Annotated in this window: 86 protein-coding genes, 10 tRNA genes and 1 pseudogene (1 of these 97 running past the window's edge); 56 read left to right on the top strand and 41 right to left on the bottom strand. The window is 65.2% G+C overall.

Annotated features, from left to right (window positions below; genetic code table 11):
* The 3 genes from WCE59_RS07995 to ppnN form a co-directional block, all read left to right on the top strand.
* On the top strand, nucleotides 1-518 hold the 3' portion of the coding sequence (locus WCE59_RS07995) for an SDR family NAD(P)-dependent oxidoreductase (protein ID WP_343258217.1). It extends 250 nt beyond the left edge of the window; 518 of the gene's 768 nt are visible here — the last part of the coding sequence; its start codon lies beyond the left edge, outside the window; its stop codon occupies nucleotides 516-518.
* Between the two features lie 267 nt (nucleotides 519-785).
* Nucleotides 786-3,992, top strand: a complete 3,207-nt coding sequence (locus tag WCE59_RS07990; RefSeq protein ID WP_343258216.1) for a TonB-dependent receptor — start codon at nucleotides 786-788, stop codon at nucleotides 3,990-3,992.
* A 130-nt stretch (nucleotides 3,993-4,122) separates the two neighbouring features.
* Nucleotides 4,123-5,511 (top strand): nucleotide 5'-monophosphate nucleosidase PpnN, encoded by a 1,389-nt coding sequence (gene ppnN / locus WCE59_RS07985; RefSeq protein WP_343258215.1) that lies wholly within the window; start codon nucleotides 4,123-4,125, stop codon nucleotides 5,509-5,511.
* 31 nt (nucleotides 5,512-5,542) lie between these two features.
* Here the strand turns inward: ppnN and WCE59_RS07980 are convergent, their stop codons facing one another.
* Nucleotides 5,543-6,574 carry a sensor histidine kinase gene (locus WCE59_RS07980; protein ID WP_343258214.1) on the bottom strand — a complete coding sequence of 344 codons (1,032 nt, stop codon included), beginning with the start codon at nucleotides 6,572-6,574 and terminating at the stop codon, nucleotides 5,543-5,545.
* Nucleotides 6,575-6,703: 129 nt separating this feature from the next.
* Here WCE59_RS07980 and WCE59_RS07975 point away from each other — a divergent pair, with 129 nt between their 5' ends.
* From WCE59_RS07975 to WCE59_RS07950, 6 genes are read left to right on the top strand one after another with little or no spacing between them, the layout of a single operon-like run.
* Nucleotides 6,704-7,294, top strand: a complete 591-nt coding sequence (locus WCE59_RS07975) for a GspH/FimT family pseudopilin (protein WP_343258212.1) — start codon at nucleotides 6,704-6,706, stop codon at nucleotides 7,292-7,294.
* Between the two features lie 9 nt (nucleotides 7,295-7,303).
* Nucleotides 7,304-7,765: a type IV pilus modification protein PilV gene (gene pilV, locus WCE59_RS07970; RefSeq protein WP_343258211.1), complete on the top strand. Its 462-nt coding sequence runs from the start codon at nucleotides 7,304-7,306 to the stop codon at nucleotides 7,763-7,765.
* Nucleotides 7,766-7,770: 5 nt separating this feature from the next.
* The gene (locus tag WCE59_RS07965; RefSeq protein WP_343258210.1) at nucleotides 7,771-8,877 is read left to right on the top strand and encodes a prepilin-type N-terminal cleavage/methylation domain-containing protein; all 1,107 of its coding nucleotides are present in this window, start codon (nucleotides 7,771-7,773) and stop codon (nucleotides 8,875-8,877) included.
* Nucleotides 8,874-9,437, top strand: a complete 564-nt coding sequence (locus tag WCE59_RS07960) for a pilus assembly PilX family protein (protein ID WP_449284133.1) — start codon at nucleotides 8,874-8,876, stop codon at nucleotides 9,435-9,437. Before WCE59_RS07965 ends, WCE59_RS07960 begins: the two co-directional genes overlap by 4 nt.
* A gap of 11 nt (nucleotides 9,438-9,448) precedes the next feature.
* Nucleotides 9,449-12,814, top strand: coding sequence for a pilus assembly protein (locus WCE59_RS07955; RefSeq protein WP_343258209.1), 3,366 nt, complete (start codon nucleotides 9,449-9,451; stop codon nucleotides 12,812-12,814).
* Nucleotides 12,814-13,266: a type IV pilin protein gene (locus WCE59_RS07950; protein WP_343258208.1), complete on the top strand. Its 453-nt coding sequence runs from the start codon at nucleotides 12,814-12,816 to the stop codon at nucleotides 13,264-13,266. Before WCE59_RS07955 ends, WCE59_RS07950 begins: the two co-directional genes overlap by 1 nt.
* An 11-nt stretch (nucleotides 13,267-13,277) precedes the next feature.
* Here the strand turns inward: WCE59_RS07950 and WCE59_RS07945 are convergent, their stop codons facing one another.
* From WCE59_RS07945 to WCE59_RS07935, 3 genes are all read right to left on the bottom strand, one after another.
* The gene (locus tag WCE59_RS07945) at nucleotides 13,278-13,823 is read right to left on the bottom strand and encodes a GspH/FimT family pseudopilin (protein ID WP_343258207.1); all 546 of its coding nucleotides are present in this window, start codon (nucleotides 13,821-13,823) and stop codon (nucleotides 13,278-13,280) included.
* Between the two features lie 350 nt (nucleotides 13,824-14,173).
* A tRNA-Asn gene (locus WCE59_RS07940) sits at nucleotides 14,174-14,250 on the bottom strand.
* Nucleotides 14,251-14,322: 72 nt separating this feature from the next.
* Nucleotides 14,323-14,667, bottom strand: a complete 345-nt coding sequence (locus tag WCE59_RS07935) for a GspH/FimT family protein (protein WP_343258205.1) — start codon at nucleotides 14,665-14,667, stop codon at nucleotides 14,323-14,325.
* A 147-nt stretch (nucleotides 14,668-14,814) separates the two neighbouring features.
* On the opposite strand from WCE59_RS07935, the gene uvrB reads away from it, so the two are divergent.
* From uvrB to WCE59_RS07855, 16 genes are all read left to right on the top strand, one after another.
* Nucleotides 14,815-16,848 carry an excinuclease ABC subunit UvrB gene (gene uvrB, locus WCE59_RS07930; RefSeq protein WP_343258204.1) on the top strand — a complete coding sequence of 678 codons (2,034 nt, stop codon included), beginning with the start codon at nucleotides 14,815-14,817 and terminating at the stop codon, nucleotides 16,846-16,848.
* Between the two features lie 81 nt (nucleotides 16,849-16,929).
* Nucleotides 16,930-17,004, top strand: a tRNA-Val gene (locus tag WCE59_RS07925).
* Nucleotides 17,005-17,367: 363 nt separating this feature from the next.
* The gene (locus WCE59_RS07920; protein WP_343258203.1) at nucleotides 17,368-21,507 is read left to right on the top strand and encodes a BapA/Bap/LapF family large adhesin; all 4,140 of its coding nucleotides are present in this window, start codon (nucleotides 17,368-17,370) and stop codon (nucleotides 21,505-21,507) included.
* A 128-nt stretch (nucleotides 21,508-21,635) separates the two neighbouring features.
* The gene (locus tag WCE59_RS07915; protein WP_343258202.1) at nucleotides 21,636-22,940 is read left to right on the top strand and encodes a TolC family protein; all 1,305 of its coding nucleotides are present in this window, start codon (nucleotides 21,636-21,638) and stop codon (nucleotides 22,938-22,940) included.
* On the top strand, nucleotides 22,937-25,102 hold the full coding sequence (locus WCE59_RS07910) for a type I secretion system permease/ATPase (RefSeq protein WP_343258201.1): 2,166 nt from the start codon (nucleotides 22,937-22,939) through the stop codon (nucleotides 25,100-25,102). The genes WCE59_RS07915 and WCE59_RS07910 overlap by 4 nt, the downstream gene beginning before the upstream one ends.
* A complete protein-coding gene (locus WCE59_RS07905; protein ID WP_343258200.1) occupies nucleotides 25,099-26,277 on the top strand; it encodes an HlyD family type I secretion periplasmic adaptor subunit in 1,179 nt (392 codons plus the stop codon). The genes WCE59_RS07910 and WCE59_RS07905 overlap by 4 nt, the downstream gene beginning before the upstream one ends.
* Nucleotides 26,278-26,279: 2 nt before the next feature.
* On the top strand, nucleotides 26,280-29,954 hold the full coding sequence (locus WCE59_RS07900; RefSeq protein ID WP_343258199.1) for a Mur ligase family protein: 3,675 nt from the start codon (nucleotides 26,280-26,282) through the stop codon (nucleotides 29,952-29,954).
* 287 nt (nucleotides 29,955-30,241) lie between these two features.
* Nucleotides 30,242-32,149, top strand: coding sequence for a threonine--tRNA ligase (gene thrS / locus WCE59_RS07895; RefSeq protein ID WP_343258198.1), 1,908 nt, complete (start codon nucleotides 30,242-30,244; stop codon nucleotides 32,147-32,149).
* Nucleotides 32,150-32,230: 81 nt separating this feature from the next.
* The gene (gene infC, locus WCE59_RS07890) at nucleotides 32,231-32,752 is read left to right on the top strand and encodes a translation initiation factor IF-3 (RefSeq protein WP_343258340.1); all 522 of its coding nucleotides are present in this window, start codon (nucleotides 32,231-32,233) and stop codon (nucleotides 32,750-32,752) included.
* A gap of 232 nt (nucleotides 32,753-32,984) precedes the next feature.
* Entirely contained in the window at nucleotides 32,985-33,182 is a 198-nt protein-coding gene (gene rpmI / locus WCE59_RS07885) for a 50S ribosomal protein L35 (protein WP_343258197.1), read from the top strand.
* Between the two features lie 13 nt (nucleotides 33,183-33,195).
* A complete protein-coding gene (gene rplT / locus WCE59_RS07880; RefSeq protein ID WP_343258196.1) occupies nucleotides 33,196-33,555 on the top strand; it encodes a 50S ribosomal protein L20 in 360 nt (119 codons plus the stop codon).
* Between the two features lie 114 nt (nucleotides 33,556-33,669).
* Complete coding sequence (pheS, locus tag WCE59_RS07875) at nucleotides 33,670-34,692, top strand: phenylalanine--tRNA ligase subunit alpha (protein WP_343258195.1); 1,023 nt, start codon at nucleotides 33,670-33,672, stop codon at nucleotides 34,690-34,692.
* Between the two features lie 90 nt (nucleotides 34,693-34,782).
* A complete protein-coding gene (gene pheT / locus WCE59_RS07870) occupies nucleotides 34,783-37,158 on the top strand; it encodes a phenylalanine--tRNA ligase subunit beta (RefSeq protein ID WP_343258194.1) in 2,376 nt (791 codons plus the stop codon).
* A 16-nt stretch (nucleotides 37,159-37,174) separates the two neighbouring features.
* Nucleotides 37,175-37,480 (top strand): integration host factor subunit alpha, encoded by a 306-nt coding sequence (locus tag WCE59_RS07865; protein ID WP_343258193.1) that lies wholly within the window; start codon nucleotides 37,175-37,177, stop codon nucleotides 37,478-37,480.
* Nucleotides 37,473-37,829, top strand: a complete 357-nt coding sequence (locus WCE59_RS07860) for a MerR family transcriptional regulator (protein ID WP_343258192.1) — start codon at nucleotides 37,473-37,475, stop codon at nucleotides 37,827-37,829. The genes WCE59_RS07865 and WCE59_RS07860 overlap by 8 nt, the downstream gene beginning before the upstream one ends.
* Before the next feature lie 23 nt (nucleotides 37,830-37,852).
* Nucleotides 37,853-37,929: transfer RNA gene (locus WCE59_RS07855), tRNA-Pro, on the top strand.
* A 48-nt stretch (nucleotides 37,930-37,977) separates the two neighbouring features.
* Here the strand turns inward: WCE59_RS07855 and WCE59_RS07850 are convergent.
* From WCE59_RS07850 to WCE59_RS07795, 12 genes are all read right to left on the bottom strand, one after another.
* Complete coding sequence (locus WCE59_RS07850) at nucleotides 37,978-38,178, bottom strand: hypothetical protein (protein WP_343258191.1); 201 nt, start codon at nucleotides 38,176-38,178, stop codon at nucleotides 37,978-37,980.
* A gap of 192 nt (nucleotides 38,179-38,370) precedes the next feature.
* A complete protein-coding gene (locus WCE59_RS07845) occupies nucleotides 38,371-39,504 on the bottom strand; it encodes a GGDEF domain-containing protein (RefSeq protein WP_343258190.1) in 1,134 nt (377 codons plus the stop codon).
* Between the two features lie 83 nt (nucleotides 39,505-39,587).
* A complete protein-coding gene (dxs, locus tag WCE59_RS07840) occupies nucleotides 39,588-41,513 on the bottom strand; it encodes a 1-deoxy-D-xylulose-5-phosphate synthase (protein WP_343258189.1) in 1,926 nt (641 codons plus the stop codon).
* Between the two features lie 67 nt (nucleotides 41,514-41,580).
* A complete protein-coding gene (locus WCE59_RS07835; RefSeq protein WP_343258188.1) occupies nucleotides 41,581-42,735 on the bottom strand; it encodes a hypothetical protein in 1,155 nt (384 codons plus the stop codon).
* Between the two features lie 83 nt (nucleotides 42,736-42,818).
* The gene (locus WCE59_RS07830) at nucleotides 42,819-43,502 is read right to left on the bottom strand and encodes an HNH endonuclease (RefSeq protein WP_343258187.1); all 684 of its coding nucleotides are present in this window, start codon (nucleotides 43,500-43,502) and stop codon (nucleotides 42,819-42,821) included.
* Between the two features lie 44 nt (nucleotides 43,503-43,546).
* Nucleotides 43,547-45,331, bottom strand: a complete 1,785-nt coding sequence (locus tag WCE59_RS07825) for an acyl-CoA dehydrogenase C-terminal domain-containing protein (protein WP_343258186.1) — start codon at nucleotides 45,329-45,331, stop codon at nucleotides 43,547-43,549.
* A gap of 70 nt (nucleotides 45,332-45,401) precedes the next feature.
* On the bottom strand, nucleotides 45,402-45,878 hold the full coding sequence (locus WCE59_RS07820) for an LEA type 2 family protein (protein ID WP_343258185.1): 477 nt from the start codon (nucleotides 45,876-45,878) through the stop codon (nucleotides 45,402-45,404).
* A gap of 87 nt (nucleotides 45,879-45,965) precedes the next feature.
* Nucleotides 45,966-47,480, bottom strand: coding sequence for a Ppx/GppA phosphatase family protein (locus WCE59_RS07815; RefSeq protein WP_449284134.1), 1,515 nt, complete (start codon nucleotides 47,478-47,480; stop codon nucleotides 45,966-45,968).
* 20 nt (nucleotides 47,481-47,500) lie between these two features.
* Nucleotides 47,501-49,579 (bottom strand): polyphosphate kinase 1, encoded by a 2,079-nt coding sequence (gene ppk1 / locus WCE59_RS07810; RefSeq protein ID WP_343258183.1) that lies wholly within the window; start codon nucleotides 49,577-49,579, stop codon nucleotides 47,501-47,503.
* Nucleotides 49,576-50,901 (bottom strand): phosphate regulon sensor histidine kinase PhoR, encoded by a 1,326-nt coding sequence (phoR, locus tag WCE59_RS07805; protein WP_343258182.1) that lies wholly within the window; start codon nucleotides 50,899-50,901, stop codon nucleotides 49,576-49,578. Before phoR ends, ppk1 begins: the two co-directional genes overlap by 4 nt.
* 30 nt (nucleotides 50,902-50,931) lie before the next feature.
* Complete coding sequence (gene phoB, locus WCE59_RS07800) at nucleotides 50,932-51,621, bottom strand: phosphate regulon transcriptional regulator PhoB (protein ID WP_343258181.1); 690 nt, start codon at nucleotides 51,619-51,621, stop codon at nucleotides 50,932-50,934.
* A 102-nt stretch (nucleotides 51,622-51,723) separates the two neighbouring features.
* Entirely contained in the window at nucleotides 51,724-53,370 is a 1,647-nt protein-coding gene (locus WCE59_RS07795; protein WP_343258180.1) for a M48 family metalloprotease, read from the bottom strand.
* Nucleotides 53,371-53,604: 234 nt separating this feature from the next.
* Here WCE59_RS07795 and grxC point away from each other — a divergent pair, with 234 nt between their 5' ends.
* From grxC to WCE59_RS07775, 4 genes are all read left to right on the top strand, one after another.
* Nucleotides 53,605-53,904: a glutaredoxin 3 gene (gene grxC, locus WCE59_RS07790; RefSeq protein ID WP_343258179.1), complete on the top strand. Its 300-nt coding sequence runs from the start codon at nucleotides 53,605-53,607 to the stop codon at nucleotides 53,902-53,904.
* On the top strand, nucleotides 53,901-54,293 hold the full coding sequence (locus WCE59_RS07785) for a carboxymuconolactone decarboxylase family protein (protein ID WP_343258178.1): 393 nt from the start codon (nucleotides 53,901-53,903) through the stop codon (nucleotides 54,291-54,293). The genes grxC and WCE59_RS07785 overlap by 4 nt, the downstream gene beginning before the upstream one ends.
* Nucleotides 54,294-54,401: 108 nt before the next feature.
* Nucleotides 54,402-55,409 carry an isocitrate dehydrogenase gene (locus tag WCE59_RS07780; RefSeq protein ID WP_343258177.1) on the top strand — a complete coding sequence of 336 codons (1,008 nt, stop codon included), beginning with the start codon at nucleotides 54,402-54,404 and terminating at the stop codon, nucleotides 55,407-55,409.
* Nucleotides 55,410-55,548: 139 nt separating this feature from the next.
* Nucleotides 55,549-56,859, top strand: coding sequence for a Na+/H+ antiporter NhaC family protein (locus WCE59_RS07775; protein WP_343258176.1), 1,311 nt, complete (start codon nucleotides 55,549-55,551; stop codon nucleotides 56,857-56,859).
* A gap of 75 nt (nucleotides 56,860-56,934) precedes the next feature.
* Here the strand turns inward: WCE59_RS07775 and WCE59_RS07770 are convergent, their stop codons facing one another.
* The gene (locus tag WCE59_RS07770; RefSeq protein WP_343258174.1) at nucleotides 56,935-57,696 is read right to left on the bottom strand and encodes a Bax inhibitor-1/YccA family protein; all 762 of its coding nucleotides are present in this window, start codon (nucleotides 57,694-57,696) and stop codon (nucleotides 56,935-56,937) included.
* A 188-nt stretch (nucleotides 57,697-57,884) separates the two neighbouring features.
* On the opposite strand from WCE59_RS07770, the gene WCE59_RS07765 reads away from it, so the two are divergent.
* From WCE59_RS07765 to WCE59_RS07695, 15 genes are all read left to right on the top strand, one after another.
* Nucleotides 57,885-57,961 (top strand) — tRNA-Pro (locus tag WCE59_RS07765).
* 42 nt (nucleotides 57,962-58,003) lie between these two features.
* Nucleotides 58,004-58,080: transfer RNA gene (locus WCE59_RS07760), tRNA-Arg, on the top strand.
* A 49-nt stretch (nucleotides 58,081-58,129) separates the two neighbouring features.
* Nucleotides 58,130-58,206 (top strand) — tRNA-His (locus tag WCE59_RS07755).
* Nucleotides 58,207-58,290: 84 nt separating this feature from the next.
* Nucleotides 58,291-58,366 (top strand) — tRNA-Lys (locus WCE59_RS07750).
* A gap of 66 nt (nucleotides 58,367-58,432) precedes the next feature.
* Nucleotides 58,433-58,517, top strand: a tRNA-Leu gene (locus tag WCE59_RS07745).
* 204 nt (nucleotides 58,518-58,721) lie between these two features.
* Complete coding sequence (tig, locus tag WCE59_RS07740; protein WP_343258172.1) at nucleotides 58,722-60,020, top strand: trigger factor; 1,299 nt, start codon at nucleotides 58,722-58,724, stop codon at nucleotides 60,018-60,020.
* A gap of 52 nt (nucleotides 60,021-60,072) precedes the next feature.
* Nucleotides 60,073-60,699 (top strand): ATP-dependent Clp endopeptidase proteolytic subunit ClpP, encoded by a 627-nt coding sequence (gene clpP, locus WCE59_RS07735; RefSeq protein WP_343258171.1) that lies wholly within the window; start codon nucleotides 60,073-60,075, stop codon nucleotides 60,697-60,699.
* A gap of 162 nt (nucleotides 60,700-60,861) precedes the next feature.
* Nucleotides 60,862-62,145 carry an ATP-dependent Clp protease ATP-binding subunit ClpX gene (gene clpX, locus WCE59_RS07730; RefSeq protein ID WP_343258170.1) on the top strand — a complete coding sequence of 428 codons (1,284 nt, stop codon included), beginning with the start codon at nucleotides 60,862-60,864 and terminating at the stop codon, nucleotides 62,143-62,145.
* A 52-nt stretch (nucleotides 62,146-62,197) separates the two neighbouring features.
* On the top strand, nucleotides 62,198-63,424 hold the full coding sequence (locus WCE59_RS07725; RefSeq protein WP_343258169.1) for a PAAR domain-containing protein: 1,227 nt from the start codon (nucleotides 62,198-62,200) through the stop codon (nucleotides 63,422-63,424).
* Between the two features lie 671 nt (nucleotides 63,425-64,095).
* Nucleotides 64,096-64,629, top strand: coding sequence for a hypothetical protein (locus WCE59_RS07720; RefSeq protein ID WP_343258168.1), 534 nt, complete (start codon nucleotides 64,096-64,098; stop codon nucleotides 64,627-64,629).
* Nucleotides 64,630-65,018: 389 nt separating this feature from the next.
* Nucleotides 65,019-67,439 (top strand): endopeptidase La, encoded by a 2,421-nt coding sequence (gene lon / locus WCE59_RS07715; RefSeq protein ID WP_343258167.1) that lies wholly within the window; start codon nucleotides 65,019-65,021, stop codon nucleotides 67,437-67,439.
* Between the two features lie 191 nt (nucleotides 67,440-67,630).
* Nucleotides 67,631-67,906, top strand: coding sequence for an HU family DNA-binding protein (locus tag WCE59_RS07710; RefSeq protein WP_343258166.1), 276 nt, complete (start codon nucleotides 67,631-67,633; stop codon nucleotides 67,904-67,906).
* Between the two features lie 12 nt (nucleotides 67,907-67,918).
* Nucleotides 67,919-67,993: transfer RNA gene (locus WCE59_RS07705), tRNA-Val, on the top strand.
* Between the two features lie 27 nt (nucleotides 67,994-68,020).
* Nucleotides 68,021-68,097: transfer RNA gene (locus tag WCE59_RS07700), tRNA-Asp, on the top strand.
* Nucleotides 68,098-68,246: 149 nt separating this feature from the next.
* Nucleotides 68,247-70,229, top strand: a complete 1,983-nt coding sequence (locus WCE59_RS07695; protein ID WP_343258165.1) for a SurA N-terminal domain-containing protein — start codon at nucleotides 68,247-68,249, stop codon at nucleotides 70,227-70,229.
* An 84-nt stretch (nucleotides 70,230-70,313) separates the two neighbouring features.
* Here WCE59_RS07695 and WCE59_RS07690 read toward each other — a convergent pair whose 3' ends face one another.
* From WCE59_RS07690 to gloB, 3 genes are read right to left on the bottom strand one after another with little or no spacing between them, the layout of a single operon-like run.
* Entirely contained in the window at nucleotides 70,314-71,102 is a 789-nt protein-coding gene (locus tag WCE59_RS07690; protein ID WP_343258164.1) for an enoyl-ACP reductase FabI, read from the bottom strand.
* Nucleotides 71,103-71,132: 30 nt separating this feature from the next.
* Nucleotides 71,133-72,482 (bottom strand): lytic transglycosylase domain-containing protein, encoded by a 1,350-nt coding sequence (locus tag WCE59_RS07685; RefSeq protein ID WP_343258163.1) that lies wholly within the window; start codon nucleotides 72,480-72,482, stop codon nucleotides 71,133-71,135.
* The gene (gloB, locus tag WCE59_RS07680) at nucleotides 72,479-73,249 is read right to left on the bottom strand and encodes a hydroxyacylglutathione hydrolase (RefSeq protein ID WP_343258162.1); all 771 of its coding nucleotides are present in this window, start codon (nucleotides 73,247-73,249) and stop codon (nucleotides 72,479-72,481) included. The genes WCE59_RS07685 and gloB overlap by 4 nt, the downstream gene beginning before the upstream one ends.
* Before the next feature lie 38 nt (nucleotides 73,250-73,287).
* Between gloB and WCE59_RS07675 the strand changes: the two genes are divergently transcribed.
* The 3 genes from WCE59_RS07675 to dnaQ are packed head-to-tail and all read left to right on the top strand — an operon-like array spanning nucleotide 73,288 to nucleotide 75,195.
* Complete coding sequence (locus WCE59_RS07675; RefSeq protein ID WP_343258161.1) at nucleotides 73,288-73,941, top strand: hypothetical protein; 654 nt, start codon at nucleotides 73,288-73,290, stop codon at nucleotides 73,939-73,941.
* Complete coding sequence (rnhA, locus tag WCE59_RS07670) at nucleotides 73,938-74,405, top strand: ribonuclease HI (RefSeq protein ID WP_343258160.1); 468 nt, start codon at nucleotides 73,938-73,940, stop codon at nucleotides 74,403-74,405. Before WCE59_RS07675 ends, rnhA begins: the two co-directional genes overlap by 4 nt.
* Nucleotides 74,406-74,430: 25 nt before the next feature.
* Nucleotides 74,431-75,195 (top strand): DNA polymerase III subunit epsilon, encoded by a 765-nt coding sequence (dnaQ, locus tag WCE59_RS07665; protein ID WP_343258159.1) that lies wholly within the window; start codon nucleotides 74,431-74,433, stop codon nucleotides 75,193-75,195.
* Between the two features lie 35 nt (nucleotides 75,196-75,230).
* Here the strand turns inward: dnaQ and WCE59_RS07660 are convergent, their stop codons facing one another.
* The 3 genes from WCE59_RS07660 to WCE59_RS07650 form a co-directional block, all read right to left on the bottom strand.
* The gene (locus WCE59_RS07660) at nucleotides 75,231-75,935 is read right to left on the bottom strand and encodes a PP2C family protein-serine/threonine phosphatase (protein WP_343258158.1); all 705 of its coding nucleotides are present in this window, start codon (nucleotides 75,933-75,935) and stop codon (nucleotides 75,231-75,233) included.
* A 310-nt stretch (nucleotides 75,936-76,245) separates the two neighbouring features.
* Complete coding sequence (gene tilS / locus WCE59_RS07655) at nucleotides 76,246-77,550, bottom strand: tRNA lysidine(34) synthetase TilS (RefSeq protein WP_343258157.1); 1,305 nt, start codon at nucleotides 77,548-77,550, stop codon at nucleotides 76,246-76,248.
* Between the two features lie 10 nt (nucleotides 77,551-77,560).
* Nucleotides 77,561-78,520, bottom strand: a complete 960-nt coding sequence (locus WCE59_RS07650; protein ID WP_343258156.1) for an acetyl-CoA carboxylase carboxyltransferase subunit alpha — start codon at nucleotides 78,518-78,520, stop codon at nucleotides 77,561-77,563.
* Nucleotides 78,521-78,674: 154 nt separating this feature from the next.
* Between WCE59_RS07650 and coaE the strand changes: the two genes are divergently transcribed.
* A complete protein-coding gene (coaE, locus tag WCE59_RS07645; protein ID WP_343258155.1) occupies nucleotides 78,675-81,053 on the top strand; it encodes a dephospho-CoA kinase in 2,379 nt (792 codons plus the stop codon).
* A gap of 19 nt (nucleotides 81,054-81,072) precedes the next feature.
* On the opposite strand, the gene dnaE is transcribed toward coaE, so the two are convergent.
* The 13 genes from dnaE to pyrH all read right to left on the bottom strand — a co-directional run bounded on the left by dnaE (nucleotide 81,073) and on the right by pyrH (nucleotide 96,910).
* On the bottom strand, nucleotides 81,073-84,651 hold the full coding sequence (gene dnaE, locus WCE59_RS07640; RefSeq protein WP_343258154.1) for a DNA polymerase III subunit alpha: 3,579 nt from the start codon (nucleotides 84,649-84,651) through the stop codon (nucleotides 81,073-81,075).
* A 30-nt stretch (nucleotides 84,652-84,681) separates the two neighbouring features.
* Nucleotides 84,682-85,287 (bottom strand): ribonuclease HII, encoded by a 606-nt coding sequence (locus tag WCE59_RS07635; RefSeq protein WP_343258153.1) that lies wholly within the window; start codon nucleotides 85,285-85,287, stop codon nucleotides 84,682-84,684.
* Complete coding sequence (gene lpxB / locus WCE59_RS07630; protein WP_343258339.1) at nucleotides 85,284-86,459, bottom strand: lipid-A-disaccharide synthase; 1,176 nt, start codon at nucleotides 86,457-86,459, stop codon at nucleotides 85,284-85,286. Before lpxB ends, WCE59_RS07635 begins: the two co-directional genes overlap by 4 nt.
* A complete protein-coding gene (gene lpxA / locus WCE59_RS07625; protein ID WP_343258152.1) occupies nucleotides 86,432-87,220 on the bottom strand; it encodes an acyl-ACP--UDP-N-acetylglucosamine O-acyltransferase in 789 nt (262 codons plus the stop codon). The genes lpxB and lpxA overlap by 28 nt, the downstream gene beginning before the upstream one ends.
* 1 nt (nucleotide 87,221) lies before the next feature.
* A complete protein-coding gene (gene fabZ / locus WCE59_RS07620) occupies nucleotides 87,222-87,680 on the bottom strand; it encodes a 3-hydroxyacyl-ACP dehydratase FabZ (protein ID WP_343258151.1) in 459 nt (152 codons plus the stop codon).
* The gene (gene lpxD / locus WCE59_RS07615) at nucleotides 87,677-88,699 is read right to left on the bottom strand and encodes a UDP-3-O-(3-hydroxymyristoyl)glucosamine N-acyltransferase (RefSeq protein ID WP_343258150.1); all 1,023 of its coding nucleotides are present in this window, start codon (nucleotides 88,697-88,699) and stop codon (nucleotides 87,677-87,679) included. The genes fabZ and lpxD overlap by 4 nt, the downstream gene beginning before the upstream one ends.
* A 28-nt stretch (nucleotides 88,700-88,727) precedes the next feature.
* Nucleotides 88,728-91,244 carry an outer membrane protein assembly factor BamA gene (gene bamA, locus WCE59_RS07610; RefSeq protein ID WP_343258149.1) on the bottom strand — a complete coding sequence of 839 codons (2,517 nt, stop codon included), beginning with the start codon at nucleotides 91,242-91,244 and terminating at the stop codon, nucleotides 88,728-88,730.
* A gap of 71 nt (nucleotides 91,245-91,315) precedes the next feature.
* A complete protein-coding gene (gene rseP, locus WCE59_RS07605) occupies nucleotides 91,316-92,677 on the bottom strand; it encodes an RIP metalloprotease RseP (RefSeq protein WP_343258148.1) in 1,362 nt (453 codons plus the stop codon).
* A 55-nt stretch (nucleotides 92,678-92,732) separates the two neighbouring features.
* Complete coding sequence (locus WCE59_RS07600) at nucleotides 92,733-93,917, bottom strand: 1-deoxy-D-xylulose-5-phosphate reductoisomerase (protein ID WP_343258147.1); 1,185 nt, start codon at nucleotides 93,915-93,917, stop codon at nucleotides 92,733-92,735.
* A 4-nt stretch (nucleotides 93,918-93,921) separates the two neighbouring features.
* Entirely contained in the window at nucleotides 93,922-94,773 is an 852-nt protein-coding gene (locus tag WCE59_RS07595; RefSeq protein WP_343258146.1) for a phosphatidate cytidylyltransferase, read from the bottom strand.
* Nucleotides 94,770-95,543 carry a polyprenyl diphosphate synthase gene (gene uppS, locus WCE59_RS07590; RefSeq protein WP_343258145.1) on the bottom strand — a complete coding sequence of 258 codons (774 nt, stop codon included), beginning with the start codon at nucleotides 95,541-95,543 and terminating at the stop codon, nucleotides 94,770-94,772. Before uppS ends, WCE59_RS07595 begins: the two co-directional genes overlap by 4 nt.
* A 24-nt stretch (nucleotides 95,544-95,567) precedes the next feature.
* The gene (gene frr, locus WCE59_RS07585) at nucleotides 95,568-96,125 is read right to left on the bottom strand and encodes a ribosome recycling factor (RefSeq protein WP_343258144.1); all 558 of its coding nucleotides are present in this window, start codon (nucleotides 96,123-96,125) and stop codon (nucleotides 95,568-95,570) included.
* Between the two features lie 62 nt (nucleotides 96,126-96,187).
* A complete protein-coding gene (gene pyrH / locus WCE59_RS07580) occupies nucleotides 96,188-96,910 on the bottom strand; it encodes a UMP kinase (RefSeq protein ID WP_343258143.1) in 723 nt (240 codons plus the stop codon).
* A gap of 231 nt (nucleotides 96,911-97,141) precedes the next feature.
* Here pyrH and WCE59_RS07575 point away from each other — a divergent pair, with 231 nt between their 5' ends.
* Nucleotides 97,142-100,174, top strand: coding sequence for a TonB-dependent receptor (locus WCE59_RS07575; protein WP_343258142.1), 3,033 nt, complete (start codon nucleotides 97,142-97,144; stop codon nucleotides 100,172-100,174).
* 138 nt (nucleotides 100,175-100,312) lie between these two features.
* Here WCE59_RS07575 and tsf read toward each other — a convergent pair whose 3' ends face one another.
* Nucleotides 100,313-101,191, bottom strand: a complete 879-nt coding sequence (tsf, locus tag WCE59_RS07570; protein WP_343258141.1) for a translation elongation factor Ts — start codon at nucleotides 101,189-101,191, stop codon at nucleotides 100,313-100,315.
* Between the two features lie 33 nt (nucleotides 101,192-101,224).
* The gene (gene rpsB / locus WCE59_RS07565) at nucleotides 101,225-102,112 is read right to left on the bottom strand and encodes a 30S ribosomal protein S2 (RefSeq protein ID WP_343258140.1); all 888 of its coding nucleotides are present in this window, start codon (nucleotides 102,110-102,112) and stop codon (nucleotides 101,225-101,227) included.
* A gap of 305 nt (nucleotides 102,113-102,417) precedes the next feature.
* On the opposite strand from rpsB, the gene map reads away from it, so the two are divergent.
* From map to dapD, 3 genes and pseudogenes are all read left to right on the top strand, one after another.
* Nucleotides 102,418-103,197 (top strand): type I methionyl aminopeptidase, encoded by a 780-nt coding sequence (gene map, locus WCE59_RS07560; RefSeq protein WP_343258139.1) that lies wholly within the window; start codon nucleotides 102,418-102,420, stop codon nucleotides 103,195-103,197.
* 5 nt (nucleotides 103,198-103,202) lie between these two features.
* Entirely contained in the window at nucleotides 103,203-105,824 is a 2,622-nt protein-coding gene (gene glnD / locus WCE59_RS07555) for a [protein-PII] uridylyltransferase (RefSeq protein WP_343258138.1), read from the top strand.
* A 117-nt stretch (nucleotides 105,825-105,941) separates the two neighbouring features.
* Nucleotides 105,942-106,766: pseudogene (dapD, locus tag WCE59_RS07550) on the top strand (2,3,4,5-tetrahydropyridine-2,6-dicarboxylate N-succinyltransferase); the annotation flags it as partial.
* On the opposite strand, the gene WCE59_RS07545 reads toward dapD, so the two are convergent.
* The gene (locus WCE59_RS07545; protein ID WP_343258137.1) at nucleotides 106,738-108,057 is read right to left on the bottom strand and encodes an MFS transporter; all 1,320 of its coding nucleotides are present in this window, start codon (nucleotides 108,055-108,057) and stop codon (nucleotides 106,738-106,740) included. The pseudogene dapD and the gene WCE59_RS07545 sit on opposite strands and share 29 nt — an antisense overlap.
* 80 nt (nucleotides 108,058-108,137) lie before the next feature.
* On the opposite strand from WCE59_RS07545, the gene WCE59_RS07540 reads away from it, so the two are divergent.
* Both WCE59_RS07540 and dapE read left to right on the top strand, forming a co-directional pair.
* A complete protein-coding gene (locus WCE59_RS07540; RefSeq protein WP_343258136.1) occupies nucleotides 108,138-108,494 on the top strand; it encodes a Spx/MgsR family RNA polymerase-binding regulatory protein in 357 nt (118 codons plus the stop codon).
* Between the two features lie 208 nt (nucleotides 108,495-108,702).
* The gene (gene dapE / locus WCE59_RS07535; protein ID WP_343258135.1) at nucleotides 108,703-109,830 is read left to right on the top strand and encodes a succinyl-diaminopimelate desuccinylase; all 1,128 of its coding nucleotides are present in this window, start codon (nucleotides 108,703-108,705) and stop codon (nucleotides 109,828-109,830) included.
* A 183-nt stretch (nucleotides 109,831-110,013) separates the two neighbouring features.
* Here the strand turns inward: dapE and WCE59_RS07530 are convergent, their stop codons facing one another.
* Nucleotides 110,014-112,401: a penicillin acylase family protein gene (locus WCE59_RS07530; protein WP_343258134.1), complete on the bottom strand. Its 2,388-nt coding sequence runs from the start codon at nucleotides 112,399-112,401 to the stop codon at nucleotides 110,014-110,016.
* Between the two features lie 58 nt (nucleotides 112,402-112,459).
* Here WCE59_RS07530 and gltS point away from each other — a divergent pair, with 58 nt between their 5' ends.
* Nucleotides 112,460-113,716, top strand: coding sequence for a sodium/glutamate symporter (gene gltS / locus WCE59_RS07525; protein ID WP_343258133.1), 1,257 nt, complete (start codon nucleotides 112,460-112,462; stop codon nucleotides 113,714-113,716).
* A 103-nt stretch (nucleotides 113,717-113,819) separates the two neighbouring features.
* The gene (gene bfr, locus WCE59_RS07520) at nucleotides 113,820-114,305 is read left to right on the top strand and encodes a bacterioferritin (RefSeq protein WP_343258132.1); all 486 of its coding nucleotides are present in this window, start codon (nucleotides 113,820-113,822) and stop codon (nucleotides 114,303-114,305) included.
* Between the two features lie 240 nt (nucleotides 114,306-114,545).
* Here bfr and WCE59_RS07515 read toward each other — a convergent pair whose 3' ends face one another.
* Entirely contained in the window at nucleotides 114,546-115,202 is a 657-nt protein-coding gene (locus tag WCE59_RS07515) for a thiopurine S-methyltransferase (RefSeq protein ID WP_343258131.1), read from the bottom strand.
* Nucleotides 115,203-115,343 lie beyond the last annotated feature (141 nt).

Below are 115,343 nucleotides of genomic sequence, written 5' to 3'. Positions count from 1 at the left end.
ATGACTACGCCGAAATGCTGGAGCGGATCGAAGCAGGGTTCGGACGCCTGGACGGTGTGCTGCACTGTGCCGCCAACTTCCCTGGCCTCACCCCGATAGAACACACCGACCCGGCCGCCTTCGCTCGCGCGATCCACGTCAACCTGACGGCGCGCTGGTGGCTGACCCAGGCCTGCCTGCCGCTGCTGCGCAAGAGCGAGGACGCCGCGGTGGTGTTTGCGATCGATGATCCGGCGCGAACCTCGCAGGCCTACTGGGGCGGCTACGGAATTGCCCAGAGCGGGCAGGAAGCGCTGGTGGCAATGCTGCACAGCGAGCTGGCCACCACTGCGGTGAGGGTGTCGGGCCTGCGTCCCGGTCCCATGCGCACGCCGCTGCGCGCCCAAGCCTACATGGATCGGGAAGGGCCGGAGGCGGCCGATCCGGCTGTTTACGCCAAAGCATGCGTGAACCTGCTTTCAGCCGCTGGCGAAGCGCATCGCGGCCGTATCTGGAGTGACGTCGCTCCAAGCCCGTAGGAAGGGCCCGGCAGCCGCGGATGACCTGTACGCAGGCACTTGCAGCACCTTGTTCGAATTCCACATGAAATTGCTGGCCACCCAGCGGGTTGCAGTACTTCGCTGACCGTCACATTGCTGTCATACACGGCCGCTACCGTGTTAATCTGTTGTTAACAGGCTGGCCCGCCAACGCGCGCCGGCCTGGCTTCCACCCCCAATGGATTTCCCATCCGCCGTGCCGGATCGCGCGGCAGTCATCCACGTACGTATCGAGGCCATTGAATCATGACTCCCAAGCACCGCGTCCGCCTCTCGAAGCTGTCGCTCGGTTTGATTGTCGCGCTTGCCGCGGCTCCCGCGTTTGCCCAGAGCACCTCCGCCGGTATCGGCGGACAGGTTGTTGGTTCCGATGGCCAGCCCGTGTCCGGCGCCGAAGTCACCATCCTGCACACGGAGTCCGGCACGGTCAGCCGCGTCACCACAGACGCCAGCGGCCGCTACAACGCGCGCGGCCTGCGCGTAGGTGGCCCTTACTCCGTCACCGTCACCAAGCCGGGTGAAGGTACCCGGACCGAAGACGATGTGTACCTCAACCTGAGCCAGGTCAACACCGTCAACGCCATTCTGGTGGGTGACGTGACCACTCTGGATCGCGTGGTTGCCACCGGCACCTACGTGGGCTCCGACATCTTCAGCTCCACCAAGATGGGGACCGGCACCAACGTTGACCAGCGCACCATCGAAGCGCTGCCTTCAGCGACCCGCAACATCCAGGACTACATCCGCCTGGATCCGCGCATCTCGCAGGTCAGCAAGGCAGACGGCGCGATCTCGGCTGGTGGCCAGAACTCGCGCTTCAACGTGATCCGCATCGACGGCATCAGCAGCAGCGATCCGTTCGGCCTTGAGTCCAACAACATGCCGACCCAGCGCCAGCCGGTGTCGATGGACGCGATCGAGGAAATCCAGATCGATCTGGCCAACTACGACGTGACCATCTCCGGTGGCACCGGCGCCGTGGTCAACGCGGTGACCAAGTCGGGTACCAACGAATTCAGCGGCACCATGTACTACAACCTGCGCGATGGCGACTGGGTGCGCAGCGACCTGCAGGGCGTGGATTTCAACGGTTTTGACAAGGAAGAAACCTACGGCATGACCTTTGGTGGTCCGCTGATCAAGGACCGCCTGTTCTTCTTCGCCAACTACGAGAAGTTCACCCGCAGCGCCCCGGGCACCAGCCTGGTGGGCACCCCGTACGGCCGCGGCAGCATCGACGATTCACATATCGCCCGCATCCAGGCTGCTGCACAGTCGTTCGGCTTTGACGCCGGCAGCTTCGAGCTTCCCGAGTCCAGCAAGACCGACATCGAGGAATACGCGATCAAGCTGGACTGGAACATCAGCGATGATCACCGCGCTGCGTTCCGCTACAGCAAGATGGAGCAGGTGGAGCCGCGCATCCCGGGCATCGGCAACAACAGCATCTCGCTGAGCAGCTACTGGTTCAACCAGAACAAGAACTTCGAGAGCTACATGTTCGAGCTGTTCAGCGACTGGGGCCCGAACTTCTCCACCGAGTTCAAGGTGTCGCAGCGTGACTACGATTCCGTCGCTGCGCCGTTTGCGAACCTGCCGGGCATGATCATCAACAACGTTGGTGGCGTGAGCCAGAGCACGGTGAACCTCGGCACCGAGCGCAACCGCCACATCAACGTGGTCGAGACCTCGCAGATGTCGCTGTTCGGTGCAGCCAACTGGTACGTGGGCGACCACACCGTCAAGTTCGGCTTCGACTACGAAGACAACGACATCCTGAACTTCTACGGCCGCGATCTGAACGGTGTGTACACCTTCGACAGCCTGGAAGACTTTGAAGCCGGCAATGCGTTCCGTTACGACCTGCGCGCCCCGCGTCCGGGTGGCAGCGTCAGCGACATCCCGGCCCAGTACAACTTCAGCAACCTGGGCCTGTTCGTGCAGGACACCTGGGCGGTCAACTACAACCTGACCCTGACCGCCGGCCTGCGCGTGGACATGCCGGACTTTGACGAAAGCCCGATCTTCAACCAGCGCCTGCTGGACATCTACGGTTACGACAACACCGTGACCCTGGACAAGAAGCTGTGGCAGCCGCGGTTCGGCTTCAACTACACCTTCGACAGCGATCGTCCGACCCAGCTGCGCGGTGGCGTGGGCCTGTTCCAGGGTGGTAACCCGAACGTGTGGCTGGCTGGTCCGTTCCAGAACACCGGCCTGAACTTCGACACTTTCGATCTGCGTAACGACAACGTTCCGGCACTGAGCCCGGCCGTGCCGCCGGCGATCCCGGCCGGTAGCGCTGCGCCGCCGCTGATCACCGCCGACATGATCGAGCCGGGCCTGGCCCTGCCGTCGATCTGGAAGGCCAACCTGGCGTTTGATCACGAGCTGCCGTGGCACGGCATCGTGGCCTCGGCCGAGCTGCTGCTGACCAGGAACAAGAACGCGCTGTGGTTTGACCGCATTGACGTGGGTGCGCCGACCGCGTTTGGCCAGGACGGCCGTGCCATTTACTGGAACGAAGCGGGCCGTGACCCGACCAATTCCGGCAACTTCGGCATGACCAACGGTCAGAATGGCGCCGGCAACCGTGCCAACAAGCACCCGGATGTCAGCCAGGCCATCGTGATCCGCAACACCGACGAAGGTTCGGCACGCCAGCTCACCCTGGCCCTGGCCAAGCCGATGCAGGACGCGTGGGGCTGGTCGATTGGCTACACCTACACCGACGCCACCGAGTTCAGCCCGGCCACCAGCTCGCAGAACTCGTCGAACTGGAACAACCAGATGGTGTTCCAGGCCAACCAGCCGGTCGATTACAACTCGCGCTACGCGATCAAGGACCGTTTCACCGGTTCGCTGACCTGGCAGAAGGCGCTGTTCGGCGACAACTACACCCGCGTGGGCCTGTTCTATGAAGGTCGTGCGGGCCGTCCGTACAGCTACATCTTCTACAACGACGTCAACGGCGACAGCGCCACCACCAACGACCTGTTCTATGTGCCCAACGGTCCGGGTGATGTGCTGTTCACCGGCGGCGCGGAGATGGAAGCCGACTTCTTCGACTGGCTCAACGACAACCCGCACCTGAAGAGCTACCAGGGCGGCGTGGTGCCGGCCAACTCGCATCGCGCGGGCTGGACCAACACCTTCGACCTGCGCGTGAGCCAGGAGATCCCGATGTTCTTCGGTCACAAGGCCGAGGTGGCCCTGGACGTGATGAACGTGGGCAACCTGATCAACAAGGATTGGGGTCTGATCGAGGACTACGGTTTCTACTCGACCCGCCGCGTGGCCAATTACGCTGGTATTGACCCGGCAACCGGCAAGTACGTCTACAACTTCACCGGTTCCACCGACAGTGCCGGCATCCAGGAAAACAACGGTGACGGCATCAACACCGGTGTTTCCCGCTGGTCGGTCATGCTCAGCCTGAAGTACAAGTTCTGATCAGCACCACGCAACCCGCTTGAAGAAACGGCCGGGCTTGTCCCGGCCGTTTCCGTTTCCGGTCTACAGCTTTGCACCGGTAAATACCGTAAAGTCCCAAGGCTGGATAAAACGACAAGAACAGGAAGATATGACCGAAGAACTGAAGGCGCCGAGGGCGGTGCCGGTACAGAATGCCCGCATCTACCCGCACGGCGGGCTGGATATCCTTTCGCACAAGGAAGTCGCGCGTCTGAAGGACGCTTCGCGCGGGGGCTTGCACGATCTGCTGCGCCGCTGCGCGCTGGCCGTGCTGACCAGCGGCAGCGCCAGCGACGACCCGCGTGCCGCGCAGGAGCTGTATCCCACATTCGATATCCAGGTGCTGCAGCACGACCGCGGCCTGCGCCTGGACCTGACCGACGCGCCGGCCATGGCCTTCGTGGACGGGCAGATCATTCAGGGCATCGCCGAGCTGCTGTTTGCCGTGGTGCGCGACCTGGCCTGGACCGCGATCGAGCGTGACGAGGACCAGGGCCGCGAGCCCGAGACCTCGGAAGAGATTACCGACCAGGTCTTCGGCCAGCTGCGCAACGGGCGCGTGCTGCAGCCGGGCGACCCGAACCTGGTGGTGTGCTGGGGCGGGCATTCGATCAGCCGCGGCGAATACGACTACACCAAGCTGGTGGGTTACGAACTGGGCCTGCGCGGCTTCGACATCTGCACCGGCTGCGGTCCGGGCGCCATGAAGGGCCCGATGAAGGGCGCCAACGTGGCCCACGCCAAGCAGCGCCGGTACAAATCGCGGTACCTGGGCATCACCGAGCCGGGCATCATCGCCGCCGAATCGCCCAACCCGATCGTCAACCACCTGGTGATCATGCCGGACATCGAGAAGCGCCTGGAGGCCTTCCTGCGTACCGGCCACGGCGTGATCGTATTCCCGGGCGGCGTCGGCACCGCCGAGGAAATCCTCTACCTGCTCGGCCTGCTGCTGCGCGAGGAGAACGAGGGCCTGTCCATGCCGGTCATCTTCACCGGCCCGACTTCGGCTGCCCCGTACTTCGAGCAGATTGACCAGTTCATTCGGCTCACGCTTGGCGAAGAAGCCACCAAGCTCTACGAAATCATCATCGCCAACCCCGAGCAGGTGGCGCGCAGCATGGTGCAGGGCGTGCGCCAGGTGCGCCAGCGCCGGATCGAACGCAAGGACTCGTTCTTCTTCAACTGGTCACTGCACATCCCGCTGGAATTCCAGCAGCCCTTCATCCCCACCCATGAGGCGATGGCCGGCCTGGACCTGCACCACGGTCGCAAACCCTACGCACTGGCCGCCGACCTGCGCCGGGCGTTCTCCGGGATCGTTGCCGGCAACGTGAAGGAAGACGGCATGCGCCGGGTGGAGGAGCATGGACCGTTCAAGATCCACGGCGACAAGGACATGATGGAAGCCCTGGATGCGCTGCTGCGGGCGTTTGTGGCGCAGCGGCGGATGAAGATTTCGGGGCAGTATCGGCCTTGTTATGAGGTGGTGACCTGACAAGGCTTCCGGCAAGGGCCGCCGCCGCCAATCAGCGCGGTGGCGTTGCCACAGGGATAGAGATGGTCGCCACGTAGCGACCATTCCTGACCGCAGTAGTCAGAGAGCCGCGACCGGCGGTCATCGCTTCGATCCGGCTTGCCACCGAGGGCAGCCCCACGCCGTGGCCCTGTCCCGTACAGGTCGGCGCGGTCGCTGGAAGGTCGTTGCACACAGTGATCTGCAGCCGGTCTCCCATGAGGATGATCCGGATATCGATGCGTCCGCCCTCCAGACTGCCTTCAATGCCGTGGCGCACCGCATTTTCCACAAGCGGCTGCACCGACAGCGCAGGCAGTTCGATTGACGGCAACGGCTCCGGCAGATCCCATCCCACCTGCAGCCGTTCGCCAAGCCGCAGGCGCTCGATTTCCAGATAGCGGGCGGCCAGATCCAGCTCTTCCTCCAGTGGAATAAAGCGCGGGCCGGCCAGCGCACTGCGGAACAGGTCCGAGAGATCAAGCAGCACCCGTTCCGCATCATCCGGCCGCTGATGGAGCAGGGCGATTGCCGTGTTGAGACTGTTGAAAAGGAAGTGCGGGTGCGTGCGGGCTTGAAGTGCTTCCAGTTCTGCCTGTTTGGCCCGTACTGCCGCCTGACGGGCGCGCCAGTGGTTGTGGAAGGCCGCCAGACCAAGCACTCCTACCGCCAGCGCGATTCCTGTCACCCGGATCATCGGCAGCAGCCAAGTCGTCTCGTTTCCGAGCAGGGCTGGGGCAACGAAAGCGCGTGCGGTGCCTGTGACTACCCAGTTGGATATCAGCATTATCAACAGAGCAAGAAGCGCCAATTGATAGGGGCTGAGCCTGCGGATCGGTCTGCGCAGTCCATACAGGGTTCCGAGGGTCAGCAGGATGATCCACTGGATAAGGAACGAGGCAAGACCGAATACGACAAGGCGGCTTTCGAGCAATCCAGGAGAAAGTGCCAATACCAGTGCCAGACATTCGCCGGCCAGGATCGACCAGACGATAGCGGGGGCCTGCCAGAGGGCGTCCAGGGGGTGGTTGGATGTCGGGTGCATTTGCAGATGATAGGGCAGAGGACTACCGCTCATGCCGTCGTTTGGCGCCACCCGTCGCCGGACACTACTCCCGGCCTCAATGTCTGTCTAGAGTGGAAAGTCGCAAAGTGGGGTGCCGGGGGAGGGCGCATGATAGTGGAAGATGTCCGTGCCGGATGGGCGCGCAGGGAGAAGGGCTTCACGCTGGTTGAGCTGGCGATCACGCTGGTCGTGCTCGCGGTTCTGGTCACCCTGGCAGCTCCCAGCTTCACCAACATGACGCATCGCAACCGACTGACCGCAGCTGCCAACGAGGTGTCCGCGATCCTGCAGGTTGCACGTATGGACGCGATCAGCCGTGGCCAGGCCGTCACTGTCTGCCCGAGCCCGGACGGAAGCACCTGCGGTGTTTCCCAGGGCTGGTCGCGACTGATCGTCTTCGTGGATCCTGATCGCACTGCGGCGGTTGTCGATAAGGACGACTTCGTGCGCGAGCTGTGGATTGACGGAACGGGGCTTGCGGTGGGAGCCAGCTCAAACGTCGCTGCAGGGCCGTGGATCCGCTTCTCGCCCGACGGCCTGGTGAGGATGAGCGGCAACGCCCGTCAGGGTGCGATCACCGTATGCAGCAGCCGTCTGCCCCCCGAAAGCAACAACGCCCGTGACATCCATGTTGGTGTCAGTCGCGTGTCCGTATCGCACCGCAACGCCACCTCTGACTGCACTGCCCCCAACAACTGAATACACACCATGTCCAGTCCATCTATTCCACTTCACTCCACCACTCCTTATCGCCAGCGCGGCAGCTCGCTGCTGGAGGTGCTGATCGCGGTATTGGTGCTGGCCATCGGCATGCTCGGCTTGGCTGCACTGGCGGCCGTGACTCTCAAGAACAGCAACAGCGCGGCGGCCCGCTCACATGCAATGGTCCACGTCTATTCAATGTTCGACCACCTCCGGCTTGAGCGCGATCTCGCGCAGAGCGGCAGCCTCGATGAGGAATGGACCAGCAGCGGAGACTCGGTGATGTTCAACAGTTGGTTGGCGGACGTGCAGACCAGCCTCGGCGATCCGGGCGCGGCCGGCCTTGTGAGCTGCGATGTCACGGAATGTACCGTTGGCATCAGCTGGGATGATCGTTCTGGAACCGGCGAATTCGGCGGGGGCGCCGAAGGCGACAGACTTCAACTCGTACTGACCAGCAGGTTGTGACCGGCATGACTTCTCGCTTTTATCCCAAGAGGCGCCAACGTGGCGCCACATTGATCGAGCTGATGATCGCCCTGTTGCTCGGATTGCTGGTGGTAGCGGCGGCGGGCGGCCTGTTTCTGACCAACAAGCGCATCTACGCTTCCACTGAAACCCTCAACCGCATCCAGGAAAACAGCAGGGTCTCGTTCGAGTTGATGGCACGCGATATCCGCGAGGCGGGGGGGAATCCCTGTGGCCAGTCCTCTCGAGTGATCAACCAGCTCAACAGCCGCAACAGCGTCTGGTGGAGCAACTTCAACAACGGTCTGCGAGGTCTTCGCGGTGACCTGAACGATAGTGGTCTTCCGTTCGGTAGTAATGCGGGTGATCGGGTCAGCGGAACCGAGGCCCTTGATCTCCATCTGGTGGATGGGCTCGAGAATGCGGTCATCCGGCATGCGAGCCCGGAAGCTCCGCTTGAAATGGCCAGCGTTGACGGTCTGGCCACGAATGATATCGCCATGGCCTGCAATACGGCTTTCTCGCTGATATTCCAGGTGAGTGGCGTCGCTGGCACAGACCTTCACCACGAGGCGGGAGGAGCGGCTCCGGGTAACTGCGCCGCAGACTTCAGCTGGCAGCAACCCCCAAATGCCGGTGACTGTTCCGCAGAGGCCAGCGTCAGCAGCTACTGCGTACTGGTGCCTGAGGCGGAAGTGGCTGGTGCATCGGGCTGCGGGATGATAAGCAGCGAACCGGCGATGGTGGTTCCCGTCCGTACCGCACGCTGGTACATCGGCAATAACAGCCGCGGCGGAACTTCGCTGTACCGGGCCACGCTGGCCAATAACTCCGATGCAGGCGGAACCCAGGTACTGGCCCGTGAAGAGATTGCAGAAGGCGTTTCGGGGCTGAGCATGGAATACCGACTGTCCGGTAGCGGCAACTGGCGAGCAGTCACGGCCGTGGGGGCCGGAGACTGGCCCAACGTGGACGCGGTGCGTGTGCGCTTCGTGACAGAGGCCGCCGAGGGTGCGCTGGAGGGGGGCTATCTGGACGGTACCGATGGGGAGCGTTTGCAGCGCACTACCACGCACGTGGTGGCCATCCGTAACCGGGAGAGCGTGCTGTGAGCCGGGCAATCATAAGAAGATCCACGTTTGGGGGGCGCGCGCGTCGCCAGGAAGGGGCCGCGCTGGTCGTGGTTATCCTGCTGTTGGTCGTGGTGACGCTGTTAGGCCTTGCGGCAATGCGCAGCACCCTGCTGCAGGAGCGCATGGCAGGCAGCCTGATGGCCCGCGGAAATGCTTTTCAGGCGGCGGAGGCAGCCCTGCGCGAAGCGGAAAATGTGGCTGCTCAAGGGGGGCTCGTGTTCCCGGTGCCAGGGGGCGGATGCGCAGGCGGACTCTGTGGCCGTCACGATCCTTCTCTCAGCCCAGTGCCGGACTGGCAGTTGGATGGGTTCTGGAGCAGCGGGGCTGCCGCCGAAGCGTCCGAGGAATTCAATCGAATCAGGGCTGGCTACGTGATTGAAGACTTTGGTCACGGGATCAACGAGGAGTGTCTGATCACCGATCTGGACATGTCTGCCCCAGAGTGTGATCCCAGCAGTCAAGTGCTTCGCATCACTGTCCACAGCCAGGGGGCGGACGGCGCTACCGTTGTCCTGCAGTCCTTGTTCGAAGTGCCATGAGGATTTCCGTAATGAAGCGTTCTCAGCCTGCCAAGCGACGTCGCGCCCATCGCCTGTTGGCGCCGATTGTTGGATTCCTCGCCGCTCTTGTCGGTGCTTCTGGCCACGCGGCATCGTTTCCCGACTTTCCGCTGCAGACAGGTACCGGATCGGTCCCGCCGAATATCATCTTTATCATGGACGATTCCGGGTCCATGGGGTATCCGTACATGCCCGGGCAAACGTACAGCTCCGGAAGTTCAGTGGGGTTAAGTGACTCGATCCATTATCGAAGCTATACCAATAATCCGCTTTATTACGATCCCAGGATCGATTATCAATCTTGGATGACTGCCGATGGTGAACGGCATGAAGGTGGGACGACTTATCGCAGTGCGTTTGCGCACGTTGACCTGGCTGCGGGTGCTATTGATCTGTCGAACTCGAACTCCTGCTATTCGTCCAGGTTGAATGGGACAAGTCGGTCGGCCTGCGGGGGGCAGCAGACATTTTACGTGCCCAGGGAGGGGGCGGTAAACCCGGGTACGGGGGCCGCGAATTACCATAAATATATAATCACCACTAATCGAACCATTCGAAAGTGCAATGGGAATGGGGGGGGGTGTGTTGATAACGTCACCCCCACTGGGCGCTCTCCCGAAGCTGAGCGTAATAATTACGCGATCTGGTTTTCTTACCACCGTACGAGGATGAAGGCCGCGAAAGCCGGTGCCAGTGAGGCATTTGGCCAGCTCGGAAGAAATTTCCGAGTGGGCTACGATTCTATTTGGGGCAGGCAGGGCGATTCCAAAAAAAATCTGGATGTGCCAGTGCTTCAGATTCCGGTTGGGGTCAATAGTGGTCTTTTTTCCGGCACGAATCGGGATCTGTGGTTTGAATATTTGTTTGCGGCGCGCAACAGCGGTAATACACCACTGCTTCCCGCATTGCAGCGCGCCGGTCGTTACTATGAAGAAAAAACGGCCAACAATGGTCCCTGGGGGCCGCTGGTCGGCGGTGAGCAGTTGAGCTGCCGACAGAGCTTCTCAATCCTGACGACGGATGGGCACTGGAATGACACCACAGGCTACGTGTCTGTCGGGAATGCTGACGGGACGGCGAGTGAGATCCGTACATCAGATGATGAACTCGTTTACGCCTATGAGCCTGTCCGGCCCTATACCGATACAGTCAGCAATACGTTGGCTGACGTGGCGATGCATTACTGGAAGCGCGACCTCCGACCGGATCTGGACAACAACGTCCCTTCCAGCACGAGAAATCCTGCGTCCTGGCAGCATATGGTGACGTTTGGGATTTCCATCGGCGAAAAGGGGACTTTGTCACCGGATGATGTACCCCTGATCGAGAGTGGAGAGAAGAACTGGCCAAGCCCGTTCAGTAACACGACGACTGCCCGTATCGACGATCTGCTGCACGCGACGGTCAATGCTCGAGGTGAGTTCGTAGCGGCGTCCAATCCTCAGGAATTCGCAAACGCGCTCAAGAGCAGTCTGGAAGCCATTGCCGCAACCCAGGCGGCGGGTGCCAACGTTGCCTCCAACGGGCCGTCGCTGAGCACCGACTCGATGCTGTTCCAAGCCACTTACACGTCCGGGGAGTGGTCGGGTGACATGGTGGCTGTGAGCATTGCCGGAGGCGGAATTTCCGGTACGGAAAGCTGGAGCATGGCTGGGGTTGCCAGTGAGGACCGGACAGCGTTCTCCGAGCGCAAAGTCTGGACAACCGGATTGAATGGCACGATCGGTAGCTTCCCGAGGGGTGGCCAAGTTGATGCCCTGGCGCGGGAGCCTGATCTGCCGCGTGGAGTCAGTGGCGAGAACAATGCCAAGTACATCCGTGGCAGCAGCGCGAATGAAGGTCAAGGCATCAACCAGTTGCGGCGTCGCACTTCGCCCTTTGGCACTATTGTCAACTCTTCGCCCTTTTACGTGGCGGAGAACGAGACCATCTTTGTCGGGGCCAACGACGGCATGTTGCATGCGGTGAACGCCACGAATGGCCAGGTCAGATTCTCCTATGTCCCACGCGGGCTGGACTTTTCTCGACTTGCGGAGCTGAGCAGCCAGGATTACCAGCACGCCTTTTTCGTCGATGGTGGAATCGACGTCACCTCCCGGATGAGCAGCGGGAGCGCCGACAGGAATGCTTTGGTGGCATCGCTGGGAAGGGGCGGGAAGGGGGTGTTCGGGTTGGACGTAACCAGTCCGGATGCAGACAGCGCTTCGCAGATCGTCAAATGGGACCTGACCTTCCAGGATGGTGGAGCGAACAACGACAAGGACACTGGTTATATCCTCGGCGCACCGCTGGTTCGCAGGGGAAATAACGGGGAACTGTTGGCGATTTACGGTAATGGCATTGACAGCGCCAACGGAAATGCGGTGTTGTACATCAGGAATGCGTTGACGGGAGCCCTTTACAGTCAAATCACCGTTGACAGTTCGGGGAATAACGGCCTCTCCGAGGTGCGGGCAGCCGATCTCGATGGCAATGGCACCGCCGATGTGCTGTATGCCGGGGACCTCAAGGGCAACGTCTGGAAGTTCGATATCAGCGGCAGCAGTCCGGGTACCCAGTGGAAGGCCGCAGGAAACAGCGGTGGAGTAGCTCAGCCCCTGTTCGTGGCCAGGGATCCGTCAGGTGACCGGCAGCCGATCACTGCGTCGGTGGCGCTGGCGCGGGAGCCGCGGTTGACAGGCGATGGTCGCGTTTTCGTACTGTTTGGTACTGGCAGCTACATTACCAATTCCGACTTGGCCAACACCCAGGTCCAGACGATCTATGCAGTCGTCGATGATCAGCTGCCGAACAGGACTTCCGATTTGGACCGATCGGACTTGCAGAGGCGTGAAATAAAGGCCGCAGGCGTCGATTCTCTCGGCCGGGCTGCGCGCTCATGGGAGTCCTACTCGGAACTGGCGGACGACAAGCTGGGCTGGTATGTGGATCTGGGTTATCCAGTCGCGGGAGAGCGCGTAGTAACCGCGCCGACTGTGCGCGGTAGGGCGCTGTGGTTCTCCAGCATCATTCCGGAACTGGGCGACGGTTGCGATGTCGGGGGAACGGGCTATCTCAACGCGGTGGATGTATTCACCGGAACCAACCCGGGGCGCGCGGACGGGAGCACCTACAGCTTCATTGACATCAACCAGGATGGTGAAGGTGATGACTACATGACAGGCTCCGGTCCGGATGGCGGCGATGGTCTGGTCACCTCTGTAGATGTTGGCATTGGAATGCCCTCGCAGCCGACTTTCGTGGGTGATGATGCCTATGTTGGAGGCTCGGACGCCGAGTTGGAGCGCCTGCAGGGGTTGCCCGTGGGCAAACAGCCGCATCGGCTGAGATGGCATGAACGAGTGGATCGGGAGTGATGAACATGGCCATTGCTCCTTTGTATTCCCGCCCATGGCGGGGCGCTGCCGGCTTCACCCTGATCGAAGTCATGATCGTGGTGGTGATCGTCGCCATCCTCGCCGCGATTGCCTATCCGAATTACAGCAACCATGTAACCAAGACCCGCAGGGCCGCTGCTGCTGGATGCCTGCTGGAGGTCACGCACTTCATGGAGCGCTATCGGACCACCAACATGAGCTATGAAAATGCAGACGACCCGCTTCCGGTCACTGGCTGCATGGGGGAGCTGGAAGATTTTTACGAGTTTGGCTTTGACGGGGCGGTGACTGCGTCCGCTTTCAAGGCGCAGGCGACGCCAATCGGTGTCCAGGAAAGTCGCGACACACTTTGCAGCGTGCTGTCAGTCGATCAGGCAGGCCGGAGGACGGTCTCTGGCTCGGGCTCCAGCAATCCAAACCAGTGCTGGTAGCCAGCTTGGATCTATAGTTTCTGAGGGCAGGGAAGCCCCGGATCGGTGCGCTCAATGCGTGTGCGGCCGGTATTGCTGATTACGATTTTCCCGGTCAGCATGTTGGTTTCAGCGTCGCATAGCGAGAGGCTGAGATTGGTGCCCGGTGAGCGTCCGTTGGGACGGTAGCGAATCCGTTGGCGGCCGGAACTGGTATGCATGGATACTTTTCCCTGCAGGGCTGGTAGGGCTTCGACAATGGCATCGGACGTGGGTGGCTGGGTTCCCCGTGTCGGATCGAGATAGACAAGCCAGCCTTTCGACCAATCCGTACCGCCGGTGCATGTCAGCTGGTCGCTGCTGGGGCAGACCGTGACTGGATGACCGCGCGTGATGGCATGGATGCGCGCCAGAGCCAGGCTGCTGGACATCGAGTGATAGGCACGCTGTTCATTTGCTTGCCGCCAGATACGTTTCATTGAAGGAGCTGACACGGCAACCAGAATGGCCGCGATTGCCACGGTGATGGTCAACTCCACCAGCGTGACTCCGTCGTTCCGGGTCGAGTGCGTTTGCATGTCCTGATGATCGGAGCCTCACTCGCAGTCGACCATCCTCACTTGTCGGACTTTCTGGTGGGGGAATGGCAGGTAGGGGCATAGGATTGTCCTGACGGACATTTCGTCGACTTGGCCGGCTGTGTGACTCTGCCGTCGACATCACCATCGATTGAGGCGTGGTCTTTCTGCATCCACTTCGCATCCGGCGAACACGTCTTCATAAACGGTGACCAGAACGAGGTAGAGCTCGCACACCGGCAGCTGATCTCGGCGATGTCGGACCGGCCGTAGCGGCCCGGTTGTTACGTGAGCTGTTACGTGGCAAAGAAAAAGGGCCCGCGATTTGCATCGCAGGCCCTTGAAATTTTTGGCGCCCGAAGCTGGACTCGAACCAGCGACCCCCTGATTAACAGTCAAGTGCTCTAACCAGCTGAGCTATTCGGGCGGGGAGGCCGCTCATTTTAAGCACTTGGGCGCATTGGTCAAGCACTCTGGATGAAGAGCGGCTTCCCAGCCCTCATCCAGGGCATTGGACGCCTGGATCGGATCTTGCGCTTCGCACCCTTCCCAGGTTGTTGATCACCACGGTGCCAGCCAGATCCTCTCCACTGCACACCCGGACAGTCTGGTTGTTGTGGGCGCTGCGACCATCGCGCTGGTAGCGTAAAAAGCGGCGGCTGGAGCTGATCGTCAGGGATCGGGAATTGGCCGGGTCAGTGACGCGCAGGATGTGCTCGGTCGCGTCTGGCTGACGGTTGCCGTCGTCATCGGTGAAAACCATCCAGCCCTCACCCCAGTCGCTGTCGGTCCGGCAACGGTAGTCAGCGGTGCGCGGGCAGACGACGATTTGTGCGCGGCGCATGATGGCGGTGCTGCTGAAATCAGGGTTGGACTGGGACTAAGGGGGCCCGCGGCTTCGCGCCCATGGGGCGCTCCTACTCGCCGTGGTCAGGGGAGGTTGATGGGGAGGGTCTAGACTTGGGGGTTTCCCCTGCTGTGCCCTCTGCCAATGAGTGACCACCCCGAATCACGTCCCTTCCAGCTGGCCTCGCCCTTCGAGCCGGCCGGCGATCAGCCGCTGGCGATCGAAAAGCTGACGGAGGGATTCGAGGCGGGTCTGGCGAAGCAGACGCTGCTGGGGGTGACCGGGTCGGGCAAGACCTTCACCGTTGCCAACGTGATCCAGCGGATCCAGAAGCCGACCCTGGTGATGGCGCCCAACAAGACCCTGGCGGCGCAACTGTACGGGGAGTTCAAGCAGTTTTTCCCCAACAACGCGGTCGAGTACTTCGTCAGCTACTACGATTACTACCAGCCCGAGGCGTACGTGCCGTCGTCGGATACGTATATCGAGAAGGACGCGTCGATCAACGATCACATCGAGCAGATGCGGCTGGCGGCGACCAAGGCGCTGCTGTCGCGGCCGGATGCGCTGATCGTGGCGACGGTGTCGGCGATCTACGGGCTGGGCGATCCGGACGACTATCTGAAGCTGCGGCTGATCCTGTCGGTGGGGGAGCGGATCGATCAGCGTGCGCTGATCCGCCATCTGACCCAGCTGCAGTACACGCGTAACGACACGGAGCTGCGTCGTGGCTCCTACCGCGTGCGCGGCGAGGTGATCGATGTGCATCCGGCGGAGTCCGACGCCGAGGCGCTGCGGATCGAGCTGTTCGACGGTGAGATCGAGGGCCTGAGCCTGTTCGATCCGCTGACCGGTGCGGTGCAGCGCAAGGTGCCGCGCTTCACCGTCTATCCGAAGACCCATTACGCCAGCACCCGTGAGAGCGTGCTGCACGCGATCGAGACGATCAAGGAAGAGCTCAAGGAGCACCTGGAGTTCCTGTACTCGCAGAACAAGCTGGTGGAGGCGCAGCGACTGTCGCAGCGCACCCAGTTCGATCTGGAGATGATGGCCGAGGTGGGCTACTGCAACGGGATCGAGAACTACTCCCGGCACATGACCCGCAGCCAGCCCGGCGACCCGCCGCCGACCCTGTTCGATTACCTGCCGCCGGATGCGTTGTTGGTGGTGGACGAATCGCACGTGACGGTTCCGCAGATCGGCGCCATGTTCAAGGGCGACCGCTCCCGCAAGGAAACGCTGGTTGAATTCGGTTTCCGTCTGCCATCTGCGCTGGACAACCGGCCGCTGCGCTTCGAGGAATGGGAGGAGCGGGCGCCGCGCACCATCTTTGTCTCCGCCACGCCCGGCAACTACGAGCTTGAGCACGCCGAGAACGAGATCACCGAGCTGGTGGTCCGGCCGACGGGCCTGATCGACCCGGAGGTGGAGATCCGCCCGGTGGCGACCCAGGTGGATGACGTGCTGTCGGAGATCAACAAGCGCGTGGCCATGGGCGATCGGGTGCTGATCACCACGCTCACCAAGCGCATGTCGGAGAACCTCACCGAATACCTGGCCGAGCACGGGGTCCGGGTGCGCTACCTGCACTCTGACATCGAGACGGTCGAGCGGGTGGAAATCATCCGCGACCTGCGCCTGGGCGAGTTCGACGTGGTGGTGGGGATCAACCTGCTGCGCGAGGGACTGGACATGCCGGAGGTGTCGCTGGTCGCAATACTGGACGCGGACAAGGAGGGCTTCCTGCGCTCCACCGGTTCGCTGATCCAGACCATCGGCCGCGCCGCCCGCAACGTGCGCGGCAAGGCGATCCTCTACGCCGACAGGATCACCCGGTCGATGCAGGCGGCAATCGAAGAGACCGACCGCCGCCGGCAGCGCCAGGTCGAATACAACGAGGAGCACGGCATCACCCCCACGACGGTCGCCCGGGCGGTGATGGACGTGATGGAGGGCGCGCGCTCCGAACCGGCGCTGGAGAAGCGCGGACGCGGCAAGTCGCGCCAGCAGGTGGCCGAGGAGGTCGAGGACTACGCCGCCATGGCGCCGGCCCAGCTGGCCTCGAAGCTCGCGGAACTGGAGCAGCAGATGTACCGGCACGCCCGGGATCTGGAGTTCGAGGAGGCGGCCCAGGTGCGGGACCGGATCCGCCAGCTCAAGGAAGCGTCGCTGAAATAACGGCCATGCGGCGAAAGCGCGTGGCGGAGGGCGTAGCAGTTGTCAGCCGTCTCCGGGCGGGATAGAATTCCCCGCTTGATGGGGCGGTTAGCTCAGTGGTAGAGCACTACCTTGACATGGTAGGGGTCGGGGGTTCGAAACCCTCACCGCCCACCACTCAGATCCTTGATGAACAAGGGATTTTGAGTGAAGACAGAAAGCCCGGCCAGTGAGCCGGGTTTTTTTATTGGGCGCGATTTATTCCCATTCAGATTAAGCGCGTTTTTTCACGTTGCGCTCCTACATCGAATTCCAGCAAATGTCTCTTTTATCTCGGTCCGAGCTGAGATTGATTGTGTCCAATTCATATTCACGAAACTGTAAAAGAGCCAAAGTGTGACGCCCGTCCTTCAAGAGTTGTGGCTCATGCAGCACGATCGAGCGTTACTGCTTCGTTCATAAAGAATTGCTTTTGGCACGGATGCAGCCAGATAAAGGGGATTCCCCTCCACAACCTGGTACCAAAGGAGATTGACAGCGATGACCGCGACGATTGTGGTGAAGGCAACTGGCGAAACCAGGGAGGTTTCTCCGCAGGAACCTATCGAACTTTCCGAAGCAGCAGTTGTCACGTTGCCGCTCAGCAGCAGCCAGGTTCGGTCGGTTGAGAAAACGGGGGAAAACGGTCGAGATCTTGCGCTGATTACCCAGTCCGGCGAACGGATTGTGATCACCAACTTCTATTCCGAAGACGACGAAGAGCAGAGTGATCTCGTCCTGGAGGACGAGAGCGGCGCTTGGATGTTGCAGGGCGACCCCGGTACAGCGGATTGGGCTCTTATTGCCGATCCGGCTGCCCCTGCCGCTGCAGCGCCTGAAGCCGCCGTCGTTGCGTCTGACAACTCCGATGCTGGCCCGCTTGCACTTGGCGTTCTGGGAGCAGGCCTGCTGATTGCGGGAGTCGCAGGTGGCGGTGGCGGCGGCGGTGGACGCCCCTCGCCTGGTCCCGTCACCCCGCCCGGGCCCTCCGCGCCGGATGCTCCGACTGCCGAGATCAACGACGCAGGTGACACGGTGACTGGTACCGCGGAGCCGGGCACCACCATCACCATCTACGACGAAGACGGCGAGGTTATCGCCACGGGCGAGGCTGACGCCGAGGGCAACTATTCGGTGGCGCTTGATCCGCCTGCGACCGACGGCGAGACGCTGACGGTCACGGCAACGGACGAAGCCGGCAACGAGTCCGACCCCACTTCCATCACCGCGCCGGTGCTCGACACCACTCCGCCGGATGCGCCGACCGCCGAGATCAGTGCTGGCGGCGATGCCGTGTCCGGCACGGCTGAGCCGGGCTCCACGGTCACGATCTACGACGAAGACGGCAACGTCATCGCCACGGGCGAGGCCGACGCCGAGGGTAACTACCAGGTGGAGCTTGATCCGCCCATGACGGGCGGTGAGTCGCTCTCCGTCACTGCGACGGATGACGCCGGGAATGAGTCCGATCCCACTTTCGTCATGGCGCCTGATCTCGGAGATGACGGCGACGCGGATGCCGACGCCGACGCCGACGCCGACGCCGATGCAGATGCAGATGCAGATGCAGATGCAGATGCAGATGCTGACGCGGATGCCGATGCCGATGCCGATGCCGATGCGGATGCCGATGCCGACGCGGATGCAGATGCCGATGCCGATGCCGATGCCGATGCCGATGCGGACGCCGATGCAGACTCGGACGCCGACGCCGACGCCGACGCCGACGCCGATGCTGACGCGGACGCTGATGCGGATGCTGACGCTGACGCTGACGCTGACGCTGACGCTGACGCCGATGCCGATGCGGATGCGGATGCGGATGCGGATGCGGACGCCGACGCGGACGCCGACGCGGATGCGGACGCCGACGCCGACGCCGACGCCGATGCCGATGCCGATGCCGATGCCGATGCCGATGCCGATGCCGATGCCGACGCCGACGCCGACGCCGACGCCGACGCCGATGCCGATGCCGATGCCGATGCTGACGCCGATGCCGATGCGGACGCCGACGCCGACGCCGATGCCGATGCGGATGCGGATGCGGATGCGGATGCGGATGCGGACGCCGATGCCGACGCTGACGCCGATGCTGATGCTGATGCGGATGCGGATGCGGATGCGGATGCGGATGCGGATGCGGATGCCGACGCTGATGCCGACGCCGATGCCGATGCCGATGCCGATGCCGATGCGGATGCCGATGCGGATGCGGATGCGGATGCGGATGCCGATGCGGATGCCGATGCGGATGCGGATGCGGATGCGGATGCGGATGCGGATGCGGATGCGGATGCGGACGCCGATGCTGACGCGGATGCGGACGCCGACGCCGACGCCGACGCCGACGCGGATGCCGATGCCGATGCCGATGCCGATGCCGACGCGGATGCTGATGCTGATGCGGACGCCGACGCCGACGCCGACGCCGACGCCGACGCGGATGCCGATGCCGATGCCGATGCCGACGCGGATGCGGATGCGGATGCGGATGCGGATGCGGATGCGGATGCGGATGCGGACGCCGACGCTGATGCGGACGCCGATGCAGATGCAGATGCCGATGCAGATGCAGATGCAGATGCAGATGCCGATGCAGATGCCGACGCTGATGCGGATGCGGATGCGGATGCAGATGCAGATGCCGATGCCGATGCCGATGCCGATGCCGATGCGGACGCCGATGCAGACGCCGATGCAGATGCTGACGCTGATGCTGACGCCGATGCGGATGCGGACGCCGACGCCGACGCCGATGCAGATGCCGATGCCGATGCCGATGCCGACTTGGAGGCGTTTGACGACGTGACTTCGGCCAGCGTGAACATCACCCCGACCTCAGCAAGCACTGATCACGGCAGCGTGGGCTACCTGCTCGGTGCAGGCGTTTCACTCCTGGGTCTGGACTTGCAGGCCACCGTGCTTGGTACGAACTCCCTCAGTTTCGAGGTTGATCCGGGCCACACCCAGGACCTGACCTTCACCTTCGACGCGCTGCTCGATCTCGACTTGCTGGGTGAGTACCAGGTGGTTGTCCAGAAGTGGGATTCGGACACCGGCTTGTGGACGGATATCGGTGGCTCCGGGGAAGCGTCGCTGCTCACGATCGGGCTGCTGGCTGGCGGCGCATACGGCGTCGAACAGGAGCTTGAGTCAGGCGAATATCGCGCCTTCCTCACCTATGAGGGGGTTGGAGTTTCGGTTCTCAGCTCCCTCGCCGTGGCCGGTACGGACTACGACTTCACCGACGCCAACTACCAATCCGTCTCTGTGGCTGGCAACGTCATCACTGACGCGAACGGAGACGGTGACAGCGATGTGGTCACCGATACCACTGTCGTCCAGAGCGTCAACGGTGTCTCGATCGACGCTGGAGGGACGGATGTCACAGGCGCGTACGGAACGCTGACGATCAATTCCGATGGCGCCTATATCTACGAGCCCAATGCGGATGGGGCGGGCATCGGCCAGGTCGAGCAGTTTGAGTACACGCTGCATGACCCGGACACAGGCAATACAGCGACAGCGACGCTGTATGTCCAGATTGGCAGCGACGGGGCGGATATGACCTGGGATCCGGATAATCCGGGCAATCCAGCGACGATGGCGTTCGGCGTGACGGACGATACCGATGGCGCAACCGTCGAGTGGGGCAACGTGACCGATGACGACTACTTCACCGATTCGGACGGAGCGCTGATCGGAATTGGCAGTCAGACTTACATCAGCGACACGTTTGTCATCACAGAAAACATGGACGTGACTGGCAGCGTGGAGATCTCTGTCCTGCTTGCGGCGGCGGCGAGCGGGGATTTGTATCTGGAATACGAAGAGTCTCCCGAAAACTGGCAGGTCGTAGCGCAGGATGATTTCAGCATCCTGATTGGCGGCCTTGGCACCGTAGCGTCCATTGATCTGTCCGAGGTGACATTCACGGAGGGGACTTACCGCGTCCGCGCGACGAAGAGCGGTTTGGCGAGTGTGACGCTCAACGTCACCACGGATGTGGACGTCGTCTACCTCGACCAGTTCGAAGTTGCCGACTCCACGGGTGCCACGGGTAACCTGCTCGACAACGACGACCTCGGTTCCAGCTTCACGACCCTGCAGGTCTTCAACGGTCTGGATTACGTTGACACGGTCGGCCAGGTCACGGTGGACGGGGCTTATGGCGCGTTGACGGTGGATGCGGCGGGCAACTACAGCTACACCCCGCATGATCAGCAGGACCATTTCACCGACCCGGTTGAAGACGTATTCACCTATCAGCTGACCCATCCGTCGGGTGAGGTGGCGACCGGAACACTGACGATCACGGTTGAACCCTCCGGTGCTGGCGTGGCAGCAGCGTTTATCGACTTCGAGTCGCTGGTGTCCGATGACGCTGGGGCCGACGGCGAGGTGGAACTGTCTGCGGAGAGTGAACTGGAAGTGGATGAGCTGCTGGGCAACACGGAGGAGGAAGCCCCCCTCCAGGTCCGCGGCGCCGGCGATGAAATCCTCACCATGGATGGTGGTGATGTTGCCGGGTCTTCCGCAGCGGCCGGTGCCGCGATGGAGATTGAACAGCTGGCGATCCTCAGGCAGGAGGATGAGCTGGACGCGCTGTTGAGCCAGCAGGCGAGCAGTCCGCTGTAAGGCTTCCGGATGCAGTGGAAGCGTGTGAAGTTGCCGGCCACCCAGGTGGCCGGCAACTGCAGGATGAGGGTTGCCTCGCCTGTGTGGGGACAGGGATGTTCCCCGGCGGGCACATGCAGGAGAAGGGCTTGAGGGTCAGGGCAGTGTTGTGCGGCGTGTTGCTTTCGCTGCTGGGAGGGTCGCCGGTGATGGCCCATGCCCTGGAACAGGACCCGCAGGTCGCCTTTGCAGATGAGCTGACCTGGCACGAAGCCGTGCAGCTTGCGGTCAACCGCCATCCCACCGTGCTGGCGGCCCAGGCCACGGTACGCCAGCAATCCAGCCTGATCGACGCTGCTCGCGCCGGGTATCGACCACGGGTGCAGGCGGAGGTCACCGCCGGCGAGCAGGGCGAGTTCGGTACAGGGCAGGTGGCGACTGTCGGCGTGACCCAGATGCTGTACGACTTCGGTAAAACCTCCAGCGCCGTGGAGCGGGAGAGTGCCGGGGAGCGAAGGGAGCGGGCCGCATTGCTGCAGGCCGTGGACGAGGTGCTGGAAGGCACGGTGCAGGCGATGATAGAAATCCATCGTCATGAGGCGCTGCGGGCCATGATTCTCGAGCAGCTGGACTCGCTGGGCAAAGTGCTGGAAATCACCGAGCTGCGTGCGAAAGCCGGGGCGGCCACGCGCAGTGATCCGCTGCAGGCCCGATCCCGGGTGGAAGCGGTCCGGGCCCGGCTGCTGGCGATCGATTCCCAGCTGCGGCAATGGCGTACCCGATTGGGAACCTATGTTGGCACCCGTGCGGGTGCCCCGGTTGCAGCTGCTCCCGAGCAGGTCCTGCAATGGGCCTCGACGGACTCTGATATCGAGCGGCTGCCAGCATTGATGGTGGCGATCGCCCAGCGCGAGGCGGCCACCGCTGAGCTGCGCAACGCCCGTGCCCAGCGTTATCCCACCGTCGCGCTGGAAGCCAATGCCAACCGGCGGCTGGGACAGGCGGGCGATCGCTATCAAGACATGTACGGCAGGAACAGCTACACCACCACCTTTCTCTCGGTAAGAGGCTCGCTGTACGAGGGGGGAGGGATCTCAGCGCGGGCCCGCGCCGGGGCGAGCGCGGTGGAAGCGGCGGAAGAGCGGGTCCAGGCGGAGCGTCTTGCAGCGCTTGATGACCTGCAGTCGTATCGCGAACAGATTGCAGGACTTGAGCAGCGGCTCGGGGTGTTGCAGCAGCGCGTCTCCAGCATTACCGAAACCAGGGATCTCTACTGGGAGCAGTACCTGGCACTGGGCACGCGCAATGCCCTTGATCTGCTGAATGCGGAGCAGGAGATCGGTCAGTCCCGCGAGGAACTGGCGAATGCGCGCCATGACCTGTGGTTGGCGCAACTGGGCCACCTGCTGGCCGCAGGGCGTGCGCGTCAGGCGTTCGATCTGGAGGCGCCATGATGGATGAAATCACCGCAGCTCCCGGCAATGCGCACGAGCCGTGGCTTGAAGCGCTGCTGGGGATCGCCCGGCATTACCGCCTGGACGGTTCGGAAGAGCGTGTGCGTGTGGAAGCCGACTGGCGCATCCGCGACCAGGGGCTGGATGAGGTTGTCCTGCACATGGCCCGTGAGTTGGGGTTGGTGGGCGTGTTCGACCAGCTGGAACCGGACATGCTGGACCCGTGGCGGCTGCCCATGGTGGCCGATCTCGGGGGTGGTCAGGTCGGGCTGCTTGAGCAGATTGACGCTGACGGACAGGTGGTACTGCGTTTGAGTGGTGATCGCGGCCTGACGACAAGCGTTGGGCGCGAGGAGGCATTGCAGCGGATCCGCCGGGTGCTTCTGGTCAAGCCGGAGTCGGCAGTGCCGGACGCCCGGGTCGATGAGTACATTCGCCCCTGGAAGGCCGATTGGCTGATCGGCATCGTACTCAAGGAGTGGCCGCGCTACCTCGATGTGATGCTGGCATCGCTGGTGGCCAACGTGCTGACCCTGGCCGCGATCATCTACACCATGCAGGTGTATGACCGGGTTATTCCGGCCCAGTCCATTCCGACGCTGTGGGTCCTCTACGGCGGCCTCTTGATCGCGCTCACGTTTGCCTTCGTGATGCGCATATTGCGTACGTATATTTCAGACCTCGCAGGCAGAAGGGCGGACCTGCGTATTTCCGACAGGGTGTTCGGGCATGCCCTGCGAATCCGGAACGATGCCAGGCCCAGGTCCACCGGCAGCCTGATTGCCCAGCTGCGGGAACTGGAGCAGATACGGGACCTGGTGGCCTCGACGACCGTCGGGGCGATTGCCGATCTGCCGTTCTTTCTGTTGTTCCTCGGTGTGATCTGGTGGATCGGCGGGCATCTCGTGCTGGTGCCATTGGCAGCGCTGCCGTTGCTGCTGGTGCCGGGATTGATTGCGCAGCGGCCCCTGGCAAAGCTGTCGAGGGAAGGCATGCGCGAAGCATCCATCCGCAGCGCAATGCTGGTTGAGAGCGTGCACAACCTGGATGACATCAAGCTGCTCCGCGCCGAGCCCAGGTTCCAGAACCAGTGGAACCACATCAATGAGACCACCGCCGCCATCGGTGTCAAAACCCGGGGGCTGACGGGGGCACTGACGGCCTGGACCCAGGAGGTGCAGCAGCTGGTCTACACCACGGTGGTGCTGGTTGGCGCGTATGCGGTGATGGACGGCGCGCTGTCGGTCGGCGTGCTGGTGGCCTGTTCGATGCTCGCCTCACGGATGGTGGCGCCCCTTGGCCAGATGACCGGGGTGATGGCGCGCTGGCAGCAGGCCAAAGTGGCCAGGGAAGGGCTGGACGAGCTGATGAAGCGGCCGGTCGACCAGCCTGAGCGCTCGGTCCGGGTGCATCGCCCGGTGCTGCGGGGTGACTACCGGATCAGCAATTTGAGATTCAGTTACGAGGACAGGGGGCGGCAGGTACTCGCTGTCGATGGGCTGCAGATCGCGGCAGGGGAGAAGGTGGCGCTGCTGGGCCGGAATGGCGCGGGCAAATCCACGTTGCTCCAGCTCCTGGCGGGAATGCGCCTGCCGCAGGAGGGTGAACTGCTGCTCGACGGGCTGCAGATGTCCGTCCTGGATCCCATGGATATCCGTCGCGATATCGCCTTGTTGAACCAGCATTCGGCGTTGTTTTACGGCAGCATCCGGGACAACCTCACCATGGGCCTGCCCCATGCGAGTGATGAGGAAATCGTCCGGGCGCTGTCGCTGAGCGGCGGCACGGCCGTGGTGCGCTCCTTGCCCGACGGCATGGATCACATGGTGCAGGAAGGTGGGCGCGGGCTGTCGGGAGGACAGCGCCAGCTGCTCCTCCTGGCGCGCACCCTGATCAGGGATCCGAACGTCATCCTGCTCGATGAGCCGACCGCCTGGCTGGATGAAGGCAGTGAACGCCGTTTCATCAGGGGGCTGAAGGAGTGGCTGGAGCCCCGCACCCTGGTGGTGGCAACCCACCGGCCGGCGGTGCTGGAATGGGTCGATCGGATCATCGTGGTTGACCAGGGGCGAATCGTGCGTGATGGCTCACCGGCGGACGTCCTGGTCAGAAAGACGCGGGCCGTGGGCAAGTCGAAGCCTGCGGGCGGAGAAGAGACATGAGCCTGGGCGGGCTCCGTGCAGGCATGGGGCTGGGGCGCAGCCGCACGCCGCTGGCGTCTTGGGTGGTGTGGGCATTGGTGCTGTGCCTGATCAGCCTCGCGGTGTGGGCGAGCATTTTTGAGCTCGATGAGGTGACAACGGGGCCGGGCAAGGTCATTCCTACATCCCGTGAGCAGGTGATCCAGTCCCAGGAGGGCGGGATCGTGGCCAGGCTCAACGTGCGCGAGGGCGACCTGGTGGAGGCGGGGCAGGTGCTTGCAAGCCTGGATCCCACCCGCTTGGAAGCCACCGTGGAAGAAAGTGCCTCGCGCATGCGCGCGGCCCTCGCCAGTGCCGCCAGGTTGCGCGCCGAGGTAACCGGTAAGCCGCTGGCGTTTCCCGCGGAAGTGCAGGAAGACCAGGATCTTGTCCTGACCGAAACGGCGCTCTACCACTCACGCCGGGAAAGCCTTCGGGAAAGCTCCGAGGGCCTGCAGCGGGCGCTGGCGCTGGTCAATCAGGAAATCGGACTGACGGAGCCGCTGGTGGCCCGGGGTGCGGCCAGTGACGTGGAACTGCTGCGCCTGCGTCGACAGGCGACCGAATTGCAGAACAAGCTGACCGACCTGCGCACCCAGTATGTCGTCAATGCGCGTGAGGAACTGTCGCGCGCCAACGCCGAGGTCCTGGAGCAGCAGTCGGTTACCCGTGGCCGCGCCGATACGCTGGCGCGCTCCACCATCGTCTCGCCGGTCAAGGGCATCGTTAAAAACGTGGAAGTCACCACGGTGGGTGGGGTCATTCCGCCCAACGGCAAGCTGATGGAGATCGTGCCGCTGGACGACCAGCTGCTGATCGAAACGCGCATTTCCCCGCGTGACGTGGCGTTCCTGCACCCGGGCCAACGGGCGGTCGTCAAGGTCACGGCCTACGACTACCACATCTATGGGGGGCTGGAAGGAGAGGTGGTCATGATCTCCCCGGATACGATCCAGGATGAGGTCAGCCCCGATGTTTTCTATTACCGGGTGTACATCCGCACCGACAAGGATCATCTGGTCAACAAGGCCGGGGCCACGTTCGCGATCTTCCCGGGCATGGTGACCACGGCAGACATCCACACTGGCAGCAAGACGGTGATGAACTACCTGATGAAGCCATTGAATCGGGCGCAGGAAGCGCTGCGGGAGCGCTGATGGTGTCAACGCAGGTGTTGGAACTGGTTGACCAGGCGAAAGAGGCGATGGAGCGGCTCTGGAGGCAGGCCGTGTCCGACGGGGTGGCGGAGCCCGGCCGATGCGTCCTCTTTTTCGCCAGCAGCAGCGGCGCCGAACGCGCGGTGGTGTTCACCGCCCGCGGCGACAGCTTTGAGCAGGCGTGGGAGCAGGGGGCAGCGGAGGTCCAGGCGCGGTGGCAACGCAGGGAAGTTTCCCCACGATGGCTTCGGGTGGAAGTGGCCTGCTCCGTCCGCCGGACTATCTGGGGTGACATCTGTAAGCAGCTCGCCGCAACCAAGCGCAACTATTGGCGCCATTGCATCGCGTTTGATGCCGAACTGGAAACCGCGTTCCTGGCCCAGGAGTTTTCCGGTGCCGCGCTGCTTTATGACAGCCGCCAGCCGGTAGCCACTCCCAACAGCAACAACTTGCGTGTGTATGCCCGGCGCCGGTATCAGCGGGATCTGGCCTGGCCTGAAGATCCAACGCAGCCGATGTGGTTGTTCGATACCCGTGCGGTTTTTTCCGACGGGCAGGTGGTGGAGGAGATCGAGCACGCGGGCCGTAATCGCGGGTACCGCAGGGTCGACGATTGGGGCGCAGACGTCGTGTTGGACGTGGTGCGTCGGAGCACCGGTTACCTCGCCCGGCAGGTGCAGCCGGGAGGGCGCTACGAGTACGGCTGTTTCCCGTGCTTTGACCGGCCCATCCCTACTTACAACGCGCTTCGCCATGCCAGTTCCACCTATGCGTTGCTGGAAGGCTGGGAACTCACCGGTGATCCTGCGCATGAGGCTGCTGCCCGACTGGCCCTTGATTACCTGTGCAAGCACCTGATCCGCGAAACCGATTTGCCGGATGGGTCGCGGGCGGCGTTCCTGGTGGATACGGGCAACGAGATCAAGTTGGGGGGCAATGGGGTGTGCCTGCTCGCCCTGTGCAAATACACAGAACTGACTGGCGACCGTTGCTATCTGTCGCTGCTCGAGAAGCTCGCGCTGGGCGTGCTTCACATGCAGGACGCTTCAAGCGGCCGGTTTGTGCATGTATTGCACTGGCCGAACCTGGAGGTGAAGGCTGAGCATCGCATTATCTATTACGACGGTGAGGCGGCGTTCGGGCTCATGCGGCTGTACGGCCTGACGCGCGATCCGCGCTGGCTGGCCGCGGTTGAAACTGCATTTGAGTACTTCATCGCCGCAGAGCATTGGCGGGCCCACGATCATTGGCTGTCGTACTGCGTCAACGAGCTGACCCTGTACCGCTCGGACGCGCGCTATTACCGCTTCGGCCTGGACAACGTGCGCGATCACCTCGACTTCGTCCGCACCCGTATCACCACCTTTCCGACGCTGCTGGAGTTGATGATGGCGGCGCGGAAGATGATCGACCGGATCCAGTCCGATCCCGAGCACGCCCATCTTCTGGATGGCTTTGATCTGGAGAAATTCCAGGACGCATTGGAATGGCGCGCCCGCTATCTGCTGTCAGGATTCTTCTGGCCCGAAGTGGCCATGTTCTTCCGCAATCCGCAGAAAATCCTCGACGGATTCTTCATCCGGCACCACGGATTTCGGGTACGCATCGATGATGTGGAGCACTACCTGTCGGGGTATGTGGCCTATTGGAAGTGGCTGCAATCGGCGACCGGCGATGTGTCGGCGCCGATCGCGCTGAAACATGCTGACTCGAAGGTGGTGCCGGATAAAGAAGCCGAGCTGCCCTCTGATCTGGAAGGCCAGCGCAACGGAGAACTCGACGGAGTCATTTTGCAACCGGTCATTGGAGGCTGGCTGCATTGGCGGGCGGCCCAGGCCTGGGATGCAATGCGTGCAGCCGCCCTCGCCGATGGGGTCTTGCTGGAGCCGGCGCACCATCACGACGTCTATCGCCCGCTGGCAATGCAGAAGCGGGTTTTCCTGGCGAATTATCAGGAACAGCAGGTGGCGGATGAGCACACCGTTACCTGGCAGGGGAAGCATTGGAGGCGCAAGGCTGATCATCCGTTGACCCGCGTGCCGGGAACCTCGCAGCATGGGCTGGGGCTGGCCGTTGATATCCATCAGTCCCGAAGCCCTGCGCGAATGGCGTGGCTCAAGCAGAATGCCGCCCGTTACGGGTGGCGCTGGACCGTCCCGAACGAACCCTGGCACATGGAGTACGGCGCGGGCGACCTTCCTCCAGTGGCGGTTACCGACCACTTGGCCGGGCTCGCCAGGCTGAAAGCCCGCAGGGCAGACGGCTGGACGAACGATTCATTGCGTGCGGCCACTGGAGGAACCTGGCTGCGGCCACCAACGAGCACCGACTGGACTGCAACGGGGCTTTGTTTCTGGAAGCCTTCGATGAAGCCAGGGCAACTCGTTGTCGTGCGTTTTGACGAGCAGCCCCTGGGGCTGAAGCCAGAGACGCTGGCAGCGCTTGGCGACGCTCCCGGTGGCGTGATCATGGAGCATGATCGGGAAAACGAGGTCAATCGGGGTATACCGGTATTGCGGGTGAACGATCGCACCCAGGCAGTGCTGCGCATGGGGGCTTTTGCGCGGAGTCAAATGACCGGGCGAGTACTGGCCGTGACCGGCACTTCCGGAAAAACCACTACCGTAAACATGCTTGCGCACGTACTAGAAGCCTACGGCCTGACCAACCGTACCGCGCACAATGCCAATTTGCCTCCGGGTGTGGCCTGGAATCTTGCGTCAATGGATTGGAGGGCGCCTTTCACGGCGCTTGAGCTTGCCGTTGGCCGAATGGGCGAAAGCAGCCGGATGGCCCGGCCCGATGTAGCGCTGATCACAAACGTGGGTGAAGCGCACCTGCGTTACCACGATAACGTCGATGAAATAGCCCGACGGAAGGCGAGGGTTTTCAGCGGCATGCTGCCCGGCGGTTTGGCAGTGTTGAACCGGGACCTGCCGCAATGGCGGATATTCGTCTCCCAGGCGACCCGCTTTGGCCTGAGGATTGTCGGCTTCGGGCGAAGCCGCGGCGCACAGGCGCGGCTGCTGGAGTACAACGCCGCGAGCGGCTCCGTGCATGCCGAGGTGCTGGGGCAGCAAGTGCGCTACCGACTGGGGGCCGCCGGTGAGCACATGGCGATGAACAGCCTGGCCTGCCTGGCGGCAATCGCAGGAATGGGGCTCCCGTTGGAAGCTGCGCTCTCCAGGCTGGCCACTTCAACTGCGCTCTCGGGAAGAGGGGAACTGCTTGATCTGGAGGCGGAAGGGAAGCCGCTGCGCATCATCGACGATGCATACAATGCCAATCCCGCATCAATGGAAGCGGCGTTGCGGCTTGTGGGTCAAATGGAGCCGCCCCTGCAGGGAGGGCGCCGGGTATTGATACTCGGCGACATGAAAGAACTTGAGCCGCGCGCAGAGGAATTGCATGCGGCTCTGGCCCCCGGAGTGCGCGCCGCCCGGCCGGACCTGCTGCTCCTGTGTGGCGAGCTGATGAGGCATCTCGAGAAGGCAGTGGAAGGCGAGATGCCCACCCAGTGGTTCCCGGATGTCGATGCGCTTCAGCCCCGGCTGCTGGAATTTCTGGGGCCGGGAGACCTCGTTCTGGTGAAGAGCTCGGCCGGGACCCGGCTTTCCGGGCTGGTGCGGCATTTGCGGCAGCTGCACGCCCCTTCCGTTGCCCCAATGCAGAGGTGAGCTTCCGGCGGAGATAGCGAAAAAGGGCCGGCAGAATCGTCCAGCTGGCGGCTTTATTGCAGCTTACGCTACCATGCTGGATCAACTCTTCCAGATTGGAAAGGTGGCCCGCGGAAACGCCGGCCGAGTGTGCGACATGGCCACTACCAGCGACCAGTGTTGATTGAACCGCGGGGGCCCATCCGCTAACGGCGCCCTTGCGGCGCTTTTTTTATGTCGCAGGATTTTACGCGGCTTCGCGCGCATGGCGCGCTCCTACAGGTACTGATTCACCGAAGGCTCTCCCCATGATCACGATTACCCTCCCAGACGGCAGCAAGCGCGAATTCGACGGCCCCGTCAGCGTCATGCAGGTGGCCGAATCCATCGGCCCGGGCCTGGCCAAGGCCACGGTGGCCGGCAAGGTGGATGGCCGGCTGGTGGATGCCAGCGACCTGATCAGCCAGGACGCGCAGCTGCAGATCATCACGCCGAAGGACAAGGAGGGCGTGGAGATCATCCGCCACTCCAGCGCCCATCTGGTGGGGCATGCGGTCAAGCAGCTGTATCCGGAAGCCAAGATGGTGATCGGGCCGGTGATCGACGATGGCTTCTACTACGACATCTGGCATGAGCGCCCGTTTACGCCCGAGGACATGGCCGCGATCGAGCAGCGCATGCGCGAGCTGATCGACACCAATTACGACGTCATCAAGCGCATGACCCCGCGCGAAGAGGTCATCGGAATTTTCCAGACCCGGGGCGAGGACTACAAGCTGCGCCTGATCAAGGACATGGGCCCGGAAGTCACCGAGATGGGCCTGTACCACCACCAGGAATACGTGGACATGTGCCGCGGCCCGCACGTGCCGAATACCCGCTTTCTGAAGGTGTTCAAGCTGCTGCGCATTTCCGGCGCCTACTGGCGTGGCGATGCCAAGAACGAACAGCTGCAGCGCATCTACGGCACCGCCTGGGCCGACAAGAAGCAGCTCAACGCTTACGTTCAGCGGATTGAGGAAGCCGAAAAGCGTGATCACCGCCGCATCGGCAAGCAGCAGGAACTGTTCCACCTGCAGGAGGAAGCCCCCGGGCTGGTGTTCTGGCATCCGAAGGGCTGGGCGCTGTGGCAGGCGGTGGAACAGTACATGCGCCAGGTTTACCGCGAGAGCGGCTACGGCGAGGTGCGCTGCCCGCAGATTCTGGACGTGTCCCTGTGGAAGAAATCCGGCCACTGGGACAACTACCAGGAGAACATGTTCTTCACCGAGTCCGAGAAGCGTACCTACGCGGTCAAGCCCATGAACTGTCCGGGACACGTGCAGATCTTCAACCAGGGCCTGCACAGCTACCGCGATCTGCCGATCCGCTACGGCGAGTTCGGCAGCTGCCATCGCAACGAACCGTCCGGCGCGCTGCACGGGATCCTGCGCGTGCGCGGCTTCACCCAGGACGACGGGCATATCTTCTGCACCCGGGAACAGATCGAATCCGAGGTCACCGCCTTCCACGCCCAGGCGATGAAGGTGTATTCGGATTTCGGATTCGACGAAGTGCAGGTCAAGCTGGCGCTGCGCCCGGAGGCCCGCCTGGGCGATGACGCCGTGTGGGACGAGGCCGAAGGGGCGCTGCGATCTGCCCTGGGCGCGGCCGGAGTGGAGTGGGAAGAGCTGCCCGGCGAGGGCGCTTTCTACGGCCCCAAGGTGGAATACCACCTGCGCGACGCCATCGGCCGCACCTGGCAGCTGGGCACCGTGCAGGTGGACTTCATGATGCCGGGCCGCCTTGAAGCCGAGTACGTGGACGAGCACAGCCAGCGGCAGACGCCGGTGATGTTGCATCGGGCCATCGTTGGTTCCATGGAGCGTTTCATCGGCATCCTGATCGAGCATCACGCGGGCGCGTTCCCGGCGTGGCTGGCACCGGTGCAGGCGGTGGTGATGAACATCACCGATGCCCAGGCCGACCACGTGGAAGCGGTGCGAAAAGCCCTTGCGGATCAGGGTTTCCGGGTCGAATCCGATTTGCGCAACGAGAAAATCGGCTATAAGATCAGGGAGCACACCCTGCAGCGGGTGCCGTACCTGTTTGTGGTAGGGGATCGCGAGAAGGAAAATGGCGCGGTTGCCGTCCGCACGAGGGCGGGGGAGGATCTGGGCAGCATGTCGATCGCCGACGTTGCCTCACTTCTTCGTGACGGGCTCGCGCAGGCATAATGTGTGTGTACCGGCGCATTGCGCGCCGGCAGTCCCGGACGCTGACGAGCGGCCGGCTTTATTGATCTTGGAGATTGTAATATCAGCACCCCGGACAAGCAGAATCGCAGGAATCAGGACATCCGTGTACCGCGCGTACGCGTGATCGGATCCGATGGCGAGATGATTGGCTTACTTTCGCGCGACGAGGCCCTCGGCCAGGCGCAGGAAGAAGGACTCGATCTGGTTGAGATCCAGCCCAACGCCGATCCCCCGGTATGCCGGATCATGGATTACGGCAAATTCCGGTTCGACCTGCAGAAAAAGGCCAACCTGGCCAAAAAGAAGCAGAAGCAGGTCGAGATCAAGGAAGTCAAATTCCGCCCGGTCACCGATTCCGGTGACTACGCGATCAAGATGCGCAAGATGCGCGGCTTCCTGGAAGATGGCGACAAGGTCAAGGTGAACATCCGTTTCCGTGGCCGTGAGATGAGCCATCAGGAGCTCGGCCGCGGCATGCTGCAGCGGATCGAAGCGGACCTTGGCGAAGACATCGTGATCGAGTCGCGCCCGCGTATGGAAGGGCGTCAGATGGTCATGATGATCGCCCCCAAGAAGAAGTAGGTCGGGGCTACGCCCCCGACGCGCCATTGCGATTGCATGGCGCGTGATCGGCCGGCATAATGGCCGGCTCCGGTTCGCCGGTGAATTCACGATCCTGTGAGCCGCCTCTGTTCCACCTGCGGATCCACTTGTGGAATTTCCGCATGTAGATCAGGGGCTTGTAACCGGTCTGGGGTTTCCAAGTGCGGCAATGTCCGCCTCCCAGGCCAGAAAGAGACCAAAGGACACCGAAATGCCCAAGATCAAGACCCATCGGGGCGCGGCCAAGCGCTTCCGGAAGACAGCTTCCGGCAAGTACAAGGCTGGCCACGCCAACCGCAGCCACATCCTGACCAAGATGACGACGAAGCGGAAGCGCAACCTCCGTCAGACGAACCACATTCCGGCGTGCGACAGCGGTCGTCTCGACCGTATGCTGCCGTATCTCTGAGGAGGACTGAACAATGGCACGAGTCAAGCGCGGTGTTCAGGCCCGCCGTCGTCACAAGAAGGTCCTGAGCCAGGCCAAGGGTTATTACAACGCACGCCGCAAGGTGTTCCGCGTTGCCAACCAGGCGGTCATCAAGGCCCAGCAGTACGCTTACATCCACCGCAAGCAGAAGAAGCGTAATTTCCGCTCGCTGTGGATCGTCCGCATCAACGCGGCAGCCCGCGTCAACGGCCTGAGCTACAGCCGTTTCATGAACGGTCTGATGAAGGCCGGCATCACCCTGGACCGCAAGGTGCTGGCGGACATCGCCGTGCACGATGCGTCCGGTTTTGCCGCGCTGGCCGAAAAGGCCAAGGGCGCGCTCGCAGCGTAAGTTGTCCCGTACCGCGCCGCCTTGAACGGTGGCGCGGCCGGACATCGATGTACACGCATGGGGAAGGGCGCAAGTCCTTCCCCATTGTTTTTTGCGTTGGGGTAAATGGGGCCCATGGCTGATATCGAACAGATCAACCGGCAGGCGCTGGCGGACATTGCCGCCGCGTCGAGTCCCGATGCGCTTGAAGCGCTGCGGGTGTCGCTGCTGGGCAAGCAGGGCAGCGTGACCGCGCTGCTCAAGGGACTGGGCGCGCTGCCCGCCGCGGAGCGCAAGGCCGCCGGCGCGGGGATCAACAAGGTTCGCGATGCGCTGGGCAAGGCCCTGGCCGAACGGCGACAGGTGCTTGATGACGCAGCGCTGGACGCGCGTCTGGCCTCCGAGGCGATCGATGTGACCCTGCCGGGGCGCGACGCCGATCGCGGCGGCGTGCATCCGATCAGCCGCACCATCGAACGCATCGCCGACATCTTTGGTCGTCTCGGTTACGAGCGTGCGGAAGGTCCCGAGATCGAGGACGACTGGCACAACTTCGAAGCGCTGAACTTCCCGCCGCATCATCCGGCGCGGGCGATGCACGACACCTTCTACACCGCCGGCGAGGGCAGCGACCGCCGCGTGCTGCGCACGCACACATCGGGCGTGCAGGTGCGCTACATGGGCGAGCACATCGCATCGGGCAAGAGCGGGCCGCTGCGGATGATTGCGCTGGGCAAGGTGTACCGCTCCGATTCGGACCAGACCCACTCGCCGATGTTCCACCAGTGCGAGGGCCTGCTGGTGGATGAGCACGCCAACTTCGCCGACCTCAAGGGCACCCTGGCCGAGTTCATCAAGGCGTTCTTCGAGCGCGACTTCGAGATGCGCTTCCGGCCGAGCTATTTCCCCTTCACCGAGCCTTCGGCGGAAGTGGATATCGCCTGGCAGCAGCCTGACGGTTCCACCCGCTGGCTCGAGGTGCTGGGCTGCGGCATGGTGCACCCGAACGTGCTGCGCAACGTGGGCATCGATCCGGAGAAGTACACCGGCTTTGCCTTCGGCATGGGCGTGGAACGGCTGGCGATGCTGCGTTACGGGGTGACCGACCTGCGCGCGTTCTTCGAGAACGATGTGCGCTTCCTCAGGCAGTTCGCCTAGCACGGCACTGGTTCACCGGATGGCGCCCGCCGGGCGCGGATCGGATCAACTGGATTGGCGGGGCATATCCCGCCCGACGGATTACGAACGATGAAGTTTTCGGAAAACTGGCTGCGCCAACACGTTTCCCTGGATGCCGACAGCGCTGCGCTGGAGCACCGGCTCACCGCCATCGGCCTGGAGGTCGAAGGCGTGGAGCGGCTGGGCGACGGGCTGGACGGGGTGGTGGTTGCCCGCATCCTGTCGTGTGAAAAGCACCCGCAGGCCGACCGCCTGCAGGTCTGCCAGGTGGATGCCGGGCAGGGCGAGCCGCTGCAGATCGTGTGCGGTGCTCCCAACGCCCGCGCCGGGCTGGTGGCACCGCTGGCCATGGTCGGCGCGCGCCTGGGCGAGATCAAAATCAAGGCCGCCAAGCTGCGCGGGGTCGAGTCCAACGGCATGCTGTGTTCGGCCAAAGAGCTGGGCGTGGATGCCGACGTATCCGGTTTGATGGAGCTGCCCGCGGATGCGTCGGTGGGCACGCCATTGGCCGATTATCTGGGTCTTCCCGACAATGTGATCGAGCTGGGCATCACACCCAACCGCGCCGACTGCCTGGGCCTGCGCGGCCTGGCTTTCGATGTGGGCGCGGCATTTGGAGCCACCGTGTCCGGGTTTGATCCCGAACCGGTACCGGCCGCCAGCGATTCGGCGCTCAATGTTGAGCTGCATGCCGGCGCCGATGCGCCGCGCTACCTCGGCCGGGTGATTGAAGGCGTGGACGCCAGCGTTGCCACCCCGATATGGATGGCGGAGCGCCTGCGCCGCGGCGGTATCCGTCCGGTCAGCTTCCTGGTGGACGTGACCCAGTACGTGATGCTTGCGCTGGGCCAGCCCATGCATGCCTTCGATCGCGACCTGCTGAAGGGTCCGGTGGGTGTGCGCCGCGCCCGCGCCGGCGAAAAGCTGGTGCTGCTGGATGGGCGTGAAGTGGATCTGGACCCCGAGTTTCTCGCCGTCACCGACGCGGACCGCGTCGTGGCGCTGGCCGGACTGATGGGTGGCCAGGGCACCCGGGTGACCGATACCACCCGCAATGTATTCCTCGAATCCGCGCACTTTGCACCCACCGTGATTGCCGGGCGCAGCCGTCGGCTGGGCTTGCATACCGATGCCGCGCACCGGTTTGAGCGTGGCGTGGATCCGGAGCTTCCCCGTGCAGCGATGGAGACTGCCACCCGCTTGATCCTGGAAATTGCAGGCGGCACGCCGGGACCGGTCACCGAAGCAGTGCTGACCGAACACCTGTCGCAGCCGACCGCAATCGGGCTTCGACGCGAACGCCTGGCCCGGGTACTGGGCGTGCAGGTGGATGACGCCGAGGTGGGCCGGATCCTGCGTGCGCTTGGCATGGCGGTGGAAGAGACCGCCGAGGGCTGGCAGGCCACGCCGCCGAGTCGCCGCTTCGACCTGTCGATCGAGGAAGATTTGATCGAAGAAGTGGCCCGTATCCACGGCTACGACCGCGTGCCCACGACGCTGCCCAGCGGTGCGACCCGGGTGGTTGCGGATTCCGAAGGGCAGGTGACGGAGTCGGATCTGCGTCGCCACATGGTGGGACGTGACTGGCTGGAGGCAGTGAACTTCGCCTTCGTGGATGCTGAATTTCTGGCCAGCTGGCAGCTGCAGCAGAGCGCCGTGCCCCTGGCCAACCCGCTCAGCGCGGAACTGGGCGTGATGCGCACCGCGCTGCTGCCCGGTCTGGTGGATGCGCTTGGCCGTAACACTGCGCGCCAGCAGTCGCGGGTGCGGCTGTTCGAGATCGGCAGGACCTTTACCGCCTCGGGGCCGGGCAACGCGCCGGTGGAAACGCCACGTATCGCTGCGGCGGCAATGGGCGATGCGCGGGTTGAGCAGTGGGGCGGAGAGTCCCGTGCGGTCGATTTCCACGACCTCAAGGGCGACCTGGACAGTCTGGCGGCATGCGCAGGTGCGCGGCTGGAATACCGTCCCTCGCAGGCCGCGCACGGGCATCCGGGCCGTTCGGCCGATGTCTACCGTGATGGCGAGCGCATCGGCTGGATCGGCGAGCTGCATCCGCGGCTGCTGCGCAAGCTGGACCTGGATCATGCGGTGATCGGCCTCGAGGTGGACCTGGAGCCGCTGCGCCTGCGCGCACTGCCGCAGGTGCAGTCGCTGGGCCGCTTCCCATCGGTGCGCCGGGATCTGGCCTTCGTGGTGCCGGAGGAAGTCACCTGGGCCGCGCTGGAGGCGTCCATCCGCGCCGCCGCAGGACCGCTGCTGGTGGGCCTTGGACTGTTTGACGTCTATCAGGGCGCCGGCGTAGAAAACGGGTTCAAGAGCCTTGCTATGGGCTTGATCCTTCAGGAGAAATCGCGCACTCTGACTGAGCGTGACGTTGATGAAGTGGTGCAGGGCGTGACCCATGCACTGCAGCAGGAACACGGCGCGCGCATTCGCAGTTGAGGATCCGGTAAGCGGTATGGCACTGACCAAGGCACAAATGGCCGAACGGCTGTACGAAGAAGTCGGCCTGAACAAGCGCGAGGCGAAGGAATTCGTTGACGCGTTTTTCGAGGTGCTGCGCGAGGCGCTCCAGCAAGGGCGCCAGATCAAGCTGTCCGGCTTTGGAAACTTCGACCTGCGGCGCAAGAACGAGCGTCCGGGTCGCAACCCCAAAACCGGCGAGGAGATTCCGATTTCCGCGCGTACGGTGGTCACCTTCCGCCCTGGGCAGAAGCTCAAGGAGCGGGTCGAGGCGTATACGCCGGGAGAGGAGAATGCTTGATCCAGGGAGCAATCGGGAGCTGCCGCCGATTCCCGCCAAGCGCTATTTCACCATCGGTGAAGTCAGCGAACTGTGCGATGTAAAGCCGCACGTCCTGCGCTACTGGGAAACCGAATTTCCCGGCCTGAGCCCCGTCAAGCGGCGCGGCAACCGTCGCTATTACCAGCGACACGATGTGCTGATGGTGCGCCAGATCCGCGGGTTGCTGTACGAACAGGGCTACACCATCGGTGGCGCCCGCCAGCGCCTGGAGGGCGACGATGCCCGCCAGGAGTCCTCGATGAGCGGCCAGATCCTGCGTCAGGTGCGTGCCGAGCTGGAAGAAGTTCTGCAGACTCTGCGGCGCTGATGCGGGTATAATGTTTCGATCAACGGGGTGTAGCGCAGCCTGGTAGCGCACTTGTCTGGGGGACAAGTGGTCGTCGGTTCGAATCCGGCCACCCCGACCAAATCTGTTTTAAATCAGCGGCTTACGAGATTTCCTCGGAGCCGCTTTTTTATTGCGGTCCTGCTGCTCCAGGGCTCGTCTTGATCGGCCACGGAGCAATGATTGCAGGTGGCTCGCCTGTTTCCGATTCGATCTCGGCAGCCAGGGCCAGCGCGGCGGCCTGGGCGTGGATGCGGTCGTCGCACATTTCCCAGTGCCGGTCGGGGCTGAGAACCTCGTAGCGGCCGTGGGCCTCCCTGATCTGAATCACGTGGAACTCCTGGCGGTGTGGGGGCCAGCAGCGCCCGCGTCCATGCGGCGCGCCCGCGGCCGCTGGAGAGCCTCACGGACGGGGAAGATCCGATCGGAGCCGGTCGCGGTGCTGGTTGGATCATGATGTCCCAGGGCGTCGGCGCCGGGTATCGGCGAATGCCGGTCGCCGGGGTCAGGAAACTCTGACCCTTCAGGCTCCCTGGGGTTGCCCGTCGCCGGTAACGGCCTGTTTCCCGGTGTGCATGGCCACGCGATTGCGACCGGAGTGCTTGGCGCGATACAGCGCTGCGTCTGCGCGCTCGATCCATTCCTCAAAAGTGAGGCAGTCGCGGCTGGCGGCAGCCATGCCCACGCTGACGCTGACCCGCGTATCGGACGTGGCAGACAGCGGAATCGACTCGATCTCCGCGCGGATTGCCTCTGCGATCCGCTCGGCCTCCAGCGCATTCCTGCCGGGCAGCAGCAGGGTGAATTCGTCGCCACCATAGCGGCCGGCTTCGCCGATGCCCGCCACGTGGGCGCGAAGCGTGTGGGCGACGGATCTCAGCACCTCATCGCCAAACGCGTGCCCGTGGCGATCGTTGCAAAGTTTGAAATTGTCCAGGTCGAGCATGAGCAGCACCGCCGGCGTGCCGGCTTGCTGATGCCGGCGCAAGGCCTGAGTGGCCAGTTCCTGCCAGTGGCGGCGCGCCAGCAGTCCGGTCAGTCCGTCCACCCGGCTGAGTTCATCCAACTGCCTGTTCTTGTCCTGGATGCGGTGGACGAGGCGGTTGCTGCCCAAGCTGACTGCGATGGTATGGATCATCAGCATCGGAAGGCTGGCCACCATCACCGCCATGCTGGTGACGGGTTGGGCGGCAAAACCGGTGAGCAGTCCGGTGAGCAACAGCCCGCCCAGCATCCCCGGCAGCGACCACAGCCACAGCCTGGGAATGCCGGTGTTGATCTTGTCGACCGTCACCAGGGTCAGCAGCAATACGCAGGGCAGCAGGTTGAACTGCAGCAGGGGGATCCATATGCCGACCAGGGCCGAATCCGCCAGCAGGTTGCGCACCTCGGCGTGATAGGGGTTGGAGTTGCGGGTAGCCAGCAGGAACGCCAGGTGTGGCCACAGGACGGCGGTGAAAAGCCATAGCAGCCACAGCGGGAGCGGGGCATCATTTTCCATCAGTACCGCAGCGATGCCCACGCCACCCAGGCCCATGCCCAGAATCCGGTAGCGATAGATCCGCCAGGGAAGCCGGGCGAACGCATGCTGCATGCGCTCGGCCGCACGGGGCGAGCGCCTGGATTCCCCGTCCGTGGGACGCGGTTGCGTTTGCAAGCTTTTCCCCTCGCTGCACGGGCAGTGGATAGCGGGAATGATAAGCCCCGCCCGGGGGAAGCGTTAATGCCGTGTGCGGGCGGTCAGATTACGCCTGCGGACGTGCGCGGTTGTGCGTCGGGCAGTGATCCGGGCTGCAGACCGGGCCACCGGGCAAGCACGGCGGCGCGGATACCGGCTTCGTCCAGCCCGGCTTCCGCCAGCAGGTCTTCGCGGCTGGCGTGGTGCTGGAAAGCGTCGGGCAAACCCAGCTGCAGCATCGGCAGCGTGATGCCCTCGGCATGCAGCAACTCGCCCACTGCGGACCCGGCGCCGCCCATCACCACGTTGTCTTCCAGGGTGACAAAGCCTTCATGGGTTTTCGCCAGCTCCACAAGCAGGTCGCGGTCCAGCGGTTTGATGAAGCGCATATTGACCACCGTCAGGCCCAGCTCCGCGCCCACGCGCTCGGCCGCCGGCACAATGGCGCCGAAGGCAAGCAGGGCCACGCGGCTACCCGGCAGGCGTACCTGGGCCTTGCCGATGGGCAGGGTCTCCAGGCTGGTCTGCACCTGCACGCCGGGACCGGTGCCGCGCGGGTAGCGCACTGCCGCCGGCCCGGGATGCCGGAAGCCGGTGGTCAGCAGCTTGTGGCATTCGTCTTCGTCGGCCGGGGCCATGAGCACCATGTTGGGCACGCAGCGCAGGAAGCTGAGGTCCAGGTTGCCGGCGTGGGTGGCGCCATCCGGGCCGACCACGCCGCCGCGATCAATGGCGAAGGTCACGTCCAGGTTCTGGATGGCGACGTCGTGCACCAGCTGATCGTAGCCGCGCTGCAGGAAGGTGGAGTAGATCGCCACCACCGGCTTGGCGCCTTCGGTGGCCATGCCGGCGGCCAGGGTGACCGCGTGCTGCTCGGCGATCGCCACATCGAAATAACGTTCCGGGTGTTCCTTGCTGAAGCGCACCAGGCCCGAGCCCTCGCGCATGGCCGGGGTGATCGCCATCAGCCTGTCGTCGGCAACGGCCATGTCGCACAGCCAGTTGCCGAAGATGTCGGTATAGGTCGGGTTCTTCGGCCCGCCCTTGGGCACCACGCCCTTGGCCGGGTCGAACGGGGAGACGGCGTGGTAGCCGATCTGGTCGCCTTCTGCCAGCTCGAAGCCCTTGCCCTTGGTGGTGATCACGTGCAGCAGCTGGGGACCCTTCAGGCCCTTGAGCGTGCGCAGCGCGCCTACCAGCGCCTTCGTGTCGTGACCGTCGATCGGGCCGGTGTAGTGGAAGCCCATCTCCTCGAACAGGGTGGAGGGCACGAACATGCCTTTCCACTGGCCTTCCCAGCGTTTGACGAAGCGCGCCGGCGGGCTGTGCTTGTCGCCAAGCAGCTTCTTGCCGCCCTCGCGCAGGGCATTGAGCGTGCTGCTGCCGCTCATGCGTCCGAGCATGCGGGTCAGGCCGCCGACCGCCTCGGAAATCGACATGCGGTTGTCGTTGAGGATCACCAGAACGTCGGGATCGGTCTCCATGCCGCCGGCATGGTTAAGGGCCTCGTAGGCCATCCCCGCGGTCATGGCACCATCGCCGATCACGGCGATTACTTTGCGATTGTTGCCGGCCTGGGCGTTGGCGATCGCCATTCCCAGGGCGGCGGAAATCGAGGTGCTGGAATGACCGACGCCGAAGGTGTCGAATTCGCTTTCCTCACGCTTGGGGAACGGCGCCACGCCGTCTTTCTGCTTGACGGTGTGGATGCTGTCGCGGCGGCCGGTGAGGATCTTGTGCGGGTAGCACTGGTGGCCAACGTCCCAGACGATGCGGTCCTCGGGCGTGTTGTAGAGCCAGTGCAGGACGGTGGTCAGCTCGACCACGCCCAGTCCGGCGCCGAAGTGGCCGCCGGATTTCCCAACCGATTCGATCAGGTAGTTACGCAGTTCGTCGGCGATCTGGGGGAGCTCGGCTTCGTCGAAGCCGCGCAGGTCGGCCGGCGAATCAATCCGCGCGAGCCGCGGATAGCGTTTGATGTCGATCATGCGGGCATTTTCGCCCCCCGGGTCGCGGGGGGCAAGGCAACGCCCGGCGGTGAGGGGTGCAGTGCGTTCAGGATCTGCTGCGCAGACGCCGGAAAAAGCCGGTGGGACGCGGTGGTGCCTCGGGTTCGGGCTCCGGTTCGGGTACGAATTCGGCAAAGCCCGTTGCAAGGTTGGCGTTGATGAAATCAGCCACTTCGCCCGCTTCTGCGCCGCTGGTCTCTGCAATCTCGGCCAGGGTGGCCGGGCCTTTCATCATCGCGGTGGCTATACGGAAGTGGCGGGCGAACTCGCGTTCGCTCTGCTGCCACTTGGTGAGCCGGTAGCGGCCGTCCGGGTCATGTTCGGGCAGCAGCGTGCCGTGGCCCGCCAGCAGGCCCCCCAGCCATTGCAGGCGCTGCAGGGGCTGGGCGGTGCCGGCGGTGGCGATGCCGGCGTTCCAGGTGGCTTCGTCCACGGGGCTGAAGTCCTCGCGGGCCACGGGCTCTTCGAAATACCGGGTCAGCGGCTTGAGCAGCTGGGGGCCGTAATACCGGCGGGCATCGGCATCGATCCACAGCTCGGGGCCGTTACCCCGGCGGAAACGCAGCCGGCCCTGCAGTGCCTGGGGTGTCATCCAGTCGGCGAACATGGGGTCGCGCGGTGGGGGGGCTGGTTCGGGTTCCGGCTCCTGTTGCGGCTCCGGCTCTGTGGGCTCCTCCACCATCGTGGGTGCCGGCTGCATCTCCGGGGGCGGCGAGGCGAGGGCAGTCTCGGCAGCAGCATCGTCCACACTCGCGGGAACGGCCAGCCTGACGGCAAGGGAAACGGGTTCTGATACCGGTGCCGGGGCCGGGGCAACGCTGCTGTCCGGGGAAGGCACCTGCGGCGCGGGGGTGGTTTCCACCGCGGGTTCCGCGACCGGATCGGCCGCGTCGCCGGTGCTGTCGGCGATTTCCTGCAGCAGTTGCACCATGGCCTCCGTATCGAACGGGCGGCCGAGGCGGAAGTCGGCCTGGGTGCGGGCCGCAGCGGTCAACCCGATGACCTGCTTGCCGGCGGCATGCAGGCGCAGCCAACCCATCGGACCGTACAGGCTGTCCATGTCGATGATGACGTAGTCGGCAGTGTCGCTGTCAGCCAGCGTGAAGCGCCCGGGGAAACTTCCGACGGCTTCGGAGAACGCGGCGCCGAGCGCGGTTTCCGTGGCCTGGTCCATGCTGGTGAAACCGAGAGTCAAAGCCATGCTGCAGCGATACCGTGATGAAAGTCCCGAGTTTAGCCGGATTCACGATCAGGCTCCCCGGTGACTCCCGCGCGCCGGCGGGGTCAGCCCCGCTGCCGCGGATTTCTGGGCAGCTGCGACTTCAGGAACGCCATCTGGTCGGCGAGGATGTTGCGGTTGGACAGGATCAGGTGTTCGATCCAGCTCGGCCGATAGGGCACGGCCAGCAGCGGCATCGAGGCCTGGGCCGGGGTGCGGCCGCCCTTGCGCGAGTTGCAGTGGTAACAGGCGGTGATCACGTTTTCCCACAAATCACGCCCGCCCTGGGATTGGGGAATCACATGATCGCGGGTGAGCTTGCTGCGGGCGTAACCATGGCCGCAGTACAGGCACAGGTGCTGGTCGCGGGCGAACAGGGCCGTGTTGGTCAGCGCAGGGGTGGGGTTGAGCGCAGCGCCGGAAGCATGCCCCCGTGCCGCGATGATCGGGTGCAGCGCCAGGATGCTGCGCGCGCCGCTGACGCGGTTGATGCCGCCATGCACCTGCAGGCAGGGTTCGCCTAGGGTCCAGGTGACGGCATCGCGCGCGTAGAGGCAGGCCGCATCCTGCCAGCTGATCCAGTCGAGGACGCGGCCATGTGCATCAAGGGAGAGCAGACGGACGCTGCCCAGCGGCAGCGGGCGCGCCGCGACAGGAGGGGGTCCCGTGGATGTTGTGGGCGAAGCATCGGCAACCGGCGTGCCAGGTCCGGCGGGGAGCAGGCGAAGCTTCGCGCTGACGTCCTTCATCGAGCAAACAGCATATACCCGATTTATGACGCCGTGTGTATCGCTCAGAAAGCCTCGGCGTCCAGTGACATCAGCGCATCCGCGCCGCTTTCGATCGCGGCCTTGTGCGCCCGGGTGCGCGGCAGGATGCGGGCGAAGTAGAAGCGCGCCGTTTCCAGCTTGGCCTGCTTGAACGCTGCGGGCTGTGCACTGTCAGCGGTCGCGGCCACGCTGCGGGCCCACCAGTACGCCAGGGTCACGTAGCCCGAATAGAACAGGTAGTCCCAGGATGCGGCGCCGATCTCTTCCGGGTTGCCGGCGGCCCGCTGGGCGATGGCGCCGGTGAGCGCCTGCCACTCGCTCGCAGCGGCCCGCAGCGGTGCGATGAACTCGGCCACCAGGGCGTCATCCGCATTGGCATTGCAGAACTCGTCGATCATGCCCAGGAACAGGCGCAGTCCCGCACCCTCCAGCTGCATGGTCTTGCGGCCCATCAGGTCCAGCGCCTGGATGCCGGTGGTGCCTTCGTAGAGGGTGGTGATGCGGGCGTCGCGGGCCAGCTGCTCCATGCCGTGTTCGGCAATGTAGCCGTGGCCGCCGAAGCACTGCATGGCGTTGTAGGTGCACTCGATGCCCCACTCGGTCAGGCAGCCTTTGACAATCGGGGTGAGGAACCCGAGCAGGGTGTCGGCCTGCTTGCGCTCCTCGGCATCCTTGGCGTGGGCGACGGTGTCCACCAGGGTGCCTGCGTGGGTGCCGAGCAGGCGGCCGCCTTCCACCAGCGCCTTGCAGGTCAGCAGCATGCGGCGCACGTCCGGGTGGACGATGATCGGATCGGCGGGCTTGTCCGGTGCCTTGGGACCGGACAGGGAGCGCATCTGCAGCCGCTCGCGGGAATAGGCCAGGGCGTTCTGCAGGGCGCGCTCGGACAGGCCCAGACCCTGCAGGCCGACGGCCACGCGGGCGGAGTTCATCATGGTGAACATTGCCATCAGGCCGCGGTTCGGTTCGCCCACCAGCCAGCCCTGGGAGTCGTCCAGGTTCAGCACGCAGGTGGCCGAGCCGTGGATGCCCATCTTGTGTTCCAGCGCGCCGCAACGCACGCCGTTGGCTTCGCCGGAATTGCCCTCCGCGTCCACCTTGCGCTTGGGCACCACGAACAGGGAAATCCCCCGCGAGCCTTCCGGCGCGTCGGGCAGACGCGCCAGCACCAGGTGCACGATGTTGTCGGTGAAATCATGCTCGCCGGCGGTGATGAAGATCTTGGTGCCGTTGATCTGGTAGCTGCCGTCCGCGTTCGGCGTGGCGCGGGTCTTGAGCAGGCCCAGGTCGGTGCCGCAGTGCGGCTCGGTCAGGCACATGGTGCCGGTCCAGCGACCGTCCACCAGCGGCTTGAGGAAGGTGTTCCGCTGCCAGTCGTCGCCGTGGTGGAGCAGTGCTTCCACCGCGCCGTGCGAGAGCAGCGGGAAGTTGCCCCAGGCCAGGTTGGCCGCGTCGATCATTTCCTTCAGTGACATGCCCAGGGTGTGCGGTAGGCCCTGGCCGCCGAACTCCGGCGGCGCGTTGAGCGCCGGCCAGCCGCCATCCACATATTGCTCATAGGCCTCGCGGAAGCCGGGCGGGGTGGTGACCGCACCCGTGGCCTTGTCGAAGCTGCAACCGATCTCGTCGCCAACGCTGTTGAGCGGTGCCAGGACCGCTTCGGTGAAGCGTGCGCCTTCTTCGAGAATCGCATCCACCACATCGCGGCTCGCATCGTCCAGGCCAAGGCGCTGGAACAGCGGTTCAACGTTGAGCACATCGTGGAGGACGAAGCGGATGTCGGTCAGGGGAGCTTTGTAGCTGGACATGGCATTCCGTTGGCTGGGAAGGGGGAAGGGGGTCGGAAATGAGGGTGCAACAGGCGGGCGACAGTCGCCGTCAGCGCAGCACGCCCGGCAGGCCGGGCATCGGGCTCAGCACGCCTTCGCGCTTGATCGGATACTCGCGGACGCTGCCGCGATCGACAGGCGCCGCACTGGTGTTGCCCTGCAGGGAATAGGACACGCCGCGGCCGGCGGCCAGCGCATCGGCCAGCAGCAGGCGCGCCTGCGCCGAGGGTGTCAGGTCGACGCTGATCACGTCCGCCGACTCCTGGGAGATCTGCAGCTGCGGGCTGGCTTGCAGGCTGCCGGCGGCCTCACCGTTGACCTGCATTTCAAGCTGCAAGTGATCAAAGCGCATGGCGATGCTGCTGTAGTTCTGCACCCGCAGGTCGATCGACCAGCTGCCATCGGCTTCAACGGTGAGCTGCTGGATGCTGGCGGCCGGTTCGGACACCCGGCGCACCGGCCCGGTGCTGCACGCGGTCACCAGTGCGGCGGTGATCAGGATCAGGAAAGGCAGACACTTCTTCATGCGGGGCAATCTCCGGGAAGCTGCGCGGACGGCATGCGGCCAGAATACTACGCTGCCACCAGTCGGGCCGCCGGCCCGGAAAAGGCCTCAGTCCAGCCGCAGTGCGATCCCCAGGCCCTGGATGTCTTCCGCCTCGCCTTCCAGGTCGGCGCGCAGCAGCGGATGCGCATCAAGCCAGTCCGGATCAACCTGCAGCCGCAGCATGGACCCGGTTGCCGCCAGCGTTGGCAGTGGCATTGGTTCGTCTTCGCCGGAGTGGTGCAGCAGCACGGCCAGGCGCAGCAGCATGCCAAGACGCAGCGCGGCGCCGAGCAGGCGGTCGGGCAAGACATCGAAGGCGCTGCGCGACACCTTGCGCCGATGGGTTCTGACCAGCGCGGCCAGGAAGCGCTGCTCCTGCTGCGAGAAACCGGGAATGTCCGAGTGCGCCAGGATGTAGGCACCGTGCACGTGGTGCTGGCTGTGGGCGATGGTCAGGCCGATCTCATGCAGGCGGGCGGCCCAGCCCAGCATCAGCCGGTCGTCGGGTCCCAGTTGCCATTGCTCTGCAACCTGGTCGAACAGCCGCAGTGCAGTGGTGTGCACGCGTGCTGCCTGGGTCTCGTCGATGCCGTAGCGCTGGGTGAGCGCGTGGATGGCCGCTTCGCGCGGATCATGTTCGCCGCCGCGGCCGAGCATGTCGTACAGCACGCCCTCGCGCATGGCGGCCTTGCTGATCGCCATGCGCTCCAGCCCGAGTACGGCGAACGCCGCCTCCAGCGCCAGCAGGCCGCCGGCGATGACCGGGCGACGCTCTTCCGACAGACCGGGCAGGTCCAGCGCGTCGATATGCCCGGCCTCGATCAGCCGATCGCGCACGATGGGCAGCGCCTGTGCGGTCACCGCGCCCTTGGTCAGGCCCATGGCCGCGCATATTCCGCCGATGGCCTTGTTGGTGCCGGATGAGCCCAGCGTTTCCTGCCAGCCGATGGCGCGGAAGGTGGAGGCGAACTGCTGGAACTCGGCCGCAACCTCGTTGAAAGCACTTTGCCACTTTTCCCGGGTGAGCTTGCCGGTCGGGAAGAACCGCTGGGTGCTTGAAATACACCCGACCTGCAGGCTCTCGCGCTCCAGCGTGTCCAGGCCCCGGCCAATGATGCATTCGGTCGAACCACCGCCGATGTCGATCACCAGCCGCCGCTCGCCCGGCCTGGGCGGCTGTACGTGGGCAACGCCTTGATAGATCAGGCGCGCTTCCTCGCGACCGGCGATCACTTCGATCGCGTGGCCCAGTGCATATTCGGCCGGCACCAGGAAGTCCCGCGGCACCGCCATGCGACGCACCGCGTTGGTGGCCAGGGCGCGCACGTGGTGTGGCGGCACGCGGCGGATCCGCTGGCCGAAGCGTTCCAGGCAGGCCAGGGCGCGGTCGCGCACGTCCACCTGCAGCCGGCCCTTGCCGTACAGGCCTTCGCCCAGGCGCACGGTTTCACGCAGGCGGTCCACCACACGCAGCTGGCCCAGAGTCACCCGCGCCACGATCATGTGGAAGCTGTTGGAGCCCATGTCGATCGCGGCCAGGGTGTCGCCATCCTGGAGTGACTTGGCGATGGTGCCGGGCAGTACCAGCGAACCGGTGGTCTTCATCCGCAGATTTTCTCCAGCAGCCAGGCCTGCGCCGAGTGCGGCGGAGCGCCTTCTTCCGCTTCCACCCTGTGATAGCTGCCATCGGCATGCAGCTCCCAGGCGTCGAGGTTGTCGGCCAGGTAGTTGTCCAGCACTTCTTCGTGGATGCGTTGCACCAGGGCTGGCGCAAGGATCGGGAAACACGCCTCCACGCGGCGCAGCAGGTTGCGCTCCAGCCAGTCGGCGCTGGCGCAGAACAGCTCCGGGTTGCCGTCATTGGCGAACCAGTACACCCGATGGTGCTCAAGGAACCGGCCGACGATCGACACCACCCGGATATTGTCGGAAATGCCTGGCACGCCAGGGCGCAGGGTGCAGGTGCCGCGCACCACCAGGGTGATCTTTACGCCCGCCTGCGAAGCGGCATACAGGGCGCGGATCACACGCGGCTCGTTGAGGGCGTTCATCTTGGCGATGATGCGGGCGGGCCTGCCGGCCCGTGCATGTTCGGTTTCACGGCCGATCCGCTCCAGCACCCCGGGATGCAGGGTGAAGGGCGATTGCAGCATGTGCCCCAGCTCGATCGCCGGAGCCAGCCCCGACAGCTGCATGAAGATCTGATGCACATCGCTGCCGATGCCCGGGTGATCGGTCATCAGGCCCAGATCGGTATAGGCGCGGGCATTGCCGGGGTGGTAATTGCCGGTGCCAAGATGCACGTAGCGGCGCAGCTTGCGACCTTCCCGGCGCACGATCAGCAGCATCTTGGCGTGGGTCTTGAAGCCCACCACGCCATAGACCACCTGCACGCCGGCCTCCTGCAGGCGTCCGGCCAGGCCCAGGTTCGCTTCCTCGTCAAAGCGCGCCAGCAGCTCCACCACAACGGTCACGTCCTTGCCGTTGCGGGCGGCCTGGACCAGGTGTTCGACAATCGGTGAATCCTTGCCGGTGCGGTACAGGGTCTGCTTGATCGCCAGCACATTCGGATCTTCGGCCGCCTGCTGGATCAGTTCCAGCACCGGATTGAAGCTGTCGAACGGGTGGTGAAGCAGTACGTCCTCATCGGTGATCAGGTCGAACATGGCGTCGCTGCCGCGCAGCTGGCGCGGCTGGAACGCCGGGTATTTCAGTTCCGGGCGCTCCACCAGGTCATACACCTGCACCGCGCGGCTCAGGTTGACCGGCCCGCTGATGCGATACACCGCATTGTCAGGCAGGTCGAAATTCTCCAGCAGGATGCGCACGATCGATCGCGGGCAGTCGGCGGCGATTTCCAGCCGCATGGGTCGCTGGTAGCCGCGACCGGCCAGCTCCTCACGCAGGGCCAGGGCGAGGTTCTCCACCTCGTCCTCGTCCATGATCAGCTCGGAGTTGCGGGTCACCCGGAACTGGTAGGCGCCCTTGACCTCCATGCCGGGAAACAGGTGGTGGACGAACTCGGACAGCACCGCGGACAGGAATACGAAGTCGTCTTCACCACCCGAGACCTTCGGCGGCAGCTTGATGATGCGCGGCAGGGATCGCGGCGCGCGCACGATGGCCAGGTTGCCGATGCGGCCGTATGCATCCTTGCCCTTCAGCACGACCACCACGTTCAGCGACTTGTTGAGGATGCGCGGAAAAGGGTGCGCGGGATCCAGCCCCAGCGGCGAAAGCACGGGCATGATTTCGCTGTGGAAGTAGGCCGCCAGCCAGCGGCGGTGACGCGCGTTCCATTCACTGCGGGCAATGACGCGCACGCCGGCGTCGGTCAGGGCAGGGCGCAGCTCGTCGTTCCAGACGGCGTATTGCGCGTCCACCAGCTCCGCGGCGCGCTCATGGAAGCGCCGCAGTGCGTTGACCGGGGCCAGCCCGTCGATCGCCGGTGGCAGGCCAAGCTCGCCGGCGTGGCGTACGGCAGCGGCCCGGATTTCAAAAAATTCGTCCAGATTGGTGCACGAGATGCACAGGAAGCGCAGCCGCTCCAGCAGCGGCACCTTTTTGTCCTGCGACTGGGCCAGGACCCGGAAGTTGAAATCCAGCTGGGCCAGTTCGCGGTTCAGGTACAGGGCCGGATCGGCCAGCGGATCCTGTTCTTCGGTTATCGGCGCGGTCATGGGTCAGAATCCTCCAGGGCCGTCCGCGGCAGGGTGCGTCCCGCGGGAAAGCGGCAGGTGAACACGCTGCCCTGGCCGACTTCGCTGGAAATTTCCAGCCGGGCCTGGTGCAGCTGCAATACGTGTTTGGCGATCGCCAGGCCCAGGCCGGTCCCGCCCAGGTCGCGTGAGCGGCTGGTGGATACCCGGTAGAAGCGCTCGGTCAGGCGTTCCAGGTGTGATGCGGGGATGCCGTAGCCGCTGTCGCGCACCGACAGCATCACTCCGCCTTCTTCGTCCAGATCGATGACGATTGAAATGCTCCCATCGGCCGGCGTATAGCGCACCGCGTTGGACACCAGATTGGAAAATGCGCTGTGAAGTTCACGCGGTGATCCGAGCAGGTCCACGCCGGCGCGGTCTTCAATGCTGATCACGTGCCGGCCTTTGCCGAGTGCCTCTGCATCGCGTCGCAGGGTGGCCAGGGTGGAATCCAGCGGCACCACCTCATCGCTGATCGAGTCCTGCGACTCGAGCCGCGACAGGGTCAGCAGGTCTTCCACCAGCTGGGTCATGCGCTGCGACTGGCGCTGCATTTCCACCAGGATGGGGGCCCACTCCGGCTGTTCCGCTGGGTCGAGCATCTCCAGGTAGCCGTGGATGACGGTCAGCGGGGTGCGCAGTTCGTGGGACACGTTGGCCACGAAGTCGCGGCGGATGTGTTCCAGATGCACCAGCTTGGTCACGTCGCGCGCCACCAGCAGCCACAGCTCGTCGGAATACGGGATCAGGCGCAGGCTCAGGCGAATGGCAGGACTGACCGGCGAGGCCGCATCGAGCAACGGCTCGGCGTTGCGACCGGCGGCCAGCCAGTGCGCGATCGGCAGCGGCCGCAGGCGCTCTCCGAGCGGCGCCTGGATGTCCTCCGGATACTGCAATCCAAGCAGGTCGCTGGCGGCTTCGTTGAACCACTGCACGCGCTGGGTGTTGCGCTCCAGCACCACCACAGCGTCGGGCAGCGCGGCCGCGGCAGCGCGGTAGGCGCGCAGCATTTCAACCAGCCGCTGGACGCGATTGCGATGTTCATCCTGGTTGCGATGCAGCAACTGCTGCAGGTCGCTCCAGGTGTCGGTGCCTTGGTCCAGGGCCACGCGCTGGCGGGAGGCCAGGCGCCGTACCAGTTTCCGCAGCCTCAGCTGCTGCCAGGCCAGCAGGCCCAGCGCGGCAATCGCCAGCGCCGGCCAGGGGTGGCCGAGTGCAAAACCCAGGGCAAGCGCCACCAGAAGCACGACCAGCGGACGGGCCAGTGACCTGCTCAGGGGAGGGGGCGCATGGGCGGACATCCGCATCAGTCTAGGCGCCCGGGCGATGAATCACACAGCGGTCGAGAAGCGGTAACCGGCACCACGCACGGTCTGCACCATGCCCGACAGGCCGCTCGGCTCGAGGGTTTTGCGCAGGCGGCGGATATGCACGTCCACCGTGCGCTCCTCGACGTACACGCTGCCGCCCCAGACATGATCGAGCAGCTGCGTGCGTGAGTAGACGCGCTCAGGGTGGGTCATGAAAAAATGCAGCAGGCGGAATTCGGTAGGACCGATGTTGAGCGGCTCCTCGTTGGCGAACACCCGGTGGGCCGCGCCATCGATACGCAGGCCACCAAGAACGACGCTGCCATCCTCGTCGTCTTCGCGCGAGCGGCGCATCACCGCACGGATCCGGGCCAGCAGCTCGCGTGCGGAGAACGGCTTGACCACGTAGTCATCCACGCCGGCTTCCAGTCCGCCCACCCGGTCGTCTTCCTCGCCGCGGGCGGTGAGCATGATGATGGGCACTTCGCGGGTCAGGTCATCGCGGCGCCAGCGACGGGCCAGTTCAAGACCGCTGGTGCCGGGCAGCATCCAGTCAAGCAGGATCAGGTCAGGGACCTTGTCGGCGATTGCGGACTGCGCCTGGAGGGCGTCACCCGCATGGACCGGTTCGTATTCGCCCTTGCGCAGGGCGAAAGCCACCATCTCGCGGATGGCGGGCTCGTCGTCGACGATCAGGATCCGTTTCTGCATCTGTGTTGTCACAACCTGCCTGCTTGACCGTAGTCTGGATTAGACGACAGATGGATTAGACGACAGATTTGTGACCGCATCATGACATCGGCGTGCAGGGGGTCAGCGGCGGCGCAGGTCGTCGTCATGGATGCCCTGGCGCTGCAGCTCAAGCACGGTCGGCGTAATGGCGGCAATGCGGGCGTCAATGCGGGCGCGTGCGTAGTAGTCCAGGTCATCGCGCCGGCGCAGGTTGTTGAGCTGCACCAGCGCCTGTTCGGCACGGCCGCTCAGGTAGGCAGCCTCGGCCCAGGCCTCGCCGGCCCGGACCGTATCGCCGGCGATTTCGCTGATGCGGGCGAAAGTACGCTGGAACACCGGATCGTCGGTGGCCGAACGCAGCAGCGGTCGCAACAGCGCCTGGGCGCGGACGCCGGCCTCCGGCGTATTGCGCTCCACCAGCATGGCCGCATAGGTCAGGGCCACGGCGCGGTCGTTGGGCATGCGCCGAACCATGTTTTCAAAGCGCTCGTCGGCTTCTTCAAGACGCCCCGACTTGGCCAGGGCTTCGGCCAGGGCCAGGGCCAGCCAGCGATCGCCCGGATGCTCCTGCAGCAGGGCAGCGAACTCGTTGGCAGCACCAGCCACTTCGCCGGCGCGCATGCGGGCCAGGGCCAGACCGTAGCGCTGGGCGTCGGTGAGCGGCTCGGCGCGGCGCATGGCCTCGTATTCGGTAATCGCCTGGCGGGTGGTGTTGGCACTGAGAACCCGCATGCGCTCGCGTGCCCAGCCGAAGATGACCGGGTCGGCGGCACCTGTGCCCAGGACAGGCAGCTGCAGGTTGCCCGGCAGCAGGGGATTGCTGGGGCGTCCCGGCGCCGGGGCGGTGACAGTGCCGGTGGGAACCCGCACGCGCTCGGTCAGCACCGCATCCGGCGTGGAGGTGGTGGCCACCACGCTGCCGCGGCCGGCGTGCTGCTCCGCGCGCTGGCGCGCTTCCGCAATCCGGGTGGTGGTGACCGGGTGGGTGCGCAGGTAGTCCGGCAGGCGTTCGCGTTCGGTGCCCTGGTTGACGCGCGACACGGCCTGCATGCGCTCGAACATGCTGGCCATGGAGTTCACGTCGTAGCCGCTGCGGGCCAGGGTGCGCATGCCGATGCGATCGGCCTCGGACTCATTGGAGCGGGTGTAGTCGATCTGGCGCTGCAGGGCCAGGCCCTGGATCGAGGCGATCGCAGCCATGCCGGCATCGCCCGAGGAGCTGCTGTCGGTGCTGGCGGCCAGCGCAATTGCGCCGAGCATGGCCAGCAGCATTGGCATGCTGTCGCGCTGCGCGCGCTCGACGCTGCGCAGGACGTGGCTCTGGGTGACGTGGACGATTTCATGCGCCATCACCGCGGCGACTTCATCTTCGGTTTCCGCAGTGAGCACCAGCCCGACGTTGACGCCGATATAACCGCCCAGGGTGGCAAAGGCGTTGATCGAGCGGTCGCGCATCATGAAGAAGGTGAACGACTGGCGCGGTTGGTCGCTGGCCGAAGCCAGCCGGTTGCCGGTGGTGCGCAGCCAGTGATCGATCAGCGGATCCTCCAGCACCATGTCGTAATGGCGCAGCTGGGCCAGCAGCATTTCGCCATATTCCTCCTGCTGGGAGGGGCTGAGCACGGTGCCGGCCGAGGAGCCGATGTCGGGCAGCCGGTTCTCCTGCGCCGCGGCATGGCTGCCGGCGAAGACCAGGGTGAGCAGGGCTGCAATCAGGAAGGCGCGCATCGGGTGTGTGGCGGGTCCGGAAGTCAGGAGACGTGGAAGGGGCTGTTACAAGAGGAATGGTGAAGAGAATGACGCCCCCGGGCGGGCAGGGAGTGAATCACCCGTTAATCCTCATCTGGAAAAAGCCCGGCAAGGGCGTGTGCGCCGGCAGTGTACGGGCCTGCACTGGAAAAACCGGCCGCTCGTACCCACACTTTGGACACCTTCCGCCGCATCAAGTTTCCGGAGCCTGCCTTGGATAACGCCCAGACCGCCGCCCAGCCCCCCATCACGCTGTATACGAGTGCCATCTGCGCCTACTGCAATGCGGCCAAGCAGTTTCTCAAGGGCCGCGGCCTGGAGTGGACCGAAGTACGCATCGACCAGGACCCGACCGAGCGCGAGCGCATGGTCGAGCGGACCGGACGCACCTCGGTGCCGCAGATCTTCTTCGGTGAGAACCATGTGGGTGGCTACGACGACATGATCGCGCTGCACCGCGCCGGCAAGCTGGACGCGCTGCTGTCCGGCGATGCGCCGCAGGAGGGCGCATGAGCGCAGAAACCGAGGGTGACCGCGTCGCCGAGTTCACCGCTTTCCGCGAGCGCATGAACAAACGCATCCTGGACGAGCCCAACCAGGTGGTACGCCGGTTCTTCGCTCTGGATACCCAGGCCTATGCCGACGGCGCGTTGGACGTGAAAACCAAGGAGCTGCTGGGGCTGGTGGCCTCGCTGGTGCTGCGCTGCGATGACTGCATCAGCTACCACGTGGCCCAGTGCCGTGGCGCCGGCGCCAGCCGCCAGGAGCTGTTCGAAACGTTTTCGATCGGGCTGGTGGTCGGGGGTTCGATCGTGATCCCGCACCTGCGCCGGGCGGTGGACTTTCTGGACCAGCTGGAGTGCGGCGAAGCTGAAGCTCCGGCGGGGCATTCGCACGACTGAATTCGGCCCGCACTGCAGGGTTCCGGGCGTTCCGGCATAATTGGCGGCTCACTTTCAATCACGCGCCGCGGGTTCGCTGCGGTGCCTTTCTGCACGGAAATCCCCCCAATGTCCCAGAAAATCACGGTGATCCGCGGCGACGGCATCGGCCCCGAAATCATGGATGCCACCCTGCACGTGCTCGACGCGATGGATCTCGGCCTGAGCTATGAAGAGGCCGACGCCGGCCTGGCCGCGCTGGAAAAGCACGGTGAACTGCTGCCCGCGGCCACGCTCGAATCGATCCAGCGCAACAAGGTTGCGCTCAAGAGCCCGCTGACCACGCCGGTCGGCGAGGGCTTCAGCTCGATCAACGTGGCCCTGCGCCGCCATTTCGACCTGTACGCCAACGTGCGCCCGGCGCGGACCTACCCGAACACGCTGGCCCGCTTCCCCGGCGACGTCGACCTGATCACGGTGCGTGAAAACACCGAAGGCCTCTACACCGGTGAAGGCCAGGAGATCACCGAGGACGGCGAGACCGCGACCTTGATCTCAAAGGTCACCCGCAAGGGCTCGGAGCGCATCGTCCGCTATGCCTTCGAGATGGCCCGCCGCACCGGCCGCAAGAAGGTCACCGTGGTCCATAAGGCCAACATCCTCAAGACCACTTCGGGCCTGTTCCTGAAGGTGGCGCGCGAGATGGCCGCGGAGTTCCCGGAGATCGAGTGCAGTGAAATGATCGTCGACAACGCCTGCATGCAGCTGGTGATGCGCCCCGAGCAGTTCGACGTCATCGTCACCACCAACCTGTTCGGCGACATCGTCTCCGACCTGTGCGCGGGCCTGATCGGCGGCCTGGGGCTGACTCCGGGCGCCAACATCGGCCACGAAGTCGCGATCTTCGAAGCCGTGCACGGCACCGCGCCCGACATCGCCGGGCAGGGCAAGGCCAACCCGGGCGCGCTGCTGCTGGGCGCGGCGCAGATGCTTGACCACATCGGCATGCCGGACCAGGCCGAACGCCTGCGCAACGCAATCGTGGCGACGCTGGAAGCCAAGGATTCGCTGACCGCGGATCTGGGCGGCACCGGCACCACCATGGGTTACGCACAGGCAATCGTCAGCCGCCTCTGATCGCCCGAGCCACCGGATGCAACACGAAAACGGGACGCACAGCGTCCCGTTTTTCGTATCCGATCATCCCGCCGCGGACAGTGACGCGCGGGACGAACCCGGACACAATCGATGCTTTCGCCCTGGGGAACCACCGTCCATGACCACCCGCGCAAGCGCGCTGGCGCTCACGCCGCTGCTGCTGTTTCTGGCCCTGTTCTTCGGTGCCGGCCTGTACTTCACCGCCCAGGGCGAACCGATGGGCTTCTACCAGCTGCGCGCGCCGGTGGCGATCCTGCCAGCGCTGGCGCTGGCAGCCTGTCTGGCGCACTTTCGCGGATTGAAGGCCGGGGAAGTGCTGCTGCAGGGCATGGGCGATTCGAACATCGTGCTGATGTGCCTGATCTATCTGCTGGCTGGCGCATTTGCTTATGTATCCAATGCGATCGGTGCGGTGGACGCGGTCGTGGCGCTCGGTCTGGGAGCATTGCCGGCTTCGCTGGTCATGCCTGGCTTGTTCCTGCTGGCCTGTTTCATCTCCCTTGCGATCGGCTCCTCGATGGGCACAGTCGCTGCGGTGGTGCCCATTGCACTGGGCGTGGCAGATGCCGCGGGGTTCGATCGGGTGCTGGTGGTGGGGGCGGTGATCGGCGGGGCGATGTTCGGCGACAACCTGTCGGTGATCTCCGATACCACCATCGCCGCCACCCGCACCCAGGGTGCGCAGATGCGCGACAAATTCCGGGAGAACTTCCGCATTGCCGCGCCCGCCGCGCTGGTCACCATGGGACTGCTGCTGTTCCTGGGAGATGCAGCCCCGGTGGAACAGGCGGCCAGCGGGGTGTCGCCGTGGCTGGCCCTGCCGTATCTGGTGGTGCTGGTGTTGGCGGTGGCCGGCCTGGACGTGCTGGTGGTGCTGGCGATCGGCCTGGCGCTGGCAGGTGTGTTCGGGCTGGTGATCGGGGACGGCTATGACGCGGTGGCCTACGTGGGCGATATCTGGATGGGCTTTGACAGCATGGTGGAGATCCTGCTGCTGTCGCTGCTGATCGGCGGATTGAGTGCGTTGATGAAAGCCAGCGGAGGACTGGCCTGGTTGACGCAGATCATCTCGCGCATTGCCCGCGGCCATCGCGGTCGGCGGACGGGGGAATTCAGCATCGCGGCACTCTCGGCCACCACCGACGCGTTCACCGCCAACAACACCGTGGCGATCCTGATCAGCGGCAGCGTGGCGAAGGATATCGCCGAGCATCACGGGATCAGTCCGCGCCGCTCGGCGAGCGTGCTGGATATCTTCGCCTGCGTGATGCAGGGGGTATTGCCGTACGGGGCACAGATCCTGCTGGCGGCGTCACTGTCGGCGGTCTCTCCGCTGGCGCTGGCAGGCAAGGTGTATTACTGCTGGATCCTCGCGGTCGTGGCGGTCGGCTTCATTCTGTGGCCATCGAAGCCGGTGCCCACTCCCTAGGAGCGCCGCCCATGCAACATGACGATGAAAAAAGGGCGCCACCTGGGCGCCCTTTCGTGAAACATGCGAAGTCCGTCAGTCACGCGAATTCAGCTTGGCCAGCAGGCGCAGGAACTCGATGTACAGCCATACCAGGGTGACCATCAGGGCGAAGGCGCCGTACCACTCCATGAACTTGGGCGCGCCGCGTTCCACCCCGGTTTCGATCAGGTCGAAGTCCAGCACCAGGTTCAGTGCCGCGATCACCACGACGAACAGGCTGAAGCCGATCCCGATCAGCCCCGACTCGTGGATCAACGGGATGCCGCTGCCGAACATGTTCAGCACGATCGAGGCCAGGTACACCAGCATGATCCCGCCGGTGGCAGCCACCACGCCCATCTTGAACTTCTCGGTAGGTTTGATCAGCCCCGAGCGGTAGGCGAACAGCATGACGAACAGGGTGCCGAAGGTGAGCATCACCGCCTGCATCACGATGCCTTCGTACATGTGGTTGAACATGGCCGAGATCGCGCCGAGGAAGAAGCCCTCGACCAGCGCGTACAGCGGCGCGGTGACCGGCGCCCATTCCTTCTTGAACACCGTCACCATGGCCAGCACGAAGCCGCCGATCAGGCCGCCCCACATGTACAGGTTGAAGCCCGGTGCGGGCTCACCGGTCGGGGTCAGCGCCTGACTCCAGGCCCAGGCCGCGGTGAGGGTTGCCAGCAGCAACAGCAGGCCGGTCTTGTTGGCAGTGCCGTTGAGGGTCATCACCTGGTCAGGGCAGGAGACGACAGTGCCGCTGCCCAGGTCCAGGAATGTGGATTCCTTGAGGGCGGGATTTCCGCTGCGCATGGATACCTCTTTGATTTGAATGGATGCTGGCGCTGAGGATACACGTGAAGACGTGGATTCCCGCTGGCAGCGCCGGGAAGAGCGGCAACGACCCGATTGACACCGGCCCACACGCCCCGGACAATACGCGGTTCCCGGGCCGACGATGCAAGTCGCCGGCAACTCAGGAACGGACCGTTCGGCATCGGCGGGGTATAGCGCAGTCTGGTAGCGCGCCTGCTTTGGGAGCAGGATGTCGGGGGTTCGAATCCCTCTACCCCGACCACCGGTCGCCACGGACGGGAGTCGATGCGACAATCCGGCGCGGGCGCCCGTAGCTCAACCGGATAGAGCACCGGCCTTCTAAGCCGGTGGTTGCAGGTTCGAGTCCTGCCGGGCGCGCCAATCCAGCGGCGCAAAGTGGTTCGTAAAGTGTTTCAATGTTCCAGATGTGGTGGCTGTAGCTCAGATGGTTAGAGCACCGGATTGTGATTCCGGGGGTCGGGGGTTCGACTCCCCTCAGCCACCCCAGTTTCAACCCTGATTTTTGATGGCATCGAAATTTTGATTGCCATCCGGGAAACGCGCCGTTACACTGCGCCACCCGATTTATCCGGGCCGTTAGCTCAGTTGGTAGAGCATCGGACTCTTAATCCGCTGGTCGATGGTTCGAATCCATCACGGCCCACCAGTTTCGAAAACGCCCGGCATTGCCGGGCGTTTTTCGTTGTGGTGCGGGTAGAATTGGCCCGCGATTGCGAAAGTGGCGGAATTGGTAGACGCCCCGGCTTTAGGTGCCGGTGCCGCAAGGCGTGGGGGTTCGAGTCCCCCCTTTCGCACCATCTTCAAGCGGAACCGGCACGCTGATACACGGGCGAACGTGCGTCCGTGGGCTGCGCGGATCACGCCGCCCTGTAGCGTCCGCCCCCCGAATCCGCCACAATATCCCGTTCCGCTGGAGCCCGGGCGTCAGCTGTGCGACCCCCGGTTCCGGTATCCCGACAATGATGAAATTCCCGGCCCACGGCCGCGGTGCAGGAGTGGTTATGCAAGTTTCGGTCGAATCCACCGGCAATCTCGAGCGCCGGATGACTTTCCAGGTTCCGGCAGAACAGTTGGAAAGCGACGTTGGCGGCCGCCTGCGCGAAATGGCCGGCACCGCCCGCATCAAGGGCTTCCGCCCGGGCAAGGTGCCCACCAGCGTGATCAAGCAGCGCTTTGGCGCGCAGGTCCGTGCCGAGGTGCTGGACCGCCTGCTGCGCGAGCAGTTTGATGGCGCCATCAGTGCCAACGAGCTGCGCGTGGCAGGCAGCCCGCGGATCGAGCCGGCTTCGGAAGGCGACGATGAGCTGTCCTATGTGGCCACCTTCGAAGTCGTGCCGGACTTCGGCGAGATCGACGTTTCCAAGCTGACGGTGGTGCGTCACACCGGTGAAGTCGCCGATGAGGACATCGACCGCATGATCGACAACCTGCGCCAGCAGCGCAGGAGCTGGAGCGCGGTGACCCGTCCGGCTGCGCAGGGCGACGCAGTGGATATCGAGACCTGGTCGCAGGCCGGCGACGAACGCCTGCCGCCGGAAGGCTCGGAAAAGGGCACCCTGGTGATCGGTTCGGGCGCGATGCTGCCGGCGCTGGAAGACGCGCTTGTGGGCATGTCCGCCGGTGAGGAAAAGACCGTCGAGGTCGAGTTCCCGGCCGACTGGCGCGTGTCGCAGCTTGCCGGCAAGAAGGCCCAGGCCCACCTGAAGGTGGAGCGGGTGTCCGAAGAGATGCTGCCCGAGGTTGATGCCGACTTCATCAAGAGCTTTGGCGTGAAGAAGGGCGAGCTGGAGCAGTTCCGCACCGAAATCCGTACCAACCTGCAGCGCGAGCTCAAGGGCGCGCTGATGAACCGCCTGCGTCGCGAAGTCGGCGAGCAGCTGGTCTCCACCTGGGAGCACGTCGAGCTGCCGCCGCGCCTGGTGGAAAACGAGGCGCGCGCGCTGGCCCAGGACTCCGTGGAGCAGGCGCGTCGTCAGGGCCGCCAGGTGCCGGACCTGCCGGACAAGCAGTTCATGGAAGTGGCGCGCCGGCGCGTGCTGATGGGTCTGCTGGTGGGTGAAGTCGCGCGGACCAACAAGCTCATGCTTGATCCCAAGCGCCTGAATGAAACCCTGCGCCTGATCGCTTCCACCTATGAGGAACCGGAGCAGGTCATTGAGTTGTACCGCAACGATCCCCAACTCATGTCAGGATTGCAGAACAGGGTGATGGAAGAGCAGGTGATCGACTGGATCGCCGAGCGCGCCCAGCACACCGACGAGAAATTGACCTTCCAGGAAGCGATCGCGCCGCAGGCGTGATCGTTCCGTTCACGGCGATAGCCCGCCTTTCCAAGTTGGATACCCAGACAGCATGATCAACCAGACCAAGGCCCTCAACCTCGTCCCGATGGTGGTCGAACAGACCAGTCGCGGGGAGCGCGCGTACGACATCTATTCGCGTTTGCTCAAGGAGCGGGTGATCTTCCTGGTTGGCCCGGTCGACGATCACGTGGCCAACGTGATCGTCGCCCAGCTGCTGTTCCTGGAGGCTGAAAATCCCGAGAAGGACATCAGCCTGTACATCAACTCGCCGGGCGGCATCGTCACTGCGGGCCTGGCGATCTACGACACCATGCAGTTCATCAAGCCTGACGTGAGCACCATCTGCGTTGGCCAGGCGGCCAGCATGGGCGCACTGCTGCTCGCGGCCGGTGCCAAGGGCAAGCGCTATGCGCTGCCGAACTCCAGGATCATGATCCACCAGCCGCTGGGCGGCTTCCAGGGTCAGGCCACCGACATCGAGATCCACGCCCGCGAGATCCTCTCGCTCAAGCAGCGCCTGAACGAGATCCTCTCCCGCCACACCGGTCAGAGCATGGACACCATCGCGAGCGATACCGAGCGCGACAACTTCAAGAGTGCCGAGGCCGCGCGCGATTATGGCCTGATCGACGAGGTGCTCGAGCGGCGTCCCGACGAGAGCATCCAGCCTGTCTGACGATGTCTCCAGTTGCCTGCCCAAAGACGGGCAGGACGCGCGCAAAGTGCCGTTAAACAACGGGTTTCTGTGTTCCGGCGCGGTGCTGGCGCGGCGCAGTCGCTATGCTATTCTCAAATCGATCCAGCGCCACAGGGCGCCGTACCAGCGGGTAAGCAACGCATGAGCAATGACTCCCAGGGCCGTTCCGGCGACAGCAGCAAGATCCTCTACTGTTCTTTCTGTGGAAAGAGCCAGCATGAGGTGCGCAAGCTGATTGCGGGCCCCAGCGTGTTCATCTGTGATGAGTGCGTTGAACTGTGCAACGACATCATCCGTGAGGAGCTCGAGGAAAAAGCCCAGTCGGCGCGCAGCTCGCTGCCCAAGCCGAAGGAAATCCTCGAGGTGCTGGACGAATACGTGATCGGCCAGCAGCGCGCCAAGCGCACCCTGGCGGTGGCGGTCTACAACCACTACAAGCGCATCGAAAGCAGGCAGAAGAGTGACGAGGTCGAACTGGCCAAGTCCAACATCCTGCTGGTGGGTCCCACCGGTTCGGGCAAGACCCTGCTGGCCGAGACCCTGGCGCGCATGCTCAACGTGCCGTTCACCATGGCCGACGCGACCACGCTGACCGAGGCCGGTTACGTGGGTGAAGACGTTGAGAACATCATCCAGAAGCTCCTGCAGAAGTGCGACTACGACGTCGAGAAGGCGCAGCAGGGCATCGTCTACATCGACGAGATCGACAAGATCTCCCGCAAGAGCGAGAACCCGTCGATCACCCGCGACGTGTCCGGCGAAGGCGTGCAGCAGGCGCTGCTCAAGTTGATCGAAGGCACCATGGCCAGCGTGCCGCCGCAGGGCGGACGCAAGCATCCGCAGCAGGAGTTCCTGCAGGTCGATACCAGCAATATCCTGTTCATCGTCGGTGGCGCATTTGCCGGCCTGGACAAGATCATCCAGCAGCGCACCAGTGACGGTGGCGGCATCGGCTTTTCGGCCAAGGTCAAGAGCAGCGAACGCAAGGTCGATTCCGGCAAGGTGCTGGCTGACGTCGAGCCTGAAGACCTGATCAAGTTCGGCCTGATCCCCGAGTTCGTCGGCCGTCTGCCGGTGGTCGCCACGCTCGAGGAGCTGGACGAGGGTGCGCTGATCAAGATCCTCACCGAGCCGAAGAACGCGATCACCAAACAGTTCAAGAAGCTGTTCGAGATGGAAGGCGCAGAGCTGGAGTTCCGCGACGACGCCCTGGCCGCCATTGCGCGCAAGGCGATCAAGCGCAAGACCGGCGCACGCGGGCTGCGCACCATCGTCGAGTCGGTGCTGCTCGACACCATGTACGAGCTGCCGTCGCTTGAGAACGTCAGCAAGGTGGTGGTGGACGAGGCGGTCATCGACCACAAGACCGAGCCGTACCTCATCTACCAGAACCCGCCGTCACAGAAGGTGGCTTCGGCCGAGTAGCAGGAAGGATTCCAGCGGCGGGCACTGGGCCCGCCGATCGTGCAAGGAGCGCATGATGGCAAGGAACTGGATCGTGGTCGGAGACCCGACCAGCAGCGGCGGCAGCGTCATCACCGGCTCGTCGTTCACCGATATCGATGGCATTCCCGTGGCCCGGGTCAACGACCAGGCCACCTGCCCGCGCCACAAGGGCGCCTACCCCATAGTTGACGGCGACTCCACCCTGGTGGTGGACGGCCAGCCCGTGGCCCTGCATGGCAGCTCGCTGGCGTGCGGCTGCAAGGTGCTGTCGGCGCAGCAGGTGCGGGTGTTTGTGGATGTGGGGGGTGGGGGAGCGGGCGGAGCGGGTGGGCTGGCATCTTTAGCTGCGGCTGCAGGCGTTGCAGCAGCAGTTGCGAAGCTGCGCAACGCCACAGAGGGGGCTGCAACGACAGGACCGGCGGGTGAGTTCGATCAGGGCCTGTGCCTCGTTGACGGGTCAGGGCGAGTGCTGTGTGATGCCGCCTATGTCCTTCAACTGGAGGATGGGTCCTGCCTCGAAGGGCGGACGGATGATGCCGGGAACACGGCACGCGTGGTCACGCAAACGCCGCAGCGGATCGTCAAGGTCGTTTTGAATCCGGAAGATGTGGTGTGCTGTCCCGCGCATGCCCATCACTGCCCGGAGTCCTTGGACCCGCTCGAGATCGCATTGGAAGGGGTGACGACCAGTGCGGAAGGGTTTGGAGTTTCGGTTCACCAGGTAGCGACTCCCGAAGGTGATGCACGAGGGCTGACCCAGGGGGAGATAGCGATGTCGCGTCTGGTATTTGGCGACGCCATCGACTATTCAAAGGTCCGGATCCACAACCGGGAGTACCTGTGGTTCGGATTGCAGCCGGATAACGCGGCGATGGCTCCGAACGGCCACATCTACTTCAATCCGAAGCACTTCCAAGAAGATTTTTCCGATCCCGCCTCTCCTGACTACCAGTGGTGGTTCATGCATGAAATGACCCACGTCTGGCAGCATCAGCTGGGCTATCCAGTCAAATGGCGAGGAGCGCTTCGGGTGGGTCTCGGGTACGAATACGTTCTTGCTGCTGACAAAAGGCTTTCTGATTACAACATGGAAGCTCAGGGGAACATTCTGGCGGACTACTTCGCCCTGTCATTTCTCCGGGACGTTTTCGTAATGAGGCAGGCAAACTACAGGAGTGATCCAGATGCGGCTGTGCTTTTCAGCGCTGTGCTTAGTGATTTCATCCGGGACCCATCGAACCGCAAGAGCCTTCCTTGATATGGTCAGGCTGCGCGCGATCGTTTTTTGTCTCTCCGGTCTGGCACTGGGCTGTAGCGTCTTTTCATTGGAGGGAAGCGCCAGCACCTCGATGTATCAGGCAAGAGTCAAGCAAGCAGGTGACGTGCCTTGCTTTGCGTTGCAGAACGATCCACATACAGCGCGACATGCTTCGCGACTTGTGATGGTTCACGTCGCGATTCCACAAAGCGCAGCCATGGCCCGGGACGGGTCGATAGCTTGGTCTATCGGGTTCCCACAAGGTGTCGATCGGACGTTGCAGGGTGAAGAGTGCATAAAGTACGGCGATAGCCCCCCGGGTACGGAATCAATGGTGGCAGCTGAAGAGTTGCAGCTGGGCGTTGGCTATCTAGTCACACTTAACACGGATCTCGTAAACACAGGACGCTTGGAGAATCGTAGATATGCGGGCCATTTTTGCCTGAGCAGTCAGACCGATGGGAGTATCAAAGTGCATGACCTTGGGGCGACGCCTCGCTCAGATGTGCTTGCTGACGATGCTTGTCGAGGCCTCTATCGTGTGAAGTGAGTTGCATCTTTGTCGGCAAACACATTGCTGTGAGGGCATTCCTGTTTCAAGTCGAACTTTCAGGAAAAAGGGCGGGTCGCATCAGCCGCGAAGCACCGTTTTTGCCGCCCATTCACCACGTATGCGAATTTCCATACTGACCGTCGTCGTCTTTTTCTTCGGGTGTGTGCACTCAATGGATGGCCGCGCCATGTCGTCGATGTACCGGGCCAAGATTAAGCAATCCGGCAGCTTGCCTTGTTTCGCACTGGATGACAGTCGGGTGGTACGCCGGAATCCCTCCCAGATAGTAATGGTTCACGTCGCGGCAGCTCAGGGCGCCCCGCTGGCCAATGATGGAAGGGTGGCGTGGTCCATGGGCCTGCCGTCCCATGCGATGCTGATCCAGGGCGGCAACTGTGTTCCCTATGGCTTGGAACCGGATGATGCCGATGTGATGGTGTCTCCGACCCGCTTGCGCACGGGGGTGGCGTATAGCGTCAGCCTCAACACCGATGTCCTGCTGCGTAGGGGAGTTCGCAACCGCAAGTATTCCGGGGATTTCTGTCTGAGCACGCGGGCAGACGGCTCCATCCTTGTCCACGATTTGTGGACAAGCAGTGCCAATATCCCTGACGGAGACCCGTGCCGTGAGCTCTACCGGCTCCGGCGGTAATTTGCGGGAGGAGCAACATCACGTGCCGCGTGGTCGTTGGAAGTCTGCTCCAGCGGTGAGGATGTTCTTGACTGCTTGACAGTGGATGAAGGCGAATGGGGGTATCGACGCGGCTGGTGTTTCTTCCGGGGTAGTGAATGCGCAAAGCTTGCCAAAGCTGTGGTTGATCACTCTGGATGTGGGGAATGCACCCCATCGTCTTGCGTCCAGAGAATGTCTGGTCTACGGACAGGTGATGCCGCCGAAGCAATTTAACTGCTTGATCCAACAGGTTCTTCTGCGAAACGGCACTGCATTTGGTCCCGGTCGGGTTGCATCCCTCTCCGGTCAGCCCCATAACGAGGGCATGCCGGACGAAGCCGGCCCTGCACATGAAATCCGGAGCCCTGATGAGCACTCCCTCTACCGAAATCCTTGAACTGCCGGTGCTGCCGCTGCGCGACGTCGTGGTGTTCCCGCACATGGTGATCCCGCTGTTCGTCGGCCGGGACAAGTCCATCCGCGCGCTGGACATGGCGATGGAAGGCGACAAGCGCATCCTGCTGGTGGCGCAGAAGTCGGCCGATGTTGACGACCCCGCCGCCGACGATGTGTACGCCACCGGTACCCTGGCGCAGGTGCTGCAGTTGCTGAAGCTGCCCGACGGCACCATCAAGGTGCTGGTGGAAGGCGTGTCGCGCGCTGCGATCAGCGAGGTGACCGAGCGCGATGGCAGCCTGGTGGGACAGGGCGTCGAAATCGAGACCAGCGACGGGCGCGAGGCCCGCGAGATCGAGGCGGTTGCCCGCTCGCTGATGAACCTGTTCGAGCAGTACGTGAAGACCAGCCGCAAGCTGCCGCCGGAGCTGCTGCAGACGGTGTCGGGTATCGACGAGCCGGGACGCCTGGCAGACACGATTGCCGCGCACCTGGGCGTGCGCCTGGCCGACAAACAGAAGCTGCTGGAAACCGCCGAAATTGGTGATCGCCTGGAGGCTCTGGTGGGTCTGGTGGACGGCGAAATTGACGTGCAGCAGATGGAAAAACGCATCCGCGGCCGCGTGAAGGGGCAGATGGAGAAGTCCCAGCGCGAGTACTACCTCAACGAGCAGATGAAGGCGATCCAGAAGGAGCTGGGCGAGATCGATGACGCGCCCAACGACATGGAGGAGATCGCCCGCAAGATCGCCGAGGCCGGCATGCCCAAGGGGGTGGAGGCCAAGGCGAAGAGCGAGTTCAACAAGCTCAAGCAGATGTCGCCCATGTCGGCCGAGGCCGCGGTGGTGCGCAACTACCTGGAGTGGCTGCTGGGCGTGCCGTGGAAGAAGCGCAGCCGGGTGCGCAAGGACCTCAACGTCGCCCAGGACGTGCTGGATGCCGACCACTACGGCCTTGAGAAGGTGAAGGAGCGGATCCTCGAATACCTGGCCGTGCAGACCCGGGTGAAGAACATGAAGGGCGCGATTCTGTGCCTGGTCGGCCCGCCGGGTGTGGGTAAAACCTCGCTGGGGCAGTCGATCGCCAAGGCCACCAACCGCAAGTTCGTGCGCATGTCGCTGGGCGGGGTGCGTGATGAGGCCGAGATCCGTGGACACCGCCGCACCTACGTGGGCTCCATGCCGGGTCGGATCGTGCAGAACCTGACCAAGGCCGGCACCAAGAACCCGCTGTTCGTGCTCGATGAGATCGACAAGATGTCGATGGACTTCCGCGGCGATCCGTCCTCGGCACTGCTTGAGGTGCTGGATCCGGAACAGAACGACGCGTTCAACGATCACTACCTTGAGGTGGACATGGACCTGTCGGAGGTGATGTTCATCGCCACCGCCAACTCGCTCAACATTCCCGGCCCGCTGCTGGATCGGATGGAAGTGATCCGCATCCCCGGCTACACCGAGGAAGAGAAACTCAACATTGCGATGCGCTATCTGCTGCGCAAGCAGTTCAAGGCCAACGGCCTGAAGGAAGAAGAGCTGAAGATCGCCGAGGGCGCGATCCGCGACATCGTGCGCTACTACACGCGCGAGTCCGGCGTGCGCAACCTGGAACGCGAAATCGCCAAGATCTGCCGCAAGGTGGTCAAGGAAATCGCGCTGGCCGGTCCGAAGAAGAAGACCAAGGCGATCAGCGTCACTTCAAAGAACCTGGAAAAGTACCTGGGCGTGCGCCGCTTCGACTTCGGCCGGGCAGAGCAGGGCAACGAGATCGGCATGGTGACCGGACTGGCCTGGACCGAGGTAGGCGGCGATCTGCTGCAGATCGAAGCCACCCACATGCAGGGCAAGGGCAATCTGATCCTGACCGGCCAGCTGGGCGACGTGATGAAGGAATCCGCTTCGGCTGCACACTCCATCGTGCGCGCGCGTGCGGACCAGATCGACGTTGATATTGAATGGCTGCAGAAGCGCGATATCCACGTGCACGTGCCGGACGGCGCGACCCCGAAGGATGGGCCGAGCGCAGGCATTGCCATCACCACGGCGCTGGTCTCCATGCTGGCCAAGATCCCGGTGCGCTCGGATGTGGCCATGACCGGTGAAATTACCCTGCGCGGCAAGGTGACCGAGATCGGCGGGCTCAAGGAAAAGCTGCTGGCGGCACTGCGCGGCGGTATCCGCACGGTCATCATTCCCGAGGACAACCGCAAGGACCTGGCCGATCTTCCCAAAAACGTGACCGATGACCTGGAGATCATTCCGGTGAAGTGGATCGAGGAAGTGCTCGACATTGCGCTGGAGCGGCCGCTGCCGCAGCGGGCGGCCAAAGCGGCCGAAGGCGTGATCTCCAAGCCGGCTAAGTCACGTGAAAGGACACCCGTCAGCAAGCATTGACGCCTGCGCGCTGCTGTGGCAGGGAGGCCGAAAGTGGCGCGGTTGTGGGACTTTTCGGTTGCGCGTCGATGGGGCGCACTGGTATAAAGTGACCTGTTCGCGGCTTCATCCAGCGGGTTGGCCGCTCCGCATCGAGCGTTTGGCCGTTCGAAATCAACGCGACCCGGGTCGCATCAGGAGTTACGAGAGACATGACGAAGAAGAGTGACATCATCGAAGCCGTGGCCGCCAAGGCTGGCCTGACCCGCGCTGACGCGACCAGCGCCGTGGATACGGTGTTCGATACCATCACCAGCACCCTCGGCCGCGGCGACAGCGTTGCCATTGCCGGCTTCGGCACCTTCGAAGTGCGCGACCGCGCTGCACGCACCGGCCGCAATCCGCGCACCGGCGAAGAGATCCAGATCCCGGCTGCAAAGAATCCTGCATTCAAGGCTGGTAAAGCGCTGAAAGACGCTGTAAACTAATCGTCTTAGTCGGGGTGCTTAGCTCAGCGGTAGAGCGTCGCCCTTACAAGGCGAGGGTCGGGGGTTCGAACCCCTCAGCACCCACCACGCCAGGCTTCAAAAGGTTTCAAGCGCGGAGCGGTAGTTCAGTTGGTTAGAATGCTGGCCTGTCACGCCGGAGGTCGCGGGTTCGAGTCCCGTCCGCTCCGCCATTTTTGACCCAAAAACCCCTGCCCAGGCAGGGGTTTTTGCTTTTAAGGCTTTCATCCGCATCGTGTGTTCGTGCCCTCCAGCAGCCCAGCGCCTGCGGCGGTGCAATCCGGTTTAAAATGCGCGGCTACCTCCAGGGTCTGTACATACAATGCTGCAAGCACTCAGAGACAAGATGACAGGCTGGATCGCGATTGGAATCGTGATCCTGCTGGCAATTCCGTTCGCGTTCTTCGGCATGGAGCAGTACCTGTTCCAGAGCGGTGCCAATTACGCGGCCAAGGTGGAAGCCCCGCCCTCATGGTGGCGCAGTGCCCCCGACCTGTGGCCGGTGCGCAAGCTGGTGTGGAACAGCGAAATCATCGAGACCGAAGACTTCCGACGGGCATTCGAACAGGAGCGGCAGCAGCGCCGCATCCAGCAGGGCGACGCGTTTGATCCGCGTAGCTTCGAATCGATCGAGAGCCGTCGCCAGGTGCTTGAAGGCCTGATTGATCAGACCGTGCTGAGGCTCACTGCCGACAGCCGCGGCATCGCGGTCGGCAATGCGCAGGTGGCCGCGCAGATCCAGCAGATTCCCGGCTTCCAGGTGGACGGCCAGTTCGACCTGCAGCGTTATCAGGTGGCATTGCAGTCCCAGGTGCCACCGCAGAGCCCGACCCAGTTCGAAAACCTGGTGCGTGAGAGCCTGCAGCAGTCGCTGATTCCGGTGCAGGTGGCCGATTCGGCGTTTGTTACCCAGGCCCGGATCGATCGGCTGCTGGTGCTGTTGGGCGAACGCCGCGATGTTTCCTTCGCAGTGATCCCGGCGCTCGAGCCCGACGCGGAAGAGGTTGGCGACGAGGAAATCAATGCCTGGTACCAGGCCAACAGCGCCGAATATCGTGCGCCCGAGACGGTCACGATCGAATACATCGAAATGCAGGCCGCAGGTCTGGAGATCGACGATGAGCCGACGGATGAGGAATTGCGTGCTCACTTTGCGAGCGAGCGTGCGCGCTTCGTGGGCGATGAGCAGCGTCTGGCATCGCACATCCTGATTGAAGTGCCGGCCGACGCCAGCGCCGAGGAGTCGCAGGCGGCCCAGGCCCAGGCACGCGAGCTGGCCGAACAGGCCGCCGCCCCCGATGCGGACTTTGCCGCGCTGGCCCGCGAACATTCGGCGGATTTCGGCTCGGCTGAAATGGGCGGTGACCTGGGCTGGGTGCAGCCCGGCGAGATGGTGGCCGAGTTCGAGCAGGCGCTGTTTGAAATGGAGCCGGGCGACGTGAGCGGACCGGTCAGGACTGACTTCGGCTGGCACGTGCTGCAGCTGCGCGAAGTGCAGGGCGGCGGCGACACGGTTGCTTTTGAAGACGTGCGTGACCAGCTGCTGGAGGAGTTGTCAGGCAGCGCCCGCGAGCGCGCCTACAGTGATCTGGTCGGCACCGTGGTGGACCAGGCTTACCGTGATCCGAACTCCCTGGAGCCGGCAGCGGCGATCGGTGGATTCGAAGTGAAGCAGGCGGGGCCGTTCGCCCGCGGCGAAGGTGAGGGCGTCATCGCCAACCCGGCGGTGCAGCGCGCTGCGTTCACCGAAAGCCTGATCGAGGACCAGACGGTCAGTGATCCGATCGATATCGCCCCGAACCACAGCGTCCTGATCCGCGTGACCGGTCATTCTCCCGAGCGTGTCCGTCCGTTGGAGGAAGTCCGCGACGAGGTGATCGCCGCGATCCGTGTGGACCGTGCGACCAACCGCGCGATCGCCCAGGCCGACGGCATCATCGAGCGCATGAGCCAGGGCACCGCGCTCAGCGAGGTTGCCGAAGAGGAAGGCCTGGCCGTGCAGGAAGTGCCGGGCGTGCCGCGCGGTACCCCAGTGCCACATCCGGCCGCGGTGGAAGCCTATTTCTCCGCCGAAGCACCGGCAGAGGGTGCCTCAACCCCGGGCAAGGTGGTGCTGGATGACGGCCATATCGTGGTGTTCGAAGTGACCGCGGTGAACCCGGGCAATCCGGAGGACGCCAGTGCGCAGGAGCGCGCCATGCTGGCCCAGCAGCTGGAGGTGGGCGCCGGTAACGATGCGGCTGCCTCGTTGCTGCGCACGCTCCGTCAGAACATGAAAGTGACGGTGGTTGAATCCCAGCTCTGACGGGATTGGTCATGACAAAAAAAGACCCGGGTGCAAGCCCGGGTCTTTTTTTGCGCGCTTGTCAGGGGCGTGGCCCCGTCCGGCTCACTCGATGCCGGTCATGCTGACGATGTTGTAGCCGCCGTCCACGTAGGTGACCTCGCCGGTGACGCCGGCTGCCAGGTCCGAGGCCAGGAACGCGGCCACGTTGCCCACGTCCTCGATGGTGACCGTGCGCCGCAGCGGTGCTTCGGATTCCACATGGCCCAGGATCTTGCGGAAGCCGCCGATGCCGGCCGCGGCGAGCGTCTTGATCGGCCCGGCCGAGATGGCATTCACCCGGATACCTTCCGGCCCCAGGTTGTAGGCCAGGTAGCGCATGGTCGCTTCCAGACTGGCTTTGGCCACGCCCATCACGTTGTAGCTGGGCAGGGTGCGTACGGCGCCCAGGTAGGTCAGCGTCAGCATGGAGCCATTGCGTCCCTGCATCAGCGGTCGGGCGCCCTTGGCCAGGGCCGCGAAGGAGTACGCGGAAATGTCATGGGCGGTCGAAAACGCATCGCGTGAAAGGCCGTCGAGGAACTCGCCTGCGATGGCTTCGCGCGGGGCGAATGCGATGGCGTGGACGAGGATGTCGAAGCCGTCGGTCCAGTGCTTGCCCAGGTCGGAGAAAAGAGCTTCGATCTCGGCATCATCAGTGACATCAAGCGGGAATGACGGCCCGCCGCCCAGGCGCGAGGCAACGTCCTCCACGCGCGATTTGAGCTTGTCATTCTGGTACGTGAAGGCCAGTTCGGCCCCTTCCCGGTGCATCGCTTCGGCGATGCCGTTGGCGATCGAACGCTGACTTGCGATGCCCGTGATCAGGGCGCGCTTGCCTTTCAGAAAACCCATGGATAGTGATCTCGCGGTTGAACAACCGCTCTAGTTTGCCATGTGCGGCTGTCTACCGGGGCCGCCTTCGTCAATCTGCAGGACCATGCCGGGCTGGATCACGCTGCTGGCTTCAAGGCCGTTGCGCAGCAGCAGCTGGGCCGCGCTCAGCCCATAGTGGCGGGCGATGCGCCAGATGGACTCGCCGCGCGCCACCGTATGCAGGCGGGGGGCGGTGCGGGTCGTTGCCGGCGGCAGGGCGGCAACCGTGGTTGCGTCGTCTTCCACCAGGTCGCTGGCATCAGCGAGGAAGACGGGGCTGTCGTTCCGGGCGCGTCGGCCGGGCGCGAGCTCGGGTGCGAGCTCGGGTGCGAGTGCGGGCGGACGGGTGATCGGCGCCTGCTCCACCCGCAGCGCCATCAGGGCGTGCTCGGCGGGTGCCGGGGCCAGCACAGACTGGCCGCGGTTGGCGCTGGCCACGTTGCCGTTGGCGAAGACCGGATTGAAGTGCCGGACCATCGCGGGATCCAGGCCCCTGCGATTGGCCCAGGTGTCCAGCTGGCGCACATTGGCCGGCAGCTCCGCGGCGGTCAGCACCGGTACCGTCTGGTCGATCGCCTGCAGCCATTCCTCGCGCTCTCCGGCCTCCACCAGCAGGCAGGCCAGGGCCTGCAGCTTGCGTACGTAGGCGCGGGTAATGGGCGGCACGGACAGCTTCTCGGGCTCGGCGTCCATGGCCCGCTGGCCGGCGTTGCGCAAGGCGCCGAAGATCCGGTATTCACCGGCGTTGTAACCCATCACGGCCAGCCGCCAGTCGCCGGCGAACATGCCGTGCAGCGTGCGCAGATAGCGCACCGCGGCGGTGGTTGACTCCACTGGCGAGAGCCGGCCGTCGTAACCGGGCCGGATCGCGACCTCGTGGTTGCGGGCGGTGGCGGTGATGAACTGCCACAGACCGGTCGGCCCGGATGGGCTGCGTGCCCCGGGCTGGTAGCCGCTCTCGACGAACGGGATCAGCGCGTATTCGGTGGGCAGGTGGTACTCGCGCAGGGAATCGACCACGTAACCGAACAGCGGCAGCAACCGATCCGGGCGATCGGCGAGATCACGTGGGACATGGGAAAAATGCTGTCGCCAGCGGTCGCTGGAGTCCACCGCGCATTCCTGGTCCGACAGCCCGTCGCGGAAATCGATATAGATGTCGCGCCCGCTGCGGGTGATGGGCTGCAGGGCGTCGGTGGTCTGTCCGGTGGATCCGGCAATGGCCGGCATCTGCAGGCCCATGGCCGTGCCGCTGTTGCTGGCGGCCGAAGCCGGCAGCGCGCAGAGTGCGCCCAGCAGGGCGGCAGCAAGCAGGCCAGCGGCATGCCTGCTCGAACGGGGATTCCGTCTGAAAATCATCCGCTGAAGTTGTCCTTCCACGCACGCAGCGCGGCAAACAGCGCCACCCGGTTGTCGGCCTGGTCAGTGCTCAGCCGGCCCACGAGGGCGGCGCGCACCTGCGGTACGTCGATGCGCAGGAACGGGTTGCAGGCCAGTTCCTGGGCGAGGGTGGATGGCAATGTGGGTTGATCCTGGGCGCGCATGCGCTCGACTTCCTCACTGCGTTCGCGCAGCTGCGCATTGCCCGGCTCGACGGCCAGGGCAAAAGCGGCGTTGCTGCGCGTGTATTCATGCCCGCAACAGACCAGTGTCTGCGGCGGCAAGGCGGCCAGGCGATCCAGCGACTGGAGCATCTGCGCCGGGCTACCCTCGAACAGCCGCCCGCAACCCAGGCTGAACAAGGTGTCGCCCGGGAACAGCGTGCCGTGACCGTGGAAGGCGATATGACTGCTGGTGTGGCCCGGCACGGCGATCACCTGCAGGCGCCACGGGCCGGTCTGAATGGTGTCTCCATCGCCCACCCGGATGGTCGCGGTGGCAATGCGCTCATCATCGGGGGCGTACACCGGCAGCCCTGGCCAGCGCTCCAGCAGGGCTGGCACGCCGCCCACGTGGTCGTGGTGATGATGGGTGAGCAGAATCGCAGCCGGCGTCCGGCCGCTGCGCGCGGCTTCTTCCAGTACCGGGTCGGCTTCTCCGGGATCGACCACGAGCATGTGCCCGTCCGGCGCGTCCAGAGTCCAGATGTAGTTGTCGCTCAAAGCCCTCAGAGGGGTGGCTTGCATCGCGGACCGGCTCCCCGGCACCCAGTAGAATGGGGACCATGCCCGCGAATTTACCAGCAGGTCAACCCGCCGCCCGCCGCTCCTGGTTCGAGTCCGGGCCCGGTCAGGCCCTGATTGAAAGCGAGATTCCGCTGATCCGACGCACGCTGTCGGAGCGGCCGGCGCTGCCATGGCTGTGGTTTTCGCCGGGCTCCGTCAGGATCGAAAGCCCCGGTCGCGGCCTGTGCCTGGTGGCCAACGGCGGCGATTGGGAAGGACAGGTGCGCTGCCGCCTGCCGCTTCCGCTGGCCAGTGAATCGATCGCCACGGTGGTACTGCAGCACGTACCGGCCGGGGAGGGGCTCGCCGAGCTGCTGGGCGAATGCGCCAGGGTGCTGGTGGATGGCGGGCGCGTGCACCTGTTCACGCTGAACCCGCTGTCGCCCTATCGGCTGCGCTGGCAGGGCGCCGGTTTGCACGCCAGTGAACCGCTGACCTGGCGTCGACGCCTGCGGCGGGTGGGGCTGGAGCCAGATCCGGTCTCGCAGGGGGTGGGCCCGGTCTGGCGCGTAGAGGCGCGGCCCGGGGCAGGCAGCGGTCCTGGCCTGCGCGCGGCCTATGCGCTGCGTGCCGAAAAGCGTGTCATGCCGCTGACGCCAACGCCCGGTGGCGTACGTCAGCTTCGTTTTCAGCAAGGATTGAGTACCGGATGAGTGTCCACAAGCAAGTTCAGATCCACACCGATGGCGCCTGCCTGGGCAATCCCGGGCCGGGCGGCTGGGCCGCGCTGCTGCGCTATGGCCAGCGGGAAAAAGAGTTGGCGGGCGGAGAAGACCAGAGCACCAACAACCGCATGGAGCTGATGGCCGCGATCCGCGCGCTGGAAGCGCTGTCCGAGCCCTGCGACGTGGTGCTCCACACCGATTCGCAATACGTGCGCAAGGGCATCACCGAGTGGATGGCGAACTGGTTGCGCCGCAACTGGCGCACCGCTGCCGGCGCCCCGGTCAAGAACCAGGACCTGTGGCAGCGCCTGCATGCGGCTGCGCAGCGACACACGGTGGACTGGCGCTGGGTCAAGGGCCATTCCGGCGATCCTGACAACGAGCGCGTCGATACCCTGGCGCGCGACCAGGCGGAACGCTGCAAGGCCAGGCTTTCAGCCGTCATCCAGTAGAGCGAAGGGATTTTCAGGTTCTCCAATGTCCAATACAGAATCAACCAGCGCGGGGTCCCTCCGCCAGATCGTCCTAGATACGGAAACCACCGGCCTGGAGTGGAAGAAAGGCAACCGGGTGGTGGAGATCGGCTGCGTCGAGCTAATTGAGCGCCGGCCCACCGGGCGCACCTGGCACCAGTACATCAACCCCAAGTGCGAGTTCGAGCCGGGGGCGCAGGAAGTGACCGGGCTCACGCTCGAATTCCTGGCCGACAAGCCGCTGTTTGAAGACGTGGTCGACGATTTCCTGGCGTTCGTCGATGGCGCCGAGCTGGTGATCCACAACGCCGCGTTCGATATCGGGTTTCTTGATTCCGAGCTGAGCCGGTTGGGAGACAGCTACGGCTGCATGACCGACCGGACGATGGTGCTGGACTCGTTGGACCTTGCCCGCCAACGCTACCCCGGTCAGCGCAACTCGCTGGACGCGCTGTGCCGGCGCCTGGGCGTGGACAACGCCCACCGACAGCTGCACGGCGCCTTGCTGGACGCCCAGCTGCTGGCCGAGGTGTATCTGCAGCTGACCGCCGGCCAGCGGGAGATCGGTTTTGCCGCGTTCGAGCCGGCTGCTGATGCGGTGGCTTTGGCGGGTTCGATTCGGCCAGCCGGCCCCAGGCCGCGGGTGGTGCCCACGGATGAGGAGCTGGCCCTGCATGCGGCCCGTGTGGAAGCGATCGGCAACCGCAGCGGTCGCACGCTGTGGCAGGCGCCGGAACAGGTGGCCGGGCGCGAAGTCGAGCCTGCCTGAGATGACCTTGCGGGCCCGCTGACAGCGGGCGTCGCTCAGCTGCGCCGCACCAGCACCACGGTCACGTTGTCCGACCCGCCGTTGTCCAGCGCGGCCGCCACCAGCCCGTCAACGCATTCCTGCGCACTGCATTCGGTGTGTGACAGCACCCGGGCAATGCCGGGGTCGTCCATTTCCTCAGTCAGGCCGTCGCTGCACAGCAACAGCTGCATGCCCGGCAGCAGTTCACCGGTCATGGTTTCCACGTTCAGCGCCTTCGGATCGGTGATGCCGAGCGCCTGGGTCACCACGTTGCGATGCGGGTGGTCGCGGGCCTGGTCCACGCTGATGGTGCCCTGCCGGATCAGCTCCTGGACGTAGCTGTGGTCCTGGGAGAGCTGGGTCAGCCGGCCTGCATGCCACAGGTACACGCGACTGTCGCCCACCCAGGCTACTTCGAAGCGGTTCTGGCGCACCCGCGCAGCCACCACGGTGGTACCCATCGGCAGGGTGTCGTGACGCTGGCGGGACACGCGGATGATCTCCTCATCGGCGATCCGGATCGCCTGTTCCAGCGGCGTACCCTGACGGATCTCGCGCACGATGGTTTCACGGGCCAGCGCGCTGGCGACTTCGCCATATTCATGCCCACCCATGCCATCGGCCACCAGCCACAGGCCCAGGTCGCTGTCACCGTAGTAGGTGTCCTCATTGAGGTCCCTGCGCATGCCGACGTGGGTCAGATGACCGAATTCGATCATGGGGTTGCCCGCATCCATGAGTGATTCGGTGTCCGGATTGAACGCTGGAGGCGGCGCTTGAGGCTGCGTTGTGCGGACGTCGGCCGCGGTGTCTGCTGGATCTGCGTCGGCCACTGACAACCCGGGTGCTGCGGAAGGGTTGGTTAACTTAGCAGAGTGGCGGTCAGGGGGAGCCCCGGGGGTGCCTGCGGTTTCGGGTAACGGAGACCGATCGTTCATGCGGGGCGCCGGTTGTGGGGGAGCCTGTGCTGCGGGCTCTCTACTGGAACATACGTAAAACAGGGCAGGGGAGGACACCCACGCGTCCGGCTCAATCGCTGCCGGCGCGGCGCCGCCAGGTGAGCCGCAGCCCGGCGTGGGCAAGCTGTTGGCTGAAGCGGCTGGAAAGCGCCAGATCGCCGGCGGCCAGCAGGCTGCCGTCAGGGGCGGAAATCAGAGGCAGGCGTTCGCGAACCCAGGGCGCGACGTCCAGTTCCTGCAGCACATGCTTGAGCGCGTGCGAGTGGCCGCGGCCTGGCAACACGATCCGCTCGCCGCCCTGGCGCGCGTGGACCTGCAGCTGCCAGGGGTCTGCGCCCGGGTCGCTGGCGGAGCCCAGCCGCTCCAGGCAAAGCAGATCACCGGTGGGGAGGTGCAGCGGCTCAGCACCGTCCCAGCAAACCCGGTAGTTGGCAGGCAGGGCACGGTTGTCCGCGCTGGCGTGCAGCAAGTTGCGCCAGCGCCGGATCCGGGCGCCCGACCATGCAAAGGCCGCTGTGGCGTCTGCGCGCGCTGACAGCAGGTCCGACTCCACATGCGCCACGCCTTGCGCAGGCAGGGCGGGCAGGCCCAACTGCGCCAGCCACGCGCGCAGGAGGCGGGCCCGTCGCTCGCGCGGGTAGCGCAGCAGGGCGTCGGTCCGGATAACCTGGGGGTCCGCGGTGGACACCGCAGCCAGGCCTTGCTGGTCTTCCGCGGCCAGCAGGTCTGCTGCTTCTTCCGCCAGCGCGGCGCTGCGCGCGAAGGCGGCGGAGGCGTGGGGCCAGCGCTCGCGCAGCAGGGGCAGCACGTGCACACGCAGATGGGTGCGATCGTGGTCGGAAGCTGCGTTGCTGGGGTCGTCCACCCAGTGCAGGCCGTTGGCGCGGGCGTATTCGAGCAGTTCGGTCTGCGGAAGTTGCAGCAGCGGGCGCCACAGCCAGCCGCGACCGATCCTGCGCCATGCCGGCATGGCCCGCAGCCCCTCGACGCCCGAGCCGCGTAGAGCGCGCAGCAGGAAGGTTTCGGCCTGGTCATCGCGGTGGTGGGCCAGGGCGAGGATCCCGCCCTCTTCAAGCGCGGCCTCGAATGCCTGGTAGCGTGCCAGGCGGGCGGCGGCTTCCAGCCCCTGGCCCGCGCTGCGGTCAACCGCGACCCGGGCAATGGTCAGCGGCAGGTCAAGCGCTGCGCAGGTTGCCTGGCAATGCTGCGCCCAGTCATCCGCCTGGGTTTGCAGGCCGTGGTGCACATGAATCGCGCGCAGGCCGCGGGCGCGGATGGCGCCGTCAGCGGCCAGCAGGTGCAGCAGCGCCGTGGAGTCCATCCCGCCGCTGTAGCCCACCAGCACCGGGCCAGCGACGGGCGGGGGCGACAGCACGGGCGGGTGCTCAGCGCCCCTCGTAGGCGCCGTAGCTGCGCAGGCGCTGGTAACGCTGTTCCAGCAGCTGTGCGGGTGGACGTGCTTCCAGTTCATCCAGCTGGTTGAGCAGCACCGCCTTGAGCCGGATCGCGGTCTGGGCGGGGTTGCGGTGGGCGCCACCGATCGGTTCGCGCACCACCTTGTCCACCAGCCCCAGTCCATGCAGGCGCTTGGCGGTCAGACCCAGCTGCTCGGCGGCCTCGCGCTTCTTGTCGGCGTCCTTCCATAGGATCGAAGCACAGCCCTCGGGCGAGATCACCGAGTAGGTGCTGTATTCCAGCATCAACGTGCGGTCGCCAACGCCGATCGCCAGCGCACCGCCGGAGCCGCCTTCGCCGATGACCGTGCACAGGATCGGCACTGACAGCTCGGCCATTTCGATCAGGTTGCGGGCAATGGCCTCGGACTGGCCGCGTTCTTCCGCGCCGATGCCAGGGTAGGCGCCCGGGGTGTCGATGAAAGTCAGCAGCGGCAGCTTGAAGCGCTCAGCCATTTTCATCAGCCGCAATGCCTTGCGGTAGCCCTCGGGGCGCGGCATGCCGAAGTTGCGGCGCACCTTGGCGCGGGTGTCGCGGCCTTTTTCGTGGCCGATGATCATCACCGGACGGCCGTCGATCCGGCCCAGTCCGCCAATGATCGCCGGGTCGTCGGCATAGGCGCGGTCGCCGGCAAGCTCTTCGAACTCGTCGCAGACCACGCGGATGTAATCGCTGGTGTAGGGCCGGGCGGGATGCCGCGCCAGCTGGGACACCTGCCAGGGATTCAGGTCGCGGAAGATCTGCGCGGTGCGGCGGCGCAGCTTGTCCTGCAGGGTGCGCAGTTCGGAGTCGATATTGACCTCCGGACCGGTGCTGGCTTGGCGCAGCTCCTGGATTTTGCTTTCCAGGTCGGCAATGGGCTGTTCGAAATCGAGGTAGTTCGGATTCATCTGTAACCGGGCCGTAAAACAATCACGACAGTCTATCCGACCAGCTGCCGCGGCACCGTACCGTGGCGTGTGTTGTTCGTGTTACCGGTACGTGAAGCGGCATTGGGATGGCATCGGTAACATCGACAGCGCCTGAATACTGGAAGGGGGCTTCATGCTGACCCGGCTGCACGATCTTTTCGGCCTTCGCACCGGCCCGGTGACGTTCTTCGTCTCGGTGCTGATCATCTTCGCCTTCGCCGTGGCGATGTCGATCTTTCCTGGACCCGTCCAGGGCGCCTTCGGGGTGGTGGCGAGCTACCTTCGCTACGAGCTCGGCTGGTTCTACACCCTGGGCACAACCGGGCTGGTGATCTTCGCATTCGTGCTCGCGGCAAGCCGCTACGGACGGGTGAAGCTTGGCGATGACGATTCGGAGCCGGAATTCTCCGGCGTGGCCTGGTTCGGCATGCTGTTTGCGGCCGGGGTGGGCGCGGTGCTGATGTTCTGGGGCGTAGCCGAGCCGATGAACCACTACGCCAATCCACCGCTTTACGGCACGGTGCCGGCAAGCGACATGGCGGCCATGCAGGCTCTGGCCATCGCCAACTTCCACTTCGGCATCCATATGTGGGCGCTGCTGGTGATTCCGGGGCTGTGCTTTGGCTACTTCACCTACAAGCGCCGGCTGCCGCCGCGGGTGTCCTCGGCGCTGCAGCCGCTGCTCGGGGACGGCATCCACGGTCCGTGGGGCAAGGCGGTGGACATCCTCTGCGTGGTGGCCACGGTCTTCGGCCTGGCGGTCTCGGTCGGCCTGGGCGCGATGCAGATCAACGCCGGCATGAATTACGTCATGGGCGTGCCCATGAACGGCTGGCTGCAGGCCGGCATCATCGCTGTCATCACCGCGCTCGCACTCGTCTCGGCGCTGTCCGGCCTGGACAAGGGCGTCAAGCGGCTTTCCTACCTGAACATCGTGCTGACGGTGGCGCTGATGCTGTTCGTGCTCATGTGGGGCGCCACCATGGACACGGTCCGCGGCATCGTGGAGTCGGCGGGGGCCTACGTGAGCCATCTGCCCGTGCTGTCCTTCTTCAACGATTCCTTTGGTAGCGGACGCTGGTCCGGCGACTGGACCGTTTTCTACTATGCGTGGACGGTCACCTGGTCGCCCTTCGTGGGGCTGTTCATTGCGCGTATTTCGCGCGGGCGGACGATCCGCGCCTTCGTTACCGCCTCCATCGGTCTGCCCACGGCCTTCGTCATCATCTGGATGGGCACCTTCGGGTTCAGCGCGTTCCGCATTGATCGGGCCGCGGAGACAGCCGGGTCCCTGACCGAAACCATCGTGACCAACGGGCACGTGGAAGCCGCGCTGTTCCAGTTCCTGCAGTCGTTCCCGCTCTACGGGTTCACGGCGGTGCTGGCGCTGATCGTGATTGGCATCTTTTTCGTCACCTCGCTGGACTCTGGCGCGCTGGTGCTGGACAACCTGGCGTCCGGGCATGAAGACGTGGGCCCCAGGCGCCAGCGCGTGCTCTGGGCGCTGTCCGTGGGCATCGTGTGCGCGGTGATCCTGGTGACCTCGGGCGAGCACGGGCTGGCGGCCCTGCAGGAGGTGATCATCGTCATCGGCGCCCCGGTGATGGTGCTGGTCGTAGGCTTGTGCGCGCTGCTGCTGAAGGCGTTACGAGAGGATGTCGGCACGCCCAAGCCGATTCGCACGCGGCAGTGGAAGAAGGTGCTGCCGATCGAGGAATACGAACGGCGGGCCCAGGAAGACGAGCACGACATGGCCGAGTACGTGATTCGACCCGAGTACGAGCTGGGCACCGAGCCGGAGCACGACACCCACCAGCCGCATACCTGGCACTGGCAGCAGGCCCAGGAGACCGGGGCCCTGCTGACCATCGGTCTGACCGGCGGCATCGGGTCCGGTAGATCTCTTGCGGCCGAGGATTTCCGTGCGCTGGGGGCAGTGGTAATCAGCGCCGACGAGCTGGTGCGCCGGGTGCTCAGGCCTGGAACCGAGGCGCTGGGGGAAATCAGGGAGGTGTTTGGCCAGGAAGTCATCACCGACGGCGGTGAACTGAACCGCTACGCGCTTGGAAAGCTGGTGGCCGGCAATGAGACCGCCCGGTCCAGGCTCAACCAGATCATCCATCCGCGGGTGCGCGATGAAATTGCGCGTCGTGCTGCCCAGGCCGGCCCCGACGCGGTAGTCGTGGCGGACGTGCCGATGCTGGCCGAGACCGACCAGCCCAGGTTCGGGCTCAACCTGGTGCTGGTGGTGGAAGCACCCGCCGAGAAGCGGGTGACCCGCCTGGTCAACGAGCGGGGACTGTCGAGGAAGCAGGCCTGGGAGCGGATCGATTCGCAGGCGACGGACGAAGAGCGCCGCGAGATCGCCGACGAGGTGATCGTCAACGATTCAGGGCGCGAGGCGCTTACCGGGGCGGTGCGTGAATTCTGGAACGAGCGGGTGCAGCCGGTGGTCGATGAGCATCGAGCTGGCTCGGACGGAGACGATGCAGGAGGAGCGCCGGACTCATGAGTCCGACCTGGTCAGCGGCTCAGCTGCTGAGCCACGGCCGGTCCAGGGCCACCCGGACTGCGCGCACGCCAGGATCAGCGCGCAGCTGTCCAAGCAGGTCGGGGTCAACGCGCACGCTGGATTCACCGTTCAGGTCGATCACCCCGCAGGCACCGCTGGCCAGCAGCACCTCGCAGCGCAGCGGGGTCTGGCCTGGACGCTGGGGCTGAAGCAGCGTCTCCAGCCGGTCCAATACTCCCGGCACGCGCAGATCCAGGCGCAGCGCCAGGCGGCGGGACACCTGCGGGCAGATCTGCTCGAAGTCCCAGCAGCGCTGCGCACGCAGCGAGAATCCGCCGCTGAATTCGTCCTCGCGCAGCCCGCCCTCCACGATCAGGATGCGATCGCGGGTGAGCAAGGGCGCGTATTCCTGTAGCGCTTCGGAGAAGAACGCACATTCCAGGCGGCCGCGCCCGTCCTCGATCTGCACAAACGCCTGCGAATCGCCGCGTTTGCGCATGCCGGTGACCAGGCCAGCCACCACCACGGTGACTTCCGGCCGCCAGCCGCCGCGGCCTTCCGGTCGCGTGGCAAACAGCGCATCCAGCTTGCCCAGATCGGTGCCGACCAGGGCCTCCAGCTCTACGCGATGTGGATCAACCGGGTGCCCGCTCAGGTAGTGGCCCAGCGTGTCGCGCTCGCCGGCAAGCACCTGACCCAGCGACCACGGTTCGGCCTGGGGCAGGTCGATTTCCAGCGCGGGCGCGTGGTCGTCTCCGCCGCCGCCAAACAGCGATACCTGTCCAGCGCTGCGTTCGCGCGCCAGCTGTTCGGTGGCCTTGAGCGCTTCGGGCACCTGCAGCATCAGCGAGGCGCGGTTGCTGTCCAACGCATCCAGGGCGCCTGACAGGGACAGTGCTTCCAGGGTGCGGCGGTTGAGCCGGCCTGCATCCACGCGGGTGCAGAAATCCAGCATGTCGCGGAACGGCTCGCCACTGGAGCGTGCCGCGGCGATGGCTTCGCACACACCCCGGCCCACGCCCTTTACCGCGCCCAGGCCATAGCGGATGGTTTTGGCGTCGATGGCCTGGAACATGTGCGCGGAGGCGTTGACGTCGGGCGGCAGCACGTCCAGCCCCAGCGCCCGGGCCTCTTCCAGAAAGCCCACCACCTTTTCCGTGTTGTCCATGTCCGAGGACAGCACCGCGGCCATGAACTCGGCCGGGTAGTGCACCTTCAGCCAGGCGGTCTGGTAGGCGACCAGCGCATAGGCGGCCGAGTGCGATTTGTTGAAGCCGTACTCGGCGAACTGCTCCATCAGGTCGAAGATGGAGGTGGCGACCTTCGGATCGACGCCGTTGGCAGCGGAGCCGGTCTCGAATTTGGCCCGCTCCTTGGCCATCTCCGTGGCGTTCTTCTTGCCCATCGCGCGGCGCAGCAGGTCGGCGCCACCGAGCGAATAGCCGGCCAGGACCTGGGCGATCTGCATCACCTGTTCCTGGTACACGATCACCCCGTAGGTAGGGCTGAGCACCGGCTCCAGCGCGGGGTGCGGATAGGTGACCTCGGCGTTGCCGTGCTTGCGGTCGACCCAGTCCTTGTCCATCCCCGAGTTCAGCGGGCCGGGGCGGAACAGCGCGGCCAGCGCGATGATGTCCTCGAACCGGTCGGGCTGGGCGCGCTTGAGCAGCTCACGCATGCCGCGCGACTCGAACTGGAACACCGCCACCGTGCCGCCGCGGGCGAACAGCTCATAGGTCGGCGTGTCGTCCAGTGGCAGCGTCGAGATGTCCAGCATCTCTTCGCCGGCCGCTTCGCGCCGCGCGTTGATCGCCTTCACCGCCCAGTCGATGATGGTCAGCGTGCGCAGGCCGAGGAAGTCGAACTTCACCAGGCCCACCGCTTCCACGTCGTCCTTGTCGAACTGGGTGACCGGGTTCTTGCCGCGCCCGTCTTCGTCGTGTTCGGCGAACAGCGGGCAGAAATCGCTCAGCGGGCGCGGCGCGATCACCACGCCGCCGGCGTGTTTGCCGGCGTTGCGGGTCAGGTTCTCAAGTTGCAGGGCCAGGTCGAGCAGGTCGCGCACGTCCTCCTCGTCGTTATAGCGCGCGATCAGTTCGTCGGAGCGCCAGTTCTCGTCCTTGCGGCCCTTGTCGGTGCGGCCCAGCGCGTCCGACAGCGACACGCCCAGGGTCATCGGCACCAGCTTGGCGATGCCGTCGACCATGCCGTACGGATAGCCCAGCACGCGGCCCACGTCGCGCACCACCGCCTTGGCGGCCATGGTGCCGTAGGTGATGATCTGGCTGACCCGGTCGCGGCCGTACTTGCGGGCGACGTAGTCGATCACCTCGTCGCGCCGGTCCATGCAGAAGTCGATGTCGAAGTCGGGCATCGACACGCGTTCCGGGTTCAGGAAGCGCTCGAACAGCAGGTCGTAAGGCAGCGGATCCAGATCGGTGATGCCCAGCGCCCAGGCCACCAGCGAGCCGGCGCCCGAACCACGCCCCGGACCCACCGGGATGCCGTGCTCCTTGGCCCAGTTGATGAAGTCGGCCACGATCAGGAAGTAGCCGGGGAACCCCATCTCGATGATGACGCCCAGCTCGATGTCCAGCCGCTCGAGATAGGTCTCCCGGGTATGGCCTTCGGCCATCGGGTTGCTGGCCAGGCGCTGATCCAGCCCGTCGCGCGCCTCGCTGCGGATCCAGCTTTCCAGGGTGTGATCGTCGGGCACCGGGAAGGCGGGCAGGTAGTACTTGCCCAGGCTCAGCTCGAAGTTGCAGCGCTGGGCCAGGGCCACCGTGTTGTCCAGGGCGTCGGGCAGATCGGCAAACAATTCGGCCATTTCATCGGCCGACTTCAGGTACTGCTCCGGGCTGTAATTTTTGGGACGGCGGGGATCGTCCAGCACCCGGCCGGTGGCGATACAGCTGCGCGCCTCGTGCGCGTCGAAGCCGTCGGCGTCCAGGAAGCGCACATCGTTGGAGGCGATGATCGGCAGACCGCGATCGCTGGCCGCGTGCAGGGCGAAATCGTTGAACAGCTCCTCGCCATCGCGCCCGGTGCGGGTCAGCTCCAGGTGCAGGCGGTCGTCGAACGCGCGCTGCCAGTCTCCCAGCCACTGCAGGGCGGAATCATGCTTGCCGGCAGCGGCCAGGCGCCCGGCCTCGCTGTGGCGGCCGAGCAGGGCGAACAGGTCGCCGGTCTGCTCCAGCAGCCACTCCGGCCGTATGACCACGCCGTCGGTCCGGTGGCCTTCCAGCCAGCCGCGGCTGAGCAGGCGCGACAGGTTGAGATAGCCTTCGTGGCTTCGGCACAGCAGGGTCACCGGCCATGCGGGTTCGGTGCCGCTGGCCACCATGACATCGGCGCCGGCGATCGGTTTGACGCCGGCGGCTTCCGCCCTGGAATGGAACTCCACCAGCGAGAACAGGTTGTTGCGATCGGTGACTGCGACCGCGGGTTGTCCCAGCGCAGCACAACGCTCGACGAGCTCCGGAATGCGGATCGTCGAATCAACCAGCGAATACTCGCTGTGCAGATGAAGGTGGACAAAGCGGACTGACACGGCCCGCTCAGCGTAGGTGTCCGGGGCGATGCCGACAAGAGTTGACATCGTGGTCCATAGCGGCTGTGTTTGGGTATTTCAGCCCAGCTGGAAGCGGTCGGGCGCGGCCAGATCCGGCATGAGTGACAGCTGCACGGGCGCATAGCTGCGTCGGTGGTGTGGACAAGGGCCATGCGCCTGCAGCGCGGCCAGGTGCTGGGGGCTGGGATAGCCCTTGTGCCGGTCGAACCCGTACTGCGGAAACTGCTCATGCAGCTGTCGCATGGCCCGGTCGCGGGACACCTTGGCCAGGATCGAGGCCGCCATGATCGATGGATCCAGCGCATCGCCGCCAATCACCGCCTCGCCCGGGCAGGGCAGGTCGCGGGGCAGCTGGTTGCCATCAATGCGGGCCAGCTGGGCCGCGGGCGACAGCGCGCGCAGGGCCCGGCACATGCCGGTGAGGGTGGCCTGGAGGATGTTGAGGGTGTCGATTTCGTCGATGTCCACGAATTCCACCCGCCACGCCAGCGCAGATTCCACAATCTGCGGATACAGCGCTTCGCGGCGCTTCTCGGACAGGCGCTTGGAATCATCCAGGCCTTCCATGCCGTGCCCGGGGCGCAGGATCACCGCTGCCACCACGACCGGGCCGGCCAACGGTCCGCGCCCGGCCTCGTCCACGCCGGCCACCAGCAGGCTCATCGGCGCGCCACCAGGGCTTCGATCACGTCCGCCGCGCGCGCTGACGCGTCGCGACGCAGGGTCATGTGGATTTCGCGGAAACGCGGCTCCAGCGCCGCCACTGCGGCCGGATCGTGCAGCCAGGCCAGCACCGCCTGGGCGAGCTTGTCCGGCGTGCAGTCTTCCTGGATCAGCTCGGGCACCAGGGTCTCGCCGGCCAGGACGTTCGGCAGGGAAAAACGGTCGGTCTTGAGCAGGCCGGTGGCCCGCACCAGCACCTGGGTACCGCGGGCGACGCGGTAGCCCACCACCATCGGCCGCTTGGCCAGCATGGTCTCCAGCGTGGCCGTGCCGGAGGCCAGCAGCACCACGTCGGAGGCCACCATCGCCTCGCGGGCCTGCCCATCCAGCAGCAGCACCGCACCGGGGGGCAACTTCGCCGCGGCCACCTGTGCCTCCAGCGCCTGCCTGCAGGCAGCGTTGGCGGCCGGGATCACGATCCGCAGGCCCGGGACCTGGGCGGCCACCAGCGCGGCCGCCTGCAGGAACACTTCACCCAGCCGTTCCACTTCGCCCATCCGGGAGCCGGGCAACACCGCCAGCACGGTGCCCTCAGCCGCCAGTCCCAGCCGCTGGCGGGCCGCCCGGCGATCCGGGTTGAGCGGCATTTCATCGGCCATCGGATGGCCCACGAAGCGCGCGTCCACGCCGTGCGCGGCATAGATGTCCGGTTCCATCGGAAACAGGCACAGCACCCGGTCGGCGCTGCGGCCGATCGTGCGTGCGCGACCGCGGCGCCAGGCCCAGACCGAAGGACTCACGTAGTGCGCGGTCCGCAGTCCGTCACGTTTGAGACGGCGCTCAAGGCCGAGATTGAAGTCAGGGGCATCGATACCGATGAATGCGTCCGGCTGCCAGGTACGCAGCCGCTGGTGCAGGCTGCGGCGCAGGGACAGCAGGCGCGGCAGGTGCGAGAGCACCTCGCTCAGGCCCATGACCGCCAGCTCGGACGAATCGTGCCAGGCGTCCAGGCCGGCCCGGCGCATGGCATCGCCGCCCACGCCGGCAAACAGTGCGTCCGGGAATCTGCGTGAAAGCTCGGCAATCAGCCCGGCGCCCAGCAGGTCGCCCGAGGCTTCGCCCGCCACCAGGGCGAAACGCGCCCTCACCGCAGCAGGGCGCGCTGGCCGGATTCGATGAACTCAAGCATCGCGCGCACATCCTCGCTCTCGCCGGCCATCTCGGACAGCCGGGTCCGGGCCTGGGCCAGCTCGTTGCCGGACATGTACAGGGCGCGATAGGCGCGCTTGATCGCGGCCGTGCGGTCGGAATCGAACCCGCGCCGCTTCAGGCCTTCGCTGTTGATGCCGCGCGGCCGTCCGTATCCTTCCTGGGCCACCATCACGAAGGGCGGCACATCGCCGTTGACGAAGGCCCCCATGCCGATGAAGGCATGCATGCCGATCCGGCAGAACTGGTGGACGCCCACGAACCCGCTCAGGATCACGTGATCGCCGATTTCAACATGGCCGGCGAGGGTGGCGTTGTTGGAGAACACGCAGTCGCTGCCGACGATGCAGTCGTGGGCGATGTGGGTGTAGGCCAGCAGCCAGTTGTCATTGCCCACCCGGGTCACGCCGCCGCCACCGCCGGTGCCGCGATTGATGGTGACGAACTCACGGATCAGGTTGCGGTCGCCGATCTCCAGCCGCACCGATTCCCCGGCAAATTTCTTGTCCTGCGGATCGCCACCGATCGCCACGTGGCCGTGGACGACGTTGTCGCGGCCGATCCGGGTCGGGCCGAGGATGCTGCAGTGCGAGCCGATGCGGGTGCCGTCGCCGATCTCGACCTCCGGTCCAATCAGGGTGAAGGCACCCACCACCACCCCGGCCCCCAGCTTCGCGGACGGGTCCACGCTGGCGGTCGGGTGCACCTGTACCGCTACGGACATGTCAGGCTTCGACCTCCGCACAGAGGATCTCTGCGCAGGCCACTTCGCGGCCTTCCACGCTGGCGGTCCCCACGTACAGGGTCATGTTGCGGATCTCGCGACGGATCTCCACTTCGAGATCCAGGCGGTCGCCCGGCACCACCATGTGGGAGAACCGCGCCTTGTCCACCTTCACCAGGTAGGAAATGCGGTCGGTAACCACTTCGTCGCGGCTGAGGTGGCTCAGCAACCCGCCGGCCTGCGCCAGGGCTTCGATCACCAGCACCCCCGGCATGACCGGTTGGTTAGGGAAGTGGCCCTGGAAAAAACCTTCATTGCCGCTCACGTTCTTGAAGCACAGCACCCGGCGGCCCGGCTCCACTTCCACCACCCGGTCAACCAGCAGGAACGGATAGCGGTGCGGCAACAGTGCGCGGATGGCGTTGCTGTCCAGAGGCAGCGATGGTGGAGCCTTGGTCATTCTTTTCCCTTTTCAATGGCGGCGATGCGTTGTGCAAGCGTGTCGAGCTGGCGGATGCGTACTGCAGTGCGCCGCCACTCACGCGCCGGCGTCGCCGGTATTCCCGAAGCATACTCGCCCGGTTCAGTGATCGAATGCGAGATCATGCTCTTGGCCATTACCGTGACCCGATCGCAGATCTCCAGGTGCCCGGCCACGCCAACCTGGCCGGCCAGCATGCAATAGCGGCCGATGCGGGTGCTGCCGGCAATGCCGACGCAGCCGGCCATCGCCGTGTGCGCACCCACGTGCACGTTGTGGGCAATCTGGATCAGGTTGTCCAGGCGCACGTTGTCTTCCAGCACGGTGTCGTCGATGGCGCCGCGGTCGATGGTGGTGTTGGCACCGATCTCGCAGTCGTCGCCAATCCGTACACCGCCCAGCTGCGGCACCTTGATCCACTGGCCCTGTTCCATGGCCAGGCCGAAGCCGTCGCCGCCGATCACGGCGCCGGGATGGACCACGCAGCGGGCCCCCATCCGCACCCGCCTGACCAGGCTGACCCGCGCCACCAGCTCCGTGCCGGCGCCGATCTCGCAATCCTCGCCAACGGTGCAGCCGGGGCCGATCACGGCGCCATGCCCGATGGTGGTGCGCGCGCCAATGAAGCTGTGCGGCCCGATGTGGGCGCCCGGATCAACCGTGGCGGAAGGATCCACCACCGCGGTCGGGTGAACGCCGGGATCGATGGCCTCGCGCCGCTCGAACAGCGTTGCGGCGCGCGCGTAGGCCACGTAGGGGTCGGCCGCCAGCAGCGCGGTCCCGTTGAATGAGTCGGCTTCTTCCGGCTGCAGGATCACCACGCCGGCGCGGCTGTCCTGCAGCTGCGCGCGGTAGCGCGGATTGGCCAGGAAGGTCAGCTGGTGCGGCTGCGCAGCGCCAAGCGAGGCGACTCCCTCGATCCGGACGGCGCCGTCACCACGAAGTTCCAGCCCGGTGTGGGCGGCAATCTCTGCCGCCGTGTATGCCTGCTTGTCCATGTCTGCTCCTGCGTACGACGGCGCGATATCAGAACGCGCCACCGAAGGTGAACTGCAGGCGCTCGACCTCGTCGCCGCGGCGGATCAGGTCGCCAGCGCCGCCAAACACATCGTCCTGCTTGCGCAGCGGATAGGCATAGCTGATCGAAATCGGACCCACCGGCGCGCGCCACATCAGGGCAACACCTGCCGAGACACGGAAATCCTTGACCTCGAACGCATCCAGGTCGGTGTACACGTTGCCGAAGTCGACGAACGCGGAAATCCGCGCCGCCGGCGAATCGAGCAGGGTGGGGAAGTACATCTCCAGCGAGCCGACCGTCTTCAGCGCGCCGCCCAGCGGCTGCATGTAGTTGCTGCCGCCCACCGCTTCGCGCGGGCCCAGGGTGTTGTCGCGGAAACCGCGTACCGAGCGGGTACCACCGGCGTAGAAGTTCTCGTAGAACGGCAGTCCGCTGGCGGTGATCGTGCGCAGGTAATCGTCCGCGTCAGGCGTGCAAGGCTCGGTCGGGGGCGGCGGCTGTGGCCACGGGTTCTCCTGGGTCGGGGGCGGCGCCGGGATGAAACACACATCCCGCGACACGTCGCTGCCATAGCTGTCGCCGTAGCCGAGTTCGGCGCGGCTGTTGAGCACGAATGCGCGGCTGATCGGCCAGTACTTGGAGAACTCGTAGCTGAGCTTGTAGTACTCGGCGGTCGAGCCGGGCAGGGTGATTTCCGCCGCGATGCGCTGATGGGTACCGCGCGTGGGCTGCAGGAAATCGTTGCGGGTGTCGCGCGACCAGCCCACCTCGGTCCGCCAGGCGTGGAAGGTGCGCGAGCCGAACGCATCGACGTAATCGACGATGGAGTCCGGGGTGCCACCGCGCCAGGTAAAGATCTCGTTGCGGTCCACGCCAAACAGCAGCGAGAAGCTGTCGTGCTCGCTGATCGGCACGCCGAAGAACACCTGGCCGGCCGCGCTGGTGGACGAGTACTGGGCGGTGTTGAACTCGGAGTTGTCGAATTCGCGCCACCACAGGTTGTAGCCCATCGACAGCCCCTCATCGGTGAAGTAGGGGTTGACGTAGGAGAACGCGTAGCGCTGCAGGTACAGGTTGCGGCTGGCCTCGATCGAGACCCGGTTGCCGCGGCCCAGGAAGTTGTCCTGCGACAGCTGCACCGAGGTGGTCACGCCGGCAAGCTGCGAATACCCCAGGCCGAACACGAAGCTGCCCGAAGCGGTCTCGGCGACGCTGAAGACCACATCGACCTCGTCCGGGCTGCCCGGCACCGGCTCGGTTTCAACGCTGACGCTGCCCGATTCAAAAAAGCCCAGGCGCTGCAGGCGGATGCGCGAACGGTCGATGGCGGCCTGCGAGTACCAGGAACCTTCGAACTGGCGCATCTCGCGGCGCAGGACCTCATCGGAGGTGCGTGTGTTGCCGCGGAATACGACCCGGCGCACGTTCACGCGCGGCCCCGGAACCACCTGCATGGAGATCTTGGCGGTGCGCTCCTCGCGGTTGACCTCCGGGATCGGATTCACCTGGGCGAAGGCGTAGCCGATGTTGCTCAACGTGGCGATGATCGCGTCCGAGCTCAGCTCCAGCAGGGCGCGCGAGAAGGTCTGGCCCTCGCGGATGAAAATGCGGGACTCGATGTCTTCCTTCGGCAGCACGGTATCGCCGGTCACTTCCACTTCCGACACGGTGTACACCTCGCCCTCGGTGATGCCGGAGGTGATGTACATGTCCTGGCGGTCGGGGCTGATCGCCACTTCGATGCTGTCTTCGCTGAAGTCCAGATGGCCGCGGTCAAGGTAGAAGTTGTGCAGCTTCTCGCGGTCGCCATCGAGCTTTTCACGTGAATACTGGTCGTCACGGCGGTACCAGCTCAGCCAGTTGCTGGTGCCCGACTCCCAGTTTTCGCGCAGGGTGTCCTGGTCGTAGGTCTCGTTGCCGACGATATTGATGTGGCGGATCTTGGCCGCCGAGCCTTCGTCGACGTTGATCGTCACGTCCACCCGGTTGCGGTCCAGATTGGACACCGTGGGCGTGACCAGCACGTTGTACTTGCCGCGGTTGTTGTACTGGCGCGTCAGCTCCTGGGTCACCCGGTCCAGGGCCAGGCGGTCGAAGGTGTCGCCTTCGGCCAGGCCGATTTCCGTCAGACCCTGCATCAGGTCTTCGGTCTTGATGTCCTTGTTGCCGGTCAGGGTCAGGCGGTTGATGGCCGGACGCTCGGTGACCGTGATCACCAGGATGTCGCCCTGGCGGCCCATGCGCACGTCTTCGAAGAATCCGGTGCGGTAAAGCGCGCGGATGCCTTCGCCCACGCGGGTCTGGTCAACCTGGTCGCCGCGTTCAATCGGCAGGTAGGTGAAGACCGTACCCGCGCCGATGCGCTGCAGGCCATCCACACGGATGTCGCTGACGGTGAAGGGAGTGGCCGCCGGGCTTTGGACGGATGGCGGCGCTTCTGCTGTCTGCTGGGCCCCGGCGGGGGACACGATCGCCGCCGCAAGGGCGAGGGCGAGCAGGTGGCGGCTGGGATTTCGCGTCATCTAATACGTCCGTCTTGAATGCGCCTCGCAGCTGCCTGGGTGGCGCGGCGTTGGCGTTGAATGGAGGAAAGTCAGCGTTGGACCAGTTGCAGGATGTCGTTGTAGAACGCCAAGCCCATCAGGCTGGCCAGCAATGCAAGCCCGACATACTGCCCGGCGACCATGGCACGATCGCTTAACGGGCTGCCTTTGACCAACTCGATAAGGTAATACAGGAGGTGGCCGCCATCCAGCAGCGGGATTGGCAGCAGGTTGAGGATGGCCAGGCTGAGCGACAGCAGCGCAAGGATGGTCAGGTACCACGCGACGCCTTGGCTGGCGTAGGCGTTGGTGGCCCGGGCGATGGTGATCGGCCCGGCCACGGTGTTCTGGATCGCCACCCGGCCGCTGAACGCACGGCCAATCATCCCCACCAGCTGGCCGGTCAGGTGCGCGGTCTCGCGCAGCGCCGCCGGCACCGCGGCCACAGGGCCGTAGCGCTGCATGGCGTCCTTGGACGGGGCCTGGCCGCGGTCGGACTGGATGCCCAGCACCCAGAATTCACCGCGTTCCGGGTCTTCCATCAGCTCAGGGGTCAGCTCCAGCGCCAGGCGCTCGTCCTCGCGCTCAACTTCGACCATCGCGCTGCCGCCCTGCGCGCCCAGCGCCTGGACCAGCGGCCCGATCTGTTCGAAAGTTTCGATCCGGTGCGCGTCGAACGCGGTGACGCGGTCGCCTTCCAGCAGCAGGCCGTCGGCTGGCGAACCCGGCTGGATCCCGCCGATCACCGCCGGCACCAGCATATGCCGGGGCAGCAGGCCGATCGAAGGCAGCAGGTGCAGGTCGTCCATGTCGGCCGGCAGGCGCGACAGCGGCAGGGTGCGGGTGCGCTGGTTGCCAAGGGTATCGGTCACTTCCAGTTGCACATCGCTGCGGTCCAGCGCGGCCGGCAGCAGGGCCAGCTGCACCTCGTTCCAGGTCGGCGTCTGGCGCCCACCCACGCTGTGGATGGTGTCGCCGCGTTCCAGGCCGGCTTCAGCGGCCAGCCCCTGGGCCACGCCGGCCACTGGCATGTAGTCGGGCCGGCCGACCACGAACATCGTCCACAGCAGGACGACGCACAGGATCAGGTTGGCCGCCGGGCCCGCAATGACGATGGCAATGCGCTGCCAGACCGACTTGCGGTTGAACGCCTGCGACGCTTCCTCTTCGGCCACGGGCGTCTCGCGCTCGTCCAGCATCTTCACGTAACCGCCCAGGGGAATGGCGGCGATCACATATTCGGTGCCGTCGCGGCCGCGACGCGACCACAGCGCCCGGCCGAACCCGATGGAAAAGCGCAGCACCTTGACCCCGTTGCGCCGGGCGACCCAGTAATGGCCGAACTCGTGGAAGGTTACGAGCACGCCCAGGCTGACGATCAGCCACCAGACGGAGCCAAAAAAGGTGGTCATGGGCGGAAATTCACGCGTTCAGGCAGGCGGATGGAGTGGGGAAAGGGCATGGCGATCAGGGAGCGTACCGGGGCAGGGCGTCGCGTGCGACCCGGCGCGCCTGTTCATCCGCATCGCGCAGGGCCTCCAGCGAGGTTGCCGGTGCGTGCGGCAGCGCTGTCAGTGCATCCGTCACGACGGCGGCGATGTCGAGGAAACCGATCCTGCGCTCCAGGAAGGCCGTTACCGCAACCTCATTGGCTGCGTTGATGGTGGCCGGCGCGGTGCCGCCGCTTTCCAGCGCCTGCCGGGCAAGGGCCAGACACGGGAAGGTGGCCTCGTCCGGCGCTTCGAATTCCAGCCGCCCCTGCGCCAGCAGGTCCAGTCTGCCGACACCCGAGTCGATCCGTTCCGGCCAGGCCAGTCCCACTGCCAGCGCGGTGCGCATATCCGGCAGACCCATCTGCGCCAGGGTGGAGCCATCGTCAAACTCCACCAGCGCATGGACCAGGCTCTGCGGGTGCACCAGCACATCGATGCGGTCAGCCGGCAGGCCGAACAGGTGGTGGGCCTCGATCACTTCCAGGCCCTTGTTCATCAGCGTGGCCGAATCCACCGAGATCTTCGGCCCCATCGACCACTTGGGGTGGGCGATCGCCTGCTCGGGCGTGACCTGTTGCAGCTCCGCGCGGCTGCGGCCGCGGAACGGCCCGCCAGAAGCGGTGAGGGTGATCGCACGCACGCCCGGATGCATCCGCCCGTCGGGCAGACACTGGAAAATGGCGCTGTGTTCGCTGTCGATGGGGATCACGCTGGCGCCGGCCTCGCGCGCGGCGGCCATCACCAGTTCACCGGCCAGCACCAGCGACTCCTTGTTGGCCAGCAGCAGGCGCTTGCCGGCCCTGGCGGCTGCCAGGGTGGAATCGAGCCCGGCTGCGCCCACGATGGCCGCCACCACGGTGTCGCAGGCGTCGCTGGCAGCCAGGTCCGCAAGCGCCTGTCCGCCAGCGTGGGCAACGGTGGAGAGCCCGGCGGCGTCCAGACCGTCGCGCAGGGCGTCGAAGCGGGCCGGGTCCGCGATCACGGCGTGGTCGGGACGGTGCTCACGACACAGCGCCACCAGCGCATCCACGTTGCTGCCCGCAGCCAGTACCGAAGCCCGCATCCGCTGTGGATGCCGGGCAATCACGTCCAGAGCGGAGGCACCGATCGATCCGGTGGCGCCAAACACGGCAATCGAGCGTGGGCTGGTCATGGTCACGCGCTCAGAATCCCAACCAGATCTGGCCGACGGCGAACACCGGAAGCGCCGCCAGCACGCCGTCCATGCGATCAAGCAGGCCGCCGTGACCGGGAATCAGGTTGCCCGAATCCTTGACCCCGGCATGGCGCTTGAGCAGGCTCTCGAACAGATCGCCGAGCACCGAGAAACCCGCCGCCAGCAGCGCCACCAGGGCCACCGCCGGCAGCTGGTCGGAGGACGCACCGGCCAGCGGGGCGAACACCAGCGCGGTCAGCACCGCCAGCAGCAGGCCGCCGATCATCCCTTCGATGGTCTTGTTGGGGCTGATGCGCGGTGCCAGCCGGCGCTCCTTGAATACCTTGCCGCCAAAGCTGCGACCGGCGAAGTAGGCGCCGGTATCGGCCGCCCAGACGATGGCCAGGGCCAGCAGCAGCCAGCGGTTGCCGTTCGGCGCGCCGGAATGGATCAGGCCGACCGCACACCAGGCCGGCACCATCACCAGGGTCCCGGCGGCCAGCTTGATTACCCGCGAGCGGGCGTCCGGCGCGGAGGCAAACCCGGGGTGGCGCAGCCAGATCGCGACCAGCAGCCAGCCGATCACCGCGGCCACGCACAGCAGCTTGAGCAGCACCATCGAGCCATTGGGATCGCTGGCCGAGGCCCACACCAGCGCCAGGATCAGCAGCAGGTTGGCGATCAGCAGGGTGCCGCGGGCGATCGGGTCATCCACTCCGGCCAGGCGCAGCCATTCCCACAGCCCGCCCAGCAGCGCCACGGCCGCCAGTGCCACCAGCCACGGGGTGGGCAGCAGCAGGACTGCGGCGATTGCCAGCGGCGCCATCACAAGGGCGGCGATTACACGGGTCCTGGTCATGCGGAAGAAGCGTCCTTCGTATCGGGTAAGGCCTGCCTGGCGACGATCTGCTCGGCGGTCAGGCCATAGCGCCGCTCGCGTGCGGCGTAGTCGTCCAGCGCCTGCCGGAGGGTGGCGGCGTCGAAATCAGGCCACAAGGTATCGGTGAACCACAGCTCGGAATATGCCAGCTGCCAGAGCAGGAAGTTGCTGACCCGGAGCTCGCCGCCGGTGCGGATGAACAGGTCGGGCGGCGGCAGCTCGGACAATGACATGCGCGCGCCCATGGCGGCTTCGTCGATCTGCTCCGGCTGCAGTCGCCCGGCGGCCACATCCTCGGCCAGGGAGCGTGCGGCGGAGGCGATGTCCTGCCGTCCGCCATAGCTCGCAGCCACGTTCAGGTGCAGACGATGGTTGTGGACGGTGCGGGCTTCAGCTTCCTGCATGCGCTGCTGGATGGCGACGTTGAAACGGCTGCGTTCGCCGATGAAACGCACCTGCACGCCGCGCCGCTCCAGCTCGATCACCTCGCGTTCCAGCGCGTTGAGAAAGAGCTTCATCAGCGCGCCGACCTCTTCGGCGGGCCGCCCCCAGTTTTCGCTGGAAAACGCGAACAGGGTCAGCGCCTGGATGCCTTGCTCCAGGCAGAAGTCGATGCATACGTTGACGGCGCGCGCACCGGCGCGGTGGCCGATCATGCGCGGCCGCCGACGACGTGCGGCCCAGCGGCCATTGCCGTCCATGATGATGGCGACGTGGCTGGGGACTGCGGGAGGATTGGGAACCTGCATGGACACAGTGGTTTTGACAACCACTCAGACGGCCATCAGTTCCTGTTCCTTTGCCTTGACGACTTCGTCCACGCCCTTGATCGCCTGGTCGGTGATCTTCTGGATCTCGTCCTCGCTGCGGCGCTCGTCGTCCTCGCTGATCTCTTTTTCCTTCAGCAGATCCTTGGCCTGCTGATTGGCATCGCGACGGATGTTGCGGATCGCGATCTTGGCGTTCTCGCCTTCGTTGTTCACCACCTTGGCCAGCTCGCGGCGACGCTCTTCGGTCAGCGCGGGCAGGTTGATGCGGATGGTGGTGCCGGACGTGTTCGGATTCAGGCCGAGGTCGGAGGCCAGGATCGCCTTTTCCACCGGACCGACCATCTGCTTTTCCCAGGGGGTGATGGTCAGGGTGCGGGCATCGCTGACGGCGACGGTAGCCACCTGCGACAGCGGCATGTCCGAGCCGTAATAGTTGACCTTCAGCTGGTCGAGCAGTGCGGTTGACGCGCGGCCAGTGCGGATCTTGGCCATGTCGTTGCGCAGCGACTCGATGCTCTTGTTCATGCGAGTCTGCGCATCTTTCTTGATTTCGTTGAGCATCGACGGCTCCATCTCGTGACGGGTAACCGCCGGATTATAGCTGCAGCAGCGAGCGAACGGCCTCAGCCGCGGCCCTTTACCAGCGTGCCGATCTGTTCGCCCTTGAGAATGCGCAGCAGCTGGCCGGGCTGGGCCATGTCGAAGATGCGCAGCGGCATGTCGCTGTCGCGGCACAGGGCGAAGGCGGCGGTGTCCATCACCTGCAGGTCGCGGGCCAGCACCTGATCGTAGGTGAGGGTGTCGAAACGCTTGGCGTCGGGGTGTTTGGCCGGATCTGCGTCGTATACGCCATCCACCTTGGTGGCCTTGAGCAGCAGGTCGGCGCCGATCTCGATCGCGCGCAGCGCAGCGCCGGAGTCGGTAGTGAAGAACGGGTTGCCGGTGCCGGCGGCGAAGATCGCGATCCGGCCCTTTTCCAGATGGCGGATGGCGCGGCCGCGGATGTAGTCCTCGCACACGTCGTTGACCTTCAGCGCGCTCATCACCCGGACATTGCCGCCCAGCTTCTGCAGCGCGTCCTGCATGGCCAGCGCGTTGATGACGGTGGCCAGCATGCCCATGTGGTCGCCGGTGACCCGGTCCATGCCGCTGGCGGCCAGGCCCGCGCCGCGGAAGATGTTGCCGCCGCCGATCACCAGGGCGATTTCCGCGCCGGCCTGCTGGACTTCCATGACCTCGCGGGCGAGGCGGCCGATGACCTTCGGATCAATCCCGTAATCCTCTTCTCCCATCAGGGCCTCGCCGGAAAGTTTGAGCAGGACACGGCGAAAGACGAGCTGGGACATGGGAGTGTACTCCGGGGGCGGGATGGACGGGCAGGCAAACAGGGAGATTTTAGCCGATGCCCGTCATACGTGCGGATGAAGGCTGTGGTTGCGTTTCGTGTCGTGCGTATCAGTTGGATGCAACCAGCGGCATGTTTTGACAAAACAGTGCAATAACTGCCTTGTCGGGTCATGTGGGGCGGGGTATGACGGTGGCGTGACACCCATCCCGTCCTCATCAGGAGTTTGCAGGTGCTGCCATCCAAGCGTTCCGTCCGTCCCAGAATCCTGGCTGTCGCGCTGCTGGCCTGCATGGCCGCAGGTACCGCCCATGCGCAATCCAATACCGCCGGTTCGATCTTCGGCGACGCCGGCGCACCGGGTACCACCATTGTCCTGCGCAACGTGGATACCGGGCTGACCCGACAGGTCAATGCCGACGGCAGCGGCCGCTACTCCGCCACCTCGTTGCCGACCGGGCGGTACACGGTGTCCGTGCAGCGGGATGGCCAGGTGCTGGCCACCCGGGAGGGCGTGCAGGTGACCATCGGCGGAGGGCAGGAAGTGTCCTTCGCCACCTCGCCAGCTGGTGCTGGCGTGGGTGCCACCGAGCTTGATCGGGTGGTGGTGACCGGGGTCTCTTCGGCGGCATTCATCGACGTGTCGTCTACTGATACCCGCACCGTGTTCACCGCCGAGCAGCTGGAGATGCTGCCGGTGGGGCGCAGCATCGAAGCCGTAGCGCTGCTTGCCCCGGGGGTGGTCGAGGCGGACTCGCGTTATCCGAACACGGCCTCGTTCGGCGGCTCGGCGGCTTCTGAAAACGCCTTCTACATCAATGGTTATGCGGTGACCAATCCGCTGACCAACATGGGCTCGAGCACGCTTCCCTTCGATGCGGTCAGCCAGATGCAGGTCATCACCGGCGGCTATGGCGCCGAGTTCGGACGTGCGACGGGCGGCGTGGTCAACATGGTGACCAAGCGCGGCGGCAACGAGTGGGAGTTCGGCGGCCAGCTCATCTATCGGCCCGATTCGCTGCGGGCCGATTCGCGCGACATCTACTATCCGCACAACAACACGCCCAACGACGGCCTGATCTACCAGAAGCGTCGCGAGCATGAGCTGGAATCATGGAGCTTTGGCGCTTATGCGGGCGGCCCCCTGATCCGCGACCGGCTGTTCATGTACGTCTCGGGCGAGGTTGAAAAGCAGGACCAGGCCAGCGTGCTCGGCCGGCCCGGCGGCGCCACCAACGGCTATCGCGAGTACGACTACGAGATCCCGCGGTGGATGGCGAAGCTGGACTGGTACATCACCGACAACCACATCCTGGAGTTCACCGCGATCTCGGACGTGACCAAGAACACGGTCGATTACTTCCCCTATGAATACGAGCCGGGTTCGAACCAGACCGTGCGCGGCAGTGGCAAGACGGGAGGTTATTACTACGAGGACGGCGGTGAGCTCTACATCGGCCGCTACACCGGCTACCTCACCGACAACCTGACCCTTACCGCGCTCTATGGCCGCCAGGAACAGGAGCATATTGCGGATCCGTTCGGGTATGACCCCTCGGTGGTCTATGTCAGCGACAGCCGCCCGGTCGCCAATCCGGTGCAGCGCGGCACCTACTCCCAGCTGGACTTCCCCGATGCGTATGACGAAACCGACGGCGGGCGGCTGGACGTGGAGTGGCGGGTGGGCAGCCACTCGCTCCGCCTCGGCTATGACCGGCAGGATTCAACCTCGCGTGCCGGCCAGGTGACGTCGGGCCCGGGCTACCGCTGGATCTACAACCGCTGCGCCGATGACGTGGGCACCATTCCCGGTGGCGGTGGCGCGGTCTGTCCCGGTGGCAACGGCGACTATGTCTCCCAGTACACATATGCCAACGGCGGCACGTTCTCCGTGGAGCAGGCCGCCTATTACCTGGAGGACAGGTGGCAGGTGAGCGACAACTGGCTGTTGACCCTGGGACTGCGCAACGAAAGCTTCAAGAACTTCAACGGCGACGGCATTGTGTATGTGGAGCAGTCTGACCAGTGGGCGCCGCGCCTGGGGGCCAGCTGGGACGTGTTCGGCGACTCGACGTTCAAGGTGTTCGCTAACGCCGGGCGCTACCACCTGGCGATGCCCAACAACGTCGCCCTGCGTGGCGCCGCGGCGTCGCTCTACACCAATGAGTATTTCGCCTTCACCGATATCGACCCGGCTACCGGTGAGCCGATCGGCCTGACCCCGCTGGGTGATGGCCCGTACTCGGCCAATCGCGAGTACGGCCAGGCGCCGCACCCGGATTCGGTTGCCGCCCGGAATCTGAAGTCGCATTACCAGGACGAGTTCGTCCTGGGCTTCGAGAAGCAGCTCACCGATACGATCAACGTCGGTGCCCGTTTCGTGCATCGCGATCTCAAGGCCGCCATCGATGACATGTGCGATTACCGGCCGGCCTACAACTGGGCGATCGGGCAGGGCATGACGGAGGACATGGCCGACCAGCTGGGCAACGAGCTGGCGAACTGTCGCCTGTTCAATCCGGGTCAGGGCAATACCTTCATGCTCGACGACGGCACCGGGCAGCTGGTCGAAGTCGCGCTGAACGCCGAGGAGCTGGGGTTCCCCGCGCTCAAGCGCAAATACAAAGGGATCGATGTGTTCCTGGAGCGGCCGTTCGACGGTACCTGGTACGGACGGCTGGACTACACGATCTCGCGCAACTACGGCAACGCGGAAGGCCAGCTGAAGTCGGACATCGGCCAGCAGGACGTGTCCCAGACCCAGGACTGGGACCATCCCGAACTGATGGATAACGCCTATGGCTACCTGCCCAACGACCGGCGCCACTATCTCAAGGCGTACGGCTTCTACCAGCTGAACCCGCAATGGCGCGTCTCGGCCACCGCGACCCTCAACTCCGGGCGGCCGCGCAACTGCATGGGCTACTACCCGCAGACGCCCGAGAACGAGGATTTCAACACCAACTGGGCGTACGGCGGTCCGTATTACTTCTATTGCAATGGCGAGCCCACGCCGCGCGGCAGCCAGGGCAGGCTGCCGTGGGCGAACAAGGTTGACCTTGGCGTCGCTTACGCCCCGGCTTTTGCCGACAACGCGCTGGTGTTTTCAATGGACGTGTTCAACGTGTTCGACCGGCAGGTTGCCCAGAACCGGATTGAATACGGTGAAAACGGCGGGCCGGGTGGTCCCTATGCCCATGCCGGGCGGGTGGTCAGCTACGCGGCTCCGCGCAGCGTCCGCTTCGCGGTGCGATACGACTTCTGATTCCCAAGGCCGGGCATGGCCCGGATCTCTCCGTGGGTGTTGGCCGCCGGTTCCGACCGGCGGCCTTTTTCTTCGACGCAAAGAAAAAGACCGCGGATCGCTCCGCGGCCTTTCCTGTTGCAGCTTGACTGACCGGGCTTACGCCAGGCCGGCCTGCTTCATCACTTCGGCGGCGTAGTCTTCCACCACCTTTTCGATGCCTTCGCCAACTTCCAGACGCTGGAAGCCGATCACGTCTGCGCCAGCGGCCTTGAGCGCCTTCTCGACGGTCACGTTGGTGTCCAGCACGTACGGCTGGCCGTACAGGGTGACTTCGTTGACGATCTTGTTGATCTTGCCGCTGATGATCTTTTCAAGGATTTCGGCCGGCTTGGAGCGGTCCTTCTCGGACATCTTGGCCATTTCGATTTCCTTCTCCTTCTCAACGAAGGCGGCCGGAACGTCGGCAGCCTTGTTGTGCGGAGGGTTCATCGCAGCAACGTGCATGGCCAGGCCGCGGGCCAGCTCGGCATCGCCGCCCTGGACTTCGACCACGACGCCGATGCGGCCGCCGTGCACATAGGTGGCCACGTTGTTGCTGCTCTCCACGCGGGAGATGCGACGCACCTGGATGTTCTCGCCGATCTTGGCGACCAGTGCGGCACGGGCCTCTTCAACGGTCTCGCCCGAAGCCAGCTTGACGTCCTTCAGGGCTTCGATGTCGTTGCCCTCGACCGACAGCGCGGCCTGGGCCACGGTATCGGCGAAAGCGAGGAAGCTCTCGTCCTTGGCCACGAAGTCGGTTTCGCAGTTGATCTCGACCAGCGCAGCCTTGCCGCCCTCCTGGGCGGTGGCGATGCGGCCTTCGGCAGCAACGCGGCTGGCCTTCTTGTCAGCAGCGGCCAGGCCCGACTTGCGCAGGGCTTCGGCAGCGGCGTCGATGTCGCCATTGGTTTCGACGAGCGCCTTCTTGCACTCCATCATGCCGGCGCCGGTGCGTTCGCGCAGTTCCTTGACCAGTGATGCGGTGATTTCCATGGGGGTCCTCTGAAAATGAGTGGAGTAGGGCGCTTATTCGGCCTTGGGAGCTTCAGCTTCGGCTTCAGCCTTGGCTTCCACCTTGGCCTTTGCGGGCTGCTCAGCCGGTGCGGCCTCTTCCTTGGCGGTGTCTTCCGCCGGTGCATCTTCAGCAGCAGCGGCCGCCTTCTTCGGGGCCTTCTTTGCCGGCGCAGCAGTGTCGGTGAATTCCTCTTCGCGCACGGTGGCGGCGCTCGGCGCAGCGGCCTTGCCTTCCAGCACGGCGTCGGCGGCGGCGCGGCCGTACAGCTGCACGGCGCGGATGGCGTCGTCGTTGCCCGGGATGGCGTAGTCCACCAGCGACGGATCGTAGTTGGTGTCAACCACGGCGATCACCGGGATGCCCAGCTTGCGTGCTTCGCTGATGGCGATGCTTTCGTGGCCGATGTCGATCACGAACAGCGCGTCCGGAAGGCGCGGCATGTCCTGGATACCCCCCAGCGAGGCTTCCAGCTTGTCGCGTTCGCGGCGCAGGGCCAGCACTTCGTGCTTGACCAGCTTCTCGAAGGTGCCGTCGGTCTCGAATGATTCCAGTTCCTTCAGGCGGCCAACCGACTTCTTCACGGTGGCGAAGTTGGTCAGGGTGCCGCCCAGCCAGCGCTGGGTCATGAACGGCATGCCACAACGCTCGGCTTCTTCCTTGATCGCTTCGCGGGCGCTGCGCTTGGTGCCGACGAACAGCACGATGCCGCGCTTCTGGGCAATCGACGAGATGAAGTTCATCGCGTCGCTGAACAGCGGCATGGTCTTTTCAAGGTTGATGATGTGGATCTTGCCGCGGGCGCCAAAGATGTACGGAGCCATCTTGGGGTTCCAGTAGCGGGTCTGGTGGCCGAAGTGAACGCCGGCCTCCAGCATCTGGCGCATGGTGATCTGGGGCATTGCTTGAACTCCTGAAGTGGAACCGGGCCGCCGCGGCTGTTGGGAATGGGCGGTCCGCCCGCAGGACGGGCGAAAGGTTCCGGGGTTGGGCCTCCCCGCTGCCTCCGTGACCGAACCCCATGAGGGCACCCCGGCACGGGGGTTTGCAGTGGGTGTGTATTCACCGGTGACGCCCGGCGTGGGCGGAATTGTCCATAAAGAACAATCCAGCGGGCAATTATAGCGGAAAAGGCGCATCGCGCAATCTTTCCCGGGCCCATCGGTACCTCTGCCAGCCCGCCCCCGTGATCGGCGATAATGTCCGGATGACCATCAATCTCAAGACCCCCGAAGAAATCGAGAAGATGCGCGTGGCCGGTCGTCTGGCGGCCGAGGTGCTGCAGATGATCACGCCGCACGTGAAGCCCGGCGTCAGTACCGAGGAGCTGGACCGGATCTGCCACGAGCACATCGTCAACGTGCAGGGCACCACGCCGGCCAACATCGGCTACCGCGGCTATCCCAAGGCGACCTGCATCTCGGCCAACAACGTGATCTGCCACGGGATCCCCGGGCCGAAGGTGCTCAAGGAGGGCGACATCATCAATATCGATGTCACCGTGATCAAGGACGGCTGGCACGGCGACACCAGCCGCATGTATTACGTGGGCGAGCCCTCGGTGATGGCGCGCCGGCTGGTGGATACCACCCGCAAGGCGATGTTCGCCGGGATCCATGCAGTGCGTCCGGGCGCGACCCTGGGCGATGTGGGCCACGCCATCCAGCAGGTGGCCGAGGCCGAGCGTTTCAGCGTGGTGCGCGAATACTGCGGCCACGGCATCGGCAAGGTGTACCACGACGATCCGCAGGTACTGCACTACGGCAACCCGGGCGAGGGCCTGGTGCTGCAGGAAGGCATGACCTTCACCATCGAGCCGATGATCAATGAGGGCAAGCGCCACACCCGGCTGCTGCCTGATGGCTGGACGGTGGTGACCAAGGACCGCAAGCTCTCGGCGCAGTGGGAGCACATGGTGGCCGTGACCGCCGACGGGGTGGATGTGCTCACCCGCATCCCCGGTGACGACAACGAACCTTTCCTCTGACGCCGATGACCGCCGTGCCTGCGAACCCGGGGAATGGCCGCACGCAGGTGGATGACGCCGCCTGGGCCGGTGAAGCGCGCGCCGCGCTGGCCGAGCACGATGCGGAGCTGGCCAGCCGCTTCGACGCCGGTGAAGACATCGACCGCCTGCTTGCCGGGCGGGTCAACGCGGTGGACGCCTACGTGCGCCAGGCCTGGGCCCGCTGCATCCCCGCCGAAGCGCCGTTGGCGCTGTTCGCGGTGGGCGGCTACGGACGGGGCGAGCTGTTCCCGGGATCGGATATCGACCTGCTGGCGCTGGTCGAGGATGGCTCGCCGATGGATTGCCGGGAAGAACTGGCACGCCTGTTCGCGCTGCTCTGGGACGCCGGCCTGCCGGTCGGGCACGCGGTGCGCAGTGCCGAAGAGTGCACCGGCATGGCGGCCACCGACATCACCGTGCAGACCTCGCTGCAGGAAGCGCGCCCGCTGCTGGCCAACCTGGCCGAAGTGCGGCGGCTGAACGATGCGATCTCGATCGAGCGCACCTGGCCACCAGCCGAGTACTACGCCGGCAAGCTGGCCGAGCAGCGCCGGCGCCACGCCCGCTATGGCGATACCTCCGACAACCTGGAGCCCAACCTCAAGGACGGCCCCGGCGGCCTGCGCGATGTGCAGACCCTGCGCTGGCTGGCGCGACGGGTGCTGGATGCGCACAGCATGGAGCAGCTGATTACCCTGGGCCTGCTGGGGGTGGACGAACACGCCACCCTGGAGCGCGAGCGGCGCACGCTGTCGCGGCTGCGTTTCGGTCTGCACCTGGTATCGGGCAAGGCCGAAGAGCGGCTGCGCTTCGATCACCAGAAAGCACTGGCGGCGCGGCTGGCGCACGTGGAAGAGGCCGATAACGCGCTGGTCGAAAAGATGATGCAGCAGTTCTACCGCAGCGCGGCGGTGGTGCTGCGGATCAGCGAGCGGCTGATCCAGCGCTTCGAAGAACACCTGGAAGGCGAGGGTGAACTGGTGGTACTGGACGACGCGTTCGCCACCCGCCGCGGTTACCTGGCGGCCCGCGACGAGGTCTGGCCGGGCAACGATGTGGGCCGGGTGTTCGATCTGTTCGCGGTTTGGGCCGGACTGCCGCAGGTGCGCGGGCTGCATTCGCAGACCGAGCGCGCGCTGGCCGAATCCCTGCACGCACTGCCCACCTGGCGCGATGCCGAAATGAGCCTGCGCAAGCGCTTTCTGAAGCTGCTGCGCGGGCCGGCGCCGGTGCGCACGCTGGAGCGCCTGTCGCGGCTGGGCGTGCTGGGTGCCTGGATCCCGGAATACGCCCAGGTCACCGGCCGCATGCAGTTCGACCTGTTCCACATGTATACGGTCGACCAGCACACGCTGGCGGTGCTGCGCAACATTGCCGGTTTCGGCGCGGAAGATCCGGACCCGCGCTTTGATGCAGCGCATGAAGTCTGGCCGTACCTGCGCAAGCCGGAATTGCTGCTGCTGGCCGGCCTGTTTCACGATATTGCCAAGGGTCGCGGTGGCGACCATTCGGAACTGGGCGCGGTGGACGCGCGCGAGTTCTGCCTGGGCCATGGCCTGGGCGAAGCCGACGCCTCGCTGGTGGAATGGCTGGTGCGCCGTCACCTGCTGATGTCCACCACGGCGCAGAAGCTGGACATTTCCGACCCCCAGGTCATCCATGCCTTCGCTACGGAAGTGGCGGATCGGGAGCGGCTCGATTACCTGTACCTGCTCACCTGCGCCGACATCGCCGGTACTTCGCCACAGATGTGGAACGCGTGGAAGGACCGGCTGCTCACCGACCTGCGCACCGCCACCCGCCTGGCGTTGCGGCGCGGGCTGGAGAATCCGGTGGCGGCGGTGGAGCGGATCGCCGAAACCCGTGATCACGCCCGCGAGCTGCTGGCCGCCCACGGTGTCGACGAGGACGGCGCCGATGCGCTGTTCGAACGCATGCCGGAAACGGTGTTCATGCGCGGCCGTCCCGATCAGGCCGCCTGGCAGGCGCGGGCGCTCAATGGCACCCGGCCCGGCGATACCGTGATCAAGGTGCGGCGCCTGGCCGAAGGCGCGCAGGCGCTGGAAGTGTTCGTGCATTCGCGGGACCGCGACGGCCTGTTCACCGCGATTGCGATCACCCTGGACCGCTGCGGCCTGGCGATCCAGCAGGCGCGCGCGCTGGACGGCCCGCACGGCACCATCTTCGATACCTTCCAGGTGTTGCCCACCGACCCGCGCTTCATGCTGGAGCCGGCCGCGATCGAGCGCAAGCTGGCGACGGTGTTGGCCGGATCGCTGGATGTGCGCCCCGCACGGCGCAACCAGCCGCGCCACCTGCGCCACTTCCGGATCGTGCCGCAGATCGCCTTCGACCAGACCGCCGACGGCCGCCAGACCATTTTCAGCCTGGTCTGCACTGACCGCCCCGGCCTGCTGGCCGATGTGGCCCACGTGCTGCGCGAGCAGCGTCTGCGCGTGCATGACGCCCGCATCGCCACGTTCGGCGAGCGGGTGGAAGACGTGTTCAAACTCACTGACGAACAGAACCAGCCGCTGGATGAAGCCCGTCGAGAGGCCCTGCGCGAAGCGCTGCTGGCCAGCTTGGATGGAGAAAATCCCGGCTGATCCGAGCGCGAAAGCACGCGTCGGTCTGTTCCGTTTCACCTCACATATGGAAGTTCAGATCACCCCATGACCCATTACGACTTTTCCGAAGACAGCATCTCCGGCATCCGCCACACCATCGAATCCGCCTTCAACCGGCGCACCGCGCTGACTCCCGAGGAGATCGAAGGCAGCGTGCGTCCGGCAGTGGAACACGCCCTGGTGGGCCTGGAGGCCGGCTACCTGCGCGTGGCCCAGCCGGAAGAGGGCGCCGCCGGAGAAGGCACGCACGGCTGGCAGGTCAATGAGTGGCTGAAGAAGGCCGTGCTGCTGTACTTCCGCATCAACGAGATGTCGCTGGTCGAATCCTGGCCTGCGCCGTTCTGGGACAAGATCGAGGCGCGGTTCGCCGGCTTTGACGAAGCCGCGTTCCGCAAGCTGGGCGTGCGCGTGGTGCCGGGCGCCGTGGCCCGGCGCGGCAGCCACCTGGGGCGCGACGTGGTGCTGATGCCGAGCTTCATCAACATCGGCGCGTATGTGGGCGAGGGCACCATGGTGGATACCTGGGCCACGGTGGGCTCGTGCGCGCAGATTGGCGCGCACTGCCACATCTCCGGCGGCGCTGGCATCGGCGGCGTGCTTGAGCCGCTGCAGGCCTCGCCAACGATCATCGAGGACAACTGCTTCATCGGTGCGCGCTCGGAAGTGGTGGAAGGCGTGGTGGTGGGCCGCAACAGCGTGATCGGCATGGGCGTGTTCCTGGGCCAGAGCACCCGCATCTACAACCGTGCGACCGGCGAGGTCAGCTACGGCTACGTGCCGCCCGGCAGCGTGGTGGTCGCCGGTTCGCTGCCCGCCGAAGACGGCAGTCATTCCCTCTACTGCGCGGTGATCGTCAAGCAGGTCGACGACCGTACCCGCGCCAAGACCTCGGTCAACGAGCTGCTGCGCGGCCTGGCTTGAGACCCACCTCCGGCAAGCTGCGCCCCACCAGCACGCCGGCCAGCCCCAGCAGCGCCAGGAAGCCCAGCGCAATCTCCGGCCCCAGCGCAGCCAGGGCGCCGGACAGCCCGCCGATCACCAGCAGCAGCGCGCCCATGGCGGTATTGGCGACGGCCACGTACTCGGTGCGGCGGTCGCCCTCGGCCATGTCCACCACATAGGTTTTGCGTGCCACCCGCACCGCCGTGTGCACCAGCACCAGCAGCAGATACACCGCCGGGTACAGCCACCATTGCGTGCGCATGCCGGGCAGCGCCAGCACCGCCAGGAACACCAGCAGCACTGCCGAGGCAATGCCGGCGCCCCAGCTCATCAACTGCCGCGATGACCGGTCAGCCATCCTGCCGAACGGCCTGCCGCCCACCAGGCTGGCCAGTCCCTGTGCGATCACAAAAGGCCCCAGTCCGCCCAGCCCCACGCCGCCCACGCTCGCGGCCATCGCCACCACGAACGGTGGACTGAGCGCGGAGACCAGCAGCAGGGTGCGGGCGATAACGAAGCGGCGGAACGGCTGGTCCTCGCGCAGCAGCCGCCACGACGACTGGACCCAGCCCGCACGCGTGTCATCGGGCGTGTCGGGCACGGCGGCATCCGGCTCGCGGACGCCTGCATACACCACCGCGGCGAGCACCCATGCCAGTGCGGCCACGCCCAGAAGCGCCGCCAGCGCCAGCGGCGAAATGTCGCCGCCGCCGAGCACGCGGATCGCCAGGCCAAGGGTGACTGCCAGCGCGCCGGACAGCATCGTGCTGACGCCGTTGATCTGGCCGCGTTCGCCCTTGGGCACGGTGTCGCCCATCACGTCTTTGCCGGCCAGCGAGCAGAGCGAGCGCGACAGGGCGAACAGGGCCAGCGCGGCCAGGATCAGCACACCTGCCGAGGTCCCACGCATCGCCGCCGCTGCGAACGCCATCAGCGCGGTCGCGACCGCCTGGCCGACGGCGCCGGCGATCCAGGCCGAGCGCCGCGGCCGCAGCCGCTTGATCCATGGTGTCAGCGCGGCCTGCGGGAGCATCGACCCCGATTCGCGGATCGGCACCAGCAGCCCGATCAGCACCGCGGGCACGCCCAGCGAGGCGAACAGCCACGGCAGCACGGTCTTTGCATTCACCACCTGGTCGCCGATGGCCTGCAGCGTGCTGGCGGCGACCTGACGCAGGCCGTTGCGGGCGGTGGCCGTCTGCTGCTCCGGGCCCTGGTTCGAACGATCAGCTTTGACCAGACGCTGGTACAGCTTGAGGGAAGTGGCCATGGGCATAGTTTGGCCCAGGGCGGCGGGCCTGGCACGCATGGGCGCTCTTACAATGGGGCATCGAACTGCTGGAGGAACCCGTGACAACGATTTACGGATTGAAGAACTGCGACACCTGCCGCAAGGCTCGCAAGTGGCTGGAGCGCTTCGGCGTCGAACACGAATTCATCGACTACCGCGAGAACAAGCCCGCTCCCGAAGTGTTGGTGGACTGGGCCGGACAACTTGGCGGCTTCGAGGCCATGATCAACAAGTCATCCACCACCTGGCGCGAGCTGCCCGACAATCGCAAGGGCGCCTCCAGCGATGCCGAGTGGAAGCTGCTGCTGCGCGAATATCCGCAGCTGATCCGCCGCCCGGTGGTAGTCACCGACGACGGCAAGGTCACCCAGCGCTTCTCCGACAACGGCTTCAAGGACCGCTTCAACATCACCTGATCCCGGTGCACAGCGTGCTGCCCTCCCAGAAACCGGCAGCCCACCTGTAGGAGCGCGCCATGCGCGCGAAGCCGCGTGAACAGCGTCGTGGCCCGAATGGGTTGCGCACCGCATTGCCCACCGGACCCTTGTGGTGGCGGCTATCTGCTGGTGACGGGTGTCACGCGGCTTCGCGCGCATGGCGCGCTTCTACATTGGAACAATCGATATGTCCGACGTGCTCGAGCTGCTGAAAGACCTGATCTCCCGTCCTTCGGTCACGCCGGATGATGCGGGGTGCCAGCCCCTCATCGCACAGCGTCTGAAGCGCGCCGGTTTCAGCTGCGAACACCTGCGCTACGGCGAAGTCGACAACCTCTGGGCCACCCACGGCAGCGGCGAAGGCCCGGTGCTCGTGCTGCTGGGCCACACCGACGTGGTGCCGCCCGGACCGATCGAAGCTTGGAGCAGCGATCCGTTCCAGCCGGAAATCCGTAACGGCGTGCTCTACGGCCGCGGTACCGCCGACATGAAGAGCGGCGTGGCCGCGTTCGTGGTCGCAGCCGAGCGCTTTGTCGCCGCCTACCCCGACCACAAGGGCACCCTGGCCCTGCTGCTCACTTCGGACGAGGAGGGCGAGGCCATAGACGGCGTGCGCCACGTGGCGGAGACGCTCCGCGAGCGCGGCCAGCGCATCGACTGGTGCATCACCGGTGAGCCTTCATCGCAGGAGAAGCTGGGCGACCTGATGCGGGTGGGCCGGCGCGGCTCGCTGACCGGTTACCTGGCCGTGCGCGGCGTGCAGGGTCACGTGGCGTATCCGGACAAGGCACGCAATCCCATCCACCAGGTCGCCCCGGCGCTGACCGAGTTGGCCACGCGCCAGTGGGACGAAGGCTACGAAACCTTTCCGCCCACCAGCCTGCAGATCAGCGACGTGCACGCCGGCACCGGTGCGGACAACGTCATTCCCGGTGAACTGAAGGCCACGTTCAACCTGCGCTACAACCCGCATTGGGATGCGCCCCGGCTGGAGGCGGAAGTCGAAGCGCTGCTGGCGGGTCACGAGCTGGACCATCAGCTGCGTTGGCACCGCAGCGGCGAGCCGTTTTTCACCCCGGAAGGCCGGCTGCGCGCCACCGCACGTGAGGTGCTGACGGAATTCGCCGGTGCGCCACCCGAAGAAAGCACCGGCGGCGGCACCTCCGACGCCCGCTTCATCGCCCCGCTGGGCGCGCAGTGCATCGAAATCGGGCCCGCCAACGCCAGCATCCACCAGGTCGACGAGAACATCCTCGTCGCCGACCTGGAAGTCCTTCCGGACCTCTACCAGGCCCTGATCGAACGCCTCCTGTAAACCGTCACCCCGACCACCCGAGACTCCCCCTGTAGGAGCGCGCCATGCGCGCGAAGCCGCGTGACACTTGGCGTTGCAGTGAGGCTTCGGATGCGACGTGGTTACCGAAGCCACTCCGTGCGCCAGAATTCACGCGGCTTCGCGCGCATGGCGCGCTCCTACAGGATCGGCCGCGTGGGGGCGTCAGGGGTGCAGGGTGAGGGTGTATTCGGCGGGGCCGGGGAGGAAGGGGGTGGGGCGGCCGTGGACCCAGTCGTCGTGGCCGGCGCCCCAGAACGGTGATAGCGGGTGGCCGCTCTGGCCGCCGGGCATATGGGCAATGCCGTCCTCTTCGTGGCCGGGTGACACGACCATCCGCTGCGACGCACCAAACGAAGCTCCCTGCACCCTCGGCATCATGCCGTCGCCGGGCAGCGGTTCCGCGGGCATGCACAGCATCCGCCGACCGATCAGCGGGACCGCTGCTGCCATCGGATGACAGATGCGCGCGGTATTGCGCTCGCCCCAACTGCGCCTGTCCAGCGGACCCTGGACCGTCAGTCCGTCCCGAACCTCGCGCGCGGCGTCTTCGAACAGCGCGTGCCAGCTGACGAAGCGGGGGGACAGCAAGTGCGCCGGCCGCTCGGTCACCAGCGGCCAGACGATGCCTTCCAACTGCGGCAGGTCGGGCATGCTGAAGTCCTCGCCCAGCGCCACCCGGGCGGGGGCGGTCAGCGCATCGGCAATGCGCGCGTGTACCGCCAGGCGCCACGCGCGGACGATCCGGTAGCTGACCGAATCAATGTCCGCACGCGCGTTCCAGTCCGAAGCCGCGGTGGCCAGTTCCAGCAGCGCGGGCGCATCATCGTGCGGCGGCAGACCGTCCAGCAGGCGCCACCAGCGGTGGAGCGCCATGGCCCGTGTATCCAGCTGGATTGCCAGCAGGTCCTGCTCGGTGAACGTTTCGCTGGCCAGTAGCAGGTCGCGGATCTGCTTCTGGCGCGCGCCAAAGGCGTAGCCGCCGTCACCCACCAGGCCCAGCGCCTCCCCATCCACCACCCTCGCATTGGCAGTCCACAGGCGGTGGTCCGTTGGATCCACAATCGTGGGTGAGCGATCGGTGGCGATGGTCCAGGCCGCACAAGCCGCCTGACCGTTCCGTCCCGCATCGCTGCCTGACACTGTTGGCTCAATCGACAACCGCTGCGCGCACCCGTCATCACGCACCGGCAGCGGCCCCAGCAGGCGCCACGCAATTCGGCCAGTGCGATCACCGATCACCAGGTTCTGGGTGGGAACGGCGATGCGGTCGGCCACAGCCAGCGCTTCGTCCAGGTCACCGGCGACGGCAAGGTCCACCAGGCCGAGGTTGATGGCACCGGTCAGGTGCGCAACCCAGCGAAGGCTGAGCAAGCGGCCGTCATCCAGCGTCTCCATCACCGGGCCCCACGCTGTTTCACGCACCTCCAGCGTGACATCGTCGCCGCCCGAGACGCTGATGGTTTCCAGATGTCGCGTGATCGCTTCGCAGCCGTCGAGGCGCTCCCCATTGGCGCACGGGCTGTCCAGCCGCCAGTCCATGTAATCCCCATAGCTGTTGGTGAAGCCCCAGGCCACGTGGCCATTGCTGCCCACGATCACTGCTGGCAGGCCGGGCAGGGTGAAGCCGGACACATCCACCCGCCCACCCGTTGCCGCGTCATCCGCCCAGCGCAGCCGTGCGCGGAACCAGAGGTTGGGCGCGCCCAGGCCAAGGTGCATGTCGTCGGCAACGATGGCGCGCCCATCGGCAGTCAGCGCGCCGCCCACGGCGAAGTTGTTGCTGCCCGGCGTGCCGCGGTCGGACAGGGCGGCAGGGGCATCCGTCTCCGGCACCGGCAGCCTGCGCAGGTCTACTTCCCCCGGACCAGGCAGCACTGCGTTGCCGCGGGCCCGGCCCATCAGCGGCGCGTCCCATTCGCTGCCCTCGTGCGCCAGCAGTTGCCGCAGCGCCGGGGGCAGATGCGGAGCCATCTTCCACCACAGCAGCTCCCGGCGGTTGGTGCCCCCCTGCAGGTCGAAGTACATCGCGTAGCCGGCCAGGATCGAATCCACCGGGGTCCACGGTTCCGGCTGCTGGCGCAGCAGCAGGTAGGGCCATGGCCGCGTGCCGAGGTCGGACAGGCCGGCGTTGGCACCTTCCGCATAGGCCTGCAGCTGGGGCATGTGCTCTCCGGCGATGGCCTGCAGATCCGCTTCGATCCGCGCCCGCAGCCGGTGGCGCCGCGCCTTGCGGTCCGCATCCACTGCGAGCGGGCCGAACAGCGCCGACAGCTCGCCGGCCGAGCTGCGCCGCAGCAGGTCCATCTCGAACCAGCGCTCCTGCGCGTGTACATAGCCAAGCGCGCGCGCTGCATCGACGGCGTTGAAAGCATCGATGGTCACGACGCCCAGCGCATCGCGCTGCACCTGCGCCGGCGCGGTCAAGCCGGACAGGGCGTGCCGACCTTCCAGCGCAGGCAGGCTGGCGCGCAGCGTCAGCCACACTGCCAGCGATGCCAGCAGCACCAGGGCAATCAACAGGACGGCGATTCGCGGCAACCATTTGCGCATGGAGCGGACCGGCTGGAGGACAGCGCGCACCTTACAGGGCCTGCAGTAAAGTTGGGACATGATCGAAACCGCCATCACCCGCCTGCCAGGCATCGACGCACTGCCGCAGCTCACCACCATCGAAGCCCTGCCCAGCGTGACCCTGGCGATCCTGCTGCTGTTCGTCGGCAAGGGCCTGTCCGCCCGCGTTGCCACCCTGCGCCGCTACAGCATTCCCGAGCCGGTGGTTGGCGGCGTGCTGTGTGCGGCGGTGGTGTGCGCGCTGTACTACGGCATGGGCATGGAGGTGGACTTCGAGCTTGGTGCGCGCGACATGTTCCTGCTGTACTTCTTCGCCGCGCTCGGGCTGAACTCCAACGTCGCCTCGCTGCGCAAGGGCGGCTGGAAGCTGGTGGTACTGCTGGCGCTGGCCGGCTTCTACATCGTGTTCCAGAACCTGGTGGGCATGGGGCTGGCGGGACTGTTCGGCATGGACCTGCGGGCCGGGCTGATGGTGGGTTCGGTCTCGCTCACCGGCGGGGTGGGCACCACCGTTGCCTGGACCCCGCACTTTGTTGAAGAGCTCGGCATTGCCAACGCCGGCGAGATCGGACTGGCTTCCAACATGGTCGGCATGATTGCCGCCTGCGTGGTCGGCGGGCCGATCGCCGGCTGGCTGATCAAGCGTCATCCGGTGATGCCCTCGGCCGATGCGGAGCTGGAGGTCGGCACGCTCTACGGCGATGAATCCCGCGCCACCCTGGATTACGCCGGCGTACTGCTGGCGCTGTTCTGGCTCAACATCGCGTTGATGCTCGGCCACGGCGTCAGCCACCTGATCAGCGAGGCCGGGCTGCTGCTACCGGGCTTTGTCGGCGCGCTCCTGGCCGGCATCCTGCTGCGGCTGCTGGGTGACCTGTTGGCCCCCAACGGACGGCGCATGTGGAAGCTGGAAACGATGCAGCCGGGCATTGCGCTGATCTCCGACATCAGCCTGGGCCTGTTCCTGGTGATGGCACTGATGGGCCTGCAGCTGTGGGTGCTCGAGCCGCTGCTTGGTTTCATGACGGTGGCGATGCTGGTGCAGATCACCCTGGTGGTGCTGTTCTCGGTGCTGGTGGTGTTCAAGGCGATGGGCGGTGACTACGAGGCGGCGGTGGTCAGCTCGGCCTTCGGCGGCATCGCGCTGGGCTCCACCGCGACCGCCATGGCCAATATGACCGCGGTCAGCCGCGAGTACGGCGCCGCGCCGCGGGCGTTCGTGATCGTGCCGCTGGTGTGCGGCTTCTTCATCGACATCGCCAACGCGGTGATCGTAGGGGTGATGGCCGGCTGAAGGGCGGAAACGGGAATGGGAAAGGCAGTCGTTCTCATCCCGGCATGGAATGCGCAGGACCGGCATACTGGTCCGGTCCCCCGTTTCTGATGGAGCCTTCGCGATGAAGGGAAATGCCGAAATCGTTGATTACCTGAACTTCCTGCTGCGCGGGGAGCTTGCGGCACGCGACCAGTATTTCCTGCATTCGCGCCGCTACGAGGATCTGGGGCTGTACGAGATCTACGAGCGCATCAACCACGAGATGGAAGAGGAAACCGAGCATGCGGATGCGATCCTGCGCCGGATCCTGTTCCTGGAAGGCGAGCCGGACATGCGCCCGGATCCGATCGAGCCCGGCAAGACCCTCACGGAAATGCTGCGCAAGGATCTGGACCTGGAATACAGCGTGCGCGAGAACCTCGCCAAGGGCATTGCCCTGTGCGAGAAGCACGGCGATTACGTGACACGCGAAATGCTGGTCAAGCAGCAGGCCGACACCGAGGAAGACCACACCTACTGGCTGGAAAAGCAGCTGCGCCTGATCGAAATGGTGGGCATGCAGAACTACCAGCAGAAGCGCATGGGCCAGGAGCCCGAGCACGGCTGATTACCCAGCGCGGCGACCCGGATGCCGGGTTGCCTGTAGGAGCGCGCCATGCGCGCGAAACCGCGTGAATCCAGAGATCGCGAAATGGCGTCGGACCCATCGCGGTGACCGAAGCCCCACCGAGGCGCCAAATGTCACGCGGTTTCGCGCGCATGGCGCGCTCCTACATGGTTCCGGGCGTGCGGCAGTGATTCCGGGCGTGTGGCAGTGGCGGGACAACGGCGGCCATGACGCCGGTCGTCAGCGGCGGCGGGTGCGGTAGACGGTGGTGTTGAGGGCGGTGACGCCGGCCTCGCGGAAGCGGTCCTCGTTGGCGAGGATGTCGCGCCGCTCAAGCACGGAGACATCCCATTCCGGCTCCAGCAGCTGTCGGACTTCGGCTTCGATCACTGAAAACGGCGGGCCGTTTTTCTGCTCCTGCGGGTATTCCAGGGTGATAAGCAGCCCGTCGCAGCCGGCTGGCAGGCGGCGCCAGAGCGTATCGGCATAACGCGCACGCATCTCCGGCGGCAGGGCGATCAGGGCGGCGCGGTCGTACACCGCAGCGCAGTCGGCCAGCGCGCCCTCATCCAGCGCGAACGCGTCGCCGCAGATCAGCTCAAACGGACCGGCGCTGTAGTGCATCCCGAACCGGCTTTCGTGCGTTGCAGGCACCAGCCCGCATTCGTCGAAGAATTGCCGTACCGCCACTTCCGACAGCTCCACGCCCAGCACCCGGTGTCCGCGTTTGGCCAGCCAGGCCATGTCCACCGACTTGCCGCACAGCGGCACGAATACCCGGCTGCCCGTTGCCAGGTTCAGCGTGGGCCAGTGCTTGCACAGCAGCGGCAGCGGCCGATCCTGGTGGAAGCCGATCCGTCCCTCCTGCCAGCGCTCATGCCAGAAATCAGGTTCCAAAATTCCATCCTCCGTTGTAGGAGCGGGGGGGGGGGGGGGGGGGGGGGGGGGGGGGGGGGGGGGGGGGGGGGGGGGGGGGGGGGGGGGGGGGGGGGGGGGGGGGGGGGGGGGGGGGGGGGGGGGGGGGGGGGGGGGGGGGGG

Source organism: Luteimonas qiangzhengi, assembly GCF_039548515.1.
In the GTDB taxonomy this organism is placed as follows: Bacteria; Pseudomonadota; Gammaproteobacteria; order Xanthomonadales; family Xanthomonadaceae; genus Luteimonas.
The sequence above is the reverse complement of the archived record's forward strand: the minus strand, read 5'-3'. Positions and strand labels throughout refer to the sequence as shown.

Bases quoted from the DNA above. Each gene is read 5' to 3' on its own strand.
- WCE59_RS07675 (WP_343258161.1), top strand. From the start codon at position 73,288: ATGCCCGCGAATTTACCAGCAGGTCAACCCGCCGCCCGCCGCTCCTGG.
- WCE59_RS07905 (WP_343258200.1), top strand. From the start codon at position 25,099: ATGAGCCTGGGCGGGCTCCGTGCAGGCATGGGGCTGGGGCGCAGCCGC.
- pilV (WP_343258211.1), top strand. From the start codon at position 7,304: ATGTCCAGTCCATCTATTCCACTTCACTCCACCACTCCTTATCGCCAG.
- rnhA (WP_343258160.1), top strand. From the start codon at position 73,938: ATGAGTGTCCACAAGCAAGTTCAGATCCACACCGATGGCGCCTGCCTG.
- WCE59_RS07825 (WP_343258186.1), bottom strand. From the start codon at position 45,331: ATGTCCAGCTACAAAGCTCCCCTGACCGACATCCGCTTCGTCCTCCAC.
- lpxA (WP_343258152.1), bottom strand. From the start codon at position 87,220: ATGTCCGTAGCGGTACAGGTGCACCCGACCGCCAGCGTGGACCCGTCC.
- WCE59_RS07650 (WP_343258156.1), bottom strand. From the start codon at position 78,520: ATGAATCCGAACTACCTCGATTTCGAACAGCCCATTGCCGACCTGGAA.
- clpP (WP_343258171.1), top strand. From the start codon at position 60,073: ATGATCAACCAGACCAAGGCCCTCAACCTCGTCCCGATGGTGGTCGAA.
- ppnN (WP_343258215.1), top strand. From the start codon at position 4,123: ATGACCGAAGAACTGAAGGCGCCGAGGGCGGTGCCGGTACAGAATGCC.
- WCE59_RS07795 (WP_343258180.1), bottom strand. From the start codon at position 53,370: ATGCGCGCCTTCCTGATTGCAGCCCTGCTCACCCTGGTCTTCGCCGGC.
- WCE59_RS07595 (WP_343258146.1), bottom strand. From the start codon at position 94,773: ATGACCAGGACCCGTGTAATCGCCGCCCTTGTGATGGCGCCGCTGGCA.
- pheS (WP_343258195.1), top strand. From the start codon at position 33,670: ATGGCTGATATCGAACAGATCAACCGGCAGGCGCTGGCGGACATTGCC.
- lon (WP_343258167.1), top strand. From the start codon at position 65,019: ATGAGCACTCCCTCTACCGAAATCCTTGAACTGCCGGTGCTGCCGCTG.
- uvrB (WP_343258204.1), top strand. From the start codon at position 14,815: ATGAGTGACCACCCCGAATCACGTCCCTTCCAGCTGGCCTCGCCCTTC.
- WCE59_RS07690 (WP_343258164.1), bottom strand. From the start codon at position 71,102: ATGGGTTTTCTGAAAGGCAAGCGCGCCCTGATCACGGGCATCGCAAGT.
- glnD (WP_343258138.1), top strand. From the start codon at position 103,203: ATGACCGCCGTGCCTGCGAACCCGGGGAATGGCCGCACGCAGGTGGAT.
- ppk1 (WP_343258183.1), bottom strand. From the start codon at position 49,579: ATGACCGCGCCGATAACCGAAGAACAGGATCCGCTGGCCGATCCGGCC.
- rplT (WP_343258196.1), top strand. From the start codon at position 33,196: ATGGCACGAGTCAAGCGCGGTGTTCAGGCCCGCCGTCGTCACAAGAAG.
- WCE59_RS07725 (WP_343258169.1), top strand. From the start codon at position 62,198: ATGATGGCAAGGAACTGGATCGTGGTCGGAGACCCGACCAGCAGCGGC.
- WCE59_RS07720 (WP_343258168.1), top strand. From the start codon at position 64,096: ATGCGAATTTCCATACTGACCGTCGTCGTCTTTTTCTTCGGGTGTGTG.
- map (WP_343258139.1), top strand. From the start codon at position 102,418: ATGACCATCAATCTCAAGACCCCCGAAGAAATCGAGAAGATGCGCGTG.
- WCE59_RS07695 (WP_343258165.1), top strand. From the start codon at position 68,247: ATGCTGCAAGCACTCAGAGACAAGATGACAGGCTGGATCGCGATTGGA.
- WCE59_RS07660 (WP_343258158.1), bottom strand. From the start codon at position 75,935: ATGATCGAATTCGGTCATCTGACCCACGTCGGCATGCGCAGGGACCTC.
- rseP (WP_343258148.1), bottom strand. From the start codon at position 92,677: ATGACCACCTTTTTTGGCTCCGTCTGGTGGCTGATCGTCAGCCTGGGC.
- pyrH (WP_343258143.1), bottom strand. From the start codon at position 96,910: ATGTCCCAGCTCGTCTTTCGCCGTGTCCTGCTCAAACTTTCCGGCGAG.
- bfr (WP_343258132.1), top strand. From the start codon at position 113,820: ATGAAGGGAAATGCCGAAATCGTTGATTACCTGAACTTCCTGCTGCGC.
- WCE59_RS07920 (WP_343258203.1), top strand. From the start codon at position 17,368: ATGACCGCGACGATTGTGGTGAAGGCAACTGGCGAAACCAGGGAGGTT.
- WCE59_RS07935 (WP_343258205.1), bottom strand. From the start codon at position 14,667: ATGCGCCGCGCACAAATCGTCGTCTGCCCGCGCACCGCTGACTACCGT.
- gltS (WP_343258133.1), top strand. From the start codon at position 112,460: ATGATCGAAACCGCCATCACCCGCCTGCCAGGCATCGACGCACTGCCG.
- lpxD (WP_343258150.1), bottom strand. From the start codon at position 88,699: ATGGACAAGCAGGCATACACGGCGGCAGAGATTGCCGCCCACACCGGG.
- dnaQ (WP_343258159.1), top strand. From the start codon at position 74,431: ATGTCCAATACAGAATCAACCAGCGCGGGGTCCCTCCGCCAGATCGTC.
- rpmI (WP_343258197.1), top strand. From the start codon at position 32,985: ATGCCCAAGATCAAGACCCATCGGGGCGCGGCCAAGCGCTTCCGGAAG.
- WCE59_RS07775 (WP_343258176.1), top strand. From the start codon at position 55,549: ATGACCACCCGCGCAAGCGCGCTGGCGCTCACGCCGCTGCTGCTGTTT.
- WCE59_RS07820 (WP_343258185.1), bottom strand. From the start codon at position 45,878: ATGAAGAAGTGTCTGCCTTTCCTGATCCTGATCACCGCCGCACTGGTG.
- WCE59_RS07950 (WP_343258208.1), top strand. From the start codon at position 12,814: ATGAACATGGCCATTGCTCCTTTGTATTCCCGCCCATGGCGGGGCGCT.
- clpX (WP_343258170.1), top strand. From the start codon at position 60,862: ATGAGCAATGACTCCCAGGGCCGTTCCGGCGACAGCAGCAAGATCCTC.
- phoB (WP_343258181.1), bottom strand. From the start codon at position 51,621: ATGCAGAAACGGATCCTGATCGTCGACGACGAGCCCGCCATCCGCGAG.
- WCE59_RS07710 (WP_343258166.1), top strand. From the start codon at position 67,631: ATGACGAAGAAGAGTGACATCATCGAAGCCGTGGCCGCCAAGGCTGGC.
- WCE59_RS07945 (WP_343258207.1), bottom strand. From the start codon at position 13,823: ATGCAAACGCACTCGACCCGGAACGACGGAGTCACGCTGGTGGAGTTG.
- coaE (WP_343258155.1), top strand. From the start codon at position 78,675: ATGCTGACCCGGCTGCACGATCTTTTCGGCCTTCGCACCGGCCCGGTG.
- WCE59_RS07990 (WP_343258216.1), top strand. From the start codon at position 786: ATGACTCCCAAGCACCGCGTCCGCCTCTCGAAGCTGTCGCTCGGTTTG.
- WCE59_RS07965 (WP_343258210.1), top strand. From the start codon at position 7,771: ATGACTTCTCGCTTTTATCCCAAGAGGCGCCAACGTGGCGCCACATTG.
- dapE (WP_343258135.1), top strand. From the start codon at position 108,703: ATGTCCGACGTGCTCGAGCTGCTGAAAGACCTGATCTCCCGTCCTTCG.
- WCE59_RS07530 (WP_343258134.1), bottom strand. From the start codon at position 112,401: ATGCGCAAATGGTTGCCGCGAATCGCCGTCCTGTTGATTGCCCTGGTG.
- WCE59_RS07545 (WP_343258137.1), bottom strand. From the start codon at position 108,057: ATGGCCACTTCCCTCAAGCTGTACCAGCGTCTGGTCAAAGCTGATCGT.
- WCE59_RS07975 (WP_343258212.1), top strand. From the start codon at position 6,704: ATGATAGTGGAAGATGTCCGTGCCGGATGGGCGCGCAGGGAGAAGGGC.
- WCE59_RS07780 (WP_343258177.1), top strand. From the start codon at position 54,402: ATGTCCCAGAAAATCACGGTGATCCGCGGCGACGGCATCGGCCCCGAA.
- uppS (WP_343258145.1), bottom strand. From the start codon at position 95,543: ATGCAGGTTCCCAATCCTCCCGCAGTCCCCAGCCACGTCGCCATCATC.
- gloB (WP_343258162.1), bottom strand. From the start codon at position 73,249: ATGCAAGCCACCCCTCTGAGGGCTTTGAGCGACAACTACATCTGGACT.
- rpsB (WP_343258140.1), bottom strand. From the start codon at position 102,112: ATGCCCCAGATCACCATGCGCCAGATGCTGGAGGCCGGCGTTCACTTC.
- frr (WP_343258144.1), bottom strand. From the start codon at position 96,125: ATGCTCAACGAAATCAAGAAAGATGCGCAGACTCGCATGAACAAGAGC.
- bamA (WP_343258149.1), bottom strand. From the start codon at position 91,244: ATGACGCGAAATCCCAGCCGCCACCTGCTCGCCCTCGCCCTTGCGGCG.
- WCE59_RS07955 (WP_343258209.1), top strand. From the start codon at position 9,449: ATGAAGCGTTCTCAGCCTGCCAAGCGACGTCGCGCCCATCGCCTGTTG.
- WCE59_RS07835 (WP_343258188.1), bottom strand. From the start codon at position 42,735: ATGGCTTTGACTCTCGGTTTCACCAGCATGGACCAGGCCACGGAAACC.
- WCE59_RS07980 (WP_343258214.1), bottom strand. From the start codon at position 6,574: ATGCACCCGACATCCAACCACCCCCTGGACGCCCTCTGGCAGGCCCCC.
- phoR (WP_343258182.1), bottom strand. From the start codon at position 50,901: ATGTCCGCCCATGCGCCCCCTCCCCTGAGCAGGTCACTGGCCCGTCCG.
- WCE59_RS07865 (WP_343258193.1), top strand. From the start codon at position 37,175: ATGGCACTGACCAAGGCACAAATGGCCGAACGGCTGTACGAAGAAGTC.
- fabZ (WP_343258151.1), bottom strand. From the start codon at position 87,680: ATGACCAAGGCTCCACCATCGCTGCCTCTGGACAGCAACGCCATCCGC.
- WCE59_RS07635 (WP_343258153.1), bottom strand. From the start codon at position 85,287: ATGAGCCTGCTGGTGGCCGGCGTGGACGAGGCCGGGCGCGGACCGTTG.
- WCE59_RS07770 (WP_343258174.1), bottom strand. From the start codon at position 57,696: ATGCGCAGCGGAAATCCCGCCCTCAAGGAATCCACATTCCTGGACCTG.
- dxs (WP_343258189.1), bottom strand. From the start codon at position 41,513: ATGATCGACATCAAACGCTATCCGCGGCTCGCGCGGATTGATTCGCCG.
- tig (WP_343258172.1), top strand. From the start codon at position 58,722: ATGCAAGTTTCGGTCGAATCCACCGGCAATCTCGAGCGCCGGATGACT.
- tsf (WP_343258141.1), bottom strand. From the start codon at position 101,191: ATGGAAATCACCGCATCACTGGTCAAGGAACTGCGCGAACGCACCGGC.
- thrS (WP_343258198.1), top strand. From the start codon at position 30,242: ATGATCACGATTACCCTCCCAGACGGCAGCAAGCGCGAATTCGACGGC.
- pheT (WP_343258194.1), top strand. From the start codon at position 34,783: ATGAAGTTTTCGGAAAACTGGCTGCGCCAACACGTTTCCCTGGATGCC.
- WCE59_RS07785 (WP_343258178.1), top strand. From the start codon at position 53,901: ATGAGCGCAGAAACCGAGGGTGACCGCGTCGCCGAGTTCACCGCTTTC.
- dnaE (WP_343258154.1), bottom strand. From the start codon at position 84,651: ATGTCAACTCTTGTCGGCATCGCCCCGGACACCTACGCTGAGCGGGCC.
- WCE59_RS07685 (WP_343258163.1), bottom strand. From the start codon at position 72,482: ATGATTTTCAGACGGAATCCCCGTTCGAGCAGGCATGCCGCTGGCCTG.
- WCE59_RS07910 (WP_343258201.1), top strand. From the start codon at position 22,937: ATGATGGATGAAATCACCGCAGCTCCCGGCAATGCGCACGAGCCGTGG.
- WCE59_RS07830 (WP_343258187.1), bottom strand. From the start codon at position 43,502: ATGAAGGACGTCAGCGCGAAGCTTCGCCTGCTCCCCGCCGGACCTGGC.
- WCE59_RS07860 (WP_343258192.1), top strand. From the start codon at position 37,473: ATGCTTGATCCAGGGAGCAATCGGGAGCTGCCGCCGATTCCCGCCAAG.